Below are 115,343 nucleotides of genomic sequence, written 5' to 3'. Positions count from 1 at the left end.
AAGCCCCCGCAGTTACTCCCACAGCGTTAGTTTCGCCAAACCACTGTGCTTCAACATTGGTTGCATCATCGATTAAATAAGCGGTTGTGCCCATTTTATCTGCAAGTTCACGTAAACGGTTAGAGTTAGAGCTGTTTTTTGCCCCCACAACTAATAACACATCTACTTTGTCTGCTAAATCACGCACAGCATCTTGACGGTTTTGTGTCGCATAGCAAATGTCATCTTTGCGCGGGCCATCAATTGCTGGGAATTTTTCGCGCAGCGCATCAATGACATCTGCAGTGTCATCTACTGAGAGCGTTGTTTGGCTACAATAAAATAGGTTATCAGCATTTTTAACGTTAAGTTTGGCAACATCTTCTGCGGTTTCTACAAGGTAAATACCACCGTCGTTATTGTCATACTGCCCCATAGTACCCTCAACTTCTGGGTGACCATGGTGACCAATTAAAATACACTCAATACCTTTACGGCTCGCACGCGTTACTTCCATATGCACTTTAGTAACTAATGGGCATGTTGCGTCAAACACTTTTAAATCGCGGCGTTTAGCTTCTGAGCGTACCGCTTGCGATACACCGTGGGCGCTAAAAATAACAATGCTGTCATCAGGTACTTGGTCTAGCTCTTCAACAAATACAGCACCACGGTTTTTTAAACCATCTACTACGTAGCGGTTATGAACGACCTCGTGGCGTACGTAAATTGGCTTTTCAAAAATATCTAAAGCGCGCTCTACTATGCTAATTGCACGGTCTACACCTGCACAAAAGCCTCGCGGGTTCGCTAATAAAATATCCATTAGCCTTGCACCTCAATAATATCTACTTCAAACGTTAAACGTTGACCTGCTAACGGATGATTAAAATCTATAGTAACCGACTCACCTTGTACTTCGCGTACCAGTCCTGGCAGCTCAGTACCATCTGGCTGAGTAAAGGCAATAATTGCGCCGACTTTAGCTGGCGTTTCTGCACCAAATTTACTGCGTTCTACATAGTAAATATTATCTGGATTAGGTTGGCCAAAGGCGTCTTCTGGTTCTAACTCAAACGTTTTGCTTTCGCCTGCACTTAAACCTAGTAAGCACTTTTCAAAATTAGCCGTTAAGCTGCCATCACCCATCGTTAACTTGGCTGGTTTATTATGCACCTTGGTTGAGTCTGCGGCAGAGCCATCTTCTAGTTTAATAGAAAAGTGAAAAATAACCTCTGAGTTTTCACCAATTACAGCTTGGCTCATGCTTTATGCTCCTTCGGACTTTCGCCTGTAAAGGCATCAAATAATAATAATGCGGCACCAATACAAATTGCACAGTCGGCAATATTAAATACTGGAAAATGCGAGTTTTTATAAAACACATGTATAAAGTCAATTACATAACCATAAGCAACACGGTCATATAAATTACCAATAGCGCCAGCAAGCACTAACGCATAAGCACTACATAATATTTTATTTGTCGCTGGTAAACGCTTTAACCACCACACTAATAGCGCACTAATAGCAATGGCAATAAAACTTAAAAACCAACGTTGCCAGCCACCTGCTTCACTTAAAAAGCTGTAGGCCGCTCCATAGTTATGTACGTAGGTAATACTAAAAACAGGCAGTAAATTAATCGACTCTTGATAAGCCATGGTATTTACAACAAGTGTTTTAGTGGCAAAGTCTATTACAAGCAGTAATAGACTTAACCAAAGCCACACTAAACCACTTTTTTGGGCTAGTTTGCTCACTGAGTAAAGCTCCTAAGCGAATTGACGCTTTTCACCTTCGCCGTCAACATTGCTTACACAACGACCACAAATTTCAGGATGTGCAGGCTCTGAACCTACATCATCGCTGTAATGCCAACAACGCTCACATTTAGTTGCATCTGTGGCTACTACGCTAATGTACAAACCTTCAATTTCGGTTGTTTGTGTATCACTTGGCTGGCTATCTACTGCAGATACAGTGACCGCAGACGTTAGTAATACAAAACGCAGTTCATCACCTAATGCTGCTAACTTATCAGCCAGTGCTTTTTCGGCGTATAAGTTAACGCTTGCTTGTAACGTTGCGCCAATCACTTCTTCTTTACGGGCTGCTTCTAGTACGCGGTTTACTTCGTCACGTACATTTAGAATCGCTTGCCAGTCATCGTTGCTAAATTGGCTGTTTGTCGGTGCGTGCAAACCATCGTACCATACCGATGTAAATACGTAATCGCTACGCTCGCCCGGTAATGCTTCCCAAATTTCTTGAGCTGTAAAGCTCATAATTGGTGCCATCCAACGAGTCATTGCTTCAGCAATATGATAAAGCGCAGTTTGACAAGAACGACGTGCATGACTGTCGCTTTTTGCTGTGTACTGGCGGTCTTTAATTACATCCAAGTAGAACGAACCAAGCTCACCTGTACAGAAGTTCATTAGCTTTTGCGTTACTAATAGCATTTGGTAGCTATCGTAAGCTGCTAAAATTTCTTCTTGTAATTGGGCTGCACGGCCAACAATCCACTTATCAAGCTCAACCATATCATCAACAGCAACTTGGTCTGTTTTTGGATCAAAACCACTTAAGTTAGCTAACAAGTAACGGCTAGTGTTACGAATACGGCGGTAACGATCTGCAGAGCGTTTAAATATTTCATCCGATACCGTCATTTCGGCGGTGTAATCGGTAGAAGCTACCCATAAACGTAAAATGTCAGCGCCAAGTTTATTCATCACGTTTTGTGGTGAAATAACGTTACCTAACGACTTTGACATTTTGCGGCCGTTTTCATCTACGGTAAAGCCGTGCGTTAGTACTTGCTTGTAAGGTGCGTGACCGTTAATAGCAACTGAGGTCATCATTGATGACATAAACCAACCACGGTGCTGATCAGAACCTTCTAGGTATAAATCGGCTGGGCCAACTAACTCTTCACGTGCATCAACAACACACGCATGTGTTACGCCCGAATCAAACCATACATCTAACGTATCTTGTACTTTCATGTATTGCTTGGCATCTTCTTCGCCTAACAAGGTGGCAGGCTCTAGGTCATACCATGCTTGAATGCCTGATTTTTCTACCAGCTCTGCAGCTTGCTCAATAAGCGCTTGCGTATTTGGGTGTAAAGCACCAGTGTCTTTATCAACAAATAAAGCAATTGGCACACCCCAAGTACGTTGGCGTGAAATACACCAATCTGGGCGACCTTCAACCATGTTCGCAATGCGGCTTTCGCCCCACTCTGGCAACCATTGGGTGTTTTTAATTTCGCTTAACGAGTCTTGACGTAAGTTAGCCTGATCCATGCTTACAAACCACTGCGGTGTAGCACGGAAAATAATAGGCGTTTTGTGGCGCCAACAATGCGGGTAGCTATGCGTAAGCGCATGATGATGCATTAAAGCACCGCGCTCTGTTAGTACGTCAATTACACTGGCATTTGCTTTAAATACATGCTGACCAGCAAATAATTCTGTATCAGGCAGGTAAACGCCATTCGCGCCCACAGGGTTTGCTACTTCAAGATTGTAATTTAAGCCTGCCGCGAAATCTTCTTGACCATGGCCTGGCGCGGTATGTACCACACCCGTACCTGAGTCAGTAGTTACGTGGTCTGCTACAATTACCGGTACATCAAAATCGTAAAATGGGTGAGCAACGTGTAAGTTTTCAAGTGCTGCACCTTTAACATAACCTAGTACGTGGAAATGATTAAAGCCATAACGGTCCATTGCATCTTTAACAAGCTCTGAGCCTAAAATTAAACGTTGCTGTGAGCCTTCATCATCTACTTGTACTAAGGCGTACTCTAAATCTGCATGCACTGCTACCGCACGGTTAGCGGGTAAGGTCCACGGTGTTGTAGTCCAAATAACAGTACCTACACTGCCTTGGCCTTTATGGCCATCGGCTAAATCAAAGGCATTAACAACCGCGTCTTGATCTGCAAATGTAAAACGTACGTCAATCGCTGGAGATTGCTTATCTTGGTACTCTACTTCTGCCTCTGCTAATGCAGAGCCACAGTCTGTACACCAATGCACAGGCTTTGCACCTTTATGAAGGTGGCCATTTTTAATAATACGACCAAGCACGCGAATAGCGTTTGCTTCAAAGTCATAGTTCATTGTTAAGTAAGGTTTGTCCCAATCGCCAAACACACCTAAACGTTTAAAGTCTACTTTTTGACCTTCAACTTGCTTTTTAGCGTAAGCACGGCATTTTTCACGAAACTCGCTCGCGGTTACTTTAACGCCTGGCTTGCCTACTTTTTTCTCAACCATTAACTCAATTGGCAAACCATGACAGTCCCAACCAGGCACATAAGGTGCATCAAAGTCAGATAAAGTTTTAGACTTAACAATTATGTCTTTTAAAATTTTATTTACTGAGTGGCCTAAATGGATATCGCCGTTTGCATACGGAGGGCCGTCATGCAAAATAAAGGTCTTTTTACCTTTTTTAGCGCTGCGAATTTGACCGTACAGGTCGTCTTCATACCATGCTTTAAGCATTTTTGGTTCACGTTGTGCCAAATTGCCACGCATTGGAAACTGTGTTTCCGGTAAATTCAAAGTATGTTTGTAGTCGCTCATTAATCCTACTTTCCGTATCTATCGGCTACCTAATTTAAACCAAAACACTGTTTTGCGGCGGCAACATCGGTTGCAATTTGTGCCGTTAACTGTGTTAATGTCTCGAATTTTTTCTCATCGCGAAGTTTTTTTATTAACTCCACGTGCATAAACTGTCCATATATATCTTGTGCAAAGTCAAAAAGATGAACTTCTAACAAAGCACGAGTTCCATTAAAAGTGGGCTTGTTACCAATATTGGCTACCCCATAAACGTGTTTCCCGGCAATGTTTGCTTTTACGGCAAACACCCCATTTACAGGGCAAACTTGGCGTTTAAGCGCTATATTTGCAGTTCGAAAACCAAGCTCTCGCCCTCTTTTCCAACCATGTATTACACGCCCTGAAATAGCATAATTATGCCCTAGCATTAACTTAGCATTTTCTAAGTCGCCTGCGGCTAATGCTTCACGTATTAGTGTGCTGCTTACTCTAGCATTTAATTGGCGAAAACTCGCGGTGCTTTTTACATCCATGCCCGCTTGTTTGCCCATACTGAGCAGTAAATTAAAATTCCCTTGGCGCTGTTTACCAAATTTAAAATCATCACCTACTGTGAGTGCTTTAACGCCTAGCTTTTTAATTAAAATATCACTAACAAATTGCTCAGCGTGCATATTGGCAAATTGTTGGTTAAAGCTAATACAAATAACCCGCTCAATACCTAAGTTACTTAGTAATCTGAGTTTGTCGCGTAACCGAGTAAGTCGAGCTGGCGCATTGTTTTTAGCAAAAAACTCTTGCGGCTGCGGCTCAAATAACATCACAGTACTGGGTAAGTTATGTGCTTTGGCATCCGCTAACAGCCCTTTTAACACTTCGCCATGGCCTAAATGCACACCGTCAAAATTACCAATAGTCAACACACAACCATAATGCTGCGCTCGAATATTGTGTATACCTCTAATTAACTCCATGCCACCTAATGCCTTTTTCAGCGAGTATTATTAACGACTTTAAAATCGTTCAAAACCACAGGGCTGCCGATTATAATCTTTTTTTTAGTTTGATTCAGTAGTTGCTACACTTTTTATCGTATTTAGTCTTACACCAAGTAAAAACAGCACCGCAAAGTAACTTATTGCAGCAATTACTAGCAATACAATTAACAACATTACTTGCTCAGAAAAATGCCATGTAGCCCAATAATAACGGCTGCTGACGTACCACGTTAAAGCGCCCATTACCAAGCTTGCCACAATGCACTTTACGCTAAAGCGCAGGCTCATTGCAGAAAACTGATACACGTTTTCTTTTTTAAGTTGCCTGTAAAGTAAAAAAGCATTGCAGCTGGCCGACATAGACGTTGCTAAAGCAAGCCCTAAATATCCTATAAACGGGGCTAACATAATATTAAATACCATATTAAGCACCAGCGTAATAATACCAATACGCACAGGTGTTTTGGTATCTTGACGCGAGTAAAAACCCGGCGCTAATACTTTAATAAGCATAAAGCTAACTAACCCTACCGAGTAGGCAACCACCCCTAAGCTTACCGCTTTAACATGATCAACATCAGCGTCTTTAAATGCACCGTGATCAAATAGCACAGTAATGATAAGCGGGCTTATAATCATTAAACCAACCATGGCGGGTATGCCTAAAAAAATCACAAAACGCACACCCCAATCTAACGTATGCTGAAAATCACTGAGCTTTTTACTGCTATGCAATTTAGAAAGTGCGGGTAAAATAACAGTGGCAATACCAATACCAAATAAACCAAGTGGAAACTCAATTAACCTATCTGAGTAATAAAGCCATGCGATAGAGCCCGTCATTAATAGCGAGGCAATCATGGTGTCGAGCAGGAGGTTAATTTGGCTTATTGAAACACCAAATAATGCCGGTAGCATAAGCTTACGCACTTTTTTAACGTTCTCGTCTTGCCACGCCCAGCGAGGACGTGCCAGCATTTTTGCTCGGTATAAAAATGGTAACTGAAACAACAATTGCACCACCCCGCCCACAAATACACCAATAGCTAACGCATACGCCCCCACGCTAAATTTGTCGTGCAATAAAATGGCGCAGGTAATAATTGAAACATTAAGTAATACGGGCGTAAAAGCAGCCACTGCAAAGCGGTTATACACATTCATTACTGCACCGCTAAGTGCTACCAAACTAACAAATAACAAATACGGAAAAGTTAACTTTAATAAGGAGCTTGCCAGCACAAATTTTTCTGCATTAGGGCCACCTTGCCACCAATCTATAAACCAGCCAGTACCAAATAACGCGGCAATAACAGGCGAGGCAATAACGCCAAAAATAGTCACGCAAAGCAAAATAGTGCCCAGCGTACCGGCAGCCTGTGCTACAAATAACTTAACTTTATCATCGCCATGGTGTTCTTTAATTTCACTAAGTACAGGCACAAATGCCTGGGCAAAGGCCCCCTCTGCAAATAGACGGCGTAAAAAATTGGGAATACGGTTAGCAAACAAAAAAACATCAGCAGCTGCACTAGCACCTAATAAATTTGCAACGACAGCGTCTCGTACTAACCCTAAAATACGCGATATCATTGTCATACAACTTACAATCATACCGGAGCGAAATAATCCTTTTGACACCTTAAACCTACTTAAAAACCTTTAGTTAGCGCAATTATGCCACAGTCTTTTTTATAAATCGCTTTAAAGCACTAGGCTGGGCGTCTGTGCTTTGTTACAATAGCGATATTAACTGCTAAAGCGGCAAATTGATGTTCGTTATAAGGAGCAGTTTTTCTTGAGTTGTTAAATTTAAATTGACATTCATGATAAAAACAGGCATATTCCACGGCCTTTAATTTAAGCTTTATTTAAGATTGTTAGGAGCAAACCTTGGCTAACATCAAGTCTGCAAAAAAACGCGCTATCACTAGCGAAAAAAACCGTCAGCACAACGCAAGCCGTCGTTCAATGATGCGTACTTACTTCAAAAAAGTAACCGCTGCTATTGAAGCTGGCGATAAAGAAGCTGCACAGCAAGCTTTCTCTGTTGCTACACCTATCCTAGACCGTTACGCAACTAAGGGTCTAATTCATAAAAACAAAGCAGCTCGTCATAAGAGCCGTTTAGCAGCTAAAATTAAAGCGCTATAATTTGTTTTATGATTAAAAAACCGGCCTAGGCCGGTTTTTTTATATCTAAAATTTGGTATTTAGCAATCCGCTAAACTTTAAGCTAATTTAACGCATTACTATTAAAGCTGGTTAAACGTTTTCCAAATCGGGATAAAACTTTTTCAACATGGCCGCAATTTTTTTAGGCGTAAATGGCTTAACCACAAATCCTTTAGCACCTTTATCAATGGCTTCTTTAACATTTTCTACTGCTGAATGGGCCGACACCATCACCACATTAGTTTCAGGGTTAATATCATTAATTTGCGCGATTAACTCTTTACCATCGCCGTCAGGCAGTTCAATATCTAAAAAAATCATATTGTAATTAGCTGCTTGGCATTCGCTAATGCATTGTTTAGCCGTTGAAGCCTCTTTAACGTTTTCTATTCCTAAGTGCATGAGCGTTTGGCTCAAAAAACTACGCACTGTGCTAACATCATCTACTATTAAAATTGATAGCTGCGTATCCATGTATCTTCCTCGTAGGCTAAAAGCATTGTATAAGTTATTATATAACTAGATATTTAATCATTTTATTATAGAGACCTACGCTCAAAAGGCCAGATTTGCTTTATGTCAAACAACACAAAAAAACAATCATTGCTTGGTAAAACACCACAAAAAAGAAAAACCCCTGTAAAAAAGCCCCGCAATAGGCCGCAAACAGCACCGCAATCTTCAGCTAACCCAACATCAACCCCAGCAGATCAGCCTGTAAAGTCTAAAAAAGGGTTACTTATTACGCTGGCTATCATTTTTGCCGTAGCTATTATTTTTCCAAAACCAACTTTGCTCACCTATAAAAAATTAGGGTTAGTGAGCGAAAGTATTTATTGGCCTGGGGTCTTTGGATATGGCCGTACATTACTTGATTCAAACTTACACCCGCAGCTAGACGAGAAGCGCAATGCCCTTTATTTATGCGCAGATATGAAGGCGCCGCAAAGCTGTCAAAAGTACCAACTAATAAAAAATAATGGCTTTTTTGCTGCACTTGCTAGCTATATTTAGCATTAAAAAAACTAATCTGAAAATTTAAAATTACTTGGTTGAAAGGTGTGCAAAAGATCAACATAATGGCGCTCCTTTTTTCAACAACTGAACTATTGAAACGACCATGCTAAACGAGCTAGATTGGCTTTTAAACACTGTATTACTTGCACTAGGTTTAGGTGCATTCTTTATTAACCACATAACAATACTGCGTGTTGCAGCGATTAGTGCATGTGGTCTGTTATTTTTGTCTTTTAGCTTGGATTTAATGTCGTCGAGTGTTATTTCGAATATGAGTTTAGTGTTGATCAATACATTTTACTTGTTCAAAGTATATACGTTTGGACAATTTAATGTAACGCAGAGTTAACATTTCCCCTTAGAATATTTTATAGCCCAGCCTTGCTGGGCTTTTTTATTTGAAAAATTAAAAGGCTTGGGGAACAGATTGAACTAAGATAAAATTTATCTCGTATTAATCCTCATTTAGGTCTTACTATGTCTTTATCTGATTTCGATTTATTTTTATCTTCTATGGAAGATGTAAAACCTATAAACCACGATACTGTAACTCCCCTTGCAAGTAATCCCAGTGCCACCCTTGCCCAACAAGAAAAACGCAAAGCTGCCGAGCTTAGCCTTGCGAATGACGAAAATTACTTACAATCTGAGCATGTAGAGCTTTTAGACCCACATGCATTACTCAGTTTTAAAAAAGATGGCGTACAAAGCGCAGTATTTAAAAACTTACGCTTAGCTAAATACCAAGTTGATGCCACATTAGATTTGCATGGCCAATTACTTAAAAACGCACGCACAACATTATTTAACTTTATTACTGATTGCCACCAGCGAAACATTCGCGTTGTACTAGTTCGCCATGGCATTGGTATAAAAAATAAAGCTAAGCCCGGTATACTAAAGAGCTATGTTAATAAGTGGCTACAGGCTCTACCCGCGGTATTAGCGTATCATACCGCTTTAAAGCACCATGGTGGCAGTGGCGCAACGTATGTGTTGCTTAAAAAAAGTGATGAGAAAAAGCATGAAAACCGAGAGATCCATGCTAAACGGTACTAATTAACTTATTTTACTAAATACCAGTAACGAAGCGCACTTTAGTAATTAAATGACCTAATGAAAGGTGGGTTCTCTTTAATTATCTGGCTTTATTAAGCCAAAAACAAATTAACAGAGCCCCTTTTTTTATAATGTGCCTACAAATACGCCTATTCACTTTGTGAAGTTTTGCTTTGTGGCACTTGATCGGCACTCGCTTGGTTAAACCAAGCAGACACGCCTAGCACTATAATAGAAACCACTACTAAACTTAGTTTTACTCCGCCTTGACTTGATTTCATACGTTACTCTTATTATTTTTATTTTAGTGACTAAACTCCACAATAATTAAAATTACAAATGTTAACAAGCTGTTTGTTAAACTGTTTTGCTATCTATTAATAACCTTTTGTTCTATTAACCCGATTATTTAATGTAAGGCCACTTTTTAGGCGATTTATATTTTCTGCAATTTGCGCTGTTACGCTATTTAAATCAGATAACGCGGCGCAATGTGGTGTAATCGTTATTTTAGCGTTATGCCAAAATGGGTGGTCGTGCGGTAGCGGCTCTTGGGTAAATACATCGAGCGTGGCAGCCCTTAACATTTCACTGTTAAGTGCGTTGATTAAATCTTGCTCTACTAGGTGCTCTCCTCTGGCAACGTTAATTACACAGGCATGAGCCGGTAACTTAGCTAATAAATCGGCATTAATAATACCCTTAGTATCTTTTGTTAGCGGCAGTAGGCATACCAAGTAGTCAATTGTGGGCAGCATTTCATTAAGGCCTTGCTGCTGAGAATATAAATGCACCTGCTCATCACTTTTTTCAGTTTTTGACCAAGCGCTTACCGTAAAGCCATTCAGGGTTAGTTTTTTGGCGCACGCTTTACCTAGCTCACCAAAGCCTAAAATACCCACGTGATTATATTTATATGCGCGCTTAGGTTTATAATTGCATTGTGATTGCTTAACAAAATACTCTTTTAAACGCAGCTTGTGCGCAAATACATGGCCTAGTACGTACTCTGCCATATCTTGAGCAAGCTCAGTATCAACAATGCGAACCACGTCTACCTCTTTAGGCAATAAAGACATATTAATACTATCTACACCCGCCCCAAACGATGACACCGCTTTTAAGTTAGGTAATTGCTGCCACAAGTCATCTGGTGCATTCCAGGCTAATACAAACTCTACATTGTTGAGCTTTTTACACTCTGGCCATTGGATTATTTCTTCATTGGGTAATAGCTCTTTTAGCTTTGCAATTAGCTTTGTATTATCTCGCCCGGTAATGGCTACTAATACCGACATAGAAGCTCCTAATTTTATTGAATAAATTTTATCTACACTAATAAACAACTGAGCAGCTCGTTATGTGCTCTTTAAAAAGTCACACAACTGCAAAGTAAATGTCACACCCTTTTTTTACTCTAAACAGGATGGCGAATAGGCCAAATTGTAAATGAGGTTAATATGATAAGCGTTGATAAAGTAATAGCAGCAAACTTACCACAATTAGAGAACTCCCCTAAAGTAAAAGGTTTAGTTAAAAAGGGACTGGGCTACTTATTACATGAACAAGAATTTGTCGCCTTTGGCGATGCTTACCCCCATTTACAAGGGCTAGAGTTTGTTGAACAAGTGCTTGATGAGCTTGACTTTGATACCCGCTACAAACCAAAACAAATTGAAAACATACCCAGCGAAGGTAAGTTAGTTATTGTGGCTAACCACCCCATTGGCTCGCTCGACGCACTTGCGCTGATAAAAGTACTTTCCAGCGTTAGGCAAGATTTAAAAGTGGTTGCCAATCGCATGCTAATGTCGGTCACCCCTATGCATTCACTGCTGTTGCCGGTAGATAATTTATCGGGAACCAGTAAAAAACAAGAATTAAGTAATATACAAAAACACTTAAAAGATGAAGGTGCGTTACTTATTTTTCCTGCGGGAGAGGTCTCGCGTTTAAGCCCTACCGGTATTAAAGATTGCAAGTGGAACAGTGGCTTTTTACGCATGGCTAAAAAAGCAAACAGCCCTGTTCTACCTATTTATATAAAAGCTAAAAACAGTCCGCTTTTTTATGGCACCTCAATGATTTACAAACCACTTGCGAGCTTATTATTAGTAAAAGAAATGTTTAAGCAGCGACAAAAGTCATTAGAGTTTGAAATTGGTGCTTCCATTCCGCCTGAGTCATATTTAATCGAAAACTTAAAAGATAAAGAAATCGTTAATCTCATTCGCAAACAACTTTATCGCCTTACCACTAAAAAGCCCCTTCCCCTTAAAACCCAAACCCCTATTGCTATACCCGAGTGCCGCAAAGAGCTAAAAAAAGCCATAGAGAGTTGTCAGTTATTAGGCAAAACACAGGATGGCATGCATATTCATTTATACCAGTACACTGGCAGCTCACCAGTGTTTAGAGAGCTTGGACGACTGAGAGAAATTGCCTTTAGAGCGGTAGGTGAAGGCAGCGGAAAACGCCGCGACATCGACAAATATGATATGGATTATCAACACTTAGTGCTATGGGATCCTACGCAGCTAGAATTAGTGGGTGCATATCGCCTTGCTTGTGCAAAGGAAATAATAGAGAAACATGGCCGAGAAGGCTTATACACCGATAGTTTGTTTAGTTACACACAAGCAATGAAACCGTATTTAGAGCAAGGTATAGAACTTGGCCGCAGCTTTGTGCAACCTAAATATTGGGGGCGTAAAAGCTTAGACTACTTATGGTACGGTATTGGCGCATTTATTAAAAACTACCCGCAATATCGTTACTTATTTGGCGCGGTGAGCGTTTCTAACGCCTTACCTGAACAAGCAAAAGCCATGCTTGTACATTACTATCAACATTATTATAAATCAGAACAACACCTCGCCACCCCCAATAACGAGTTTAAATTAAGCGAGCAACAACTCACTCAGTGTAAAACTGTTTTTAGTGGTAACGATGTAAAAGAAGACTTTGTAGAATTAAAACATGTACTGGCCAATATGGGGGCACAAGTTCCTACGCTATTTAAGCAATATACTGAGCTGTGCAAGCCTGGCGGCGTAAAGTTTTTAAGCTTTAGTATCGACCCCGACTTTAACAACTGTATTGATGGGTTAGTGCTGGTAGATTTACAAAACGTAAAAGAAAATAAAGCCAAGCGCTATTTAGGTTAGGGCGTGTTGAACTTTACGGATTGAAATTTGTTCAATCTAGGGGCGATTTAATCGCGGCGCGAGGTTTGTAACCTAGTGGGCTAAGTAAAAACCGAGCAACAAAGAGTTTATCGCCCCTAGGCAGAACCCGAAGGGCAGCGCATGTTTGGCATTTATGCTGCGTTATCGCCTATTTATGGGGAATAACCACACTTCATAGGCTCTGCCTTGCCTAAAAACCAAACATACTGCTGCAAACTCAATCATTAAAGATCAACACGCCCTACTCAAACAAACAGCGAGGTGATTCTCGCTGTTTATTTTTATTGGGCGATTACTATTTATGGCTAAAAATTCGTGCTAATAAGTCTGTATAAATAGCCTCAATTTTAAGTAAATCATCAACCGGAACATGCTCGTTTACCTGATGAATGGTACTATTTTTAACGCCGCACTCAATAACTTGGGTATGCTGGTTTGCAAAAAATCGGCCATCCGAAGTACCGCCACTGGTACTTAACATAGGGTAACTCCCTGTTTGCGCATAAATGGTGTGCTCTAACTGCTGCAATAAACTCCACCCGTTTGTTGGTGCCGTATAATAGGGCTCACACGCTCGCTCCCATTCAACCTCCAGGTGCTGAGCGTATTCACTCAGCGCCGCTGATATACAGTGCTTTATTGCATTGCTTGTATAACCATGGCTATATCGCACATTAAAGGTAATTTCGCATTGGCTAGGCACTAAATTATCAACAACATTATTTATATTAATGCCGGTCACTTGCAAGGTGGTTTTAGAGCTTGGCTCATCGTCAGGCCATGTTAAATTACTTAAACAATTTACAATATTACCCGCAATATGCGCAGCGTTTATAGTGTTCTGTGGGTAGGCAACATGTCCGGCCTTGCCGTGTACTTTTATACGAGAAGAAATAGCGCCTCGGCGACCATTTTTAATTGTATCGCCTACGTGTGTAGAGCTTGTCGGCTCACCAACAATACAGCCATCAAGCTGTATATTATTTTTTGCTAAACGCGCGGCTATTACCTCTGAGCCAAATTCTGCCTCTCCTTCCTCATCGGAGGTAATAAGCCAGTAAAAACGCCCTTTTTTATTTTTAGTATCTTTTAATAGTGCCTTAGTAGCACCAAGCATAGCCGCTACGCCGCCTTTCATATCAGCTGCGCCGCGACCATACACGGCATTATTAATAATATTGCCGGCAAAAGGCGGGCTTAGCCAGTTGCCCGACTCGGCGGGCACAACATCAATATGCCCAGAAAAAGCCACACATGGCCCTTCTTGCTCAAAACTAACGTAGGCAATTAAATTGGTAACGCCTTCACAAATAAACTGCTCACAGTTAAAGCCAAGCGCAGTTAACTCATTGCTAAGCCAATCTATGGCACCGCCTTGATTAGGCGTTACAGACTCAAACCTAATAAGCGTTTGCGTATTTTTTACCACCGCGCTTAAAGGCTTACTTACACTGTTTTGCGATACTTTTGCAACAGACATAACAACACACTCAATAACCATAAGAGAAATTATTAAAGCGCGAGAATATGACCAAATAATGGCAAAGTTAATACAGTGCGATGACCGTTAAATATATAACTGTGTCAATTAATTAAAATACTTTTTGCACTGACTTTAATCTAAATCAAGAAAAGGGTTCACATACTTCAAACATTTTTGAAACTTTGATCTAGAACAGGTTTTCAACGCTCGGAGATTGTAATAATAGCGTCAATCAAAAAGTAGTTATTGGAGCACAACATGAAAACCCAAATCAGCATTGCATTACTTACCTCTTTACTTGCTATTACCCCTGCAGCGCACGCTAACCTTAGCGTTAATGTTGGCGCTATTAATGTAAATCCAGATAACAGCAGCTCGGCAATTAACGAAGCGCCAACACTGGGTCTCAAAGGCGACTCTGACACGCAGCTAGGTATTACAATCGATTATGCATTTAACGATAAGTGGGTGGTAGAGCTTATTGCCGCTACGCCGTTTTCGCACGATGTAAATGGCGCGGGTGGGTTAGCTGGCAATAAAATTGCCGACATCAAACAGCTTCCGCCATCATTGGTTGCGCAATACCACTTTTTAGATACAAGTTACGCGCTACGCCCGTTTATTGGTGTAGGGTTAAATTACACCACCTTTTTTGACGAGCAGCCTTCTCAAGCGCTAAAAGCAACCCTAGGCACTGATGATGTTGAAGTAAAACTTGATGATTCGTTTGGCTTTATTGCACAAGTAGGCGCTAACTATAAAATCGATCAACATTGGGGGCTACATGCCATGGTGTCAATGATTGATATAGATACCGATGCCACAGTGTATGCAAACGGTGCAAAAGCCCTTACATCAACCGTTGAGCTTGACCCTATCGTTGCCATGTTTGGTGTTAGATACAGCTTTTAATTAAGTTTGCAGCGCCTATGTTCTATGTGTTTAAGGCCGAAAGGCCTTATTTTATGAAAATTATTTAGGAAGGTTATTCACCTTTTTTTGCTCAAGCATTTCTTTCCAGTGCATAATTTCACTTGGCAAAATAGGCGCTACACCATCAAACTCGGCTACTTCAAGCATTTCTTCAATACTGACAATGCCTTTTTTGTTTTTAAACACACCGCGCACATACGCTATAGCGTGCAGGCCACGTGCAGAATGAAACTTTTGTTCAATGTAAAAATATTTATGATCCCACCCCACCAGCTTGGTACTAATGGTATAACGCTGCATAGGTTTAATATCGCGAATATAAGTTATGGCTGTAGCATTAACAATAGGAAACCAACGGCGCTTCATTACTTGTTTTAATAGACCAATTCGCTCAATCATCCAAGTGCGTGACAAGTCCATCATAGCCAAATAACGCGAGTTTGTTAGATGCAGGTTTATATCGCAGTCTGTTGGTAGCGCTTTGTAATCAATATCAACAGTATCAAGTAACTGTTGGTAGTCGCGGTTGCGCTTAATTTTAAAAAATAATAAAAGAAGTCTAATATATAAGTTCACGAGAAGGTCTTACCAGTATAAAGTTAACTCAGTGTAACATAGCCACTTGTTAAGGCGAATGTTCTGTTTTAATCTCAAATTATAAATATAAAAAAGTCATAGTATGAAATATAAATTAGCGACACTTTTCACAACCAGTTTATTATGCATTAGCACCAGCGCACTGGCCGATTTTACAATTAAAGGCCCAGGTACGGTAACTTACCCAACAGGTATAGAAAAAACCTTTAATTTTGGCTTTGCATGGCAGCAGCAGCTTGGTAAATTTTCGATAGGTAGCAAAAGCTACGATATGTCGCAATTACCTAACTCATACTCGGTAGCAATCACTTTAGCTAAAGACGATAGCCAAGTGTGGGTACAAGAGTTTAATAATGGCTTTATTGAAGCGTTTGATTGGCAAATAGGTAAACATACTGTCAGTTTAAAAAAGCAGCAATTTAAAGACCCCGTAAAAGGCAATTACGTGATTGAGCTGAATGGCCGCAGTTACTTTTTTACTCGTAATAACGCAAGCATAGTGATTAATTTTGATGAAAATGGCATAGAAACTATCGCCATTGATGGGGTTACTAAAAACATGGGCACTAAGAGCTAGTGCCCAGTAAAGCGGCTATTAAACTTTAACAGTTTTGCGATTGCGGCTATTAAACTTTAACAGTTTTGCGATTAATACCGTAATCTCGTAGTTTATTTGCCACTGCAGTGTGGCTAAGCCCTAAACGCTTAGCTAATTGTCTTGAGCTTGGGTAAGCCGGATACAATTTGCGTAGCAAGGTTGCTTCAAAACGTTTTACAGCTTGATCTAACGACCCTTCAAAATCTGACTCTAAGTAGCCTAAATCGTGGGTATAGGTGGGCAATTGCAAATGCTCTACACGTAGCTCGCTATCATCAAGTAACGACACCGCCCGATAAATTGCATTTTCTAGCTGGCGCACATTACCTGGCCACGGGTACTCTTGTAAAAAGCGTAAGCACTCTTGTGATAAAAGCGGAATTGCGTGGCCGTTTTGCTGTGCGTACTTTTGAATAAAGTGCTCGGCTAATGGGCCCACATCAGCTTTACGGTCTCTCAGTGGTGCAATCTCTAATGTGAGTACATTAATTCGATAGTATAAGTCTTCTCTAAATACGCCCTCTTGCACCATCGCGGGTAAATCTTTTTGTGTGGCTGCAATTATACGCACGTTTACTTTTACTTCGTTTTCGTCGCCCACTTTTCTAAATGTGCCGTCTTGCAAAAAGCGCAGCAGCTTTGTTTGTAGCTGTGTAGACATTTCGCCGACTTCATCTAAAAACACAGTACCGCCATCTGCTTGCTCTAGGACCCCGCGTTTAGGTGCGGTGTTTTCTTCATATCCGGCGTAACCAAATAATTCAGATTCAGCCACATCATCAGGCAAAGATGCACACGAAAGTGCAATAAACGGCTTAACCGAACGATTAGAGGCATAGTGGCACGCACGAGCAAGGAGCTCTTTACCTGTGCCAGTTTCTCCGGTTATTAAAATGGGGGCTTCTAGCTGCGACATTTTTCGTGCTTCGCGCACTACACGGCGCATAGCAGTACTAAAGTTGTGAATAGTTGCAAAGCTTTCTTGCCCGTAACGTCTAAAGGCACTGACCTGCTGACCAAGGCGGCTTTGCGATTTTATATTTATAACCGCACCAGCTAACACGTCACCTTCACCACCTTGCGGGACGGCAATCGGTAAAATATCGGCAATAAAGTCTTCACCGGCAACATCTACCCGGGTTGTTTGTCCAAGTACTTCTTTGCCTTCTAACCAACGCGTAAAGTTAAACCCTTTTAGTAGGTTATTAATATTGGCCCCGACCACTTCTTTTTCGCTCAACTGTAGGTCTTTACAGGCAGCGTCGTTACACAAACGTACCCACCCTTTTGCGTCAATCGAGATAACGCCATCGGGAAGTGCACGCAGCAGTGTATTTAATTCGTTATGCTCTCGCTCAGAGGGTAAAAAGGCGGTTGTGCGAACATCATGTACGCCATCAATCAAACGAATAGAAGGCATAATTTTTTGAAATTGCTCAAATTCAATTTCAGGAAAGCTTACATACATACGGCAATTTACCGAATCAACCTCAATCCCTTTTAAGTCAACATCGTAGTTTACTAAAATATTTAGGATCTCTTGGGCAATACCTACACGGTCGGCACAATGAATATCTAGACGCATACATCCTCGAATAAGGAAAAACTATATTAGCCGAATAATACGCTAACTCCGTTATTCAATACAGTAAATTGTAAACAAATTTGGACAAGCCATCGTCTTTATCACTGTAAACTCACGCCTATAAACATCAAACTGTAATAACGTGCAGCTTAAAACTAAAAAACGCAGCGTGTAAGCTGCGTTTTAAAAGGGGTCGTGCATATATGCTATTAATTTTGCGGGTATGGGGTCCAGTCTCCGCCATCTAATTGAATATAAGGGCGCTTATTAACATACATCATTATTGTGTCAGCGTTTTCGGCTACTTTAGGTGCACGAGGCAGCGTATCAACTAGGTCGGCAATATTGCCATTACCTGCAAAAAAGTTTGTGCTAAGCACGCCACTAATTAGCTCCGATAAACCAAAGTAACTTGTTGATTCGCTTACAAGCGTTTGTGAATAGCTTTGTACATTTTTACCAATAAACTTAATCGCCACCGGAACAGATACAATACTTGGGCTTGGTATCTCACGAAGCCCAGCAAACTGCACTTTATCGCCTTTTAATGCTGCGCCGTGTTCAGGTACTATCATCAGCATGACATTACGGCCACGTTTTTCTAGGTTTTTAATAAACCCGTTAATATCGTTAAATAAGTTTTTATGTCTAATTGGGTAACTTTCAAGGCTACTCATGCGGGCTTGATTCGCTAGTTGATTGCCATCATGCAAGCTGGTGGTGTTGTAATACATAGCACATGGCGCGCAGTCTTCACCTTTATCATTTAACCATGAGTTTAGTACTGCCCCGTCTGAATAAATAGGCTTGTTGTCAAACCCGTATTGAGCTACAGGTAAGTTAGTTATATCGTAAGGCTGCTCATCTATTTTACCAAACTTTTTCACCAAACCTTTAAACTCATCAAAGTGGCCGTCGTGGTTCATAACCACATTGCTTTTGTAACCTAAGTTTTCTAAATTTTTAAACAAATGACACTGCTCTGGTGCATTTTCAAATAAGGCAGTTTGGCTTGTTTGACCACAACTTGCTCGTAGAAGGCGAATTGCAGCAGGCCCAGAGTAAGAAGTCGCCGAATTAAAATCAGAAAACACCACATCAAAATCGCTATATAAATCATCAAGGCTTACGCCAATGGCCTCTAGATCAGCCACGGCCATCGAGCAAATATTTAGTACTATGACATCAAATAACTCGCCATTATATTGCTGAGGGAATTGGCTTGCTAGCAAACTTTGCTGCTGATAAAACTCTTTTAATTGCTGATCAGGCGATTTTGCTTCTTGCGTTACCACTTGTGCTTGTGCACGAGGCGCCGCTGTTTGAACATTTTTAGCCGCCACTGGCTGTGAAATTAAATTATCCTCGTTGTTTGTGCCCTGCCAAGCTACAAACATAAGCCCAACAACTGTTACGGTGGTAAAGCGTATCCACTGTGAGCAATACCAAAAGCACACAGTAATAACAAACAGTGCCAATAACATATCAACATTAATAACACGCGCCATGAGCTCTAAAAAATAGCCAAAGCTAAAGTCTTGCACGTTACCAGCTTGGCGTGTTAAACGGTCTATAGGGGGCAACCACGAATCTTTATAAAGTAAAACAATGGCCATTACTGCGCCTAACCAATGTTTGGCTTTATTTAGTAAAGGGTGCGTGTAAGAAATAGCAAAAAAAGCAGCCAGCGCAGCATTTGCTAATAAGCCAAAGTCGATTGCACCATAATAAAAAAGTGCAAACTTAACTAAAAAATAGAGGTTCCACACCCCTAAGCCTGATAATTTCACTATTTACCCTTCTTTATTCTATTTGGTTTGTAAGGTTCGAGTACTTCATGTTTAAACGTAAGCTGAGCATAGTATTTTTTTATTTTTTTCAGTATCAACGACCCCGACATACATAAAAATACGCCAACTAGCATCGCTAAAATTGCTGTAACCAATAATTGATTGATACTCATACGTTACTCTTTATGGCCATTTTAAACGGCACAGCATCTGCGCGCTCGTTTTTAGTAAACTCTGGTGTTTCTAAATCAGCTGCAACACTTGCATCTATTTTTTGCGAAAATTTATAGCTTTCATTCTCTTTTAATTGGGCAGAGTAATCGGTTATATCTTGGCCCGCATAATAACGCCTAAGCTGTTTACATTCTTGCTGAATATAAAAATGATCGGAAATAATATTTTGCTGCGCAAAAAAATCGTTTGTTTCTAATTTAAACAAGTGCTTTATCGCATTGTTTACATCATTTTCGCGACACGCATGTAAATACAAATACACGGTGTTTTCTACCAAACTGAATACGTCACCCTCTCGCTTTATATGAAATAAATGCAAAGGGTGGATTGGGTCAATCCGAGGCAAAAGCTCTAATTTAACTAACACCCCGCTTACCCCTAAATTTACAGCTGAGTCGCTGTGAACTTCTACCTGTTTGGTAAATTCTATAAAAGGCAGGTAACCTTTAGAAAAGGTATTTTCGGTAAATTGAAGTACATGTTCAATAGAAGGCGGTAACGGTCTTGAAAATTGAAACCCTTGAATTGACTGAACTTGTGAGAGCAACCTTGAAGGCTCTGAAAAACTATACAAAATAAGATTAACACCTAAGGTCAAAAATAAGCATTCATCTTGATGGCGGATCACCCCGTCAACGTTCTGAATCACTAATTTAAGCCAGCGACCACAGTTTTTTCTCAGCTCAAAACATTGCTTGGCAAGCAGGGCTAAATCGGTATAACGCGAAACTGCAAATACCAATGTTGCCGCCTCTAATTTAGGGCCTTTTGAAAAAAGCTCATTGTTGTCTTTTATTATTTTATATTTTGCAGGAAGCTTGGTCCCTTCAGGAATAGCTCCTTGTACAATCCACACGTCGTCTTCATCTGCAAATACACCCGATGTTGAGGTTTGTTGTTCCGTAATACTATTTTGCTGCACTTTAAAGCAGCCATTTTCAATCATTAATGGGTACTGTACAGAGGCGATGATACCTGTACTGTGGTGCCAATAATCGTACTCTAGTACGCGCACTGTTGAATCATTTTCAACATATACCAACCCATCGAGGTCCGAATTTAACCGCCTTAATAAAAAGCGATAGTTAGTCACCTCAGGGCCAGAAACTAAAAATAAGACGGTCGCTCCTGATTGTGTACTAAATTTTTTATAGGTCTGAACACTTTGAATCAGTTGTTTTTGATCCAATGAGGCTAAATCAGTCGTACTAAAGTGAACAATGACTAATGCATTATTTAGCTGTTTATAAGCATTTAGCTCTTTTAGCGTATTGTTAATTATTTGTTGCTTAGGCCAGTCACGTGTATCTGCCGAAAACCTAAACGGATGCACTTTGTGTTGGTCAAATGCATGATTTAATGCATCGCTAAAAGGGCCTTCAAAAAATGTTTCTATTTGAGAAGAAACAATATAAATATCAGAGGCTGAGGGTTTATTAATTGCATGTAATGCCAGTTCAGTAGCAAAATTGTCTAAAGGGGCTAAAATTGCATATAACGATGCAGGTTTTAGCTCTGCAGCAGAGGGCTGCAAGCCTGAAATGTTAAAGTTTTGCACTGAATTTAGCCTATAAAAAATACTTTTTTACTAGTTTTACCCGCTATTCTATATATAATAGACAAATATTGTCCACTTTAAATAAAAATAATAAACTTCACCATAAAGGCAACAATGCGTAATTTAACGACAAAAAGCTCTGAAACCTTAACATCAAATGACATTGAGAACCTTGCACGGCGTTTTGGCGGCAAAAGTGAAGATTACGTTGAAATTGTTAATAAACAAAAAAATAAACAAACAATAGAAAAATACGCATTACTGAACGAAATACACCGTGCAGTAAATGCGTAAGTAGTAATTGAAACGACAGGTAAACAATCCTTTGCAAAGAATTTTTCTAAAAGGCATTAAAGGCGGCACTGGCGCTACTTCTATGGTTGCCAACTTAGCCTGCGTATTAAAAAAGTCGGGCTCTGACGTTATCACTATAGATTTAGACTCTAAAAGCGATTTGGGCCTGCACTTTGGCCTGCCTTGGCAGTACAACCAAGGCTGGAGTAACGAGCAGGACTTTGAACAAGCCCTTGAGCACTTTCATCAAGATAGTGATGGCATAGTGTTTTTACCTTTTGGCGATAAAAGTGTTAGTACCGCAGCTTTATTCGATTTTATAAACAATTGCAATAAACTGGATTATAACAATAATGCTTGGCTTCTTTTTGATTGCCCTGCACATATTGATATCACCCACTATCCGCTCGATAAAAACGACATAGTGATTGAAATAGTTAATTGTGATGCTATTTGCCACAGCTTAATTTATAAAAAACTACAAACGTTAAAACACACTGACAACCAGTGGAAACACTTCTTTTTAGTCAATCGTTATAACTCTGCATCAACACTTGAGTTTGACCTGTTTTCTTTATGGCAATCTACCTTGCCGCTTATGGCGCCCTTTTTTATAAATAGTGATGAAGTAATTAAAGAGTCTACAGCCTATAGAAATGTAGCGCTTAATTGTGCGCCTTACAGTGTTGCTAACGATGACTTTGAAACACTTGCCGGCTGGCTTGTAAGTAAATCGGCCCTGTAGTTATGAGCTTTTCTTTATTTTATAAGCGCCCAATACACAGTACTTTGTATTTACTGTTAAGCATTATTTTTACTGAAAAACTTGTACGTTATATTTTATTTAAGTTTCATAGTTATTTTAACCAGCACAAAGTAAATGTAATAGAAGCCTTTTTAATGCCTTTTATTACGCTGATTAGTTCATTGTTTATCAATATAAAAGACCACAAAATTAACTTTGAACTTGTTTTGTATGATTACTACCCGCATCTTCGCTTGCCGTACCGCACGTTTATTTACTCAAACATTTTACGCTTTATCATTCAAAGCGTTTATTTGTTATTTTTTAAATACAAACCCAAAAATAACTCTGTAAGGGAGCGGCTATCAAATCAGTTTTATAATGGGGTAAGTTATTTACTTAAACAGTTGCGTTGGTTTGACTTAAAGCTAGGTAGATTACTAAAGCGTTTGTTATCAAAAAACGTTAAGGGTTCTAAAAAAAGTGCTTTTAAAACCATGGCTGACGCTAAGATTTGGCAAAATAAACTAATAAAATATGTGGTTGTAGCCTTTATTTTGTTTTTACTGGCTATTTTTATAACCATTCCGTTTAGCCTAGAAGCGCAAGCCGTGTTTATTAGTTTTATTTTGATAGTGGCGTACGGGCTCAAGCGCGTTAAAGGGCAAATGGCCACGATTGTAATGATCACCCTATCGGTAACCACTTCATCGCGTTATTTATGGTGGCGCTACACAGAAACCCTCAATTGGGATGACCCTGTTGCGCTTACGTTAGGCGCAGGCTTGCTGCTGGCAGAAACCTATGCGTGGCTAGTGCTCATTTTAGGCTTTTTTCAAACTATAAACCCCCTTGAGCGTAAACCTGTTCCGTTGCCAGAAAACACTGACTTATGGCCAACAGTTGATGTATACATTCCTACTTATAATGAACCATTAAGTGTTGTACAACCTACCACGCTTGCGGCGATGAGCATTGATTGGCCTGCTGATAAGCTCAACGTGTATATTCTTGATGATGGCAAACGCCCTGAGTTTAAAGAATTTGCTCAAAAAGTGGGGGTGGGTTATTTAACACGACCCGATAATAACCACGCTAAAGCCGGTAATATGAATAGCGCCATGCGCTACACTAACGGCGACTACATTGCTATTTTTGACTGTGACCACGTACCTGCCCGCTCATTTTTACAAATGACCATGGGGCAATTTTTAAAAGACAGCAAAGTATGTTTAGTGCAAACACCGCATCACTTTTTCTCAGCAGACCCGTTTGAGCGTAATTTAAATAACCACAGCCAAATCCCTAATGAAAACATGCTTTTTTATGGGTTGATCCAAGATGGTAATGACATGTGGGATGCCACCTTCTTTTGTGGCTCATGCGCCGTTTTAAAACGTGAAGCACTCGACAATATTGGTGGCTTTGCATTTGAAACGGTAACCGAAGATGCCCACACTGCACTGCGTATGCAACGTGCTGGTTACAAAACCGCTTATATAAATATCCCACAAGCTGCAGGCCTTGCCACCGACAGCCTCTCTGCACATATTGGCCAGCGTATTCGTTGGGCTCGGGGTATGGCACAAATATTTAGGCTCGATAACCCAATTTTAGGTAAAGGGCTCGATATACCACAGCGACTGTGCTACTTAAACGCCATGCTGCACTTTTTATCGGGCATTCCGCGTATTGTATTTTTAACCGCGCCACTGGCGCTCATATACTTTAATGCTTACATTATTTATGCGCCGTTTTTAGCTATTTTTATTTATGTAGTGCCTACACTCATACAAATAAAAGCGACCAACTCACGAATTCAGGGTAAATATCGCTACTCTTTTTGGGGGGAAGTGTATGAGTCTGTTCTTGCGTGGTACATATTAAAGCCTACAACCGTTGCGCTAATAAACCCTAATAAGGGTAAGTTTAACGTAACAGAAAAAGGCGGCTTAAATGATAAAGAGCATTACGATTGGGGTATATCTAAACCCTACTTGGTACTTTTACTCATAAACTTAGTTGGCATGCTTGTAGGTGTTTTACGCTTAGGCTTTGGCGATCCGAGCCAAGTGGGCGTTTTGTTAATCAGCATGGGCTGGGCAATTTATAATATTATTATTTTAGGCGCTGCGGTAGCCGTTGCTGCAGAAGCTAGGCAAGTAAGGCAGTCACACCGTATTAAGGCAAACTTTCCGGCTGGCGTGCGCTTAGCAAATGGGCATACGTTAAAAGTTAAAATTACCGATTACTCTGATAATGGGGTGGGCATTGAAACAGAGCACGCTCATTTATGCCGAGTAAACGACAAAATAGAGCTATTAATGAGCCGCGGAAATAAACAGTTTTCGTTTACAACGTATGTATGTAACACCCGAAACAAACAAATAGGCTTAACGTTAAAAGATCTCTCGCTCGAAAAGCAAAAAGCATTTATACAGTGCACCTTTTCAAGAGCGGATGCGTGGCTTGACTGGCAAAATAATTTTCGTCATGACCGCCCTTCATATAGCTTTAAAGAAGTACAAAAAACAAGTTTAAGAGGATTTAGTAATTTATTGTTTCATGCTCCTAAGCCATTACAACCCTTTGTAAAACTAATGACAAAAATTGTTGTATATATAAACTCTTTCACCCCTAAAAAACCAATAGTGCATTATAATTATGATTAAAAATTTGCTTAATACATTTCTAATACTGTTTTTAACATGCAGTGCTTACAAAGCATGTGCTATTGAGCCAATGCACGATAAATCTGTGTTTATAAATGGCTACCCAGAAAGCGCCAACGTGTCTAGTTTAAGATTAGACTTTGCTGCTTTAGGCTTTGATGGCTACAAGCTTGATGGCATAAACAACAACTCAAGAGTGGATTTTACCAACCGCATTGATAAATTAAGCACCGATTTACAGCTTAATTTTTCGTACACAAACTCGCCATCATTGATTGCGAACGTGTCGCATTTAAAAGTGTATTTTAATGAAAACTTAGTCACTGTACTGCCCATAAATGAGCAACTAAGTGTGGTTAAAAATACCGTTAACCATAGCCTAAAACTCAATGCTAAGTATGTACAAGACTACAACCAAGTTAGGTTTGAGCTTGTTGGTTATTATGATTTACGTTGCCAAGATTACTTTAGCCGCTCTATTTGGACCGAAATTAATAAATCGAGCAATATCACGCTCAATCAAAAGCAACTGGCAATAGATAGCCGTTTAGAATATTTACCAGAGCCCTTTTTTGATGCCAAAGATTACAATAAGTTAAGCTTACCGTTTGTGTTTGCAAAAACACCTAACACCAAAACGATTGAAGCGGCTGCGACTCTTTCAAGCTGGTTTGGCGCGCAAGCTGACTGGCGTGGTGCTGATTTTCCGGTGGTGATTAACAAATCATTAGATACGCACAGCGTGGTTTTTATTACCAACGATTCAAAGCCTGACTTTTTAAAAGACTATCCCGATGTGGAAAAGCCAACCGTTGAGATTATTTCAAACCCACTACATAGATACAGCAAAATGTTGCTTATTTTAGGGCGTGATGAAGACGATTTAAAAACCGCCGTCACGGGATTGGCCTTTGGCCATAAAGTCATGACCGGCAGAACCGCTAGCATAGAAGCAATTAACCAACTACCGCTTCGCAAGGCGTACGATGCCCCGCGCTGGTTACGCGCTGATAGAGCAGTACACTTTGACGAATTAATTGATTTTGACAATCAGCTACAAGCACAAGGGTTAAATAACGGACCCGTAAAATTAAACGTGCGCTTTGCTCCAGATTTATTTACTTGGCGCGAAAAAGGCATCCCCATTACATTGCAATATCGCAGCACACCCGAGAGCGAGTCTTTGGACTCTCGGTTAAATATGTTGATTAATCAAAAGTTTATTAGTGGATATTTGTTAGATAACGACGATTCTACACTCAATACTACAAAAACATTATTGCCACTTATTGCCAATACCGATACTACACAAAACGCAGAAAACTTTTCACTGAATGGCATAAACTTAGCCACTCGGAACGAGCTAAACTTTGATTTTAGATTTGGTGTGCTGAAAAAAGGTGAGTGTGCAATAGCACCACCTGGTGGTGAGTTTGGTGTTATTGATGGTAATTCTAATATTGATGTAAGTGGTTTTGATCATTACATTGCCCTGCCAGATTTGAATGTATTTGCGAACAGTGGCTTCCCGTACACCAAATATGCCGATTTACAGCAAACACTTGTACTAATTGACCCGCAGCCTTCTGCAAAAGCGTTAACTTTGCTGTTTAATCTTACCGGTCATTTTGGTGCAATAACAGGGTATCCAACCCACAGAATGACAGTGGCCCATTTAAATGAAAATGTTGATTTAGACGACAAAGATATTTTAGTTGTTGCAAAGCCTGGCAGCACAGCTCAGCAACTAGATGAAGATGCGCATACAAACGTACTTTTAACGAATAACCAACGTGAAATAAAGCAAGCAATTTACAATGGTGCATACGATGAGCAAGCCACAGATAAAATACAAGTGAGTGTAAAAAGTAGCGGAGATATGGCGGTAATTACAGCTTATCAATCACCTTTTGATTCTGAACGCTCTGTTGTATCACTTAATGCCACCACTGAAAAAGCATTTAGCTTAATTGATAAAACCCTTATGGACTCGCAAACATTAAGCCAATTAAAAGGCAGTGCTGCGGTTATAAACTCACAAGGCGTTAAAACAATAAAAACCGAAGAGCAATACTTTGTCGGTCATATTCCTGTACATACGCTGGTATGGTTCCATTTATCTGACCATCCATTTATTTTAGCCCTGCTTTCTATATTAACGCTGTTACTAATTTCATTTATTTTATGGCGATTACTACAAGCACTCACCCATAAGCGTTTAGCTGAAGGAGATGAATAATGACATTACTTAACCGAGCATTATTAGTAGCCGCTTTTTTAAGTTTTTCTGTGTCAGCGCAAACGCAGCAGTGCGAGCCTTGGCAGGGGTGGCACGTATTTAAAAATCACTTTATTAGTGATGAAGGCCGCGTAATAGACCTAGGTTCAAAACAAAATATTACCACCTCAGAGGGGCAATCATACGCACTATTTTTTGCGCTAGTAGCAAACGATAAAGCCGCGTTTGATAGCATTTTAGATTGGACGCAAGACCATCTCTCTGAAGGCGATTTAAGTACACGTTTGCCTGCGTGGCAATGGGGTGAAACAGGTAATGATACCTATGGGATTATAGACTCAAACCCAGCATCAGATTCTGATTTGTGGATAGCATATAGTTTATCGCAAGCAGCTATTTTATGGGACGACCGCCGCTATAGTATTTTAGCTGCTGTATTAGCGCAGCGTATTATGCGAGAAGAAACCGCCTATATTTCAGGGTTAGGGCTTACTTTATTACCCGCCCCTGCTGGGTTTGAATTTGAAAATAACACCTATAAACTCAACCCTAGTTATTCACCGTTATTTATTTATCAGCAATTTAGCAAATTATACCCGCACTCACCTTGGCAGCAATTACATGAAGCGTCTGCAAAGCTTATTTTGGATACCGCTAAAAACGGAGTTAGCCCTGACTGGGTGATGTATAGCCCAGCAAAAGGTTTTTATTACGATAAAGAAGCAACCGATTTAGGCAGTTTTAACGCCATTAGGGTTTACTTATGGGCCAGCATGATGGCGAACGATGCGCCATACAAAGCACAACTAAGCGAGCAGTTTACCCCTTTTGTGGAGGCTATAAACAGCCGTGGCTATGTCCCTTTAAATACCTATGCGCGCTCTGGCAAAACCCAAAAGCGTGGCCCATTAGGCTTTAATGCTGCCCTACTGCCCATGCTAAAAGAAAATGGCGATGATTCTTTGGTTATGGCCATTCAACAAAAGTTAATGGTCGATAAGTCATTCACACAAACACGCTATTACGACAGTGTATTAAACCTGTTTGGTAGTAGCGCGCTTAATAAGCGCTTTTTAATAACAGCAGACGGGACGCTCAAGCCAAGGTGGAGCACTGAATGTCGTTAAAATGGGCTGTTGTTTGTACGTTAGCAGTCAGCGCAAGTGTGCATGCTAAAACAAATAATGACATTGATACACACTCTGTTGAGTGGCTTTTAAGCCAAATCAATATTGGTGAAGTGCAAGAAAATAAAGATTTAATTGCCGATAGCTTACAAAAGTTATTGGCCATTGCCCCTAATCGAATAGAAAGCCAGTGTGCGCTTGCTCGTTTTGAGTTTGCCAATGGTAAGGCTATACAAGCAAATCAAATTTTAAGAAAAATTGACGGTAACAACACACGTACCCACCCTTGTGTAGAACAGTTACGATTAATTGCTAGATTAGAAAACGAAGACAAAGCAGATATACAACAAGCTAAATTACTTGCCCGTGCGGGACGTTACGAACAAGCGCGATTAATTTACAGCAGGCTTTTTAAAAACACCTATCCAAGCTTAGCGTTTGAGCTCGAGCACTTAAGTTGGTATGCACAAGATCAAAGCCAATGGAAAAATGTAAAAAAAGGCTACGAAAGGCTACTACGCAGTTACGAGAACATCGGCGCGGTAGATATTGCATATGCGCGCCACTTACTCAGAAATAACCCCACTGATAGCACCGCGCTAACTATTTTAAGTAAATATGGTGCCACCTCTCGCTACAGTAATGAAGTAGAAACAATCTGGTTAGGTGCTTTATCTAACATGCAATTAAATAGCGCTACAGAAAAACAATTTCAGCGCTACTTTAGCGTGTATCCGTTTAGCAGCAAAGGCGAATTACAGTATCAAGATTTCAAAAAAGATTTAAAAGCGCGACAAAAATTATTAGCTAACCCGGCCTACCAACTATGGCTTAAAGGTGAGGCGTTACTTGAAAAAAACAAGCTCGTTGCCGCAGAGCCGCTTTTACTAAAAGCGCTCAAAGGGCGCCCTAACGATGGCGCAATTATGCGCAGCCTTGGCACCCTTTATTTGCGTATGGGTAAAAATCAAACGTCTTATAATTATTTTACTAAGGCGTATTCGCATACCGCCGACTTTGCCGAGCGAGAAACGCTAAAAGACTTAGCCACCACGGCAAAGTTTTGGCTTTACATACGCCAAGCTAAAGAAGCCATTAATAATAGCCAGTTTAAAACGGCGTTGCTTAAATTAAATTTAGCCGACACACTTGAGCAAGACCCTGCTAGCGTTTTGTATAACCGCGGATTGTTACAATTTGCTCAAGGTAATTATTCACAAGCGGCCGCTATTTATCAAACCGTGTTAAAAAATGATCCGCTTAATAATGGCGCTCTAACAGGGTTATTAGAAATTGTTGAATTGGATAACAATGAGCAGTCGTTAATCAAGTTTTATAATGCTTTATCTCAGTCTCAAAAAGCTCAACTTAAACCTGTGTATGCGGCAACGTTAAGTAGCCAGCTTCGCGAAAAAGCACGCCAATATAGTGATGCAGGCGATACAGAGCTTGCTGAACAAACCTTAAAAGAGGCTATTGAACTGGCCCCTGAGCAGCCTTGGCTTTATTACGATTTAGCGTTTATTTATCAACAAAACGGGTTAACTCAAAAGGCAAAAACGTTATTTAATAATGTGCTTTGGCAGTTTCCGCTCAATCCACAGTTACGTTATAGCCATGCTTTATTTTTACGCTCAATTGATGATTATCAAGGCGCTTTAAACACCTTAGAGTATGTGCCGGTTAATGATCGAAATGACGACATAATTTCTCTTGAGCAACAACTTAGACTCAACAAGTCTCTTCGACAAAGCGAGCGACACTTAAATACCAAAAATAGAACCACGGCTATTTTTCATTTAAGTAATTTAGAAGCGCAAAATTTAACTCCAGTAATGAAAGCCGAACTATCGCGTAGCTGGTATCAAATAGATGAGAAAAAACACGCTCTAAAGTTAATTAATAACGCATTAAATACTGAGCCTACTTTATCACCTTATTGGCATATGCTTTACGCGCAGTGGCTATTAGAACAAAGCGAGCGCCCTGCTGTAGAACAATGGTTTTCTCATTACAGCTTGCCAAATAATGCAAGTGCTGGCGAAGTAGAACAGTACGTCAATTTATACACCACGTATATTAATCAGTATTACGAAGGTGGCGAATTATTAGCAAAGCTGAACCAGCTTGATCAAAAGTACCAAAGTACACCCGCCATCACCACGGCATTAATAAATGCTAATTTAGCTCTGGGGCAACAAGAGTCAGCAATTATTGTTTATCAGCAAAAACTGAAAAACAATCAGCCAATTGAACCTCAAGCAATGCTTGCAATAGCAAAAGCTTACAGAGAATTAGGTAACGACTTTCAGGCAAAAGAAGTTACTGAGCGCGCAATAACGCAAACAGATGATCAGCAAGCCTACTTACAACGCCAAATAATGGCCTCGTTAAATGACTTTAATTACGCAGGTGATGCTTTAGTTTTAGCCAATCAATTAATTGCTAAATCACCCAATGATAAAGAGCTTAGTTACTTAGGCGCTGAAGTTGCTCGAAATTTTAATGAACAAGACCAAGCTAAGCAATGGTATTTAAAAACGCTATCAAGCGAGCAACGCCTAAACGATGAATCGTTTTACAAACAAATTGCTAACATAGATGAAAATGATGCGTGGTATATTAATGGCGCTAAACGCGAGCTTATAAATGAGCAAAGCAAAAACCAAGCATACATTGCTATTGGGGTAAACTTTAGTGGCCAAACAAGCACCGAAAGCGAGGCAACTCTTGGCGCAGGCTTAGTACCTATTGAGGCCTACTTTCCACTTTGGCAAGGCCAAGGGTTTATTAAAATAGACCCAACCACTATTAGCGCACAAACAACTCGCTTTGATGAGCAATTTGCTGGTAGCCGCTACGGCCAAGGTGCACTTTGTATATTTACCTGTGCTATTGATGAAGTAAGCCCTGAGCAAGATGGGGTCGACATAGGTATTGGATGGCAAAATGAAAATTGGCGTGTTGATGTAGGCACGACCCCACTTGGCTTTTTAATTGAAGACATAGTATGGGGTGTAAATTACGCCAACAGTATTGGCGACTTTGGTTATAGCCTAGAGCTTGAAAAACGCCCAGTAACAAGCTCCGTGCTCTCTTATGCTGGGCTTGAAGATGTAAATACCGGTGAAATTTGGGGCGGCGTGCGCTCAACAGGCCTTACCGCCAACCTATCTCATGACTTAGGTGGCGATTGGGGCTTTTGGTCAAGCGCCGACTTTACGCTCTATAAAGGGCAAAATGTTAAAGATAACCAACGCTATAGAGTAATGGGCGGGTCTTATTATCGCGTTATTAGTAATCAAGAACGCGAGTTTACCGTCGGCGCAAGTCTATTGCATTGGGCATATCAGTATAATTTAAGTGAAGAAACATGGGGCCACGGCGGTTACTATAGCCCACAAAACTACGTTGGGTTGTCGGTACCTTTAAGCTACGATGCGCGCTGGGGCGATGACTTTGTTTATCGCTTAAAAACAGGGATTTCATATTCGCAAACAAAAACCCAAGCCATTGATTTTTATCCTAACGACACTGACTTGCAGCTACAAGCCTACGATAGAGAAGCGATTACCGGGGTGGACCCTGTATTTGAGAGTGATGACAGCTCTGGCGTGTCATACAATCTTGAAGGAAGCTTTGAGTACCGTATAACGCCGCATTGGTTTTTTGGTGGTTATTTAGCCATCGATCGTGCTGACTTTTACGAACCAAACTTTGGCCAGCTCTATATTCGCTATTACTTCAACCCTGTGTACGGGACGTTAGAGTTTCCTGGCACCCCAATTATTCCCTATGCAGACTTTTAACGCAGTGCAAGGTGATATATCGCGAATGCTTCCCCTCGCACTAAGGTATATGTATACTTGAGCGCAATTGTAACTAGGATAAGGGTGTGTCTCTTACCTTGTGGTGTTACTACCATTTAGCAAATCATTATCTTAGCTACAAATAATATACAGATGGTCGAGCGTTTTAGTGCCCCATGGCACAAAACAGCTAAAGCAAAAAATTATAAGGCCATTACAACAATTCTTAAAGTTAGGAAGTAAATATGAGTTCAGCTCCAGATAGTGGTTGGTTTGGCCACCCTAAAGGACTTTCGACATTGTTCTTCACTGAGATGTGGGAACGAATGAGTTACTACGGCATGCGAGCGATGCTCGTATTGTTTATGACAGCAAGCCTACAAGAAGAAGGCCTTGCCTTTACTGTTGCATCAGCTGCTGCAATTTACGGTTTATACACAGGTGCCGTTTATTTCTTAGGCTTACCGGGTGGTTGGCTAGCGGATAGATTATTCGGTGGTCAAAAGGCTGTATGGTACGGCGGTATCATCATCATGTGTGGCCATATTATTTTGGCCGTGCCTCATGAGTATTCATTTTTTATTGGTTTGATCTTTGTTGCTACAGGTACTGGTTTGCTAAAACCAAATATCAGCGCAATGGTAGGCCAGTTATACAGCGATGCTGATGAGCGCCGTGATGGCGGTTACGCTATATACTACATGGGTATTAACTTAGGTTCTTTAATTGGTTACTACGTATGTGGTTACTTTATGGAAAACGTAGGTTGGCACTGGGCATTTGGTGCAGCTGCTGTGGGTATGGCTATTGGCTTAATCCAATATAAGCGCACGCTTAACAATCTACCAGAGCACAGCGCTTTGCCTGCTAACCCATTAAGCGCTAAAGGTGCATCTCGTGCATGGTTTGGTATTGCTGCTTTTGTTGTTATTGCCGCTGGTGTGACCGCTGCAGCAATGACGGGCGCAATTATTATTAACCCAACCGTTGTTGCAGGCTACACAGCTGTTGTGTTTACTATTATATTCTTTATTTATTTCGGGGTTATTTACTTTACAGGTAAATTAACAGCGGGCGAAAAACAAAGAATGTGGGCACTATTTTTAGTGTGTGTTGCCTCTGCGTGTTTTTGGTCTGGCTTTGAGCAAGCGGGTTCATCACTTAACCTCTTTGCCCGTGATTACACAGATCGCCTTATTGGTACTTTTGAAATTCCAACAACATGGTTCCAATCTTTAAACTCACTATTTATTATTGCTTTATCGCCATTTTTTGCCGCGCTTTGGATTAACTTATCTAAAAAGATGGTATCGCCGACTTACAGCGTAAAATGTGCAATGGGCTTAATTATTATGGCTTCTGGCTTTTTAGTTATGTTTATGGCCGCTCACTACGCAGCTGAAGGCTTAAAAGTAGCGCCATACTGGCTAGTAACAACGTACTTTTTACATACAGTGGGTGAGCTTTGTTTAAGCCCTGTAGCATTAAGTGCGGTAAGTAAACTTTCGCCGCGTCGTTACACAGGCCAAATGATGGGTGTATTTGTATTAACTTATTCAATTGGTAACATTATTGCTGGCTTACTGGCTGGTAACTTTGATCCAAATAACGTTGAAGAAATCCCTAACTTATACTTACAAATTGCCTTATTTAGCATTGGCGTAGGTATTGTTTTAGTGCTTATGAGCTTTAAAGCGAAAGTATGGGAAAAACAAGGCCTAGAAGAAAAAGCTGCATAATATTGCACGTTTAATTACGCGTAATACTAATTATAATTTCCCCCATAGCCACTATGGGGGAAATTTTCTCAAATTTCTATATCACCTCGCTGTAAACTGGTATCATCTGCTGATTAATTTTTAACTAGTCTCAGGGACGCAGTACATGCGCTTGTTAACTTTATCTCACACCCTATTTTTAACCTTAAGCATTGTTTTTTTATCTGCATGCGGTGGTTCAGACGATCAAGTTACAACTAACCCTAATGATCCCGTTGAGCCTGAGCCTAGCGAGTTAACAGTATCTACAACTACAGGTTTAGATGTCAGCCTTGATGAAGGAAGCTTTTTACTGACTGTACCTGCCAATGCCGTCTCTCAAAACACTGAACTTACACACGAAAAAACAGTATTAGATGATGCAAATGCACTACTAAATATTATCTCAGATATACACCTACTCACCCCAAGTACGCTTTCTTTTAGTAATCCAATAACAATTACCATAAAAATACCTGATGATTACCAATTAGGTGGCCAGCTATTTATTGCCAGACAATCTGGCGATAGCTGGGAAGTTATTGATAACTCTTTTGTTGCAGATGGTTTTGTAAGTGCGCAAGTAACAACACTAGGAACCTTCGCTATTATAATGCAGCGCAATGAGGCCTTTGCAGTTATAGGCCCATCGTGTGATGCCACAGCCACAGAGCAATCGGTTAGATTTGTTCATGTTGCTGACCTACATGCGCGATTCGGTTATGAGGAGCAATACTTTAGCCGCATAAAGGCCTACTACAACCAAGTACTTGCACAAACGCCGCATACCCTTTTTACCAACGGGGGTGATGACTACGAAAAAGGCACTGTTGCTGAGCAACTATCACAAGGTAGCGCTACAGAAGAAGCCATTAAAGCCATGCAGTTTGATTTACGTGTGGTCGGAAATCACGACTATGCATGGGGGCCAGAAAAGCTATTAAGCTACTCGCAAGATGACAACGCCATAGTGCTTGCCAGTAATACACGCTATGAAGGCGAACAATTACAAGATTTTGCCGCTGTAGGCTTTGCTAAAGTACAAGTAGGCTGTGTGACCTTAGGTGTATTTGGTATGACCTCAGTACCTTGGAACGAGCTAGACGAACCGATAGATAATGAGCCTATACCTGATTTTATCAAACAATTTAAAATGAGCTGGCAGTGGCAACAAATAGCACAAAGTATAGTAAACCAATACCAAGGCGATGTTAACTACATGGTAATGCTAAGCCATTTAGGTGAAGGTTTAGATATTGATATGGCAACCGATGTAAGCGGTATTGATTTAGTGTTAGGCGGCCATACTCATGGCGGTGAAAGTTATAATACGCTCGAGAACGGCGCTGTGGTTATTCAGCCAGATTTTTACGCCAAAGGCATCACCGATGTTACTCTTACGTTTAACTTGCAAGATAAAACATCACCAGTAATAGATTACAGCACCATTGAAACTGACAGCATTAGCGAACGTGATGAACCAACTAAGCTGGCAATTGATGAAATTATGGGCCGCTATGCGCCTGATGCAAACACAGAAATTGCTATTTCTGAAAACTACCCAAGTAGTTTAGAACTTGCAGAAATAACGGCTTTAGCTGCAGCCCATGCAAGTGATATAACGGCGGCCCTGCTTAACCCAGAATTAGTACAAACGAGGTGGACACCAGGGACCTTAACACAAGAAGACTTTCATAAAGCCTACTATGTTGAGCGCCAGCCCTCTAACACTCCTGGCTTTAATTCGTTATATAGCGTAACGGTTACAGGTAGCGATTTAAACACCATGTTTGCCAATCAGCCAGATTGGTTTTTACTCAAACCAGATGATATACAAGCTGCGAGCACTTATCAGGTTGCGTTGTTTAAAGGCGCAGCACTTAATCCCGAGCTATTTTTTAGCGGTGTTACCTTTTCAAACGTTGAAGCCATTGACGAAGCATGGTGGTTACTCGATCAATATGCGCGTTTTAGAACAAGCCAATGCTTATACCTAGATACCGATAATCAACTCTTTTCATGTAATGAGCAAAGCACTGTCACAGTGTGGAATTTTGATGATGCAAATAGCCCTTTGGCAGCAGATTATGGCCCATCAGTATTGAGCTATTTTGACCCAGAACAAACAAACTGGGGCCCTGAAGAAACGCAATATAATACAACTCAAGCACTTGGTATTGCTGATTTTGCTGATGGCAGCTCAGGTGTAATGGCGTTTTCACGCCACGCCCCTACCGAGGGGTTATTAATAACCTTAAATACACCTGCCAATGGTGATTATGCAAGTGAAGGAATGGTTTCTGATTACACCTTAGTAATGGACTTATATTGGCCAGAAGAAGGCAAAGATATTTATCGCGCTATCATGCAAGCAAACACACAAGATTACCTCACTGATGATGCCGATATGTTTATCGACCCAACGGGCGGTTATGGTAAATCAACCAGTGATAGTGGTTACTTTGGACAAACAGAGCCTGAAAACTGGCACCGAGTTGCATTTGTATTTTATACCGCCCCCAGTAATGGGGTATTTGAAGTGTACATAGACGGCGAGCTTGCTGGTGTTAAAGAAGACGGTGAAATAAATAACACCTGGGCATTAACGTCATCTGTTTTACTCTTTACAGATAACAACTTTGAAACAGTGCCCGGTTATTTAAACGCCCTTTTATATGCTGGGCGCGCCCTGACTCGAGACGAAATTAAAAGCATGGGCAGTGCACAATCAAAGCTGACATTTACCCCTACAACACGGGTATTAAACCAAGCTATTGAGCGCCATTACCAAGCAGCTCCAACCGTAACACCTAATCTTTGGCTCGAGCAGCGCAACACGTTTTTTAACAATCGCACTCAAAGTGTAAACAATTAAATACAAAAAATATTGCGTAGCTACATTTTTAAAAGAGGTTTTATTTTTATAAAACCTCTTTTTTATTTATTTATATCAATATCTTAAACTTTAATAAACTAAAAGCATCAAGCTAATACATGTTTGTTTACCCTAAAGCGTAAGGTATAAACCTATTGACTAAGTAAACGTCTTATTAAATTTACAGTTTGCTCAAATGCTAAATCTGCTCCCCCTCTTCCCCAAACTTAAAATCTAGTTGATTATCTAGCTCAACACGACAACAACACATAATCGCAGTAGCAATATTTATTGCAGGAGTAATAAAAATGAGTGAAGCAAATAATCCACTAGGTTTAGTTGGTATTGAGTTTACTGAATACGCAACACCTGATGCAGACTACATGGATAAAGTGTTTACTGATTTTGGTTTTTCAAAATTAAAAAAATTTAAAGGCAAAGATATTGTCTATTACAACCAAAACGACATTCACTTTTTACTAAATAACGAACGCGATGGTTTTTCTGCTGAATTTGCAAAAAGTCATGGCCCAGCAATTTGCTCTATGGGTTGGCGCGTTGAGGATGCACAGCATGCATTTGAAACAGCTGTAGCACGTGGTGCAAAACCCGCAACCGACTCAACCCATAAAGACTTACCTTACCCCGCCATTTACGGTATTGGCGATAGCCTGATTTACTTTATTGAGCAATTTGGTGATAAAGGGTCTATTTATGAGTCTGACTTTGAAGATTTATCATCACCTAATGTAGTTGAAGATAAAGGCTTTATACGTATAGATCACTTAACTAATAACGTTTACAAAGGCACTATGGAAACATGGGCAAACTTTTACAAAGACGTGTTTGGTTTTACAGAAGTACGCTATTTCGATATTAAAGGCCAAAAAACAGCGCTGCTATCCTATGCATTAAAATCACCCTGTGGCACCTTCTCAATTCCTATTAATGAAGGTAAAGGCAATAACAACAACCAAATTGACGAGTATTTAGGCGAATATAATGGCCCTGGTGTACAACATCTCGCGTTTTTAACTGACGATTTAGTTAGCTCACTTGATAAGCTTGATAAATCAACCATTGCTACTTTAGACATTATTCCTGAGTATTACGACACTATTTTTGACCGTGTGCCGTGGGTTGCAGAAGATAAAGAAAAAATTCGCGAGCATCAAATATTAGTCGATAGCCAAAGTGAAAACTGCTACCTATTACAAATCTTCTCTAAAAACCTATTTGGACCTATTTTTATAGAAATGATCCAACGTGTAGATGATGGTGGTTTTGGTGAAGGTAATTTCCAAGCATTGTTTGAGTCAATTGAGCGAGACCAAGAGCGCCGCGGCGTTCTATAACTTTTTTGAGTAAATTAAAAGCAGCGATCTTCGCTGCTTTTTGTCGTTTTAATATTTAAAAAGTAGGGTGCAAGATACAAGTATGCTTAAATAAATGCATGCACCCAACATCAAACCTAAAGGATAAGTAATGAGCCAAATTAACGAAACCCACGACATTAATTTAACTAGCTGGGTAGAGTCGGCCAATATTAAAGGCTGTGACTTCCCGATTCAAAATTTACCTTTTGCAGAATTTCGTACTAAAAACACAAATGAAGAATTCAGAGGCGGGGTTGCTATTGGCGATCAGGTTATTGATTTAGCAAAATTGAGCCACTTAAACATTTTTACCGGTGATGCTAAAACAGCCCTGGATGCAGCAAGCGAATCAACACTAAATACATTTATGGGTTTAGGGGAGCAATACTGGTCAGCACTGCGCTTAGCGCTTTCAAAAGCACTGCGTGAAGGCACACAGCAACAAAAAGAAATGCAAAGTACCCTTATTGCTCAAGCTGATATAGAGTTTTCACTGCCGTGTCGTATTGGTGATTACACCGACTTTTATACCTCAATTTACCATGCAACCGCCGTTGGTAGCTTGTTTAGACCAGACAACCCGCTTTTACCAAACTATAAATGGGTGCCGATTGGCTATCATGGTCGCTCTTCATCTATTGATGTATCGGGGCAAACGTTTCACCGCCCTAAAGGGCAAACTAAAGCGCCCGATGCAGATACCCCATCATTTGGCCCATGTAAGCGCCTAGATTATGAGTTAGAGCTTGGTATTTACTTAGGCAAAGGCAATGCGCTGGGTGATGCTATCGCCATTGAAAACGCTGAAAACCATGTATTTGGTTTTTGTGTATTTAATGATTGGTCAGCACGTGATTTACAAGCATGGGAATACCAACCATTAGGCCCGTTTTTAGCTAAAAACTTTGCATCAACCGTATCGCCTTGGATTGTCACCACTGAAGCACTTGCACCTTTTAGAACTAGCTGGACACGTGATGAAAACGATCCGCAACCAATGCCGTACCTAGAATCTGCCGCTAATCGCGAGCAAGGAGCATTTGATATCCAAATGGATGTTAAAATTCAGACTCAAAAAATGCGTGATGAAAACCACCAACCTACGCAGGTCTCTGCCTCAAGCTTCAAACATTCATATTGGACTGTGGCGCAAATGGTGACCCATCATACTGTAAATGGCTGTAACTTTATGCCAGGTGATATGCTCGGCTCTGGCACGCAGTCAGGCCCTACACATGAAGAAGCGGGCTCTTTATTAGAGCTTTCTCGTGGTGGTAAAGAAAAAATAACCCTGAGTAATGGTGAGCAACGCAGCTTTTTAGAAGATGGCGATAACGTAATTATGCGCGGCTGGTGTGAAAAGCCAGGCTATGCCCGTATTGGCTTTGGTAGTGTAGAAAGCACAGTATTACCTGCTAAATAATTTATTGGTTATTGATATGTCCTAAATAAGCAAACACATTTGAGGACAACACATAGCAAATAAAAAAGCCACCTAGTTAAACTAGGTGGCTTTTTCGTATCTAAAGTACGGGTTGATTAAAGGTCTTTTTCAACCTCATCAAATAGCGCAGTAATATTTTGCGCTGGCTCTTTCGTCGCTAAGCTTACAACGACAATTGCAATACTTGCTAAAATAAAGCCTGGTACAATTTCGTACATGTAACTGCTTAAGCTTTGCCCATCAATCATAAATGGTGAGTAAATCCAAAACAGAACCGTACCAGCACCTACAACCATACCTGCTAGTGCGCCTTCAAAGTTCATGCGTTTCCAGTACAGGCTAAATAAAACCAGTGGGCCAAATGCCGCACCAAAACCTGCCCATGCATTACTTACTAAGCTTAATATTGAGCTATCTCTATCGTACGCTAAATAAATAGCACACAAAGCGACTGCTGCTACACTAATACGCCCTACAGTAACAAGCTCTGTGTCGCTTGCTTCTTTGCGTAAAAACGTTTTGTAAAAATCTTCAGTTAACGAACTTGAGCTAACAAGTAACTGCGAAGAAATTGTACTCATGATTGCAGCTAAAATAGCCGCCAATAAGAAACCAGCAATTAATGGGTGGAATAATAACTCAGAAAGAATTAAGAAAATGGTTTCTGGGTCTTCAACAACAATGTTGTTTTCGTATGTGTACGCGGCACCAAATAAACCAGTACCCACAGCACCAATGGCTGCAACTATCATCCATGTCATACCAATACGGCGAGCCGTTGGCATATCTTTTACGCTACGCACCGACATAAAACGTACAATAATATGAGGTTGACCAAAGTAGCCTAAGCCCCATGCCATTGCCGAAATAATCCCTAATGCAGAGCCTGCACCTATCCAATTAAGCATATCGGGGTTAACGCTATGAAGCGTTGACTCTAGCGGTTGATCTAATAAAGAGTAAGCAACGGTCGGTACCAGTATCAAGGCAATAAACATAATACAGCCTTGCACAAAGTCAGTTAAGCTAACTGCTAAGAAGCCACCAAATAAGGTATATAAAACAACAACACCAGTGGTGATGTATAAACCCATTTCGTAACTTAAGCCAAACGAGCTTTCAAACAATTTACCGCCTGCTACAACACCTGATGATGTATAAAGCGTAAAGAACACAATAATTACTACCGCAGAAACTACACGTAAAAGGTTTGATTTATCATTAAAACGATTAGAGAAGTAGTCTGGGATTGTGATTGAGTCGTTCGCTTTTTCAGTGTAAACACGCAAACGAGGCGCAACTAAAAAGTAGTTTAACCACGCACCAATAACCAAGCCTATTGCTATCCATGTGCTACTAAAGCCAGTAACGAACATAGCGCCAGGTAAGCCCATTAAAATCCAACCGCTCATATCCGATGCGCCAGCAGATAATGCTGCAACGCTTGGAGATAAGCTACGTCCACCTAGCATATAACCCGAAACATCACTTGTAGACTGTTTGTATGCATAAAGTCCAATGCCAAGCATGACTATAAAATACAATGCCAGTGAAATAATCATTCCTGTTTCCAAATTCGCCTCCACAAAGTTGTATAAAACAGGCTTTTAATCCTAATAATGACTCTTAAAATATTATAATAAAGACACTATTGGGGTAAAAACCATCCGTCTTGACTATACCATGCTTAAAGGTGATAACTCCAACTTGTTACACTGAAGTGAACAAAAAACAGTCGCATTGACTATTTAACCCTCAAACACCCGATATACGGTAAATTTATTTACATATATAGCTAATATTTAATAACAATTCATTAAATCAATAACAATTACCTAATGCTATTTCGAACGTTTTGCCATATATTATAGCCATTGCTAATAATTATTATTTTGTACGGAACTATTTATGTATTTTTATGCTGCACGCCAACCTATTTTAGACCGCGAAAAGGAGCTTGTTGGATATGAGTTATTATTTCGTGATGGCGTCGATAATGTATTTCCAGACATAGACGGTGACGAAGCAACAACGAAGCTAATTGAAGGGAGTCAGTTTAATTTTGGCTTAGAAGATTTAACTGGCAACAAACCCGCCTATATTAACTTTACTCTAGAAACCTTACTTAAAGGTTACCCTACTATGTTAGGGAAAGAGACGGTCGTTGTAGAAATCCTTGAAACCGTGCAACCAGGTAAGCGCTTACTGGCTATTGTTAAAGATTTAAAAGGAAAAGGCTACACCCTAGCGCTTGATGATTACATTCACCAACCAGTATGGCGCCATTTTTACCCATTTATCGATATTATAAAAATAGACTTTTTAACCACTGATGAAAGTGCAATAAAAACCATAATTAACGATATTAAAGCTTATCCACACATCAAGCTTTTAGCTGAAAAAGTAGAAACCTATGAAGCCTATAATTTAGCTCTTGAGCTTGGGTTTGAATATTTTCAGGGGTTCTTTTTTTCAAAGCCTGAAATGGTACAAAGTAAAGCACTGCCGCCATCAGAAATGGCATTAGCAGAACTGCTTTACGAAACCTCATCTGTTGAAATGGATCTTAAAAAGATAACCGATGTGTTTGAACGTGACGTAAATCTATCATACAAATTATTGCGTTATTCAAACTCAGCTGCGTTTGCGCGCAGAGCCGAAATAAACACAATCAAACAAGCACTCATCGTCCTTGGCGCTAACGAAATTAAAAAGCTGTTATCTTTGTTATTTGCAGCGCAAGTCTCTGCCGATAAACCTGTTGAGCTCATTAGGCTTTCGCTAACACGTGCACGATTTGGCGAACTACTTGCTATTTCACACGGGCAGTTTAAAGATACCGGCATGGCCTTTTTAACTGGCATGATGTCGCTTATGGACGCTATTTTAGATGAAACCATGGAAAGCGTTATGCAAAAGCTCCCGCTGTCTGCAGAGATAAAAGCTGCGCTATTGAATGACGAAGGCCTGCTTGCTCAGTATCTAAACTTGGTTAAGTTTTATGAGCACGCAGATTGGGAAGCCGCCAACGAGATTGCTAAACAATTAAATTTAGGCGAAGAAGTTGCCAATGCATACCATGACGCCTTAACGTGGGTTAATGAGCAAATGCAGCTGATGGTTAAAGAATAATAAACATTATGGCTTATTTATTTAAGCTCAAAATACACATAAAAAAATGCCAGCAATTGCTGGCATTTTTTATAGCTGTTATTTATAAGCTTTCTAAGAAGTCTTCATCAAAGTCTTCAGGCTCTTCTTTGATTGGAGGATTGCCGTCGTATAGCTCATAAAGCTGACGCTGAAAGTATATGTCTTTAACAAACAAATACGGGTCAAGAGAGTCATTAAGTAGGCCTTCTTGCGGGATAAGTGAAGCACGAGCTTCGACCGCTTTAAGCGCAAAAACTAAAATAGTTTGAGGCGTAGTCAGAGCGATTTCTGGTAACACAAAATTATCAACTACATCGCCTGTTAAGTTACGTGCTGTAGTTGGCCCCATAGCCGGCAGCATAATATATGCGCCATCGCCAACGCCCCACACGCCCAATGTTTGGCCAAAGTCTTCATCTACCAGCTCAAGTCCAAGTGAACTTGCAACATCAAAAATACCAAATACACCTACCGTAGAGTTAACTAAAAAACGCGCTAAACTCACGCCTGCGTTGCCCGCTTTACCTTGTAGCCCTGCGTTTATCATATCAACAGGCGCACTAATATTATCAGTAAAGTTAACAATCCCATTGCGTACAGGTACAGGGGTCACTTCTACATACCCTACAGCCACAGGGCGTAAAATATAAGCATCAAGAATATCCATATTAAAGTCGTACAATGGACGGTTAATGCTTTGTAGCGGGTCGCGCTCATCAACTTTGTTTTCTGGTACTTGTGCACATCCGGCTAGCACCAATAAACATAAAAAAGTAAAACTATGCTTTAACATCTAATGTCCTTAAGGTATTAATGTATCAATTTGAAGTTGGTAGTCACTTACGTTTTCACGTTGTAGTGTCACAGAGTGGCCCTCTAACTCACCACTACTTGGCATAACTGACTCATCGATTGAGATCCGCGCTGTGATCACAATATCTTTAGCACTTGATAAGTTTAACCCATCAACCATTGCATTAGCATCAGTGAGTTGCACCGTTAGCGGAAAGCTGTATTCATTTAGTTTAACAACCGCTAATGGCATAGGAGAGCCTTGAGCAGCCTTGGCAAAAATAAATAAAATCCCCTGCTGAGGCTGCTTATCGAAAAGCTCATCTGCTAAGCTCACAGTAACACTAATAGCACTATTAGCAGAGACCGGCATTACAGAGCCCTCATTTTGCATTTGTTGCTCTATATCGGAAATACGCTGCGCTATCATTGAATAACGCGTATCGCTTTTATCCATGCTTGCCAATAATACTTCAAACGCCGCTTTGGCTTGCGGCCAGTCCTTGCGCTCATAGGCAATAAGCGCTAATAAAGAAATTGCATCAAGGTTTGTTGGTTCAACTTTTAGCACTTTAGATAGCATACCCGCTGCACGCGTCATATTCTCTTCGCTGCCTTCAAGCAGTAAAACTTGGCTGTAGCTAATGAGTACTTGCATGTTGTCTGGGTTCATTCGAAGGGCTTTATCAAACGATTGCTGCGCCATATCAAATTCGTTTAACGACATAGCTACACGTCCAAGCAACATCCACGCAACTTCGTCATCGCCTGATTCACTAAGCTTAGTGCGCAGCGCTAAAGCAAACGCTTGCAACTCGTTTTGAGTTAATGGCTCACCTTTTTGCATTACCGCACGCTCGCCATAATCTGCAAGGTTATCCATTGCATCATACCACGCTGCTATTTGCTGCTGGCTCCCTGTAAAGGTGTAAAAAACACCGGTGAGGGCTAATAAAAATGCTGCGCCTGTTAAAGCAAAAATACGGTTATTACCTTTGCTATTAAGCGATTTTTCTGGTGAAAGCTCGTTCAATAAACGACGTTTTAGCTCAATAACCGATTCACTGTGGTTTTGCGCATCAATACGTTGATTGTCTAAGTCGTTTTGCAGCTCAACTAAACGCTGCTCGTAAATGCTGATCAATTCTGCATTAGCATTGTGAGTAATGGTTTGCACGCGCTCTTTTTTTAAAAAAGGCAACATAATAAAAGCCAGTGCAATTAGTGTGAGTAAAGCAAAACACGCCCACATTAAAATCATTAATTTTGCTCCTGACGTTTATTTTCTGCAATTAACTTAGCAAGTTTTGCTTCATCATCGCTGTTCCAGGTTTGCTTAACTGACGCCTTACGCTGGCGAATTACAATAAAACCAAAACCCAAAATAACAATAAGTACAGGTAAAACCCAAAGTACTAATGTGGCTGGTGTTACAGGCGGATCGTAATGAACAAAATAACCGTATCTGTCTATCATGTAATCGATTACTTCGTCTTTTGTTTTACCTTCTTTTACCAACGCGAGTACCTTGTCGCGTAAATCTTTTGCAACAATGGCATCAGAGTCTGCAATATTTTGGTTTTGACATTTAGGGCACCTGAGCTCTTTGGTTAACTCTTCAAAGCGCACGGCTTGTTGGTTATTGTCAAACTGGTAGCGATCTTGCTCGGCATACACTGCCATACTTATAAAAAAGCTCAGGGTTAATAAAAACACTCGCATTAATTTAGCTCCTGCATAACAGGGGCAAATTTAGCACGCCATACGCGCGGATTTAGATCCCCTGTATGGTGTAATAAAATTTTACCCGTTTTATCCACTAAAAATGTTTCAGGGGCACCTGATACACCTAAATCAAGTGATAAGGTACGGTGCAAGTCTAAAATATTAAATTGGTATGGGTCGCCAGCACGGCTGAGCATATCGCTCACATCGGTACGCAAAGCCTGCATATCAAATGGGCCATCAAAATCGGCATCGTACCCTTGTACATAGTACAAACCAATAATTTTTACGCCTTGCTCGCGTAGCTTAGTTAAATACCCTAGTTCAACTAAACATGTAGGGCACCAAGTCCCCCATACATTAAGTAAATAAACTTCGCCTTTTAGGCTTTCATCTGTCCAGCGCTTATCATCTTGCATTAAATCAGGCAGGTTAAACGCAGGCATCGTTTGGCCTAGTCGACCGGTTTGAATTTCACGAGGGTTGGCAAACAAACCTTGATACAAAAATACACATAAAAATATGAATATTAATAACGGTGCTAAAGCTAAAATTTTACGGTTCATTACGCATTCTCCAACGCTTTTTTGCGTGTACTTGCTGATGTACGGTAGCGTTTATCGAATAAAATCATAAACCCTGCAAGCGATATAAGTACACCGCCTATCCACATCCAACGCACGAAAGGTTTGTGATAAATACGCAGTGACCATGCCCCTTTACTTAATTGCTCACCGAGCGCTAAATATAGGTCGCGAGTAAAGCCGGCATCAATTGCCGCTTCGGTCATAAATTGCATACCAATATCGTATTTGCGTTTTTCTGCATGTAACTCAGTCACTAGTTTATCGTTATTAAATACCGACACTACACCAGCATGCCCACTGTAGTTAGGGCCGCGTATTGATTTAACGCCATCAAATCGGTATTCGTATTGGTTAAGCGTGACAATATCGCCTTGCTTCATAGAAACATCACGCTCCACCGAGTACGCCGAAGTAAGTGTTACGCCAGCAATAACAAATGCTAAACCAACGTGACCTAGCACCATAGCCCAGTAGCTAATGCCTAAACGTTTAATGCCTTCTTTTAGCGTCCCGTGAACCGACGCCTTGGCGTATAAATCTATGGCAGTAGATACAGCAACCCATACACCTAATGTGGTTGCTAATAATGTAAGTGGTTTTACGACATCGTAGCTTGAGAACAACCACGCACAGGTAATAACAACACTTATTAACACACCTATTAATACTTTATTTTGTAGTACAGCCCACTTGTTTTGTTTCCAACGAAGAAAAGGCCCTATTCCCATTAATATGGCAAATGGTACTAATAAAATGGCAAACATTTTATTAAAGAACGGTTCGCCAATAGAAATACTGCCTAGGCCCATTTCTTTATGCACCATAGGTAACAAAGTACCTAAAAGAACAATTAATGTGGCTACCACTAAAAAGATGTTGTTAAGCCATAAGGCCACTTCGCGTGATACAAACTTGTAACGGCCTTCGCTTTTAACTTGTGATACGCGCAGCGCATACAACGATAAACCGCCGCCAACAACAATGCCTAAAAAGGCTAGAATAAATAAACCTCTATCGGGGTCAGTGGCAAATGCATGCACCGATACAATAATACCTGAGCGAACAATAAAGGTGCCTAATAAGCTCAGTGAAAATGCAGCGATGGCAAGCAGCACAGTCCACGATTTAAATACACCGCGCTTTTCTGTCACGCTCAAAGAGTGCAATAAAGCCGTAGCAACTAGCCAGGGCATAAGCGATGCGTTTTCTACCGGATCCCAAAACCACCAGCCACCCCAGCCAAGCTCAGAGTAAGCCCACCAGCTGCCTATGGTTATTCCTAAACTTAAAAAGCCCCAAGCAGTCATCGTCCATGGGCGAGACCATTTAGCCCAGGTGTTATCAAGTTTACCTGTTAAAAGTGCTGCAATAGCAAATGAAAACGCAACCGATAACCCTACATATCCCATATACAGTAATGGCGGATGAATGATCATACCTGGGTCTTGTAGAAGCGGATTTAAATCACGCCCTTCAACAGGGAAATACGGCAGTAAGCGTTCAAAGGGACTTGAAAGCAGTAGTGTGTACATCATAAAACCGACACCTAAAAAGCCAAGCACACCTAAAACGCGTGCACGCAACACCCAAGGTAGCGATTTAGAACGCATAGCAACTACGGCGGTCCACCCTGCTTGCATTACAAGCCACAGTAAAATAGCGCCTTCGTGCCCACCCCACGTAGAGGTAATTTTATAATACCAAGGCAACGTACTACTTGAATGATACGCCACATAAGATACCGTAAAGTCATCTGTTAAGCTGGCATAGATAAGCGCAGCAAACGAGAGAAGTACAAAAGCAAATTGCCCAACGGCTAAAGACGGGGCCGCACGCATTAAACGAAGATTACCGGTATGCGCGCCCCACAGCGGAAAAATACACAGTAAAACGCTTAGCACCATGGCAAGCGTTAAAGAAAAATAACCAAGTTCTGGGATCATATTAGCTACCGCTATCTAGGTTGTATTTTGGTTTTTCGTGTTTAATTCCTTTTACGGCTTCTGCTACTTCTGCTGGCATGTATTCTTCATCATGCTTAGCCAGTACTTCAAAAGCTTCAATCACGTTTGGTTCTACAAGCACACCTTGCGCTACAATACCTTGGCCTTCGCGAAATAAGTCAGGCAAAATGCCTTGGTATTTAATTGTTACCAATGGCCCGGTATCAATCAGTTTAAAGCTGACTTGTAAACTTTGTTCATTACGAATGACAGAACCCGGCACAACCATACCGCCAATACGCAACTTTTGCCCTATTTGCGGTTTTTCTTTATCTGGGCCTTTGCCGTCTATTAGCTCGCTTGGTGTATAAAATAAGTTTATGTTTTCTTGTAGTGCATAAAGCACTAGGCCTACAGAGGCACCAATACCAAACAGTACTGCAATAATTACCAATAGGCGTTTTTTACGTCTTGGGTTCATGAGATTTGTTCCTGCTTCGCTTTTTTAATTCGCGCTTCGCGCGCAACTTGCTGCTCTACTGAGGCCATAATACGTTTTGTATCACGTAAAGAGCTAAATAAAATGCCCAACAAAATTAAGGCGCATGTACCAAATGAAAGCCACACGTAAAACCCGTAACCTCCCATTGCAATAAAATCAGAAAAAGAGTCAAACTGCATAATTTACCCCTTACTTAACAAGGCTCGAACCCAAGGTCGATGCTTTTCACGTTGTAATATTTCATTTTTAAGGCGAATTAACGTTACAGTGCCCACAAACGCTGCAAATGCTAAAATATTTACCATAAGCGGCCAAAACATACTTGGGTCAATGGCTTTTGTATCAAGCTTTGTGATTGTTGCGCCTTGGTGCAGAGTGTTCCACCACTCTACGGAGTAGTGAATAACAGGTAAATTAATTACCCCTACAATGGCTAAAATAGACGCTGCGCGCCCTGCTGATTTTTTATCTTCAAAGGCATGGTAAAGCGACAGCACGCCTAAGTATAAAAACAATAAAATAAGTTCAGAGGTTAAACGTGCATCCCATACCCACCAAGCACCCCACATAGGTTTACCCCATGCAGCGCCGGTAATTAAGGCAATAGCTGTAACACAAGCTCCCACCGGGGCAATAGCAATAACAGCAAGTTCAGCGTTACGTAATTGCCACACTAAAGCGACAATAGCTGCTATAGCCATAGAAGAGTATGCGCCCATAGACAAAATAGCCGACGGAACATGAATGAAAATAATACGGTAGCTGTCTTTTTGTTGATAATCAGCCGGTGCAAAACCTAAGCCCCAAATCCAACCAACAAGCATACTTATAACCGTAACAACGGCAAAATAAGGCAGTAACGTATTACATAATTGATATGCGCGCTCTGCTTTTGCGTAGGGATGTAACCACTTCCACATATTAACTTACACTCACTTTTAATGCTGACGATATGGCGATGGGTGCGCACATAATAGCAACTACTAACATGGCCCCAAGAATGGCAAGCTGCCCGCTATAATCCAGCGACATAGTACTGGTATCAATGGCTGACGTTGCAAAAATTAAAACAGGAATATACAAAGGCAACACTAATAGGCTCATTAAAATGCCGCCTTTTTGTAATCCCACAGTAAGGCCAGCCCCAATTGCACCAATAAAGCTTAATAGTGGCGTGCCTAATAATAATGTTAATACGGTCGCTAACAGCGCAGAGCTCTCTAAATTAAGCAATAAAGCAAATAACGGTGTCATTAATACTAATGGTAAACCGGTAACAACCCAATGCGCCGCGACTTTAGCCAACACGGTGAGTGATAGCGGGTACGATGAAGCAATTAGCTGCTCCAACGAGCCATCGTTATAGTCGTCTCTGAACAATTTATCGAGTCCAAGCATGGTAGAGAGCAAAGCTGCTACCCAAATAATACCTGGCGCCATTCTGTTTAATAGACCGGGCTCTGGGCCAATTGCTAACGGAAATAAAGAAATAACAATGAGAAAAAACAAGATAGGATTGATAATTTCAGCACGCTGGCGAAACGCAAGCTTTACATCTTTACTAAATACCGCACTAAACAGCAGCCAATATGAATGTTGACGAGTCATCAGTAACGATACTCCAAGGTCACCGTTTGTAGGTTTTCAAACTGTGTTGTTAAATCTTGATGGGTTGTTAGTAAAATAGCGCCACCACTTTTTAAGTGCTCAGAAAAACGTTGTTGTAGAAATGCAACGCCATTTTTATCAAGTGCAGTAAAGGGTTCATCAAGCACCCATAGTTTTGCATCGCTTAACCATAATCGCACTAAAGCAACACGACGCTGCTGCCCTGCAGAGAGCATTCTTACCGGCACATCTTCAAGGCCCACTAAGCCAAGCTTAGCTAAAATTGGATATAAGTCGGGCTCATTTGTATAGCCGTTAATGTGCAACCAATGGCGTACGTTTTCCAGTGCGCTGAGCTGCACATTAACACCGGTTTTATGGCCTATAAATAGCAGGTCTGTGGCGTACTCTTCATAATGCTTGGTAATAGCTTGCTGGTTATAAAAAATAGCGCCTTCATCAGGCACACTAAAGCCTGCGACAATACGCAATAATGATGTTTTGCCAGCCCCGTTAGGACCCGCTAATTGCATGATTTGACCGCTATTTAGGCTAAAATTAAGATCCGCAAACAAACAACGTTCTTGCTTGATGCAGGTGACGGACTTAATGTGTAACAAGATGACGTTTCTCTATGCCAAAAATTAGGCGTTAGTCTACCATAATGATAGGGTAATACGAATATTGCTTTAAAATCGATTCACGAAAATTAGCGAAAACTTGATTTAAAATAATGAATAATCCAACGCAAATCACATTATCTAATTCATTGGTTAATAACCAAAGCGCCCCGAGCACTTCGGACGAATTAGTACAATTACCCGAACAGGTACTTGCGGCTAAAAATATTCAGTTTTCAAAAGGCTCAATTACACTCGATGTTTTGATTGATAAACACTGGCAAACACTGCGCTTAGGCATAACGCATGCCCCTCAAAATACAGACAAAATAGCAAGTGCTAACATACAGCTCAGCGCTGATGGAAAGCAGCTAAATATTACTCCTAACAATACCAATATTACACTTAGCAACGCATCACAACTGCAGCGTTTTTTAAATTATGTTAGTACCGGTAGTGAAATACAAAGTAAACCCTTGCCAGTCAATGTACAGCTTTCGCCGTCACCGCAGCTTATGATACCTAGCCTTAATGCCAGTATTGCAATTAACAAAGAAACCGCACAGCTGTTAAATACCGAGCAGCCATTACAGGTACTTATTAATACAACCAATAAAGGCGCACAAATAAATGTTATTAACCGCTTTGCTGACACCGTTCATACTCAAACTCTCAGCCAGCATAAAATTTCGCAGCTATTAACTAACTTACTGCCCAGCGCGCAACTACAAGCAACGCCTAAATTAGCTATTATTTCGCACCCTCAGCATAGCGGCTCGTTCACAACCCCGATAACCAATAAACAGCTTAGTGAATTGCCTAGCAAGCCCGTGGCAGTAAATATTACTAATCAAGCAGATAAGCTGCTCATTAAAACTAACTTACCTAAAATGCAGGTCGCACTTAATAACTCATTTAGTAAACCCTTTACCGACTTGGTTTTATCACAGCAGCAAAATGCAGCCAGACCCCCCGCTGATAAAACAAGCCCGCAGTTAAGTGCACAAAGCCCTATAAAGTCATGGTTACAAAGTAGCTTTAGTGATATAAAAACGCGAATTAACGATGCCGTTAAATACTTTGAAAACAAACCCTTTGCGAGTAAAACGCCAACACAAACAAACACGCTAACAAACCCTACTTTAAGCAAGCTAAATATAACCGCAGAAGTGGCTAATCATCCTTTTACCCCTAACGGCCTTTTAGCTAAACACTTTGCGCAGCTACCTCCTTTAGTGCAAATAACCCAGCAATTAAAGGCGAGTGTGACGTTATGGCAATCAGCAAACAATACAGCTCAGCCCCATGCAGTGAGCGCCCAACCAACAAATGTAAGTACGCAAGGCAACGCTTCTGTGCCGCTGAGTTTAAAAACACTACATGCCACAACTTCACAGGTAAATACTCCTAACCAACCCAGTTTGTCTCACTCACTTTTTAACACAGCTGTAAGTCAGCAGTTACAACCAACAGAGGCTAAACTTTTAACCTCGCTTTTAAATTTGCCAACAGAGAGTGAGCGCCCAAATAGCGCTTCCAACCCTAAAACATTGTTGAGTAGCCAAATTACTGATATAGCAAGTAAAGCTACTCAAAATACACCTGATCTTACGCGTTTAGTGAATCAAGCTTTTAATAGAATGGTCTCCAGTACTAATGTGCACCCAGCCACCATACAGCGAGAGCTTTTAAGCACCTTACAACCGCTTACTACGCCAAACGACACACTACAAAGTAGCTTTACAAAAGGGCTTGAGCAACTTGCGGTTACTATTTTAGCGGCGCCAATAATAAGCCAATCAAGTACTTCGCTAACGTTTAATAACCACACAGGCGTGGATGCCCTACTTAATGTGCTTTTACCTACTTTTAAAGTAGGTAATGGCGCGGATAAACTATTAGAGCAACTTCAACAAACACAAATACAAGAGCTTGCCCCAGAGCTGCTACAAGTTAAAAATACCCTTAGCCAAGTACAAGTAACTACGCCAAACCAACAAAGCGACACAAACCCGCTAGCACAGTTTTTATTTCCGATGAAACTTCCGCCTGAAGCGGGACAAACAGAGATAACCTTAGGGCAATATAAAAAAGCCAGTGTAGATAAAACCGAAAAAAACGTGTGGTTTGTTAGGTTAAATTTTGATTATGCACAGCAAGGGCAATTACAAATAGTGGCTGAGCTTATGGACAAAGCCCTCGATTGCCAGCTGCTTGCCTCTAGCCAAGAAGTAAGTGCAATTGCACACCCTCATTTAGATAGCCTCAGGGCTAAATTAGCTCAGCATGGCTTGCAAGTAGGCGAGCTAAACTTAAAACGCGGAGATGCTAGTCATCAAGCGTTTTATCAATCGCATGCCATTATAAATATTAAGGTTTAACATGACTGACACCTCTAATTTAGCAGCAAATAATAAATCTGCGATTGGCCTGTTGTATGAAGCAGGAAATACCCCCGCGGTAAGTGTAAAAGGGTTTGGCGAGTTGGCCGATGAAATAATCGCAGCAGCGAAACAAAAAGGCATTATGATCCACCAAGATGAAGCACTTGCTAAAACACTCTCTCACTTAGAATTAGGAGAGGAAATACCTAAAGAGCTTTATTATGTTATTGCTGAATTGATTGCTTTTTCGTACGTGCTTCGTGGGCAGTTCCCACCTGGCTGGCAAGACTTTCAAGGTAAGCTAAATGTAAAGGCATAACTAGGTGGATGAATTATATCTCCCCCTTTATTAAGTATTACTGCACATTGGTATTACGTGTAGTTAAAAGCAAAAAAGACGCTAGGCGTCTTTTTGTTTATGTAACGAAAATAATAGTTCAGCCTCAGCCCTAGGAAGCTCGCACTCGCGTATCACCTCATCTAAATCTGCGCCAAGCTCAACCATTTTAACAGCACGAGAATATATTTTTGCGTCTGGGTCATCATATTTTTGGGCAGCTTGTTGTTGCATCAACTCTTGATTTTGTTGCTCAACTTCAAGTACGCGCTTACCAATACTTAAAAGCCCTGTTCTGAGCTCAGACACTTCACTGCGTAATATATGTGTTTGCTCTGAGGTATCTTTTAATTGCTGTGATACCGCATTAAGCTCCGCCGACTGTTTATTTTTTAATGCAACAATTAGCGCCAGCGATATTAAACCTATCCCTAGCGCTGCTATTGCGATACTGAGTAACAACATAATTTTAGTGGTAAAGCTTAAATATCGCTTAACTCATCCCATTCGTCATCGCTAAGTAATTTATTTAAATCGACTAAAATAAGTAATTCGTTATCGCGGTTACATACACCTTGGATAAACTTAGCGCTTTCTTCGGTACCAACATTTGGCGCGCTGTCTATTTCAGAGCTGCGTAAGTACACAACTTCAGAAACACTATCAGCTAAAATACCAATTACTTGCTCTTCTGCTTCAATAATTAAAATGCGAGAGTTGTCAGTTGCATCTGCAGCAGGCAAACCAAAGCGTGCACGAGTATCAATAACAGTGACTACGTTACCACGTAAATTTATAATGCCAATAACGTATGAAGGTGCTCCAGGTACTGGGGCAATTTCGGTATAACGTAAAATTTCTTGCACCTGCATTACGTTTACGCCATACGTTTCTTCTTCAAGCTTAAACGTTACCCACTGTAAAATCTCATCGTTGTTATCTGCGTTTTTATTCGCTGATAATAGTCTATCTTCGCTCATGCTGTTACCCCGTAATGGTCGTTACTACTGACGGCTATCTAAGCCTTTTTCTAATAGTGCATTTAAATTATCTACATCTATTAAAGCACACATTTTTTCTTTAATAACACCGGCAAGCCAAGGGCGTTTGCCACTGTTTTTTCGCCATTTTACATCTTCTTTACTCAATGTAATGTTATTTATTAACTTTTCGGCCAATAAACCCCAGTTGCTATCGCCTAGGGTTATTAAATACTGATAATTAAGAGAGGCCTCTAACTTTTCATCGTACTTTTCAGGCATTACCCAACGGGCAGTATCAACTACGTTTAGCTTTTCATCTCTATTAAGCATAACGCCTTTGAACCACTTTGGCTTACCAAATAAATGATTTACTTCACCTAATTGATGAATTCCTCCAAGCGCTTTCAAAGGAACAGCCAATGTTAAGCCAGCCACTTCAAAAAACAGAGCCTGAAATTCACCTTCAAAGTAATCTTCTTGGCTATGTAATAAAGGAGCAGGTTCTGTACTTAACTGGGTTTGCACCTCAGCTGTCTCTACTGGCTCAGGCTCAATAGGTGCCGGTGGCGAAATAGTGGCGTCAGCCTCGCTATTACTCTCTTTTACTTGCTCAGAATAAAGCTGCTCGGTTACTTTTAATTGCGCTTTGGGCTTTAAAAGTACTTCGTCGTTTTGTAAGGCACTAGGTACTTGCTCAAGTAGCTTTGCTACAGGCTCAAGGTTTTCCTCAGGTTCGTCTTCGCATAATAGCGCCCCTAAGTATTGAGTCATTACTTTTTCATTAGCAAATAATTGCTTACTCATTCATTAACCTTGTCCAATTAAATAATCTAATAACGCTTTATAAGCGTAAACCCCACGCGAACGTGGGCAAAACTCTATGGGTACCTTTTGTGCAAGGCTTGCATCTCTAAACTTTGTATCAACGGGGATCACCCCTGGCCATACTTTATCTTTATATGTATTTTGTAACGTTTTGTAGGCTTCAAGCGACGCTTTTGTGCGCTTATCATACATAGTAGGGATTATAGTATATTGGTACTGTTTCGCTTGAGAGCTTTGCATTAATTCCATAGTGCGCATCATTCTATCAAGCCCTTTGAGTGCCAAAAACTCAGTTTGTACAGGCACTAAAATACGTTCGCTGGCGGCTAATGCGTTCACCATTAAAACACCTAAAACGGGCGGGCAATCAAGCAGCGCATAATCGTAATGTTCACTAATTTTTGCAAGTGTTTTTTTTAAAATTAAGCCCATCCCCGTTTTATTACCCATACTTCTATCGAGGGTTGCTATAGCCATCGTCGCGGGCAATATATCTAGGTTTTCCATGGTAGAGGGGCACAATGCTTGAAGTATTTCTTCACTTTGCATTGAGGTGCCGCGAGCAAAAATATCGTACACACTGACTTCTAAATCTTCAGAATCAATACCAAAATAGTACGTTAGTGAGGCGTGAGGGTCGGTATCAATGAGTAATACGCGTTTACCTTGCAAGGCCAAAATACCAGCAAGACTGACAGCCGTTGTGGTTTTACCTACACCGCCCTTTTGATTTGCTACTGTCCAAATCTTCACATTAAGTCCTAATTACTGTTCATTGCGCGTGGTGATTCTGATGCCACCATGAGGTAAACGAATTATTTTAATAGAGTTATCATCAGAGGGAAGTTCCACCTCTGGCTCAGGCGCAGCTTGTTGCTCTTGCTCATCAGGCTCAGCTTCATTTTCGGTGGTTTGTTGTACTAAGCCATACTTAGAAAGCGCAATAACAACTTTACGATTCTCTGCTCGACCCGCTGCGGTGTCGTTATCGGCAAAAGGTGAGTATTGCCCATACCCCTCGATTGCCATTCTAGCTGGGTTAATTCCTAACGTTTCTAATTCAACTAAAATAGAGGTCGCCCGTGCAACTGACAACTCCCAGTTAGAGCGAAACATTTCATTGCGAATACTTTCGTTATCTGTGTAACCTCTTACCCTTATGTAGTTATCTACTGGGGCAATAATATCTTTTACAATTTTTACGACTTGTTTTGCTCGCGCGTGAGCCACAGAGCTACCACTTGAGAACAGCATTCCTGAACTTAGCTCAATAATAAGCCAGTCTTGGTTGAGCTCTAAACTGGCTTCTCCATCACGAATTTCATCAATAAGTGCTGAATGTAATTTAGTTAACAAACTATCGAGTGGTTTACCTAAATGTTTTTGTTTTATATTGCTGGTATCACTATGTCCATCTAGCAGCTCTGGGCCAGACTCCTGTTTTTGAATGCTCTCACCGTACAATAACTCTTGCTCTGGGGTAACACGGTCAGTAAGTAGCCCTTCACCAGTAACGCCCTCACCTTGTTGCGATTGCTGCCTTGCTGATTTGTCAAAAACCTGTTCTAGGGAGTCTGAGAGGATTTGAAAACTTTCTTCTTTATTTATGGCAATGGCATACATAACCACAAAAAAGGCAAACATAATGGTCATGTAATCAGCATAAGAGACTAACCAACGTTCTGTATGTTGATTTTTTTCAGCTGATTGACGTAAGCGCCGGCGTAACATAAAAGTTACTCTACCACGACATTGGGGCGCTCTGTGCGATAAGCTTCAAGCTTTAATTCTATGTTTATAGGACTTTCGCCAAGGCTTATAGCAATCACCCCTTCGGCCATCATTTCATGGTAAAGCATTTTTTGATCTACTCGCTGCTTAAGCTTATTGGCCATAGGTAAAAATAATAAGTTAGCTAAACCCACCCCATATATTGTTGCAATAAATGCGGTGGCGACCCCTGCACCTAGCTTTTGAGGGTCGGTAATAAATGACATTGCTTGAATAAGGCCTAGTACAGCCCCTAAAATACCTATAGTTGGGCTATATCCGCCCATGGCTTCGTACACTTTACTTGCTTCAAGTAAGCGGTCTCGTTCAAGCATTAAATCTATTTCTAAGGTGTCGCGTAACTTTTGCTCCGAACACCCATCTACTAGTAAACTAAGCCCTTTTGCTGCATAAGGATCTGGGTGACTAAGTGCCTCTTTTTCAAGCGCTAAGTACCCTTCCTGGCGAGCTTTATGCGACCACGTTTTGATTTGCTCTATGGCTTGCTCAATATTGTACTGGGGTGAAAAAAATACCCAATGGCTCATGCTTAGCGTTTTTTTAAAGGTGCTTGTGGCCGTTTGCAACATAACAGCCCCTAAGGTGCCGCCAAGTACAATAATAAGTGCAGGGCCATTAAATAACGCCGTGACAACGCCACCCTCTAAAGAGTAACCAATCGCTATAGCGCCCAGCGCAATGATTAACCCTAAAACAGAGAGCTTATCCACAACCAGTCTCTCTTTTTATTCTTGCTGCTACGTCGTTTAACGCTAAATGCTCAGAGGCAAGCCCAGCGTTGGCAATAGCTTGAGGCATACCGTATACCACACAGCTTTTTTCATCTTGCGCCCAAATTGTTGCGCCAGATTGCTTAAGCATTCGCGCGCCATCACGTCCATCAGCGCCCATGCCGGTTAAAACAATAGCAAGTACGTCTCCTTGGTAGCTTTTAGCAACACTTGCAAAAGTCACATCAACGCTTGGTTTGTAGCTTATTCGTTCACTATTATCTTCAAATACACGCAGCGTTTTATTACCACTTCGCCCCTCTACCATCATTTGCTGTCCACCAGGGGCTAAGTAGGCTGTGCCGGCTTCTAGCCTGTCACCTTGTTGCGCTTCTTTAACGCGTATTTTGCAAAGGCTATTTAAACGTGCCGCAAACGCAGGGGTAAATGCTGCCGGCATGTGCTGAATTAACAAAATAGGATGTGCAAAGTTAGCAGGTAATTGGGTTAATATAGTTTGTAAAGCAACTGGCCCGCCAGTTGAAGTGCCAATAGCCACTATTTGATAGTGTTTACCGCTGGCACGCGTGGGCATACTGGGTGTAGTTGTTGTCTGCACTGGGGCAGCACGTTGAAAGCTTCTATCAGGTTGTTTAAGCGATGAGCTTGTTGTGGCTAGTTTGCTTGCAGGTGGAGCAGTAGTCTTACTTGATGTTAATGGCCTAACAGGGCGTGGTGCACGCCTGCGACCAATTTCCTTCACTTTGGCTTGCAATAACTTAATTGCATCTTCGTTATTTCGTGCAATGTCTTCAAACTTTTTCGGTAAAAAGTCCATAGCTCCGGCATCAAGTGCATCTAAAGTTGCGGTTGCACCGTCGCGGGTTAATGAAGAAAACATAAGTATTGGCGTTGGGTTACTCGCCATAATTTCTTTTACTGCGCTAATACCATCAAGCACAGGCATTTCTACATCCATGGTGATCATATCTGGACGTAACTGCGCTGTTTTTTCTACGGCTTCTCTACCGTTAACAGCAAAACCTATTACTTCGATACCGCTGTCTTGTTCAAGGATTTCGCTTACTCGACGGCGAAAAAAACTGGAATCGTCAACAACTAAAACTTTTACGGCCATTGCGCTCTCTTATTAAATTTATGTGTAGGCATACACAGGTATGCCTACATTTTATCCTGCGTAATGCTTAAGCATATTAGGTACATCCAGAATCAGCGCAATACCACCGTCAGATGTAATTGTTGCACCAGCCATTCCTGGCGTACCTTGTAATAACGCATCAAGAGGCTTAATAACAACTTCTTCTTGGCCAATTAATGAATCAACCACAAAGCCAACTTGCTGAGTACCTATTTGTACAATTACCACATGACCTTGCGCTTTTCGCTGAGAACAATCAGCACCTTTAACTAACCAATGCTCTAAGTAAAATAGCGGTATCGCTTTTTTACGAACAATAATTGTAAGCTGACCATCTACCACATTGGTTTTGGTTAAATCTAAGTGGAATATTTCACTCACACCAGCAAGTGGTAACGCAAACGTTTGCTCACCAACAATAACCATCAGCGTAGGTAAAATAGCCAGTGTTAATGGTACTTTTATCTCTAAAATAGTCCCTACGCCCAACTCAGACTGTATACTCACAGAGCCATTAAGCTGCGTAATTTTAGTTTTTACTACATCCATGCCTACGCCACGGCCAGAAATATCAGATATCTCTTCTTTGGTCGAAAAGCCTGGTGCAAATATTAAGTTATACGCTTCTGTATCTGATAAGCGACTTGCCTGATCATGGTCAATAACGCCTTTACTGATCGCTATTTTTTTCAGTTTTTCCGCATCCATACCTGCACCATCATCTTTAATGGTTAACAAAATATGGTCGCCTTCTTGCGAAGCCGATAATGTAACGTTACCAGTTCTAGGCTTACCCGCAGCTTCACGCGCTGCTGGCATTTCAATTCCGTGGTCAACTGAGTTTCGTACTAAATGCACCAACGGATCGGCCAGTGCCTCAACTAAGTTTTTATCTAAATCGGTTTCTTCACCTACAAGCTGTAAATCAATTTCTTTATTTAAGCTACGGGCTAAGTCACGTACTACGCGAGGGAATCGGCCAAACACTTTTTTGATAGGCTGCATTCGCGTTTGCATTACTGCACCTTGAATATCAGCAGTAACCACATCAAGATTTGATATCGCCTTACCCATCGCTTCACTGTCTGTATTGGTCGCTAAACTGACCAACCTATTTCGTACTAATACCAACTCGCCAACCATATTCATTATTTGGTCTAAACGCTTTGTATCAACACGTACTGTGGTTTCAGCAGGTGGAGGCGTAGCTTTTTTAGGTGCGGCGCTACTCGCTGGTTTTTCAGCCACTTTAGGTGTAGGCGCAGCGGCTTTTGCCGCCGGAGCTTGTTTTGCTGCAGGTGCTGGCGTAGGCTTTTCTGGCGTAGGTTTTGCTGGCGTTTGTGCTACAGGTGCAGCCTTAGGTGGCTGCGGTGCAGGTGTGTCAGCTTCTTTTGATTCTGGTGCGGCGCCTTTACCATGCAATTCATCAAGCAGTGCCTCAAATTCATCATCGCTGATTTCATCATCACCGCTATCATTTGCAACAGCCGCTGGTGGTGCTGTGTGTTTTACTTCTGGCTCACTGCTTGAAGTATCTCCTGCAACCGGACCAAAACTACCTACACCGTGTAATTCATCTAATAAACTGTCAAATTCATCATCGGTAATATCTGAACTTGAATCTGGCTCTGCACTTGCACTTGGTTGCGACACCGGGCTTTGCCCTTTGCCGTGTAGCTCATCGAGTAAGCTTTCAAATTCATCTTCTGTAATTTCATCAATTTGCGTGCTATCTGCTGAAGGGCTTGAACCTGCCACATCAAATAGTTCATCAAATGCAAATGGGTCTTCATCATCTGTTGCGCTAACGGGAGCTGCGGGTTCTTGTTCAACAACTTCGGGGGCTGTTTCAGTAAGCTCGTCATCCGTAGGCGGTTGACCAAGTTTGTGAAGGGTTTCTAATAATTGAGGGTCTGCTGGGTCTGGCTGTTCGCGGTTTTGAATAGTGGCAAACATTTCATTAATGGTATCTAGTGCTTGTAAAATCACATCCATTAATTCTGAATTAACGGTTCTAACCCCTTGGCGTAAGAGATCAAATACGTTTTCAGCACCATGACAGGCATCAACAAGCTCAGTCATAGCTAAAAAGCCAGCTCCCCCTTTTACGGTATGAAAGCCCCTAAAAATAGCATTTAGTAACTCAGTATCTTCTGGGTTATTTTCTAGCTCAACTAACTGTTCAGATAAAAGCTCTAGGATTTCTCCAGCCTCTACAAGAAAGTCTTGTAAAATATCTTCATCGACTTCAAAGCTCATGCAGTTACTCTCCTCTTAGAAGCCCAAACTTGATAATAGGTCATCGACCTCGTCTTGGTCAGATACAACATCATTTCGCGACTCTTTATCAATAATAGGGCCTTCAGGACCTGCTAATGTTTGTGCGGCAACCAGTTCTTTTGTTTCTTGTTGTTCTTTACTTTCAGCAATGCTGTCATCTTGTGCAGCAAATGCTGTTAAAAGGTGGATTAAACTTTCTTCTACTTCTCTGACTAATTCAATTACACGGCGGATAACCTGGCCGGTTAAATCTTGAAAATCCTGCGCCATTAGTACATTAGTCATTAAAGTTTGCAACTCATCGGTTTTATGATGAGAGCTGTTCATAAACTTGTCGATGCTGTGGCATAAGGTTTTAAACTCGCCCAGCTCTATCTCGCGGTTCATAAGCCTATCCCAAGTAGGCTTAATATGTGCAATTTCATCTGCTAGCTGCTGCGCAATAGGAAGGCTTGCTTCGACCGCATCCATTGTCTTATTAGCTGCATTTTCTGTCATTTCCATGACATAGTTTAAGCGCTTTTTCGCATCCGGAATTGCATCAGTGGTTAAATCGGTTAAACGCGTATCAAGTTCAAAGCTTTTAAGGGCTTCGTGTAATTGGCGTGTTAACTTACCTACTTCAGCAAAAAGCTGCGATTGCTCTTGAGAGGCAGTATCTAAAATTAATTGATCTGCTTTATCTTGCTCACCGTTTTCTAAAAAAACGACGAGCTGACGAGCTTGTTCTAAAGTAATTTGAGGCGCAGCTGGTGCTGACATAAGCCTCTCCTCTCATTAACCTAAGCGTTCAAACACTTTTTCTAATTTAGTTTTCAAAGTACCAGCAGTAAATGGCTTAACAATATAGCCATTAACACCTGCTTGCGCTGCCGCTATTATTTGTTCTTTTTTAGCTTCTGCCGTCACCATTAAAACCGGAATATGTTTTAATTTTTCGTCAGCTCTAATGGCTCTTAGCAAGTCAATACCCTGCATGCCTGGCATGTTCCAATCGGTTACAACAAAGTCAAAAACCTGATTTTGCAACATAGGTAATGCTGTAGAACCATCGTCAGCTTCTTGAACATTCGTGAACCCTAGGTCACGCAACAGATTTTTTATAATACGTCTCATTGTAGAGAAATCATCAACAACAAGAATTTTCATGTTTTTATCCAAAACATCCTCCGGTGAGGTCTTAACCTATAATTTACTTACTACTAGTTTATCCAGTCATTGATTTTTGCTTTGAGCTTAATCATCGCCTGACCATGTATCTGACTTACACGCGATTCACTTACATCGAGTATATGCCCAATTTCTTTTAAATTCATTTCATCGTTGTAATACAAAGAAAGCACCATTGCATCTCGCTCTGGTAAAGACTTTATTGCCTCTAACAATGAATTATTAAACCGTTCATTTTTAACATTATTAAATGGTTTGTCTAGCGCTAAATCTTGACCTGCAGGGCTAATAACATCTTCATCTACCCCTAGGTCTTCTATACCAAGCACTTTACTGGAATTAACATCATTTAAAATATGATGGTATTCTTCTAGCGAAATATCAAGTTTTTCAGCTACTTCAGTATCTTTTGGTTCTCTATTTAAGCTATTTTCTAATTCTGTGATAGTTTCGGCTACTAATCGGCTTTTACGGTGCACCGAACGTGGTGCCCAATCCCCTCTGCGCATTTCATCAAGCATAGCGCCGCGGATACGAATACCAGCAAACGTTTCAAAGCTTGCCCCTTTACTGGCATCAAAGTTTTTTGAGGCCTCGATAAGGCCAATCATTCCCGATTGGATCAAGTCATCAAGCTGAACGCTAGGAGGAAGACGAGCTATTAAATGGCACGCCACTTTTTTGACAAGCGACGCGTGCTTTTCAACAATCACATTTAAATTTTGTGTTGATTGATATCCCATAGCTCTTTTCACCGATGTTGTCATAATCAGCCGTTTACTAGCTTCTCAATGAAAAACTCTAAATGTCCTGAAGGTTGATTAGGTATAGGCCATTTTACTGCTTTTGTCGCTAATGTTTTAAACGCGACTGCTGCTGGTGAATTAGGGAAAAGATCGACAATTACTTTTTGTTTACGCGTAGATTTACGCATATTTTCATCATATGGAATAGTCGCAACAAGCTCCATAGACACATCTAAAAAGCGGTCTGTTACTTTAGAGAGCTTTGCAAAAAGCTCTTGGCCCTCGCGCATACTGCGCACCATGTTTGCAACAATTTTAAATTTATAAACGCCATGCTCGCGGCTAAGTACTTTAATAAGCGCGTAGGCATCAGTAATAGAGGTCGGCTCATCACACACCACCACCATGACATCTTGCGCTGCACGAGAAAAACTCAGCACCATGTCAGAAATACCAGCGGCGGTATCTACAATTAAAATATCAAATTCGGTATTAAGCTCACTAAAGGCACGAATTAACCCAGCATGCTCAGATGGGGTTAGCTCCACCATACTTTGCGAGCCTGATGTAGCAGGCACGATTTTAATACCGCCTGGGCCTTCAACTAAAATCTCGTCAAGTTCGCACTCGCCTGAAAGGACATGAGATAAGTTTTTTTCAACACGTAGTCCTAGCATTACATCACAATTAGCTAGGCCTAAATCGGCATCTAATACTAATACACGATTACCCTGCTGCCCTAAAGCAATAGCAGTATTTAAAGAGACGTTGGTTTTACCCACCCCTCCTTTACCGCCGGTGACAGCGATAACTTTTACGCCGTTGTTGTTGTTTTGACTCATTTTGCGCAGGCCGCTTGCTTGATCTAATACTGTGTTAATCATACATCCCTACTGTGCTTGGCGCCACTGCTTGGTGCCTTGAATGTTGTGCTTTTGCTCTTTTTAAATACAATTGCTCAGCTTTTTTTACTAGTTTTTCAGCATTTGCAACGCGAATATCTTCTGGTACACGCTGACCATTAGTAAGATACCCTATTGGAAGGCGATTTTGAATCGCTATACTAATAATCTCACCTAAACTTAATGATTCATCTAACTTAGTGAAAATACAACCGCTTAGCTGAACCTTTTTAAAATGTCTTACGGTTTCTTGCAGTACATTTATTTGTGCTGTGGCACTTAATACTAAATAACTACGTATATCTACTCGCTGGTTGCGCATTAACGTATTTAATTGCTCTGTAAGGCGTAAATCACGTTGGCTCATACCCGCTGTATCAATTAATACTAGACGCTTATTGCGTAAATGATATAAAACTTCAGCTAATTCATTGGCATCTTTTACTTGTTTAACACCACAACCAATAATACGACCATATGTTGCAAGCTGCTCATAAGCACCAATTCTGTATGTATCAGTTGTGATTAGGGCAACTTTGTCGGCGCCATACTTTTGTGCGCCTAATGCGGCAAGTTTAGCTACTGTGGTTGTTTTACCTACACCAGTAGGCCCTACAAGGGCGTACACACCCCCTTGGCGAAGAATTTCGTTGTTGGTGGTTTGCATTTGATCTTCAACCATTTGCAATAATGCTTTCCAACCTTGCTGACGCGATACGTCATCTGGAATAAAACACGCCATTTGCTCTGCAACGTCTTTATCTATTCCCATGCCAACTAAACGGTCAATCATGCATGCACGTGTAGGGTCGCGACGTGCCATATCTTGCTGCATTAAACCCGATACTTGGTGTTCTAGTAACTGGCGAATTGCGTTCATTTCATCACGCATCGCGCTCATTTGGGCGCTTTCGTTGTTATTAGCTTGAGGACGCGGAGCCACAGGCGCATCTAAATCGTCAAAGTCTTGATCTAAGTCATCAAAGCCTAGGCTGTCTGCTTGGGTTTGCATGCGTTTTGGCGCTTCATTTTCGCGTGCAAACATATTTGTCGTACGTGGCTGTGCTGGCTCTTGGTAATGCTCAGACGTATCAATACCTGATTGCGAAAACATAGAGGCTAGCTCAGGAGAGCGAGGGCGTGGCGACTGGCGCTCTAATAAAGCTTGTAAGCTATCAGCTACTTTTGCTTGTGGCTCAGTTTGCGCACGCTTAGGCTCTGGCTTTACAAAGTTATGAGTAGGCTGTTGCACGGCTCTTTGCGGAGCAGGCGCTGCCTGTGGTTGCGCTGCGGCTTTAGGGGCTGCTTTGTCGTAATCTACTGCGGCAACAATTTCTACACCATTAGCGAGTTTTTTGTTCGACATAATAACGGCATCAACACCTAGCTCATCTTTAACTTCTTTCAGTGCGGTGCGCATATCTTTGGCAAAAAAACGTTTAATCTTCATGGTTCAACCCCTGTTAAAATCTTTATTGTTGGCCTACTGAGCTGACAATCTTGATCTGTCTTTCATCTGGTACCTCTTGATAAGACATCACCCTTAAACCCGGTATGGTGTACTTAACAAAGCGAGATAACACAGTGCGTAACATTCCTGACGTTAGCAATATTGAAGGTTCTCCGGCCATTTCTTGATTCTGATGCGCTTCGTTTAATGATGTTTGAAGTCGATCAGCAAGGCTTGGTTCTATTCCGGCACCTTCGTCGCCTGCATTTTGTAATGACTGATGCAACATCTGTTCCAACTCAGGCGCCAAGGTTATGACAGGGATTTCTGATGACATTCCCACAGCGTCTTGAACTATTAAACGGCGCAGCGAAATACGCACTGCAGCTGTTAAAACATCGGCATCTTGACTACGTGGGCCGTACTCTACAAGGGTTTGAACAATAGAGCGCATATCACGAATAGCCACCCCTTCGTTTAATAAATTTTGCAGTACTTTTACAACGGTTGTCAGTGGTAGTACTTCTGGCACTAACCCTTCTACTAAACGTGGATGGCTTTTAGCTAACATATCAAGCAGGTTTTGAACCTCCTCATGGCCTAGTAATAATGCGGCACTGTTAGTTAATAACTGGCTAATGTGGGTGGCTACCACAGTGGCTGAGTCAACCACGGTGTAACCTAGTGACTGTGCTTCGTCTTTTTGATCAGGCTTTATCCATACCGCATCTAGGCCAAATGCTGGGTCTTTGGTTTCAACCCCTTTAATAGGACCAAATACTTGCCCAGGGTTTATGGCCAGTTCATCTCCATGTTTGAGTTCGCCTTCACCACTTGAAACACCCATCATGGTAATACGGTACGCATTAGGGTCTAACTCTAAGTTATCGCGAATATGTACAGGCGGCACTAAAAAGCCAAGCTCCTGAGATAACTTTTTACGCACCCCTTTAATTCGGTTGAGCAGCTCACCACCTTGAGATTGATCAACAAGCGGAATAAGCCTGTAGCCAACTTCTAAGCCAATAACGTCAATTTGTTGTACATCGTCCCATCCAAGCTCTTTTTGCTCTTGCTTGTTTGCAACACCAGTACCGGCAACGGTACCACTTTCAGCCTCTTGGGCTGCTAGAGCAGCGGCTTTTAATTTTTGCTGCTGAGTAAAGTAAGCTAAGTAGCCAAGTAGTGCGCCTAAACTTAAAAAAGCAATATGAGGCATACCCGGAACCAACCCCATAATGATTAAAATACCTGAGGCGATAAATAATGATTTTTCGTTACCTAATTGGGCTTTAAATTGCTCACCCATGTTATGTGATTCGTTTTGGCGAGTAACAACAATAGCAGTACCAATAGAGAGCAGTAATGAAGGAAGCTGCGCCACAAGGCCGTCACCAATGGTAAGTAAAGTATATACTTCCATTGCGCGGCTAAAGCTCAAGTCATGTTGGATCATGCCCACAAATAAGCCGCCAACAATATTAATAATTAATATCACGATACCGGCAATGGCATCGCCTTTTACAAACTTACTCGCCCCATCCATAGAGCCGTAAAAGTCGGCTTCGCGGGTTACTTCACTGCGGCGCTCACGTGCTTGCTCTGCACTAATAAAGCCAGCGTTTAAGTCGGCATCTATCGCCATTTGCTTACCCGGCATAGCGTCTAACGTGAAACGAGCCGATACTTCAGAAATACGCCCAGCACCTTTGGTTATTACTACAAAGTTTATGATGATCAAAATTAAAAACACCACTAAACCTACCGCGTAGTTTCCGCCAATAACCACTGAGCCAAACGCTTCAATTACCTTACCAGCCGCATCGCCCCCGTTGTGACCCTCAAGGAGCACCACGCGTGTACTGGCAACATTTAGGGCTAAACGCATAATTGTAGCGATTAACAATACCGCCGGAAACATACCAAATTCGAGGGGTTTCATGGTGTAAACAGTCACCAGTAAAACAACTAAGGCAAGGGCAATATTAAATGAAAATAATATATCAAGAAGAAATGGCGGCAGCGGTAAAATAACCATACCCAGCGCTGCAAGTACTAGTAGCGGTGTGCCAACACCTTTGGCATACTCTTTTTTATCTTTGTTAAGTTGTTGTAATACCGCTTTAAAATCCATAACTCTACAATTCAATAAATTGACACTAGCCTGAAATTGCAATAACTATTCCAAGTATAGAGTCAGCAATAGATTCATTGAGTATTGATGCAAAATTTAAAGCAAGTGAGAGACAAGAGCGAATGGGCTTTATGGTTTGAATTTGCAGCCCCGTGTTGGTATTTAGGCAAGGCCCCCCTGTAAAGTGTGGTTAGCTCAGCTTACCCTAATCGTATTTAAAATCATCCGGAATAGGCAGTTTAGATTTAAGCGGGATGGGGCGCTTTCCGCGGCCTTTTTTAAACCGTTTAAGCTGAAATACATAGGCTAAAACTTGCGCGACAGCGGTAAATAGCTGATCTGGGATCTGTTGGCCTATTTCGGCGGTATGATAAAGCGCCCGCGTAAGCATAGGAGATTCTACAATCGGTACTTCGTTACCTTTGGCTATTTTACGAATTTGCATAGCCATTTCATCTACCCCTTTGGCAAGTACAATCGGTGCACCTGCTCGCTCAGTATCGTATTTTAGCGCCACAGAATAGTGAGTAGGATTGGTTACAATTACGTCGGCATCGGGGACATCTTGCATCATTCTTCGCTGCGACATTTGCCTTTGTGTTTGCCTAATGCGCGCTTTAATTTGCGGATCACCCTCTGAGTTTTTGTACTCGTCTTTGATCTCCTGCATAGTCATTTTAAGTTGTTTGTTGTGGTTATAACTTTGATAAGGCGCATCTATTGCGGCAATAATCACCAAAGTGCACGACAACCCTAAAAACATCCACGAGAGTATTTCAAGGGCATGAATTATATTACTAGGTGCGCTTTCAATACTTAAATGCAAAATTTCATCAAAAAAAGTTTGAATCAAAAACACCGCAAAAATAGCCACCAGCGCAAACTTCAATATAGATTTTACAAGCTCTATCGCTGCTTGTGGGCCAAACATGCGTTTAAAACCCTTCATTGGCGACATTTTACTGGGCTTAGGTGCTGCAGCTTCCCAACTAAAATTAAAGCCGCCGAGTAAGGTATTTCCTATAAATGCTGCAATAACAATAATTAAAACAAACATCGCCATAGGAAACAGCAACGCACTGGCCACCTCACTCCACACCGCAAACATTTTAGTGGTGTCGTAGGTTTCACTGCGATTTAAAGACAGCATCCTGCCCATAATATTGTATAAGCCTTTGCCTATTTCGGGCCCATACAACAGCAACGAAATTGCAGAAAAAATAAGTACAAACATAGTACCTAGTTCTTTTGAACGTGCTATTTGACCTTTCTTTTTAGCATCTTCGAGCTTTTTGGAGGTGGGTTCTTCTGTTTTTTCTTGTCCTGAATCTTCAGCCATTGCCCCTCCTACACCGTACAGCCAACAAGGCTACACATTAGCTCAATCATTTTTAACCACTGAAACTCAAATTGGGTTACAAAATTACCCAAGGTGGCCCAAATAATCATTAAACCGGCAACTAATGTAAACGGAAAACCTATTGAGAAAATGTTTAATTGCGGTGCTGCGCGGGTCATAATACCAAATGAAATATTAATAATGAGCATGGCCGTTAGGGGGGCTAAAGCCAATACCAATGCAGTGGTAAACATCCAGCTGCCCCACGTTACTATGTCCCAGTAATGATCAACAGCCCACCACTGGCCGTTTATAGGCAACACCGAAAAACTATGCACCACCATTTGAATCATCATTAAATGGCCATTAAAAACAAAAAATAACAAGGTCGCTAAAATTAAGTAAAACTGGCCAACTGCAGGCACACTCGCACCATTTGAAGGGTCTATAACAGAGGCAAAGCCCAAACCGGTTTGCATTGCCAGTATTTGCCCAGCAAGCACAAAAGTATTTAGCATTAGCGTAGAGGCAAACCCTATCGCAACACCTATCAACATTTGCTGAATAACCACCAGCACCATTTCAAAAGAAAATAAATTAGTAAATGTTGCAGGAGGCAGCGCTGGCACCACTAAAAACGTTACCACTACCGCCAGCCCCATTTTAATGCGCGTAGGTACGTTTTGTGCGCCTAAGCCCGCCATAATCATGATCATAGAGCTGATGCGAACTAAAGGCAGTAAAAAATCACTTAACCATTGAATAACAACAGAAAAAGGAAATTCCACAATTAGCCTGCAATTTCAGGAATGAGTAACACTAGGCGGGTAAAAAAGTCCATTAGCTCTTGAGTAAGCCAATGCCCACCTACAATAAGTGCCCCAATGGTAATTAATAAGCGCGGTAAAAAACTTAGGGTTTGTTCATTAATAGAGGTGGCAGCCTGAAACACCGCCACCACTAAACCAACAAGTAAACCAGGTACCACAATAGCTGATACCAGCTTAATAACTAAAAATAGTGCATCGCTAAGAATATCAACAAAAATTTCTGGTTCCATGTTGTACTCCTAATGTTTAAAAGTGCGAATGTAAAACATGGTTTATGTCCCTAAGCCAAAGCTTTTGGCTAACGTGCCCATTACTAAGCTCCAGCCATCGACTAGTACAAATAACATTATTTTAAAAGGCAAGGACACTATCATGGGCGAGAGCATCATCATACCCATGGCCATTAATACCGAGGCAACCACTAAATCCACAATTAAAAACGGTATAAAAAACATAAAACCAATGATAAACGCGGTTTGTAGTTCACTGGTCACAAATGCAGGTATTAACACAATAAGCGGTGTGGCCTCTGGCGAGTCAAGCTGGTCATAACCTGCTATTTTGGCAAACGTTTCTAAGTCTTTTAATCGTACCTGCGAGAGCATAAAGGCCTTCATGGGCTCCTTTGCAAGCTCTAATGCTTGTACCGAAGTAACTTGTTCATTTAAATAGGGTTCTATCGCACGTTCGTTAACTTGCTGATAAATAGGCGCCATAATAAAAATACTTAAAAAAAGCGACATCCCTAATAAAACTTGGTTTGAAGGTGTTGATTGTAAACCAATGGCTTGGCGCAAAATGGCCAGTACAACAATAATACGGGTAAACGAAGTCATCATAATTATGGCGGCAGGAATAAAGCTCAGCGCCGTCATAATTGCCAGTACTTGCAAGGTTACAGAGTAATCTTGCGTCCCGTCGGCATTGGTTGTAATGGTTAGAGCGTCTATGCCCTCTGCACTGCTTGCGGCAGGTACAAATAACACAGCTAAAATAATCAGCAGCCACTTTATCATAGGGTTAATTCTTTTTATTTTGATTCGTTTGCGGGTTTAGTAGTTTGCTAAATCGCTTAGCAAGTTCTGGCAGTTCTTTTTCACTTAACGGCGTGTCTAATTTATGTAAGTAGTTAATACTGTGCGGGGTGACCCCTAATAAATGCTGTGCATTATCTATTTCAACCACCATTAAGCGCTCTCGAGAGCCAAGCGGTAAGCTTCGTACCACTTTAAATTCTTCGCTGTTAGCTAAATTTGGGTTAAGTTTTTTAACAAAAAATGCCAGCACTACAATCAGTACTAGCACCGCAACCAACGACAACACCATAGACAAAATGTCGGCCGTAGGTGTTAACGTTTCTGCCTTTGTAAATACTGAGTTTGTTAAAGCAGCAAGGGAGCTCATCGTAATTTTTTGATCCGCTCTACCTGGCTAATAACATCCGTTAAACGAATACCAAATTTATCATTCACTACAACCACTTCGCCATGGGCAATGAGCGTACCATTTACTAATACATCCAGTGGTTCACCGGCTACGCGGTCTAGTTCAACAACAGAGCCTTGGTTTAGCTGCAGTAAGTTACGAATATTTATTTTAGAGCGCCCTACTTCCATAGAAATAGTCACAGGAATATCTAAAATTGTATCGAGTTTACGCTTTTCGTCACCGCTAAGTTCATGTTTAGCATCACTTAGTTCATCAAGCTCTGCTACATGCGCTTCGGCGCTCTCATCACCGCCTTCGGCTTCAGCTAGGGCTGCTGCCCATTCGTCCATTGTGTCTTGATCATCGCTCATACTTTTAACCTTTTAATCAATTACCAGTCTAAGTCTACACCGTCAGAAAGGTGTAAATCATCTTCTAGTTCTGCTAATTCTGCATCTGAATCAATTTTCTTGCCGCCTTTGGTAAATACATGCAGCTCAGATTTAACTGAATCAGGGCGTTTAATTTTTTCACTAATTTGTAGCGCAACGTTATCGCGAGAGCGACCCATTTTAGCTCTAAATGTAGGTAACTCCTCAACAAATACCGTAATATGCTCTGGCATTTCTACCGGTATAATATCGCCCGCTTTAAGTTCCATTATTTGTTTAAGAGACAAATCCACCTCAAGAAGTTGAGTCGACATATCCACCTCAACATCCATAATTTCATCGCGTAAAGCTTTGCTCCAGCGCAAATCGGTGTCTTCTGTATCCGATTGTACACCCGCATCTAATAGCTCTCTAATGGGTTCAAGCATTGAATACGGCAGAGCGATGTGAAAATCACCGCCACCGCCATCTAATTCAATATGAAAAGAGCTAATAACCACAACCTCAGTAGGGCTCACAATGTTGGCCATTGCTGGGTTTACTTCTGAATCGAGGTATTCAAACGACACGTCCATAACCGGTGCCCATGCTTCTTTGTAATCTTCAAAGATAATTTTTAGTAGCATTTGCACGATTCTACGTTCGGTAGGGGTAAATTCGCGGCCTTCAATTTTGGCATGGTAACGCCCGTCACCACCAAAAAAGTTATCTACCAAAATAAACACTAAACGTGCTTCCATGGTGATAAGGCCAGTGCCTTTTAGCGGTCTAAAACGCACCATATTTAAGCTTGTTGGTACAAATAAGGTATGAATGTATTCGCCAAATTTAATCATTTGTACGCCATTAATCGACACCTCTGCGGTGCGGCGCATCATGTTAAATAAGCTTATTCGCATATGACGAGCAAATCGCTCGTTAACAATTTCCAGGGTCGGCATGCGACCACGCACGATCCGATCTTGCGAAGAAAAGTCGTACTGTAATGTACTGCCTTCGCCGTCTTCACCTTCGTGTATATCTTCCTCTTCGACTTCATCAACGCCGTGTAAGAGTGCATCAATTTCGTCTTGGGATAATAAATCGCTCACGCTAGCCCCTTATTGCATCACAAAGCCGGTAAACAATACCCGCTCAATTACTTTTGTGCCTTCAACATCATTCAGCGCAGCTTGCACTTTTTCAAGCGCAGTAAAGCGTAATGTTTCTTTGCCTGCACTAGTGCTGAGTTCATCAGCTGTGGTGGTTGAAAACACACTTAATAAGGTGCCTTCAATCAGTGGGATGTGCTTTTTAGCGGTTTCTTCATTTACATCGCCACGCACAAGTAATTGCACTTTTATTTGTACAATTCTATCTCTGCTTGACCCAGGTACATTAAACACAAAGGGTCTTGGCATAGCAACATACAAGGCACTGCCCATTTCAGCTGAAGAGCCTGAAGGTGTAGCCGAGTCGCTTTGCGCTGCGGTTGTTGTTTCTTCATCTAATGTTTCAATGGGTGCATCATCGCCCGCCATAAAAAAATAGCCTGCACCACCGCCAACAACAAGCAGTACTGCCACTATGATTATGATCAGCTTTTTTTTGCTTTTACCGGTTTCTTCTATTTCTAAACTTGTTTCTTCGGCCATTGTGATTCCTTTTTTAGCAAAGGTACTTGCTTGTTTTAGTTATTATAATAGCAGTACTTAGGCATAGTAATCTATTGATGATGAAGTTTGTTGTCGAGAACTTTGTGGGTTAGCTCCATCTTGCTCATCATTTTTATCCTGCTGTGTATTTTTATTAGCCGTTTGACCTTGTGATTGCTCCTCGCCTTCATCGCTTTGCTCATTACCAGATTGCCCGTAAGAAATCGTACTTTCACCTAAATCAATTCCCTGCTCGGCTAACATTTCACGTAAGCGCGGCATTGATTGTTCAAGTGCTTCTTTAGCTTGCTGGTTTTGCACTACAAAATTTATTTGTGCTTGTTCAGCATCACTTCTGATACGAATTTGCATGCTGCCCATTTCTGGCGGATCTAATCGAATTTCAGCTTCTTTATTGCTAATGCTTAGCATTGAAGATACACGCTCTTGAAGCATTTTAGCTGCATCACTTTTAACAATATTAATAGCCTGCATCATACTTGCATCTATATTTACCTGCTTAACCTGCGCGGTGCTGCTTTGTAATTGCTGCGACTGTATAGCTTGGCTCTCTAAAATAGACTGCTCATAACGAGCGTTTTCGTACTGAGTATTTATTTGTGCCTGCGTGTTATTAATGCCATCGGTTATCAACGTAAACACCTGAGCTACACGCGATAAACCAGTATTTGTTTTAGGCTCTTTAAGTAAGCTTTCCTGCTCGGCCTCTAGGGCGTTTAACTCTTCTGGATTTACACCGTCTTGCTCAATACTAGAGGGTGCTTCAGCATTAATCATGGCTTTATTTTGCGTTGTATTCGCAGTCATTGCAGCATTACTGGCTTGCTGCGCATTTAAAGCCGCATTTGCAGAGCTCGACACACTTTGCGCTTTGCTCTCACTAAGCTGCGTATCAAGCATAGTTTGTAAGTTGCTTATTGTTTCATTTACTTTTTTGAGCGTATCACCTGTTGGTTGCTCGTTACTCACATAGCTTTTCAATTGGCTAAGTAGCGCCTGCTTTTCATCGCTATTTAGGTTTTTTAACTGAGATTGAACTAGCTCACCGGGCGTGCTTGGAGCTTTTTCGTTTTGTACAACAAACTCTGTCAGTAATTGTTTAACGGAGCTAGCACGATCATCACCTTCACTTGGCGTGGTTTCAGCAAAGGAGCTTTTAACGTGCTCGTTTAATTGTGCACGTTGCGCTTCGCTTAATGAGTTGAGTACTTTAGATGTAGTTGATAGCTCTGATTGCGTAGATGAACGAGTCAGTTCTTTGGCTAATTGCTCTATGTCTGCATCGCTTATAGGCAGCGCACCTTCAGCATCTAACGCAGTGCCTGGCGCTTTTGTATTCTCAGCACCTTTACCTTCATTTTTTAAAGAAGGGGCTAAATTTTCTCCAGCGCTTTGCTTAGCTGCTTTAGTTTCAAGCTCAGCGTTTGTAAACGCACTTTTTTTGCCGTTGCTATTATTATCAGTTAAAAGAGTATCTTCGGCTTTAGTCGTTATGGCATCTGCTTCATCAGTTTTACCTAATTGCGAAGCTAAAAAGCTAACACTTTTATCACTCTTTTTTACACTTAAATCGCTAAAATCATTATCGCTATTGCCGTGTTTTTTTACACTTACGTCAATCACTTGCGAGGAGTTTATTTGTGCTAAAACGCTATCGCCAGATAATAACGTATCTTGCGTGTCATCACTTAATGAAGCTGTCGGTTTTTTGCTATTGGCTAGCTGCTTATCATCTGTTGGCAATAAAGAGCCTGCTTGGCTAGGAGCCTCAGAATTAGCAGGTAATACAAAGGGTTTGTCTGCATCTTGTAGCTGGCTTAAAAAATCATCACCAGATTCGTTACCTGCAGGTAAGTTACTGTCTTTAAATGCTAAAAAAGAGTCTTTTTCAGCTGTTGCCAACATTGAAATATCGTTTATTGCCATAATTCACCTACACAGCACTGCGGCAAGTTGCCACCGCACTTTGCCAAAATTAATTACCACCTACCAACCAAAGCAATAAACGCGCCAGAGTTATAAACTTTTACGGCGCTGAAAAAATTGATTAGCAGAAAACTCGTCCAGCATTTTTTGCTCACTCTTTGCCATTAACGCCGCTGCTTTTAGGTTTTGTTTTTCAATTAATTTTGCTACGGCTTTTGCTTTTACCTGCTGCTTTAACCACAAAGCTTTACGCTGTGTTACAACTTGCTTAGCGGTATTTACCGTACTGGCTTGCTGACGAATCGCTTCTTCAATTTTTGCTATAAAGGCATGGTACTGGCCAAAGCCCGCGCTTGATAAACCGGACTTTCCTTTCACATGTAATTGCTGAGAGTATTCTAATCTAAAGTTATTTAACCCTTGCAGCTTTTGTTGGTTAGCTTGTAAATTTTGATTGGCTTGTAAGTAGCTCATGCGCAGATTTTCTTCTTTGTCGTTTTCGAGCTTAAGCAGTAAATCGAGCTTATTTTTTGCCATTATGCTTGTCCTAGTAATTGAGCTAGACCGTGTAAACCATCGTCGTAACTTATTACATCACGCATACCTTGCTGTAAAAACGCATTTACGCGCGGCATCATATTTATAGCTTGATCAAGCATTTGGTCAGCCCCTTTTTGATACGCACCTAAGGTGATCATATCTTTATTTTGCTGATACATTGAATACACTTGTTTTAATACGCGGGCCTGCTGCATATGAGGCTCAGACACCACTTGCGGCATAACACGAGAAATTGATTTTTCGATATCTATCGCGGGGTAATGACCGCTATCGGCTAAGTCACGCGAAAGTACAATATGCCCATCTAAAATAGCACGTGCAGCATCGGCTATTGGGTCTTGCATATCATCGCCCTCACTAAGCACTGTAAAAAACGCAGTGATAGACCCTTGCCCTTCGCCGCCATTACCCGCTCGCTCCACCAGCGCCGGTAATTTAGCAAATACAGAAGGCGGATACCCTTTTGTTGCAGGAGGTTCGCCAACCGCTAGCGCTATTTCGCGTTGCGCCATGGCGTAACGGGTTACTGAATCAAGCAATAACAATACGTTTAAACCTTGATCACGAAAGTACTCAGCAATGGTCACCGCACTTTCACAGCCTTTTAAGCGCATAAGGGGCGATGCATCAGCAGGAGCAGCTACCACAACAGAGCGTTTGCGCCCTTCTACACCGAGTATCTCTTCAATAAATTCTTTTACCTCACGGCCACGCTCACCCACTAGGCCAACCACAATAACATCGGCTTCACTGCCGCGGGTCATCATACCTAAGAGGACCGATTTACCAACACCAGAGCCTGCAAACAAACCCATACGCTGGCCTTGCCCTACAGTAATAACTGAATTTATAGCCCGTACACCTACATCCATAGGTTGGCTGATTGGTCTTCTAGCGAGGGGGTTTATGGGGTTTTGTGCAAACTTTAAATAGTGTTCGGCGTTAATTTTCCCCAGGCCGTCAAGCGGGCGGCCTAAGCCATCTACAACGCGGCCTAGTAGGCTCATACCAACAGGCAAGCCGGTATCATTTACTTGTGGAATAACACGCGCACCGGGTAACACACCGGAAATGTGGTCATTAGGCATTAAGTAAAGGGTTTGCTCACTAAAGCCCACTACCTCAGCATCTACAAACCCTGACATAGTTTCTATTTTGCATTGGCTGCCTACAGGCGCACGTAGCCCTTTCGCCTCAAGGGTTAAACCGACTACGCGGGTTAAAATACCCGCTACAGCAGGTTTAAACGCTGCGATATGGTGTTGGTATTGATTTAAGCGTTCGCTTAGAGGTGCACGTTGAGCTGCCATAACACGCCACAAAAAAGATTAGATACCGCTATTATGCAAAAAGCTATCCAACGTTTCTTTGACACGGGTTTTTAGGGTCATATCTAAAGACGATTGTGGCGTTTTAACTTCGCAACCGCCGCGCTCGAGTGTGGGTTCTGCAATTAGCTGCCAATTATTACCTGCAATAGTTTGCTCACCATAGCTTTGCTTTACCAGTTCTAAGTCATCTGGGTTTAAATGCACACGAACTTTTTCTTGCTCAGTATTTAATGCATCTATGCTTTTTTTAAGCGTATGTAAAATAACATCGGGCGATGTTTTAATTTCTTGATAGGTTATAGCTTCTGCCAGCATAACCGCTAATTGCACTAAGTGCTTTTCTGCCAGTTCGTCCACTTTATCAAGCGGAGCGCTGAGGTTGTCGATTATGCTACGCAAGCTGGTTAACTGCTCTTCTATTAACGGCTTAACGTCTTCTTGGCCTTGTGTTTTACCAAGCTCTACGCCTTCTTTATAGCCTGCTTCTTTGCCCTCACCAACCCCTTTTTCAAAGCCATCTATGTAGCCTTGTTCGTGCCCTTGCTTTAAGCCTTCCTCATAAGCATCTTGCCTAATGCGCTCAAGCTCAGCCATAGTTAACGAAGGCAGTTCAGGCTCTTGCGGCTGAGTGTCTTCTACTGCTTCTTCTTCAACTTCTTTTTTATACAAATCAGAAAGCGGTGTGCCAAAAGCCGTTGAACGATTGCCAAAACTACGCTCATCAGGAGCAACGTCAGGTATTGGCCAGTTTTTTAAAAGCTCATCAGCATCATCTGCATGTAAAGGGCGACCTTTTAATTTAGACATAGCTTACAGGAACTCCTCGCCACCGCCGCCGCCTAGCTGAACTTCACCCGAGTCAGATAGACGCCTTGCTGTTGAAAGCACTTCTTTTTGGGCAGCTTCTACTTCACTTATTCTAACCGGTGCCATTGCCTCTAAATCATCGGCAAGCATTTCGGCAGCACGTTTAGACATATTACCCAAAATTTTATCTTTAAGCGCTTCATCAGTCCCTTTAATGGCTTTCATTAGTACGTCTTGCTGTACTTCACGCAGTATGGCTTGAATACCGCGGTCATCCACATCCAAAAGGTTTTCAAATACAAACATAAGATCTTGAATTTGCTGAGACATTTCTTCATCGTGTTCACGAATAGAGTCCATCAACTGCCCTTCTATATTTGTATCTAGGTAGTTCATGATATCTGCCGCGGCTTTTAAGCCACCCATTTTAGCGGCTTGTGCGCCTGCTTGGCCGGCAAATTGTTTTTCCATAATCTCGTTAAGTTCTTGCAATGCTGCAGGTTGCACTTCTTCAAGATTAGCAATACGCATAGTTAAATCTAGGCGCACTTTTTCAGGAAATTGCGCTAAGATTTCTGCCGATTGCTCAGGCTCTAAATACGATAAAACAATAGTTTGAATTTGCGGGTGCTCATTACGAATAATATTGGCAACTTGCTTTGAGTCCATCCATTTAAGTGAATCTAAGCCTTTAGCGCCCGAGCCCATTACAATTTGGTCGATTAAACTAGCTGCTTTATCTTCACCTAATGCGGCGGTAAGCGCCTTTTTAATAAAGTCTTCTGACTGGAAGCCAATTGTACTAAAGCTTTGTATTTGTTCTATAAATAAATTGTGAACTGCGCTTATTTTAGATTGTGACAAGTCATCTAGCGCAGCCATTGCCATCCCCACTTTTTGCACTTGCTTAGGCTCTAAGTGTTTAAGTATTTGCGCTGCATCTTCTTCAGATAAACTCAACAAAAGAATTGCAGCTTTATCTACGCCATCTAACTTGTCAACATCAAACGCTGGCGGGAGTTGTTTTTGTTCTTGATCAGTCATCTTCTGTTAACCACGCTTTCACTACTTGTGATGATAGTTCAGGTTCGTTCGCTACAAGTGCTCTTACCGCTTTAAGCAAATCTTCGTCGCCATGTAAATCTGGCAGCTGTAGTGTACCATCGCTTGAGAAGCCTACAGAAGCAGAATCAAAGTCTTTATTTAGCATATCTAGCGTGCTATCGCCAATATCCACCCCAGAGCTTAATGCATCTTCATCATACTCTTCGAGCGTATCATCTGGGTATATTAAGCGTTTAAGCATAGGCTTAACAACTGCCATAATAAGCACAATAATAACCAGCGCACCCAGTACTAAGCGGACGATTTTCATAAACCAGTCCTGCTCCCACAGCGGTACTTCTAAATCTAAATCAACTGCTTCGCGTACAAATGGTACGGTTACCACCTCTAATGCATCGCCGCGTTGCATATCAAAACCTACCCCACCTTGTAATAGGCGACGTATATTTGACAAAGCCTCTACCGAGCGCGGCGCCATGGTTGTTTCGCCGTTTTCACCTACTTTTGGCACATAATCAACGGCAACCGAGACGCTAATTCTGCGAATAACCCCTGTTTGTTGGCGCTTATGCGAAATGGTGGTGTCTAGCTCAAAGTTACGTGTAGCCTCTTTATGCACTCGGCTTGGGTTCGTTGCTGTACCAGCATTGCCTTGACCTGCTACTTCTGGAATAGTTGAATTCATAGGTGGTTGATTAGTAAGTGCCCCAGGAATACCTACCGCTAAGCCACCAATGTTGTTCTCTTCAAATGTGGTTTCGCTTCTTACTGCTGGTAGGTCTGGGTTGTAGCGCTTTTGTGTTTCTTCTACTGAGCTAAAGTCCATGTTTAAATCAACTTGCGCCGTGTAGTTACCCAAGCCAACTACAGGAATAAGAATACTGTCTATTTTTTCTAAATACTCTTGCTCACGCTTTCTTTCAATGTCGTACTCTTTACGAGAGCGTGCTGCTAATGAGTCTTGCGAGCCTGAATTAAGTAAGCGGCCGTTTTGATCTGTTACCGTTACACGTGAAGGCTCAAGCCCTTGTACTGCAGAGGCAATCATATCAACCACTGAGTCAATCTCCTCGCCATCAAGCATTCTGCCGCGCTTAAGAGTCAATACCACTGTGGCTGATGGCTTTTTTTCTCTGCGTGCAAATACGTTTTCTTTTGGAATGGCTAATAAAACTTTAGCGCGTGTTACGTTGTTTAATTCTTCTATGGTGCGGGCAAGTTGTTGCTCGCGGCCATGTTTTAAACGTTCACGCTCTAATCGTTGGCTAACACCAAAGCCCATATCTTGCATTATGATATCGGTGCCTGAGGTAGGACCTTGCTCTAGGCCTTCACGGGCCATTAGCAATTTAATGTTTTGATACTCACTTTCATCAACCGAAATTACGTTGCCGTCTAGCTCGTAGTCAATTTTTTGTGCATCTAAAAAATCAAGGGTTTGGATCAGCTCCTCTGTTGGCATTTTACCAAGTGGGCGCATGTCTGGCTGACGTGCCCAAATAATCACAAATATGGCAATAGCTAAACAAATAGCCAGCGCAATAATAAGGGTGACTTGGCGAAGCACATCAACACCATTTAAGGCGCTTAAGTAGCCCGACTTTTGTTCTTGTTGCTCGTTATCTTCGCTTTGGTCAATACCGCCGCCAGCAAGAGCAAGATCTGTTGATTGATTAGATTGCGCCACAATAATTCTCCACTACCTACTTAAACAGGCATGTTCATAATTTCTTGGTATGACTCAACAAGTTTATTTCTTACTTGTACTGTAGCCTCAAATGCCACTGACGATTTTTGTGAGGCAATCATTGCCTCAGCAAGCGATACACTTCTATCACCCATTTCAACAGCCACTACTTTTTGTTTAGCATCTTGTTGTAAGCCATTAACCGTGTTTAATGCATCACTTAGTAAGTCACCAAATTGAGCAGACGATGTTGGCTGAGCTTGAGTAGGTAGCTTATTGATTTGATTTGTATGGCCTGCTTCTAAAGCCATTGATTGCATTTCTTGAAATAGCGCGCTGTTTTGAATTTTCATAATTTTCTCTGGCAAATGCAGTTAACGTTCATAAAGGGAATAAAGCACAAAGTGTGCCATAAAAATAAACCTTTAATTACATAAGGTTAACTATTATTTTTAAGAGTCAGAGATTTGACAACCCTAAACTAAGCGTGGTTAGTTTAGGGTTATATAGAAGAAAGGGATAAAGTTATGCGGGCAGCGAAATACCTAAATCGCGCATTTGCGCTAGTTTATAACGTAAAGTACGCGGACTGATCCCAAGTGTTTGTGCAACATCTTTACGTTTGCCTTGGCAGCGCGCTAGGGTCTCTAATATTATTTTATGCTCTTTATCTTTTAGCTCATCTTTATAGCTGCCAGTATCAACACTAGGCAGAGAGCTACTCGCCTCTGCAGGCGTTATTTTGTCATCATAATACGCGCCACTGGGAGTGTTCGCTTGTTCAGGCGCTATCTCCTGTGTAGGCGTACTGTTAATTGGCGCTTGCATTAAGTTTTCAATAAAAATGGCCTGTTCGCCAATTACATTGCCCGTTCGCAAAATAAGCGCACGTTGAATTACATTATCAAGCTCGCGTACATTACCAGGCCATGCATGGCTTAGTAATTTTTGTTCAGCGGCACTATCAAGCGTTGCTAGCGGCTCTTTACTTTTAACTAAATGGCGCTCTATTAAATGCTTAGCCAATACAATTATATCCCCTGGGCGATCACAAAGCGGTCGCCACATTAGAGGAAATACATTTAAGCGATAATATAAGTCTTCTCTAAATTGATTATCTGCAACGGCTTCTTTTAGGTCGCGGTTACTGGTTGCGAGTACTCTTACATCGAGTGAAATTGTTTTTCGGGCACCTAAACGCTCAACTTCACGCTCTTGCAATACCCGTAATAGCTTAGCTTGCAGCCCCAAGTCCATTTCGGTTATTTCATCAAGTAATATGGTGCCGCCTTGGGCTTGTTCAAATTTACCTGGGCATGCTTGTATTGCACCGGTAAACGCGCCTTTTTCGTAGCCAAATAAAGTGGCTTCAAGCATGTTTTCGGGAATAGCCGCACAGTTTATTGCCACAAAAGGCGCATCGCATCGGTTTGATTTATCGTGAATGTAGCGCGCTAACACTTCTTTACCAGAGCCACTAGGGCCTAGCACCATAACACTTGCATCTGAGCGCGCCACTTTGCTCGCCAGTTCTAAAAGCGCAATACTGCTTGGGTCGGCAACAATTGGGCCGTCAGTGTCTTTTGGCTTTTCGGGTAAATACCGACTAACCATATTTAAAAGCACCTCAGGGGCAAATGGTTTAGCCATATAATCAATTGCGCCTAAGCGCATTGCCTCTACTGCATCATCAATCGTTGCATAGGCAGTCATCATTAATACGGGGAGATCTGGGTAGTTAAGCTTAATGCTTCTAAGTAAATCTAGGCCGCTCATCGCGCCCATTTGCACGTCACTGACCACTAATGAAAACTCAGATTTTTTTAATTGGATCATGGCTTGCTCAGCACTATCGGCTGCAACACAGGCAATACCCGACATTTCTAACGTGTCTATGAGTGCTTCTCTTAAACCTGCATCATCTTCAACCACTAGTATTGTATTACTCATGCTGTTTTCTCCTGCGTTGAGGCCGTGCATATGGGCAGCAATAAACTAAAACATGCACCACCATTGGCATTATTAACCACTTCAACACGTCCTTGATGCGCATTAGCCACAGAGCTTACAACAGCAAGCCCAAGCCCTGTACCTTGGCTTTTTGTGGTATAAAACGGTTCAAAAATTTTCTCTATTTGGCTCAACTCTACACCAGGGCCGTTATCGCATACGCTAATACGCACGGTATCGGGTTCGCTGCTATCGCGCTGCGCTTTCAATGTCACCAGGGCTTGGCTGCCAATAATTTGGATACTATTGTGAATAAGGTTTTGAATAGCACTGGCCAGCGCGGTTTTATTACCGGTAATTTCTATGTCTGGCTCTGGTAGCTCAACAACAAGTGAGCTGTTATTTAAGGCCACCATTGCATCGGCACCTAGTTTTACCTCGTTTAAAAGCTGCTGCATAGAAACCTGTTCAACCACTTGTTGCTCGCCGCTTTTGGCAAAAAGTAGCATATCGTTAACTTGGGTTTCTAAATCTTTTAAACGCGACATTAACTTAGTTTGAAAGTTATCGCGTGATGACTCTGGTAGCTTTTTAGAGCCCAAATTGGCCGCGTATAACATAGCCGCCGAAAGCGGTGTACGCACTTGGTGCGCAAGCGAAGCCACCATTTTACCTAACGCGCTTAGGCGCTGCATATGGGCTACGCGCTTTTGCAAACGGCGCGTTTCTGTTAAATCTGTCATTAATATTAATTGCCCAGGCTCTGGCGCTAGCGCAGTAATATCAAGCTTTATAAGGCGCCCATCTTTGAGCGACACTTCATGTCCATCATCTTGGTGGGGACGAAAAGAGCGCTGAATAATGTTAAACCACTTCTCTCCTTCGAGCGGCTCGCCTAACATATCAATCGCTATTTGATTGGCTTTTGCAATAAGCCCTTTGCCATCAAGCACTACAACACCCGCAGGCATGGTATCAACTAAGTGCGACAGCCAACTTGCCTGCTGTCTTAAATCACTTAATTCACCAATGTACTCTTCTTGAAGTAAACATGGGTTATACTGTTTTGCAGTAATAAACTGTGGTTTAAGTACACTCGCAAGGGCCATAATCAAATCTCTTAATGATGTAGATACAGGGCTAAATGCACAATTTATACCAATATTATTTTATATATTTTTCATTTAGTTACCTTACAATATCGCGTAACAAAAAAATGACGCACACTAAAAGGAATAATAATGAGTGAGCAAAATAAATGCCGTTGTGCATGGCTCGACGCCACAAAGCCTGATTATGTGAAATACCATGATGAAGAATGGGGAGTCCCCCTTTATGACGATACGAAATTATTTGAATTTATTACCCTCGAGTCGGCGCAAGCGGGCTTAAGTTGGTACACCATTTTAAAAAAGCGCGCAGGCTATAAAAAAGCATTTGCTAATTTTAATGTGCAAAAAGTGGCTAACTTTACAGCCGATGATATAGAACGGCTAATGCAAGATGAGAGCATAGTGCGGAACCGCTTAAAAATTGCTGCCACCGTTAATAATGCTCAACGGTTTATTGAGATTCAAAAAGAATTTGGCAGCTTTAGTAATTACCAATGGCAATTTGTGGGCAATAAACCAATTATTAGTGATTTAAATAGTGTTGAAGATACCCCTGCAATTACCGAGGAGTCAAAAGCGTTTGCAAAGGATTTAAAAAAACGAGGTTTTAAATTTTTGGGCCCTACAACGGTATACGCACATATGCAGGCCTGTGGCATGGTAAACGATCACAGTAATGATTGTTTTAGAAAAGAAGAAATTATAAAGGCGTTTAGTGAATAAGTGATTTATCAGCATAAAAGTGATCTGTTCATAAAAAGGTGAAGAGACGCTTCGCTTTTGAGAAGTAACGTGTAAGTTAATTGTGGTTTCTCATTTGATCTCGTTTTTTGGGGGGTTAAGTAATTAAAAGCTGCGCTTTTTACGCGAGCAAGCTTTGCGTCTACCGCCAAAGTTTAAGTTTGCGTTTATCTTGTAAACGCGAAGCTTGCTTGCGTGACGGGCAAAGCCCGTAAATTAATTCCTCAAAAATGAATAATAAATAACGAAAAGTCTTTCACCATTTGCATACTGTTAATCTCGCGATAGATTGTACTTTTTCATTTTTTCGACAAGCGTAGTACGCCTTACACCTAATATTTCTGCGGCGCGCGCAACAACGTAATCAAAACGCTCTAACGCTTGGGTAATTAAGCTTATTTCAAGCTCTGCTAAATAATCTTTAAGCTCTATACCCTCTTCAGGTAATACGCCAGATCCCGGTTGGCTAAATTCAGGCTCTGGTTCATTATCATAATCGCTAAAGCCTGAGCTAAAAATATCGTTAAAGGCATCTTTTTCAAGTAGCTCTTCAGGGTATTCTGGCTCGTATGCGTCTACCTCGATGTAGCGATATTTATTGGGTAAATCGGGTACATCCACTACTTTTTCAGGGAACATAATCACCATGCGCTCCACTAAATTAGCAAGCTCTCGAATATTACCAGGCCAAGCATGCTCTTTTAGGCTCTCTACCGCGCGCTCTGTAAATTTAGCCGACGTACCACTTTGCTCATTCACACGACGCATTAACTCTTTAAGTAATAAAGGTATGTCGTCTGCACGCTCATTAAGAGACGGGTTTTCAATAGGAAACACGTTTAAACGGTAATATAAATCTTCCCTAAAGCTGCCCTTTTCAATCATTTCCTCAAGGTTGCGATGAGTAGCGGCAATCACCCGTACATCTGCTTGAATCGCTTTTGTGCCACCTACACGCTCGTAGCTGCGCTCTTGTAATACACGCAATAACTTTACTTGCATTTGCAGCGGCATATCGCCAATTTCATCTAAAAATAGCGTACCGCCTTGAGCCAATTCAAAGCGTCCTTTACGTGCAGAAATAGCGCCGGTAAACGCCCCTTTTTCGTGACCGAATAGCTCGCTTTCGAGCAACTCTCCAGGAATAGCACCACAGTTTACTGGTACAAACGGCCCCGTATTGCGTTTAGATAATAAATGGACGTTACGCGCAACCACCTCTTTACCTGTACCCGATTCGCCTAAAATAAGCACGTTTGCATCGGTTTTAGCCACTTGCTCAATTAAAAAGCGTACGTTTTTAACTGCATCAGTTTCGCCAACTAAACCATCAAATGTTTTGTGTGGTTTATGCTGCTTGTGGCTCCCAGGCAACATACGTTGGTACTGTTGGCAGTCGTGTAATAACTGTGTGGTTACTTCGTGATTAAACGGCTCACAAATTAAGCCCACTACATTAGCAATACTTAATAAGGGCTTGAGTGTTTCACCAATCAGTAAAAAAGGCAGGGTTGGAAAACGCTTAATTAAGCTTTCATGATCTAAGCCTTGCAATGCACCTAAAATAACAATGCATTCTTGTTGTTGATACTTACTAGATACTTGCTCAAAATCACTTTCGTCAAGTAACTGCACAGCTTCCCCAATAAAGGTAAGCGATGCATTTAATCCTATTGCACGGTTATTATTATTATCTAAAATCAAGATCATAGTTAGCGAGCCATAATTTCACTAATTTATTTTATTAGCTAAATTGTAAGCGAGATCTGAATGGATGCAAGTAATAGCGGCGGTTTTTTGACATAAACGCCAAAAAATAGACGGATTAGTAAAATCAATCATACTTAAGAATTAATCATTAAGTATCAGTTTATATAAACCCAATATAAAAGCTTACTAAAATTTTAAAGGACAAATTACCCATTATACGAAATATATAAGCTATTATTTACTTAAGTTGAAAGCAGCAGTGCCGATAACTATACGATAGTAAAACGTTTGGCATTAATATTGCTTTTGTTTTGATATTAGTTTTACATAATTTTAGTAGTTAAATTTTAGGATTTTCCCATGGCACATGTCTCACTGAAAAAATACAGTCAAGTTCGTGCAAGTAACATTGCAGAAATGGCGCCGTATGAACAAATAAACCTTATTTTTAGTAATATTATTGGTCGCTTAGCCGCTACTAAGGGTTTTATTGAACGCAAAGAAATAGAAAAAAAAGGCGAAAACCTCTCAGCATGCATTTTATTATTAGGTGCACTGCAAGATGCGCTTAACTTAGAAGTAGAACAAGATCCTAGTATTTCTGATAATTTATTGGCGTTATACGCTTACTGCCAACGTAAGTTAACTCAAGCTAATATAAATAATGATATTGAAGCAGTTGTTGAAGTTTCAAGCATCATTAAAGAAATAAAAGAAGGCTGGGATAGTATTCCAGCAGATCAACGCAGCCCTGCGGTATAAGGCTATGGGTCAAAGCCTTTCAGCTAAAGCAAAGCATATTAATGAGCTGCTTAATAATATTGAAGCATTAGTACAAAGCAATAAAGCTGATGAAGCTAAACCTAGTATGGATACTTTAAATATTGAGCTTAAAAACTGGTGCGAAAGTGATGCCCCGCCAAAAGCTCAAGAATTAGAGGCTATTCAAGCTGCTATTAACACTATAAGCAAGCAAGCAATGGCTAAAAAGAACGAATCATCAAAAGCCATAATTAAGCAAAAAAAATCAGGTAAAGCTATCTCTGCCTACAAATCAGTTTAACTAAGTATCGCACAGCGCTATTTAAACTTAATTAAGCATAAAAAAACCGTTTATAAAACGGTTTTTTTATAGGCCTAACGAATTTTACTGGTTATGAATTGTTACTCACCACGCCAGGCATATTTTCAAGCTGTGCTTGCACATAACTACTTGTAGAGTTGAGGCTCGCTACCAGTAAATCCATGGCATTATATTGAGCATATAACCTGTCTGATAACGACTCCATCTTGCTGGCAAGGCTAAGTCGTTGGTCATCGATATCTTCTAGTTGATTTGTTTTACTGTCTATACGGTTTTGAATAATACCATCGGAATCTGTATAAAAGCTCATTAAGTCATCAAAAGACTGGGCAAAGCCGCCCTCATCTTCATCACTACCCACAAAAAACTGCTGTACTAAATCTACGTCTGAATCTATTTGCTCGTTTAGTGTTTCAGTATTGAGTGATAAAACACCATAGCGGTCTGTTTCAACACCTAATTGTGAAAGTGATAATGAATTACCATCACCTAAATCGACCGACTCAGTTATTTCACTACGCAGTTTTGACATAACACCACGAAGTAGTGAATCTCCCGCCATTACACCAGCGCCACTTTCACCTGATGCACCTAAATTATTACTAAGCTCTAACAGTTCGTTGTAACTAGTGATAAAGCTATTTAAACCTGCTTGTATATTATTATTATTTTCAGTGACTGATATATCGCTCATATCATCGTCGGCATCATGCAATTTTTTTGCGGTGATATCCACGCCATCAATTACATTGCTAAATTCATTAGTATTGCTTGATACCGTTAATGTGCCATCAATAGTTATTTGTGCATTTTGTGCAGCGTTTACTTCTGTTAGGTTTGTAGTATGGTTTAGCGGGTCTGCGTCAGATACATCGTAAGCTAACCGTGAGAGCCCACCAGTGTCAGTATTATTACCATCGTCATCTTGTACGGTAATAGTAATTGCATTGTCTTCACCAGTTTCTTTACTAGTAAGTACTAAATGCTGGCCATCATCACTGGTTACTATAGTCGCCACAACCGAGTCATTACTATCGCTGCCCGTAAAGGGGCCGTTATTAATTTGGTCGCGTAAATCTTCTAAGGTATTAGTTGCAGACAGAACAGTGGAAAAACTGTTTTCACCAGAGCCAATTGTAATTACACCGGCGCCAATTGCCTCATCGGCAGCAAATGCAGGAGATGACAATTTATGAGCTTGCGCTAATGCATCAACTTTTACGTTATAGCTTCCTGGTTGGGCGTCTTCATCTGCACTAATTGATATAAAGTCATCATTACCAGACGTACTACGCTTTTGGTAGTTATCACTATCGCCTAATGCTTCCATAGCCGTTTGCACCTGCTCTAAAGCAGATTTTAATGCGCCTGCAGCTGATATATCTGTAGTTAAGTTACTTTCAGTAGTATTTAAACGAGCCTCAGCAGGGGCCTGCTCAGCATTCACTAATGCATCAACAATGTCTGATACAGCTAAGCCAGAGCCCAAACCATTAAACGAAATAGACATACTTCACCTCTTTAAACACCTTAAAATAAGCTAACTCTAAATACACGAGTAACAATAGCCGCTAAACAGTTTGATCAATTAAAATACCCGCAGATTCAGAAAGCTTTGACACTAAGCTTAATACTTCTTCCGAAGGGTATTGCTTAATTACATCGCCACTGGTTTTATCGAGAATTTTAATAACGTCACGGCCTGAGTCTTCATCAACTTGAAATTGCAAACTACGGCTCATCTCTCCCATAAACTCCTGCAATTGTTGCGCCACTTTTTCAAGCTGTTCACGCTCAAGTTGTTGGTTTTGTGAACTATTGCCCTCAGAGCTTTGCTGCGTATAGTGATTGTTTAACTGGTTTTGCGAGCCTTGTTCATCCGTTTTATTTACGTCATCAACAGCGCGCTGAGTCAATGTCGCTCCAGACTGCCCTACTTGTTTATCTTCACCAGTTAAAGATGTTGATGCTATCGTAACTTCTGCGTTTGAAGTAATGGTGTTCATAACGCCTCCTAAACTTTGCCGAACTTGTATAGTTATTAAACTAACAATAGCTTAATTTATACCCTTAAACCACAAAAGGAGGTAGCTAAAGCCACCTCCTTGTTTTAAAACTAATACTGACTTTATGTACTAGCTAGCTATTCATTAAGCTATAACGTTTAACTTATTAACCTAATAAGCTAAGTGCTGTTTGTGGTAACTGATTCGCTTGCGATAAAATTGACGTACCAGCTTGTTGCAAAATTTGGTTTTTAGTCATTTCTGCTGTTTCAGTTGCAAAATCTGTATCTTGAATACGGCTACGTGATGCAGATACATTTTCAGAGATGTTTGCAAGGTTACTAATAGTATGGTCAAAACGGTTTTGAATCGCACCTAAGTCAGCGCGTTGAGCGTCAATATTAGCTATTGCGTTATCGATTATAGCCAAAGCATCCTGAGAACCAGATTGCGTTCCAATATCTACCTCATCGATGCTAACAACTTCGCTTGTATAAGCAGTGTTAGCAGCTGTGGCCATTGTAGCTGCACTTGCTTCAATTTTGAACGACTCTGATGAGTTAAACTGTAAAGAACCCATTACACGCGCTGCGTTATCGCCATCCGATGTCACCGATGCCGTTACTGCTGGATTTGATGCATTCCCCTTGTAATCCAAACCATTTAAAGTTAAACCTGCGCCGGCAACTTGCGCCGAAGCATTATCGACAACGTCTAAATTCTCTATCGTTATGTCTTCACCTTTATCGTTTGATAAGATAAGTTCATTATTTTCTATAGAAGCGGAAACACCATGTTTAGCTGAATCTTTATTTATTGCTTGAGATAGAGCACTTAAATCATCAGAGACAGTACCGCTTGCAGTAAACGAAACAGCTGTAGATGTTCCACCAGCATTCAAGTCAAAACTCATAGTATCATCTGTTGATAAGCTACCAGCAAATGCAACTTTAGCCTGTGTTTTAGCCAATGCATCCACCCCAGTGCTGTCTGTTAAACCATTAATCTTCTCTGCCGCAGAGCGAGCACTTGAATTAGCATCAAGGGTAACTTCAACATCCTTACCATCGCGCCCTGTTATAGTGTACTTATCAGTTGCAGTAATAGCATTTGTGGGGAGTGTAGCTCCCGCTTCAGCTTGACCAAAACCGTTAGCCGCTGCTGATTGTAATGTTGTTTGGTTTGTGCCTATTTCATCTGCAGCAACGCTTGAAAGTGATAAATTAATTGTTTCATTTGCATTTGCACCCACTTGAAAAGCCTTTGTACCATAAGACCCATCTAATAGCTGCTGCCCACCAAACGAAGTAGTTTCCGCAATTCGTGTCAACTCTGTTTGTAATGCTGATACTTCTTTTTGAAGCGCTTCTCTATCATCAGCAGAGTTTGAACCATTTGCCGATTGCAGAGCAAGCTCACGCATACGCTGCAAAATATTAGTCGACTCTTGCATCGCACCTTCTGCAGTTTGCGCCATTGAGATACCGTCATTGGCGTTACGCTGAGCTACTGCTAAACCATTAACTTGTGATGTTAAGCGATTTGAAATTTGTAAGCCTGCCGCATCATCTTTTGCGCTGTTAATACGCATACCTGATGATAAGCGCTCCATTGACGTTGCTAGGTCAGAACCTGATTGAGATAGGTTACGTTGAGCGTTTAGTGAAGATACATTTGTATTTACTGAAATCATAATAAAACTCCTGATTACTTTCGTAATGTGACTGTTTAGATTTAACCAAGAGCTGTCACAATTGTATGTTCAAGCTCTGTTCTGGTTAAGTTAACGGCAGGGAATAAATTATCTTTAGAAGTATTTTAAAAATAAATTAGTTTATTTGTTTAATTAAAACATAATTACTTGTTTTTAAATAAAAATAATAATTTATTAATTTTCGCTATCTCAAAAAGCAAAAACGCACTTCAAATTGAAGTGCGTTTATAATAAAGAGTTTTAGTTAACTAGATGATTAGCCACCTAATAAACTAATTGCAGCCTGTGGTATCTGGTTTGCTTGAGAAAGTATTGATGTACCTGCTTGTTGCAATATTTGGTTTTTAGTCATTTCTGCTGTTTCAGTTGCAAAGTCTGTATCTTGTATTCGGCTACGTGATGCCGACACATTTTCAGCTATATTAGCAAGGTTACTTATTGTATGGCCAAACCTATTTTGAACCGCACCTAAATCAGCGCGTTGAGCGTCAATATTAGCTATTGCATTATCAATTATTGCTAAAGCATCCTGAGAGTCAGTTTGCGTACTAATGTCAATTGTATCAACGCTAACAACTTCGCTTGTATAAGCAGTGTTAGCAGCTGTGGCCATTGTAGCTGCACTTGCTTCAATTTTGAACGACTCTGATGAGTTAAACTGTAAAGAACCCATTACACGCGCTGCGTTATCGCCATCCGATGTCACCGATGCCGTTACTGCTGGATTTGATGCATTCCCCTTGTAATCCAAACCATTTAAAGTTAAACCTGCGCCGGCAACTTGCGCCGAAGCATTATCGACAACGTCTAAATTCTCTATCGTTATGTCTTCACCTTTATCGTTTGATAAGATAAGTTCATTATTTTCTATAGAAGCGGAAACACCATGTTTAGCTGAATCTTTATTTATTGCTTGAGATAGAGCACTTAAATCATCAGAGACAGTACCGCTTGCAGTAAACGAAACAGCTGTAGATGTTCCACCAGCATTCAAGTCAAAACTCATAGTATCATCTGTTGATAAGCTACCAGCAAATGCAACTTTAGCCTGTGTTTTAGCCAATGCATCCACCCCAGTGCTGTCTGTTAAACCATTAATCTTCTCTGCCGCAGAGCGAGCACTTGAATTAGCATCAAGGGTAACTTCAACATCCTTACCATCGCGCCCTGTTATAGTGTACTTATCAGTTGCAGTAATAGCATTTGTGGGGAGTGTAGCTCCCGCTTCAGCTTGACCAAAACCGTTAGCCGCTGCTGATTGTAATGTTGTTTGGTTTGTGCCTATTTCATCTGCAGCAACGCTTGAAAGTGATAAATTAATTGTTTCATTTGCATTTGCACCCACTTGAAAAGCCTTTGTACCATAAGACCCATCTAATAGCTGCTGCCCACCAAACGAAGTAGTTTCCGCAATTCGTGTCAACTCTGTTTGTAATGCTGATACTTCTTTTTGAAGCGCTTCTCTATCATCAGCAGAGTTTGAACCATTTGCCGATTGCAGAGCAAGCTCACGCATACGCTGCAAAATATTAGTCGACTCTTGCATCGCACCTTCTGCAGTTTGCGCCATTGAGATACCGTCATTGGCGTTACGCTGGGCGACAGCTAAACCATTTATTTGTGAGGTTAAGCGATTTGAAATTTGTAGGCCGGCGGCATCATCTTTTGCGCTATTAATACGCATACCTGATGACAAACGCTCCATTGACGTTGCTAGGCCTTCGCCAGATTTTGTTAAGTTACGTTGTGCGTTCAGTGACGACACATTAGTATTTACTGTTAATGCCATTTTACCATCTCCTAGGTTTAAACAGAGTGTGGTTCAACACGTTTTAACAGGAACCACTATTAGATAATTTCTAATTATTAGAAAAGCATTTACTGTGCCAACTTTTAAATCAATATAAACCAATGTTTTTAAATGCTTTTTTATAAAATGTTATACATTAATAATTAAGTTATCTGTTTAGCTGGAGGGATGACAAATTATTGCCGCTTTTTTGAGGGAGGTTTTTGCCGCTTTGTATTCACTAAAGCGGCAAGGTATTTCTGCTTATAATCTGTTTATAAGTAATCAAATAAAGAAAGGTTTGTTAAACGGCCAAACGTAGCTTGTGACGCTTGCAGTGCGGTTTCTTGTTTAGTGAGTTCACTAATGGCTTCTGCCATATCTACTTCTACTAAATCAGAAAGGTTGCTTTTGTTTTGAATGTCTTGCGCAAGATTTGAGTCACTCACGCTATCAACCGCATTCATCCGCCCGCCTAAGCTAGCTTGCGTATACACAACTTGCTCGCTGGCATTTTGAAGCTGTACTACACCATCGGCTAATACTTGCTGAAAATCATCGCCTTCAAGTGTGCCATCATTTAACCCTGTAATAAGTGATTGTAATGTATTAAGCACGTTTTCTTTGTGCGGTTTTTCAAGCGTAAAATCGAGTTGGCCAGGCGTACTACCCTCAAATTGAATTTTCATTCCTGAAAACTCAATTGTATTATCATTAACTTCCCCTGTTTGAGGTGGGGTAAGCGGCACACCATCTTGTAGAATTTCATATGTATCTGGATCGTTTGTTGTCGCACCAACGTTTCTGACTACAACACTAAAAGTATTTGCTGTGGGTGACACTGAAGTCCCTGGATCAGCATTGTAATTTGCCTGATGAAACTTATCGAACTCTGTTTGACCATCGACATAAACCGTCCCTGCAGTAATATTATTTGTAGGCGTAGTTACCGGAACCGTAGCTTGATTATCAGTAACATCAAGTCGTGCGTCGCTTTTCTCAAACGTATCAAAACCGTTATCGCTAGATTTAATACTTACCCCTTCAGCAATAGTTATTACATGCTGGCCTTGATCTCCATTATAAGTATATTCACCCGTAGTAGAGTCAAATTGGTAAGGTTGAGTGCTGTCTTGGTAGCCTGAAAAAATAAATTTACCGTCTTCTGAGCGGGTATTCATTAAATTGACGAGTGTTTTTTGTATTTCACTCAGCTCAGCCGCGATAGACTCTAAATCATCTTGAGTATAAGCACCATTGCCCGCTTGAATAGCCAGCTCTTGGGCTTGCTGAATATTAGTATTTATACTTTGTAAAATGGTTTCTTCAGTTTCAAGACGGCCAGTTAATTGGTCAATATTTTTAGTATATTGCTCATTTGTTTGTATTTTATTTGAGTAAAGCATCCCTTGCGAAATAGCAGCAGGTGCTTCTGAGGTCGTTAAGTATTTTTTACCTGTTGTTACTTGCTCTTGTGCATTAGCAACACTTTGTTGGTTATCGAGTATTTTATTAATGTTGTTTTGATACATTAAGTTATTTGATAAACGCATAATTACCTCGCCGCACTTAATAAGGTGTCAAAAACTTCTTGGGCCGCAGCTAGTACTTGAGCTGATGCTGAATATGATTGCTGAAAACGCAGTAAATTGGCAGCCTCTTCATCTAGGTTTACACCTGAGAGCGACTCATACCACGCTTCTGATTGCTGGGCTAACGCATCAAATGCGCTGGCACTGGTAATGGCTTGGCCAGTTACTACGCCAATATCACTCACTAACCCTGAATAGGCTTGGTTAAACGTTTCGTGATTGTCGGCAGTGGCTGTTGTCACTACATTTTTACGCACTAACTCACCATTTTGTAAATCAGCGAGTTTTAAACCATTACGGTTATCATCAAAGCCGCCTTCGTTAAATTCAAGGGTAAAAGTGTCTCCGGTAGCTGGCGTGCCTTCAATGTCAAAATCAAAGCCATAGTTGCTAAAAGGTGCGCCAGCCTGAGCCAGTACGCCTTCTGCTGGAGGCGTTACTGTAAATGTCGTGGTGCCATTTGCATCTGTAATTTGATATTCGTTTGCAGTGCCTGTTTTAACTAACGTGATATCGCCATTGGCTAAATCAGGGGTAGTGTTAAAGCCACCCGAGGTAACACTTGTTACTTCTCCGGCTGAAATAGTCGCTGTACCTACATTATCTATGCTGTTAGCTGTACGAACAGGCGATGCCAGTGCTAAGTCTTCACCGCGGCTTGTCGCAAGGGAAATACTGGTTGCCGCCTCTGAGTTAAGTTTAATTTGAAATTTATCCCCGATATTACCTGTACCATTAATTTCTAGTTTTAAGCCAAATGAGTCTTCAACTGTAGCCGGTAGTGGCGGCGTTGCATTAGGATCACCGGGTGTAGCTAATTGTATATCATCAGCATCTATGACGTTACTTGCTGGAATAATTGCTATGGCCGCATCGCCAATAGGCTCGCCTTTATTATCTACGGGCTGAATGCTCACTTCATTTGTATCCGTGTAAGTAACAATAAAGTCGCTGGCCGGTAGCTCACTGCCTTTACCGGGTTCTACAGTTGCAGTCATACCTGCATTACCAGTATTCGCTTGATACGCATAAGCGCCGGCGGTAGGTATATTAAATATATCACCGCCTAGCTCGCCGTTAGCATCCATACCCAATTTATTTTGCTCGTTGAACGCATCAGCAATTGCCAATCCCATTTGGCCAATTTGATTTTGTGCAGGCACAAGTATGTCGTCTCTAAATGCGAGCAAGCCGCCAATCTTGCCTTTTAATTTAGATGCATCTATTTCTAGCGGCACGGCTTTGCCGCCATTAACGTCAAGCGTCAATTCTTTAAAATTAGGATCGGGGTCGCCCGACAGTGAAAACAAGTTAAATGTACCGTTTTCCATAACTAAAGATTCACCGCTGCCCATAAAGACGAGTTTTTCGCCATTAGGGCCATCAAGTGTTTCTATATCAACAAGCTCTGATAATTCACGAATCGCTAAGTCGCGCTGGTTATAAATAGAGCTTGCGTCAGAGGCGTTATTTGTGCCATTTACGACTGCTATTTCTTGGTTTAACGTATTTATATTTTGGATAAGTGAGTTGGCTTCTTCAGAAAAAATCTCAAGCTGCTCATTTACTATACCTTGTTGCTCAAGCACGATACCCGAAAGCCTATCCATTTGATCAACTAAGCTTTGCGCATCGGTCATTACTAATGAGCGAGCAACTGTTGAAGACGGCTGGTTTAGCGCCTCTTGCACGTTATTAAATAATGAATTTATACCCGTTGATAAGTTATTAGACTCTTCTGAAAAAATAGTATCAACACGGTTGGCTTCTGTTACAAATTGATCAAAAAACGATTTATTTGAGGTGTCGCGGTTTAACTGCGACTGGGCAAACTCGTTCAATAACCTGTATGTTTCGCCGCGACCTACTTGGTTATCAACCATCGTGGTAAATTCAGTGCGCTCACGTACGTAGCCTTCTGTATTTACATTGGTGATGTTTTTACTGGTCGTTTGCAACAGCTCAGAGCTTGAACGCACCCCAGCACTGGCAATATTTAATAAACTAAACGACATATTACTTCACTCCTTGGGTAAACGCGCTTGTTGCAATATTTTTAAGCTCACTGCTATTTAGCACTTTTTTTATTTTACTCGCGTAATTAGGATCGGTTGCATAGCCTGCTTTTTGTAGCGAATCTAAAAATTCGTTTGGCTGTGCTGTTTTTTGTAATGCTTCTTCGTAGCGTGGGTTTTGCGTTAAAAAATCGACAAAGTCGTTCACGCTTTCTTTTATAGAATCGTAAGCTCTAAAACTTGCTTGCTTTTTAACAGGGGTACCTTGCTCAAATTCAAGCGTTACTTTACTTGCTTTATCGCCTTCCCAGCTTTTATCTGATTTAATATTGAACAGGTTATTTGAGCTATTCCCGTCGCTTTTATTAATAATATGCTTACCCCAACCCGTCTCAAGTGCCGCTTGGGCCACCATTACTGCAGGGTTTAAACCAATTTTTTCGGCCGCTGTTTTAGCATGCTCCCACACTGCACTAACAAACTCTTCAGCATTATCAAATGACGACTGCTGTGTAGGCTGTGTTGTGGTTTTAGTTTGTGTTGCCGCACTGCTGACTACTAAGTCATCTTTATTTGCTTGCTTTACACTGTGCACCTTTTCGTGCGGCAGTTCAGAGCCTGCGCGTTTATCACTCATAAAGTCGTTAGTAGTTCTTAATACTGAGCCAGGCATAAAGTTCTCAGCCTCTGGAGAAAGCTGCTGCACAATTAAATCAGCCAAACCCAAAGACCCATTTGATGAAAGCTCAGAAGAGAGCTGCTGATCGTGCATTTCTTCAAAAAACTTTACGCCGCTAGAGTTAAACGGGCTGTCTTCATCTTCAAATGCTTCGTTGGCTTTACGCATCCCTTTTAGAAGCATTTGTGTAAAAATAGCTTCAAATTGTGCCGCTGCTTTTTTTAGCGCCGCTTTAGACGCATCAGTAGATGCATCACCGCTGTTTAAAGCGTCTTGACGTAAAGTATTAAGATTACTTAAATCAAAAAAGTTTTGCTTATCGAGGTGATTTGTTTCCATCAGCTTTTTGACACAAAAATAAATAATGCTTTAAGAAATGCAAAAATTGAGCCAAAGAAAGGTAAACAGTAAAAAGCTTAAGTACCTTTTGAGTACTTAAGCTTTATGTGGAAGGGTAAATATTCTAAAATCTAACTAAATAACAACAAGCTGTCCGTTAATTGCACCCGCTTCTTTAAGCGCTTCTAAAATAGCCATTAGGTCTCCAGGTGCTGCGCCTACTTCATTTATAGCACGCACTAAGTCATCTAAGCTAACGCCGGGGTTAAAAACAAACGCACGAGAATCATCTTGATTAACGTCAATAATACTTTGCTGTGTAACAACAGTTTCGCCTTCTGCTAACGGATTAGGCTGCGTTACATTTTGCTGTTCAGCAATTGTGACTGTTAGGCCGCCATGGGTTATTGCCGCAGGCTGTAGCTTCACATTTTTGCCAATGACAATCGTTCCCGTACGTGAATTAACAATAATTTTGGCTGAGGTATCAGCAGGCTTAAACTCTAGGTTTTCAAGCGTTGATAAATAAGACACTCGTTGCGATGCATCACGTGGCGCAATAACGCGTACTGAGGCAGCGTCAATAGCTTGTGCACTATTAGGGCCTACCAAATTGTTAATTGTTGCTTCTAAACGTTTTGCCGTTGTAAAGTCAGGGCGGTTTAAGTTAAAAGTAATGTAGTCGCCTTGCATAAAAGGGCTTTTAACTTCGCGTTCAACAGTGGCTCCGTTAGGTACGCGGCCAACTGTCGGGGTATTAATGACCACTTTACTGCCATCAAGCCCTTGTGCTCCTAAACCACCCACAATTAGGCTACCTTGCGCTATGGCGTATACGTTTCCATCCACCCCTTTTAAGAAAGTTTGGAGCAAGGTGCCGCCACGTAAACTGCCTGCACTGCCAATAGAAGATACCGTAATATCAATTGTTTGACCCGGCTTTCTAAAAGGCGGAAGCTCAGCATGGACTGCCACTGCTGCTACGTTTTTAATTTTAGGGCTTTGTGTTGAAGGCAGCGTAATACCAAAACTGTTTAGCATGCCTCTAAAACTTTGTTGCGTGTAAGAGTTTTGCTCCCCTGTACCAGGTAGCCCCACCACTAAACCATAGCCAACCAATTGGTTAGCACGTACGCCTTCAACCATAGAGACATCTTTTATACGCTCGGCGCTGGCAGAAAATTGCCAGCCTAGCAGTATGATCAAAATAAACGCTTTAATGCTATTCATACTACTATCCTCTAAAACGGAAATAACGAGCTACTAAAGAAACGTGTTAACCACCCTGGGCTTTGCGCTTCTTGTGTTTGTCCTTTACCTGAATATTGAATTCGGGCATTGGCAATTCTATTCGACTCAACCGTGTTATCGGCGCTTACATCTTGCGGACGTACAAGGCCTTCGAGCCTAATAAACTCTTCGCCGGTGTTAAGTGTTAGCCATTTTTCACCACGAATAACTAAGTTACCATTGGGTAAAACACGCATAACATTCACCGAGATGTCGCCCACTAAGCTGTTTGACTGATTTGATTTAGAGTCACCGGTAAATGATGAATCACTACCAATGCCAAACTGAATACTGTCGCCACCTATATTTACAGGTAAACCACCTAACCCAATAACGGGGTCTAGGCTGGCTTCGGTTTCTTTATCGGTTTCGGTTTTAGCGGCTTTTGTAGCTTGTGTTGACTCTTCAAGCTTAACGGTAATTATATCGCCGGTTCTAAGTGCTTTTTTGTCTGAATACAAATCATTAAATGTATTGGTGTTAAACAACGAACCCGTTGCAACAACAGGCTCTGCTACAGGCTCTGGGTACATGGGTGCGTAGTAGGGGTCATCTTGAACCACTTCACTATTTTGCGTAGAAACACAGCCACTTAAAAATAAGGTGCCTGCTGCAAATAAAATAACATTACGCATAACTATCCCCTTGTGCACGGTTATAACTGTTGATTGATGTAGCTCATCATTTCGTCAACGGCCGAGATTACTTTTGAGTTCATTTCGTAAACACGTTGAGTTTCGATAAGGTTAACCAATTCTTCCGTTACATTAACGTTTGATGTTTCAAGCGAGCCTTGAATAATAGTTCCTAAGCCTTCTACGCCTGGATTACCTTGAACAGGTGCCCCACTAACAGCGGTTTCGGTGTAAAGGTTTTGACCAATTGGCTCAAGACCCGATGGATTAATAAAGTCACTAATTGTTAGCTGGCCAATTACCACGTTATCGGCTTGCCCTGCAACGCGTACAGATACTTCACCATCTTGAGAGACTGTAATTGATTGCGCATCATCGGGTACATTCATTTCGGGCTGAACAACAAAACCTGCACCTGAGGTAACAATGCGGCCGTCTTCATCGGTAGTAAATTGCCCATTACGCGAATACGCTATATTGCCATCGGGTTGCAGCACTTCAAAAAAACCTTCGCCTGAAATCATCCAATCGAGTGAGTTTTCGGTGGTGAGCATATTACCTTGGGTAAACTCTTTTTGGTTAGCAACCACTTTTGCACCCGCACCTAGCATTAGGCCAGATGGCAGCTCGGTATCTTGTGAAGAGCGCCCGCCAGGCTGGTTGATGTTTTGATACAGTAAATCTTCAAAAATAGCTCGGCTTTTTTTGTAACCTACGGTACTGGCATTCGCCAAGTTATTTGAAATAACTGAAATATCAGTTTGTTGAGCGTCTAGCCCTGTTTTACTTATCCACAATGCAGGATTCATAAGTATGCCCTCATTTTAAAGTTAAACTATGCGCATCAACTGATCTTGACGTTCGTCAATCTCTTCAGCTGTTTTCATTAGTTTTACTTGTAACTCAAATTGACGTTGGTGGTTGATCATATCGACCATTTCGTGAACTGGATTAACGTTAGACATTTCCAGTGCACCACTTAACACTTTTACATTTGCAGAGGTATCGACGGTTTGCCCTGGTACAGGTCTAAACAAACCATCGTTGCCTTTTTCAAGCTCTCTGCTGTTTCCTTCAACAACGCGCAGCGTGTCTACTTCTTCTAAAAAATTTGCAGGCGCCCCTTGAGGGCGAACCTGTATGGCGCCATCTTCACTAAAACTTATTTTTTCAATAGGAACCGGTAAAATTACGGGGCCACCTTCGCCAATAACTTGACGACCATGACTTGTTACCAACATACCTTGCGCAGTAATGTTTAGCGTGCCTACTTTTGTATAGGCTTCGTTACCTGAGTCATCTTGAACGGCAAGCCAGGCGTTATCGCTCATGGCAATATCTAAATCTCGCCCTGTTTCGATTATGCCGCCAGAGGTCATGTTAGAACCTGGACGCTCTTGCATAGAAAACACGCGCGTTGGTAAGCCCTCGCCAAATGCTTGCATAGAGCGCGCTTGCGCAAAGTCAGCTTTAAAGCCTGTGGTGTTTGCGTTTGCCAAATTATTGGCTTTAAGTGCAAGCCCTTGTAGGCTTTGCTTAGCGCCAGAGGCTGCAATGTAGACCATTTTGTCCATAACATCGACTCACATAAAAAATCTCTGAGTTGATAAATGCAAAATAGATGCCAGATTAAATTTGACGCAATTTATGAAGAATATTGAAAGGACTTAGTTGCAATAAGAATAGCGGCACAGCTAAAAAAAAGACTGCAAAAATGCAGCCTTAGAATTTTAACCAAAAATAAGGTTAACTTATCGAATCTGCAAAATACTTTGCTGAATTGTTGAGTTAACTTCAAGTGCTCGAGAGTTTGCTTGGTAGTTACGTTGAGCGGTAATCAAATCAACTAATTCGTTTGTTAAGTTGGTATTTGATTGCTCAAGCGCGGATGAATTAATACTACCAAAAGTCCCTGTTCCTGCTTCACCGGCCACTGGCTCTCCAGAGTCAATACTTTGCTTCCAGCTGGTATCACCTACTTGCGAAAGGCCTTGAGAGTTTGGAAAGCGAACCATAGCAACTTGGCCTAAGTAGGTTGAATCACCATTACTGTATGAGGCAACAATTTTACCGTCTGTGCCAATATCAATACCCGCTAAACGACCCACTGTAGAACCGTCTTGATCAAGTGCTTTTACTTCAAAACCACTAGAATATTGCGTTGGTATTCTTCCTGCAGTGTTGTTTTCATCGCGCCAGTTAACTTCTATACCAGCATCTGGAAATGTTGCCCCATTATCAAGTAAAGATGATAGCCCACCTGGGGTTTCTCCTAAAGTCACTTCATTAAATGTTGATGTAGTATTCGCATCGACGCCTGTCGTTGCTGGTAAACCGCTTGAATCAAATCCAAGTGTGGTAATAGGGCTATATGGTGTAGTTGTTTGCTCTGCACCAGATGTACTATCTACTACCTTGCCATCAAGTGTGGCATATACATCCCAGCTGTTTTCAGAATTACCTGCCACTGTAGGATCTTGTTTAGCAAAAAAGTACTGTAAAATATGTGGCTCACCTAGTGAATCATATACCGTTGTTGACGTTGACGAGTTATACGTACCACTTGAAGTTGGATCAAAGCTCAGGCCTGTAGGATCTGCAGTTGCATCTAAGTTAAACGATAAAAATACGTTTTCGGTTGCGCGAGGTGAGCCTGATGAGTCAGGAATTTGAATTGGGTCTGTAGTACTTAAACTAACCGATGTGGTATCACCTGTAGACTCGTCGACTGGAAAAGCTTGCAAATAATTACCTTTGGCATCAACCATAAAGTTATCTTGGTTTAGCTTAAAGGCACCTGCACGAGTGTAAGTTAAATCTTGCGACGAAATGTCGTCGGTCATTGCAAAATACCCTTCGCCGGTAATCGCTAAGTCTAACGAGTTGTTAGTAAATTGCAGTGACCCTTGGTGGAATTGCTGTGCAACCATGGTTGTTTGCACACCATCACCGTTTTTAGTTTTACCTGCACTAAAAACAGATGCAGCGTATACATCGGCAAATTCAGCACGCGATTCTTTAAAACCGGTGGTGTTTACATTAGCAATATTATTTGCTGTTACGTCTAAGTCTTTTTGAGCGGCAGCTAGGCCTGTAAGTGCGATATTAAAGCTCATAATTCACCTCTAACTTTGAATCTAATAGCCTGCTAGCAGGCGAAATACTTTTTAATTGGTTATGCGATCTCTGCGACATCAGTCAACCTAACCGCACCCTCTTTAGTGTTAATAATAATGCCACTAGAGCCGTTGATATTAACGCTTTCAATGTTTTTGAATGTTGCCACCGGTAAGCTTGAAAACTCGCCGTTGGTACTGCCCTCTGCAGTAATAGTGTATTCGCCCTCTGGTAGGCGCTCACCGGATTCATTATTACCATCCCAGCTAAAGCGCACTGCACCCGCTGCTTGCGAACCCATATCGATAGTTCTAACCAGTTGCCCAGAAGCATCTGTGACTTTAATTGTTAAATTATCAACGGCTTCTTCAGCAACCGCAGACCCTTTTGCCTCTCCGCTTTCGCCAAGCTCAAGCGTATTAGATTCTAAAAGCGCTTGCTTACCAACCAGCGTTGATGCTTGTAAGGCAGAGTTTGAGGTCATTGACGAGGCAAGTGACTCAAAATTTGTGTTTAAATCGGTGATGCCTTGCGCCATGGTAAAATTAGTCATTTGCGCAATCATCTGATCGTTATCAGCCGGATTACTCGGATCTTGATACGATAGCTGCTGAGTTAGCAACGAGAAAAAATCTTCCTGCGTTAATGCATCGCTCTCTTCAGTGGTTGTCGCTACTTGGGTCTCTTGCCAAGTTATAGAGTCCAAAAAAGATGAACTAGTACTAATATCGTTACTCATAACCTACCCTCGGTTATCGCTGCCCAAGTAACAGCGTTTTGCTTAACATTTGCTTAGCTGCATCGGCAACTTGCACGTTTGTTTGATAAGAGCGAGAAGCAGAGATCATATTTGCCATCTCCTCAACAACATTAACGTTGGGTTTATAGATATAGCCATTTTCATCCGCACTTGGGTGATTAGGGTTATATTCAATTTGTAGTGGTTTGTTACTCTCAACAATTCCCAGCACTTTAACACCAACAGCGGAGCCCTCAGGGTTGCTGGCTGAAGCAGACGCTTTCGTCAGCTCGGCAGCAAATACAGGTTGGCGTGCTCGGTAAGTTTTGTCTTGGGATGAACTAATTGTATTAGCATTCGAAATATTACTCGCGGTGGTATTTAAGCGAACATTTTGTGCACTCATACCACTGCCTGAAATATCAAAAACGTTATATAAACTCATAATTATTATCCTTGACTACCGAGCGCTTTATTCAGGCCCTTAAATTTACTACTTAAAAATTGCAGGCTTGCCTGATACTCCATCGCATTCTGTGTATACAAGTTTCGTTCCACCTGTATATCAACTGAGTTACCATCGCCTGTATCTCCTTGATTTGGAGTACGAAATAATTCAGAACCACCTACACTTCGAGTACCGCCAGCAATGTGTTTTTCATTGGTAGTAACCATGCTATTGCCGCTTTGCTGAGTTGACCTTGCCGCTTTTAATGCTGAGGCAAAGTCGATATCTTTTGCTTTATAGCCAGGCGTATCAGCATTCGCTATATTTGTGGCAAGTACTTCTGCCCGCTGTGAGCGGATCAACATTGCATGCGGGTGCACACCTAATGCTTTATCAAAACTGATAGCCATAACGTTCTCCAAAAAATTGACTTGCTTAAGTTAAAGCAATTTATAAGCCAGTAGTTTTTAGTTACGTTATTTTTTTATAGAGGGTTGTTATTAAATAAAAAAACGACGCTAAGAACGTCGTTTTTAATAACAAAGTGATGGGATTATTTTTTTTGGTAGATGATTCCAGGGTTACAACGAACCATATCAAACTCATTACTTAAGCCCGTCATCGACTCCGACGCACCTAAAAATAAATACCCTTTTGGGTTTAGTGCTTGGGCAAACTGACCAATTATTTTTGCTTTAACCTCTGGTGAAAAATATATAAGGACATTGCGGCAAAAAATAATATCAAACTTCCCCATTAAGGCGTAAGAATCAAGCAAGTTTAAATGTCTAAAGCTCACCTGTTTTCTAACTGAGTCGACAACTTTTGCCATGCCGTTGCCGCTATCCATAAAGTACTTTTTACGGCGCTCTGCAGATAGGCCTCGCGCTAAAGCCAACGAATCATATTCAGCGTTTTTACACATATCGAGCATTGTGTTAGAAATATCAGTACCAATAATTTGAGCCCCCATACGCAACACGCCCGGTTGCTTGGCCTGAAACTCAGCAACAGACATGGCAATAGAGTATGGTTCTTGGCCTGAAGAGCTGGCCGCTGACCAAATTTTTAATGGTCGGCGGGCGTCTTTAAACTCTGGAAACAGTTTGTTTTTTAAAAGCTCAAATGGATATTGATCCCTAAACCACAAGGTTTCGTTAGTGGTCATGGCATCAACTACAGCGGCTCTAAGTTGCCGCTCATGAGGGCCAAGCGTTTTACTCACTAATTGTGATAAAGATTCAACATTAAAACGAGCCATAAGCGGCGCAAGCCTACTTTTTACTAAATACTGCTTGTTTTCGCCTAGCACAATACCACATTGCTGCTCTAAAAATGAGCGAAACTGATCGTAGTCACTTTGCTGCAAATCTTTATTATTCAAATTAATAACACCTATTGTTGTTTAGTCGCAATGAACCCATTTTTTAACTGCTGTTGCCAATTCATCAGGGTTAAATTTTGCTATAAAGTCATCCGCGCCTACTTTTTCGATCATCGCCTGATTAAACACCCCACTCAAAGAAGTGTGTAAAATAACATGTAGAGGCGCTAATTTTGGATCTGCTTTAATTTCTGCTGTTAATGTATAGCCGTCCATTTCAGGCATTTCAACATCAGAGATAAGTAAACCTACGCGCTCAGTAATATCATTTTTACAATCAAGCTCGGCTATTTCTTTAAGCCTAACTAAAGCCTCTTTACCATTTTTTGCAAGCTCAGTTTGCACGCCAAGTGGCTCAAGTGCTCTTTTTACTTGGTTACGTGCAACAGCTGAATCGTCGGCAATAAATACAATGCGCTCGCCTAAGTCTTTTTGTATTGCACTATCGGCGGCAAGGTCGGCGCTAACTTCGGTATTTACTGGACAAATTTCGTTTAAGATTTTTTCTACATCGAGAATTTCGACCAATTCGTTTTCAATCTCGGTAACGGCAGTTAAATAAGAGTAACGCCCTGCTCCCGACGGAGGTGGCATTATTTTTTCCCAGTTCATATTAACGATTCGCTCAACGCCACCAACTAAAAAGCCCTGCACTGAACGATTGTATTCTGCAATTATTATGAAGCTGTCTTTAACATTTTCAATAGGTCGGCCGCCTACGGCCATTGATAAGTCGATAACTGAAATAGTTTGACCACGAATATGCGCCACACCCCGAATGTATGCATTTGATTTAGGCATACTCGTTAAAGGAGGACATTGCAGTACTTCTCTTACTTTAAATACATTGATCCCAAAACGCTGACGCCCTCTGAGCTTAAATAATAGTAATTCTAGGCGGTTCTGCCCAACCAACTGGGTGCGTTGGTTTACTGAGTCTAAAATGCCTGCCATTCAAATCTCCTAAAGAAAACAAATAATGCGGAACGATAATTGCTTTCTGTTTATAAAGCTACATAACATCGCGGGAGCGTCTACTTTTTGACGCAAAATATTTATACCCTGTTTGAAACCATAAGCATAGTCGAAACATTATGAGTTTGTTAAAAAAAGTCAGAAGATACAGTGTTTTTTATTTTCTTGCTAGCCTCTGCTTAGCAACACCTTTACATGCAAAAGTGTTTAGTAAAGATTTATTACAAGAAATAGCAATTTCTCATATTGCAGAGCAAGTTACCGTACCACTTGAAAAAAATGTGGAGATTACCGCGCTTGCCCTCGATAGCCGCATTCCTGATAGAGTATGCGAAAACGAGCCAGAATTAGTCGTGCCAAATGAGCCGCCATTTACACGCCAAGTGACTGTTCAAATAAAATGTAACGATACGCAAAACTGGACTCAATATGTCCATGTAAGAATCGTTAAAATGGCGCCTGTTGTGGTTGCCACGGCAAATTTAGCCCGTGGTGAAGTTATTACTAAGTCTCATTTAAGCGTACAAATGAAGCCTTCGCAGTTTGTAAGGGTACAATATTTAGATGACCCTTTAATGCTTATTGGCAGCCGCAGTAAGCGAAATATAAGAAGCGGTATGCCGGTTTTGCTTAACCAAATTTGTATGGTTTGCAAAGGCGACGCTGTTAATATTTATGCGAGTATTAAAGGACTTAGAATAAAAACCACGGGGATAGCACTTGAAGATGGCACCCTTGGTGAGCAAGTACAGATCAAGAATAAAAAATCCGGTAAAATTTTGAATGCACGCGTAGATGGTGTAGAGTCTGTGCAAGTAAATATTTAATTTCGATTTATACTAAAGTATCCTATGTATATGCCGATAACTTGGCATAAGTTGGGTAATATACAGGTTTATTATTATGGTTAATCAAGTTAATGGCAGTAATCAACAAGCTAACGCGCTTACAAACGCTAAACAGCAACAAGTTGATATTAAAAAAGATAACGCTGCAAGTACACAAACAACACAGACTCCTTCGCCTAAAGCGGCGAGCGATTCAGTGAGCCTGACGCCACAAGCACAGCAGTTAAAAACACTGCAAGATAAAGCACAGCAATCATCTGGCTTTGATAGTGAAAAGGTCGCTGAACTTAAAAAAGCGATTACCGAAGGTAAATACCAAATTGATGCTGAAAAGCTGACTAAAAACTTAGCTGATTTTGAGTTTAACGTATATGGCTGATCACAATAGTTTAATTAGCGTTAAATTAAATGAACAAGTTAAATGCTTGGATTCATTATATGCGTTATTAAACGAAGAGCTTAGTATTATTGCCTCTCGCAGAGGTGAAGGTTTAAAAGAACTTGCCCAACAAAAAATGTCTTTTTTAACTAAGCTTACGCAGCTCGATAAAGAGTTGAATAAACTTTTTGCAGCAAATGATGAAAATGCCCCTGAAGTAACTGAACGAGTAGCGCAAGTTAAAGCGCAATTATCGCAGTGCCAAAAACAAAATAAAGTAAACTCACATGCTGCCCGCCAAGCACACTTAAGTGTAAAACAATTAAAAGATATTTTAATTGGCGCCCCAACTAGTATGACTTACGACCAAGGCGGTAGTGTGGTTAATACCGACAGCAAGCTAGTTCGTAACCTAAAAGCTTAACTGCTTTCATCTATCCTAATTTATTAAAAAAGCCCTTATTGAAGTCTCAATAAGGGCTTTTTTAGGTTTACTACTTAGCACAAAATAATAACCACACTTTTGATTAAGTGAGTTTTAGAAACCCACTTCAGTTATTTAACTGAAGTGGGTTACTGATTTAAATATCTGTTTGGTTATTACCATTTTCAATTAAGTGTTTAATCATTTCCTCTGATTGATTTTGAACATCAACTGCTGGCGCAGCTTCATCGGTACTTCCGCCACTTTGTGCAGGGCTATAAGCAATTGCAGAGCCTTCATCGTCAATCAAAGTATTAAGAGCAACGAGTTGCTCGGTGTCTTCGTCAATAATTACATCATTGATATTAAGGGGCTCTGTAGAGCTCATTGACACCGTTTGCTCTGTACTCGATAAAGCACTTACATTACTTAAATTAACCGTTTCTCCTAAAGCATCGCTGGTTACTGCTTCATTTGGCATAGTAGCGCCTAATGCTGCTTCTTCGCTAAACGGCTCAGCGGCTCCTTCTAAGCCAAATGTTGTATCGGTGGCACTTGCACTGCTTCCTGCGCTAGCAAGTTGTGGGTCGTTTCCTTGGTCAATAATATTGTCATTAATATCCTTAATTAAATAATTACCGGCTTCATCAACTGTGATAAAGCGATAATCAGACCAAGAACCTAAATCAAGAACTGATAATAATGAACTCCAATTTCCATTCTCATCAGGTTGAATTTCCATAGCGCTTTCTAGCACATTTAAGTTTAGGTTTAACACCTCAAGGCCAAGTAAGTTTGCTCCTACAACATATACACTATTTCCTTCTTCTACTGTGCCTTCTGCAGTTAAACCTATTCCTAGTAAGCCCCAGTAATAGTTAGACACTTCGAAGTCTACCGGCGTTGAGTCAATCACTAACCCAGATAAGCTTCCACTTGAAGTAACATTTCCAGATTCATCAGTAGCGGTAGCCGTTACAGTGTATGCCCCATCGAGTAAAGCGTTGTCTGGTGATACGCTCCATACACCTGTCTCACCCGCTGTTGTATCCTTGGTTACAACAGTACCGCTTTCATCTATAAAGCTTACGGTAATATCTTCATTTGCTCCTGCGGTACCGGTGATCTTAGGTGTGCTATCGGCTGTTAATTCTAAACCAGAGTTAATTACTATGCCTGAATCAACTATGCTGCTTATAGATTGCTCGCCAATATTACCTGCATTATCAAGTACGCTTACATCAACACTGTAATTCCCTTCGCTAAGAGGCTGCGAAGCTGTAACACTCCACGACCCATCTGTGTTTACTGTTGTTGAAACATTGTGTGTTTCACCTAGTGCGTCAGTAAACATCACCATAACTGCAGCTCCAGCAAAACTTCCGGTTACCGAGCCTGTAATAGTCGGTGTGGTATCTTGGCCTACTGCAATAGGGTCTATAAATACAATAGGTGCTGTGTAATCAGTACTTGAAACCATGGTATCGCTTGATGAGTTTCCTGCAGCATCACTCACTGTTGCAGTAGCACTAAAACCGCCTTCACTAAGCGGCGTAACAGCTGTGACTGACCAAGTTCCGTTACCTGCCACTTGCGCAGTTAATGTTTGCGAATCACTATTAGCATCAGTAAGTACTACGCTTATGGTTGTACCTGCCGGAGCATCACTTGTACCTGAGATGGTTGGCAGTGAGTTATTCGTAACTGCAAGTTCATTAATTTCAATTGTAGGCGGAGTTAAGTCAACTATGCCATTAAGACTTGTAGAGCTTGTAAGGTTTAAGTTTTCGACTGTCGCATCAACCGTAAATGCACCTTCAGCTAATGGAGTGCTCGGTATTAATGTCCATACACCAGCAATAGCTTGAGTGTTATAGGTTGTTGCATTACCACTGCTATCTGTAATAACAACTTCTACATTACCGTTTATTACATCGGTAGTACCACTAATAGTAGGGGTTGTATCGCTTGTATCTATTATTGGGTTAATTAATAGACTCGGTAAAGTGGTGCTCACAACGCCCGTTTGCGTCACCGTTGCTATATTGCCTGCGTTATCAATACTAATAGCCTCGACGGTTAAATCGCCCTCAGCAAGTAAAGGTGCAACAACAAGCCACGTGCCATCTCCTAATACTGTTGTAGTAACTTCATAAAGTGTGTTTGTAGAGTCGGTAATATTAACAGTGATTAAGCTACCGGTTTCTTCGTCACTGGTGCCAGTAATAGTAGGCGTTAATGTATTAAGTACACCAAAGGCGTCTATTTCTAACGATGGCGGTATGGTATCAATCGTCACTTGCTCAGTAGCAGACTGGCCTAGATTACCCGCAGCATCAGTAATACTTGCGAATACACTATATATACCATCAGGTAGGCTAGTGGTTACTAATGACCACGTGCCATCGCTACCAACAAGGGCATCAAATACTGTTGCGTTGCCGTTACTATCTATCACAGTTACATCAATGTCTGTGCCTTGAGCTTCTTCAGAAGTACCAGAAATAGTTAGAATGTCAGTATTGCTGATGCTCAACGGTAAAATATCTACCACAGGCACTAACGTATCAACAACAAACTCGAGCGTTTGTGTTACTACATTGCCAGCATCATCAGTAATACTCACGTTGGCGACATGCTGCCCTTCAGTCAGCGCATCAACCTCCAGTGAAAATAGCCCTGCTGCATTCACTGTTGTTGTTAGTACTGAGCCTCCGTCCAGCTGAATCTCTACCACTCCATTAATTAAATCACTGGTCCCTTGAATAATTGGAGTAGAATCTGACGTTGTACCAATCACTTGCAAATTAAGTGTTGGTGAGATGGTATCTACTACACTGCTTAGCAGCTGTGTAGCTGTGATCCCGACTTCACTTAATACATTCACAGTTACAGTAAACACGCCCTCAGCAAGTGATTGAGGAACTTGTACAAGCCATGAATTATCTGCCTGCACTATGGCAACCAAATCTTGTGCTATGTTATCGCTATCTACCACTCTCACTAGCACTTCGGTGCCTGGGGCTTGGTCAGTCGTACCGCTAATTACTGGTAAATCACCCTCGCCAGCTACAAAGTCAACTACCGCATTAAGTAACGGCGTTGAAGCATCTACATCTGCCGTCGTAATAGTGGTGGTGTTACCCGCTTCATCAGTTGCAGAGGCTTCAACAACTGATAAGCCAATAATATTAACCGCTAGGCCTAATAACACCCAGTCACCATTGGCATCAGTGGTTACATCGTAAGTTAAGTTAGCCAAATCACCTGCTAATTCTAAATTAACGGTGACTGTTTTACCTTCACCTAAATCGGAAGTACCAGATAAAGATACTAGCTGCCCTAATACGAACGAAGGCACAATAGTAAGCTCTGGCCCTACTGTATCTACTTCGCCACCTGTTTTACTATCAACAGAGGTATTTCCTGCGCTATCAGTAATCGTTGCCGAAACACTGTAAACACCTTCTGCTAATACGTTGTCTGCAGCGGCTTGCCAGTCCCCATTAGCATCCGTTTGTACGGTAATTTGATGCGATGCGCCAGCTGAGTCAGTAAACGTAACGAAAACGTTTGTATTTGGCTCGTTTGATGTGCCACTAATTAATGGCGTGCTGTCTTGGGTAAGTATTAATGAACTTTGATCAATACTAATTTCTGGCGCAATTGTATCTATATTAGCGTTAGTGATATTGCTCCCTGTATTTCCGGCATTATCAGTAATAAATACTTCTACTGAATATGCCCCTTGCGAAAGACTATTGCTTGCCTCTACTGACCAAGTTCCACCGGCTTGCACCGTTGTATTGACAGTATGCGCATTACCTTGGAAGTCGGTAAATACCACAGCAACCACATCTCCTACGGCTGCACCTGTTACACTGCCAGAAACGCTAGGTGTTAAATCTGTACTACCTACAATATCGTTAATGCTAACCACTGGTGCGGTTATATCAACCACACCGGTAGTGCTAGTATTTACAGGGTTGCCCGCGGTATCACTTGTTGATGCAGTAACAGTATACGTGCCTTCGCTAAGCGATAAAGGAGCTGCAACTGACCATGTGCCATTTGCACCTACTGTGGCATTAACTGTTTGCTCTGCGCCTAAGCTATCTGTAATCAAAATAGCGACTATCGCGCCTTGTGGGGTTGTACTTGTACCTGAAATTGTAGGCGTTGTATCATTACTCGTTAGTAGCGGTGTAATATTCAATTCTGGGGCTGTTAAGTCTATCAGCCCTGTATCTGTTGCACTGCTGGTTAAGCCACCTTCAGTCACACTGGCTGAAACAGTAAACGTGCCCTCAGGAAGGATATTTGTCGCATCTACACTCCATGTATTATCAGTTACAGTTGTTGTAACCGTGTGCGAGACATTATTAACATCGGTAATAGTAACCGCAACTAGCGTACCATTTGCAGCACTACTCGACCCAGAAAGCGTAGGTGTTTGATCGTTTGTATCAACAATAGTGTTTATATTAATGGTAGGTGCATTAGTATTAAGCGTGGCAGTAGCATTTGCTTCACTACTGTTACCTGCAGTATCAGTAATGCTTGCTGAAACTGTCACTTGTCCATCAGTTAATGGCGTGGTTACATCAACACTCCAGGCCCCGCCTGCCCCCACAGTCGTTGTGTAGGTATCAGTGCTATCACCATCAGTAATTGTGACATTAATTGTAGTACCTTCAACCTCATTAGATGTACCTGAAATAGTAGGCGAGCTGCTATTAATTGTACCTAATGCGTCAATGGTAATGGTTGGTGCTTGAGTATCAACAAGCCCTGTTCCAGTCGCTGAACCTGTATTATTAGCATCGTCGGTAATACTAACAACAACACTATAATTTCCTTCAGGTAAATTAGGCGCTGTTGTTTGCCAATTACCATTTGCATCAACCGTAGCAGCTAACGTATGCGTATCACCATTACTATCTGTAATAACAATATCTACATTTGTGCCAGTAGGTTCACCAGATGTACCACTAATAACTGGCGTATCTGTGTTAAATACGGTTATGTCGTCCAATGCGACTATTGGTATCTGAGTATCAATTGTTAAGTCGATTGTTGTGTTAGTGATATTATTAGCGTCGTCAGCAACATTAATTTGCGCCGTATAGTTACCATCGGTAAGTGCAGTTGGTACCTCTACCTGCCAATTTCCATCAGCATCGACTACCGCAAAAAAGGTTTGGCCATCAATGCTAATTATTACATCAGCACCTATAGCATCACTAGTGCCTGATAGGGTTGGCGTTGTATCTGCTGTAGTGTCGATAGGATTAACGCTAAGAGTAGGTGCTATGCTGTCTATTTCACCTTGTGCTTGCTCAGTGGTTAAATTACCAACATCGTCTCTTACCTCTGCGGTAACAGTGTACTGCCCTTGTGCTAACTCGGTTGGCACTTCAACAGACCAACTTCCATTAGCTTGAACTATGGCCGTAAACTGCTGGCTTTGACCTGCACTATCTACAACGGTTAGTTCTACCTCGGTTCCTTGAACCATATCAGTAACACCAGAGATCACAGGCGTTGCATCATTCGATAATGCATCTACAGTAACGGTAAGCGCAGGTGCTTCATTATCAAAATTAAGTGAGTTGACGCTCGCAACATTACCGGCTGCATCACTTGCAGTTGCAGTAACATACGCAAGACTAAGCAAAGGTACTGTTATGTTGGCAAGTCCCCATGTGCCATCAGCATTCGTGGTAGCAGTGTACGTTGCGCCCACTAAACCACCGACTAAATACTCGGTAATTGTGATCACTGACCCTTCTGGTAAATCAGAATCCCCAGAAAGAGAGACTAAATTGCCTAGGGCAAACGAAGGAATGATCTCTAAAGTCGGTGGAGTTACATCCACTTCGCCCGTATCACTGCCTGTGCCGGTGTTGCCTGCTGCATCAGTAATGCTCGCACTCACACTGTAGCTCCCTTCGGCTAAATCAGTCGCTGGGGTGGCACTCCAATTACCATTGGCATCGGTTTGTACATCAATAGTTTGTACGGCATTGGCTGCATCGGTAAAGGTTATCGTAACGGTGCTGTTTGGTGCATCACTGGTGCCCGTAACCGTTGGCGAGCTGTCGTTGGTGAGCGCTGGTGCATCCACACTCACACTTGGCGCGGTGGTATCGATGTTACCGCTGCCAGAGATATCAGTGCTGTTACCTGCATCATCGCTAATGCTGGCCTCAATGCTGTAAGGCCCTTCTGCAAGTGCCGTCGGTACTTCCACTGAAAAGTTGCCGCTCGCATCCACGGTAGTGGTGAAGGTTTGCTCGACTCCTAAATCATCGATAACCGTAAAGGTGATCACGGTGCCTTCAACCGCATCACTGGTGCCGCTTAGGGTCGGTGTAACATCGTTACTTGAACCTGGGCTGGTTAAATCAAGCGTTGGCGCAATGGTATCAACCTCCCCTACGCCTGTGGCGGTCGCTGAGTTACCCGCTGTATCGGTTACGCTTGCACTTACGGTAAAGTTGCCTTCAGCAAGGGCTGTTGTAACAGGGACTGACCATGTACCAGTTGCGCCCACTGTGGCGGTAATGGTTTGCTGTGCGCCGGCATTGTCTGTCACAATAATTGTCACTTCACTGCCTTGTGGCGCATCACTTGTGCCGGAGATCGTCGGTGTTGTGTCGTTGCTAACGCCGTTATCTGTAATAACAAGGCTAGGTGGGGTTAAATCAATCTCACCGGTTTCGCTCGCGCTGCCGATATTACCCAGACCATCGTCTACCTCGGCGGTTACCGTGTATTCGCCTTCAGTTAGTTCAGTTGGTGCAGCAACGCTCCACACGCCACTGGTTACTGTGGTGGTTGTGGTGGTTTCAGCGCCTGCACTGTCTACAAACGTTAGGCTAATGGTGGTGCCATCGGCTGCATCGCTTGTCCCATTAATGGTTGGCGTGGTGTCGTTGGTATCAACCAAGGTATTAATGCTAATGCTTGGCGCGGTGGTGTTCAGCGTGGCGGTTTCACTAACCGTAGTGGTGTTACCAGCGTTGTCGCTCACACTGGCTTCAATGGTCAGCTCACCATCAACCAGAGCATTTGGTACATCGGCTGACCAGCTGCCACCCGCTTGGACTGTGGCTGTAAAGGTTTCGGTGGTAATGCCATCGCTGACGCTGATGCTAATTACCGTGCCGGCTGGTGCATTCGTGGTACCACTAATAGTTGGCGTGCTGTCGTTGGTAGCGCCTACAGTATCGAGTGTCAGTGTCGGTGCAAGGCTATCAAGGGTGCCCGATTGCGTAGCGCCTCCTGTATTGCCCGCCGCATCCGTAATGCTGGCTTGTACACTGTAGCTGCCATCAGGTAATTCAGGGCTGGTTGCTTGCCAGTTGCCGTTGACATCCACGGTGGCGGTGAGCGGTGTTTCATCGCCATTACTGTCGGTGATTACAATG

At 41.4% G+C, this 115,343-nt stretch carries 102 protein-coding genes (1 of these 102 running past the window's edge); 26 read left to right on the top strand and 76 right to left on the bottom strand.

The window, feature by feature from the left end; all coding sequences use genetic code 11:
- From ispH to murJ, 6 genes are all read right to left on the bottom strand, one after another.
- On the bottom strand, positions 1-805 hold the 5' portion of the coding sequence (ispH, locus tag MTF68_RS12950) for a 4-hydroxy-3-methylbut-2-enyl diphosphate reductase (protein ID WP_029774112.1). It extends 125 nt beyond the left edge of the window; the window shows 805 of its 930 coding nt (coding positions 1-805); the start codon lies at positions 803-805; the stop codon falls past the left edge of the window.
- Complete coding sequence (fkpB, locus tag MTF68_RS12945; RefSeq protein WP_004588360.1) at positions 805-1,245, bottom strand: FKBP-type peptidyl-prolyl cis-trans isomerase; 441 nt, start codon at positions 1,243-1,245, stop codon at positions 805-807. Before fkpB ends, ispH begins: the two co-directional genes overlap by 1 nt.
- Positions 1,242-1,742 carry a signal peptidase II gene (gene lspA, locus MTF68_RS12940; protein ID WP_004588359.1) on the bottom strand — a complete coding sequence of 167 codons (501 nt, stop codon included), beginning with the start codon at positions 1,740-1,742 and terminating at the stop codon, positions 1,242-1,244. The genes fkpB and lspA overlap by 4 nt, the downstream gene beginning before the upstream one ends.
- A gap of 12 nt (positions 1,743-1,754) precedes the next feature.
- Positions 1,755-4,583 carry an isoleucine--tRNA ligase gene (gene ileS / locus MTF68_RS12935; RefSeq protein ID WP_248462725.1) on the bottom strand — a complete coding sequence of 943 codons (2,829 nt, stop codon included), beginning with the start codon at positions 4,581-4,583 and terminating at the stop codon, positions 1,755-1,757.
- Between the two features lie 29 nt (positions 4,584-4,612).
- Positions 4,613-5,539 (bottom strand): bifunctional riboflavin kinase/FAD synthetase, encoded by a 927-nt coding sequence (gene ribF / locus MTF68_RS12930; RefSeq protein ID WP_004588357.1) that lies wholly within the window; start codon positions 5,537-5,539, stop codon positions 4,613-4,615.
- Between the two features lie 84 nt (positions 5,540-5,623).
- Positions 5,624-7,204: a murein biosynthesis integral membrane protein MurJ gene (gene murJ, locus MTF68_RS12925; RefSeq protein ID WP_269083494.1), complete on the bottom strand. Its 1,581-nt coding sequence runs from the start codon at positions 7,202-7,204 to the stop codon at positions 5,624-5,626.
- Positions 7,205-7,456: 252 nt separating this feature from the next.
- Here murJ and rpsT point away from each other — a divergent pair, with 252 nt between their 5' ends.
- Positions 7,457-7,717 (top strand): 30S ribosomal protein S20, encoded by a 261-nt coding sequence (rpsT, locus tag MTF68_RS12920; protein WP_004588355.1) that lies wholly within the window; start codon positions 7,457-7,459, stop codon positions 7,715-7,717.
- Between the two features lie 111 nt (positions 7,718-7,828).
- Here rpsT and MTF68_RS12915 read toward each other — a convergent pair whose 3' ends face one another.
- Positions 7,829-8,212, bottom strand: a complete 384-nt coding sequence (locus MTF68_RS12915) for a response regulator (RefSeq protein WP_004588354.1) — start codon at positions 8,210-8,212, stop codon at positions 7,829-7,831.
- Positions 8,213-8,314: 102 nt separating this feature from the next.
- On the opposite strand from MTF68_RS12915, the gene MTF68_RS12910 reads away from it, so the two are divergent.
- The 3 genes from MTF68_RS12910 (at position 8,315) to smrA (ending at position 9,814) form a co-directional block, all read left to right on the top strand.
- The gene (locus MTF68_RS12910) at positions 8,315-8,752 is read left to right on the top strand and encodes a hypothetical protein (protein WP_248462724.1); all 438 of its coding nucleotides are present in this window, start codon (positions 8,315-8,317) and stop codon (positions 8,750-8,752) included.
- A 106-nt stretch (positions 8,753-8,858) separates the two neighbouring features.
- Positions 8,859-9,104 carry a hypothetical protein gene (locus MTF68_RS12905; RefSeq protein ID WP_083901815.1) on the top strand — a complete coding sequence of 82 codons (246 nt, stop codon included), beginning with the start codon at positions 8,859-8,861 and terminating at the stop codon, positions 9,102-9,104.
- 128 nt (positions 9,105-9,232) lie between these two features.
- Positions 9,233-9,814: a DNA endonuclease SmrA gene (gene smrA, locus MTF68_RS12900; protein WP_024032280.1), complete on the top strand. Its 582-nt coding sequence runs from the start codon at positions 9,233-9,235 to the stop codon at positions 9,812-9,814.
- A gap of 149 nt (positions 9,815-9,963) precedes the next feature.
- Here smrA and MTF68_RS19720 read toward each other — a convergent pair whose 3' ends face one another.
- Together MTF68_RS19720 and MTF68_RS12895 are read right to left on the bottom strand one after the other, a co-directional pair.
- A complete protein-coding gene (locus tag MTF68_RS19720; protein ID WP_257125150.1) occupies positions 9,964-10,095 on the bottom strand; it encodes a hypothetical protein in 132 nt (43 codons plus the stop codon).
- 96 nt (positions 10,096-10,191) lie between these two features.
- Positions 10,192-11,112: a glyoxylate/hydroxypyruvate reductase A gene (locus tag MTF68_RS12895; RefSeq protein ID WP_248462723.1), complete on the bottom strand. Its 921-nt coding sequence runs from the start codon at positions 11,110-11,112 to the stop codon at positions 10,192-10,194.
- Between the two features lie 162 nt (positions 11,113-11,274).
- Here MTF68_RS12895 and MTF68_RS12890 point away from each other — a divergent pair, with 162 nt between their 5' ends.
- Positions 11,275-12,981 (top strand): lysophospholipid acyltransferase family protein, encoded by a 1,707-nt coding sequence (locus MTF68_RS12890; RefSeq protein WP_248462722.1) that lies wholly within the window; start codon positions 11,275-11,277, stop codon positions 12,979-12,981.
- A gap of 316 nt (positions 12,982-13,297) precedes the next feature.
- Here MTF68_RS12890 and dapE read toward each other — a convergent pair whose 3' ends face one another.
- Positions 13,298-14,482 carry a succinyl-diaminopimelate desuccinylase gene (gene dapE / locus MTF68_RS12885; protein WP_248462720.1) on the bottom strand — a complete coding sequence of 395 codons (1,185 nt, stop codon included), beginning with the start codon at positions 14,480-14,482 and terminating at the stop codon, positions 13,298-13,300.
- Positions 14,483-14,743: 261 nt separating this feature from the next.
- Here dapE and MTF68_RS12880 point away from each other — a divergent pair, with 261 nt between their 5' ends.
- Positions 14,744-15,397: an OmpW family outer membrane protein gene (locus tag MTF68_RS12880; RefSeq protein WP_248462718.1), complete on the top strand. Its 654-nt coding sequence runs from the start codon at positions 14,744-14,746 to the stop codon at positions 15,395-15,397.
- A gap of 60 nt (positions 15,398-15,457) precedes the next feature.
- Here MTF68_RS12880 and MTF68_RS12875 read toward each other — a convergent pair whose 3' ends face one another.
- Positions 15,458-15,994 (bottom strand): thioesterase family protein, encoded by a 537-nt coding sequence (locus MTF68_RS12875; RefSeq protein WP_004588346.1) that lies wholly within the window; start codon positions 15,992-15,994, stop codon positions 15,458-15,460.
- Between the two features lie 103 nt (positions 15,995-16,097).
- Between MTF68_RS12875 and MTF68_RS12870 the strand changes: the two genes are divergently transcribed.
- Positions 16,098-16,592: a hypothetical protein gene (locus MTF68_RS12870; RefSeq protein ID WP_024032286.1), complete on the top strand. Its 495-nt coding sequence runs from the start codon at positions 16,098-16,100 to the stop codon at positions 16,590-16,592.
- Between the two features lie 49 nt (positions 16,593-16,641).
- Here MTF68_RS12870 and tyrR read toward each other — a convergent pair whose 3' ends face one another.
- From tyrR to bcsE, 4 genes are all read right to left on the bottom strand, one after another.
- The gene (gene tyrR, locus MTF68_RS12865) at positions 16,642-18,198 is read right to left on the bottom strand and encodes a transcriptional regulator TyrR (protein WP_248462717.1); all 1,557 of its coding nucleotides are present in this window, start codon (positions 18,196-18,198) and stop codon (positions 16,642-16,644) included.
- 209 nt (positions 18,199-18,407) lie between these two features.
- Positions 18,408-19,988 carry a cellulose biosynthesis protein BcsG gene (gene bcsG / locus MTF68_RS12860; RefSeq protein WP_248462716.1) on the bottom strand — a complete coding sequence of 527 codons (1,581 nt, stop codon included), beginning with the start codon at positions 19,986-19,988 and terminating at the stop codon, positions 18,408-18,410.
- The gene (locus MTF68_RS12855) at positions 19,988-20,161 is read right to left on the bottom strand and encodes a hypothetical protein (protein ID WP_248462715.1); all 174 of its coding nucleotides are present in this window, start codon (positions 20,159-20,161) and stop codon (positions 19,988-19,990) included. Before MTF68_RS12855 ends, bcsG begins: the two co-directional genes overlap by 1 nt.
- Positions 20,158-21,780 carry a cellulose biosynthesis protein BcsE gene (gene bcsE / locus MTF68_RS12850; protein WP_248462714.1) on the bottom strand — a complete coding sequence of 541 codons (1,623 nt, stop codon included), beginning with the start codon at positions 21,778-21,780 and terminating at the stop codon, positions 20,158-20,160. The genes MTF68_RS12855 and bcsE overlap by 4 nt, the downstream gene beginning before the upstream one ends.
- A gap of 114 nt (positions 21,781-21,894) precedes the next feature.
- Between bcsE and bcsR the strand changes: the two genes are divergently transcribed.
- The 10 genes from bcsR to fahA all read left to right on the top strand — a co-directional run bounded on the left by bcsR (position 21,895) and on the right by fahA (position 40,097).
- Complete coding sequence (bcsR, locus tag MTF68_RS12845; RefSeq protein WP_004588341.1) at positions 21,895-22,074, top strand: BcsR/BcsP family cellulose biosynthesis protein; 180 nt, start codon at positions 21,895-21,897, stop codon at positions 22,072-22,074.
- A gap of 31 nt (positions 22,075-22,105) precedes the next feature.
- Positions 22,106-22,819, top strand: a complete 714-nt coding sequence (gene bcsQ / locus MTF68_RS12840) for a cellulose biosynthesis protein BcsQ (protein WP_024032290.1) — start codon at positions 22,106-22,108, stop codon at positions 22,817-22,819.
- A 2-nt stretch (positions 22,820-22,821) separates the two neighbouring features.
- Positions 22,822-25,491, top strand: a complete 2,670-nt coding sequence (gene bcsA / locus MTF68_RS12835) for a UDP-forming cellulose synthase catalytic subunit (protein WP_248462713.1) — start codon at positions 22,822-22,824, stop codon at positions 25,489-25,491.
- On the top strand, positions 25,484-27,730 hold the full coding sequence (gene bcsB / locus MTF68_RS12830) for a cellulose biosynthesis cyclic di-GMP-binding regulatory protein BcsB (RefSeq protein WP_248462712.1): 2,247 nt from the start codon (positions 25,484-25,486) through the stop codon (positions 27,728-27,730). Before bcsA ends, bcsB begins: the two co-directional genes overlap by 8 nt.
- On the top strand, positions 27,730-28,857 hold the full coding sequence (bcsZ, locus tag MTF68_RS12825; RefSeq protein ID WP_248462710.1) for a cellulose synthase complex periplasmic endoglucanase BcsZ: 1,128 nt from the start codon (positions 27,730-27,732) through the stop codon (positions 28,855-28,857). The genes bcsB and bcsZ overlap by 1 nt, the downstream gene beginning before the upstream one ends.
- Entirely contained in the window at positions 28,848-32,666 is a 3,819-nt protein-coding gene (locus tag MTF68_RS12820; RefSeq protein WP_248462709.1) for a cellulose synthase subunit BcsC-related outer membrane protein, read from the top strand. The genes bcsZ and MTF68_RS12820 overlap by 10 nt, the downstream gene beginning before the upstream one ends.
- Positions 32,667-32,911: 245 nt before the next feature.
- Entirely contained in the window at positions 32,912-34,405 is a 1,494-nt protein-coding gene (locus MTF68_RS12815) for a peptide MFS transporter (protein ID WP_024032295.1), read from the top strand.
- Between the two features lie 145 nt (positions 34,406-34,550).
- Entirely contained in the window at positions 34,551-37,298 is a 2,748-nt protein-coding gene (locus tag MTF68_RS12810) for a metallophosphoesterase (protein WP_248462707.1), read from the top strand.
- Between the two features lie 308 nt (positions 37,299-37,606).
- Positions 37,607-38,653, top strand: coding sequence for a 4-hydroxyphenylpyruvate dioxygenase (hppD, locus tag MTF68_RS12805; RefSeq protein ID WP_004588333.1), 1,047 nt, complete (start codon positions 37,607-37,609; stop codon positions 38,651-38,653).
- 130 nt (positions 38,654-38,783) lie between these two features.
- Positions 38,784-40,097: a fumarylacetoacetase gene (fahA, locus tag MTF68_RS12800; RefSeq protein WP_064386507.1), complete on the top strand. Its 1,314-nt coding sequence runs from the start codon at positions 38,784-38,786 to the stop codon at positions 40,095-40,097.
- A gap of 116 nt (positions 40,098-40,213) precedes the next feature.
- Here the strand turns inward: fahA and putP are convergent, their stop codons facing one another.
- Positions 40,214-41,692, bottom strand: a complete 1,479-nt coding sequence (gene putP, locus MTF68_RS12795; protein WP_004588331.1) for a sodium/proline symporter PutP — start codon at positions 41,690-41,692, stop codon at positions 40,214-40,216.
- A 334-nt stretch (positions 41,693-42,026) separates the two neighbouring features.
- Here putP and MTF68_RS12790 point away from each other — a divergent pair, with 334 nt between their 5' ends.
- Positions 42,027-43,250 (top strand): HDOD domain-containing protein, encoded by a 1,224-nt coding sequence (locus tag MTF68_RS12790; protein ID WP_248462706.1) that lies wholly within the window; start codon positions 42,027-42,029, stop codon positions 43,248-43,250.
- 82 nt (positions 43,251-43,332) lie between these two features.
- Here MTF68_RS12790 and MTF68_RS12785 read toward each other — a convergent pair whose 3' ends face one another.
- Genes MTF68_RS12785 through ccmA form a run of 10 tightly spaced genes read right to left on the bottom strand, consistent with a single transcriptional unit; the run spans position 43,333 to position 51,048 of the window.
- Complete coding sequence (locus MTF68_RS12785) at positions 43,333-44,064, bottom strand: VacJ family lipoprotein (RefSeq protein WP_004588329.1); 732 nt, start codon at positions 44,062-44,064, stop codon at positions 43,333-43,335.
- A 9-nt stretch (positions 44,065-44,073) separates the two neighbouring features.
- Positions 44,074-45,324, bottom strand: coding sequence for a c-type cytochrome biogenesis protein CcmI (gene ccmI, locus MTF68_RS12780; protein ID WP_248462705.1), 1,251 nt, complete (start codon positions 45,322-45,324; stop codon positions 44,074-44,076).
- A complete protein-coding gene (locus MTF68_RS12775) occupies positions 45,324-45,785 on the bottom strand; it encodes a cytochrome c-type biogenesis protein (RefSeq protein WP_004588327.1) in 462 nt (153 codons plus the stop codon). Before MTF68_RS12775 ends, ccmI begins: the two co-directional genes overlap by 1 nt.
- Positions 45,785-46,354, bottom strand: coding sequence for a redoxin family protein (locus MTF68_RS12770; RefSeq protein ID WP_029773820.1), 570 nt, complete (start codon positions 46,352-46,354; stop codon positions 45,785-45,787). The genes MTF68_RS12775 and MTF68_RS12770 overlap by 1 nt, the downstream gene beginning before the upstream one ends.
- Positions 46,354-48,318 (bottom strand): heme lyase CcmF/NrfE family subunit, encoded by a 1,965-nt coding sequence (locus MTF68_RS12765; protein ID WP_029773819.1) that lies wholly within the window; start codon positions 48,316-48,318, stop codon positions 46,354-46,356. Before MTF68_RS12765 ends, MTF68_RS12770 begins: the two co-directional genes overlap by 1 nt.
- A gap of 1 nt (position 48,319) precedes the next feature.
- Positions 48,320-48,799, bottom strand: a complete 480-nt coding sequence (ccmE, locus tag MTF68_RS12760; RefSeq protein ID WP_004588324.1) for a cytochrome c maturation protein CcmE — start codon at positions 48,797-48,799, stop codon at positions 48,320-48,322.
- Positions 48,796-48,999 (bottom strand): heme exporter protein CcmD, encoded by a 204-nt coding sequence (gene ccmD, locus MTF68_RS12755; protein WP_004588323.1) that lies wholly within the window; start codon positions 48,997-48,999, stop codon positions 48,796-48,798. Before ccmD ends, ccmE begins: the two co-directional genes overlap by 4 nt.
- Before the next feature lie 3 nt (positions 49,000-49,002).
- On the bottom strand, positions 49,003-49,740 hold the full coding sequence (locus tag MTF68_RS12750; RefSeq protein WP_004588322.1) for a heme ABC transporter permease: 738 nt from the start codon (positions 49,738-49,740) through the stop codon (positions 49,003-49,005).
- 1 nt (position 49,741) lies between these two features.
- Positions 49,742-50,428, bottom strand: a complete 687-nt coding sequence (ccmB, locus tag MTF68_RS12745) for a heme exporter protein CcmB (protein WP_004588321.1) — start codon at positions 50,426-50,428, stop codon at positions 49,742-49,744.
- Complete coding sequence (gene ccmA / locus MTF68_RS12740; RefSeq protein ID WP_086004334.1) at positions 50,428-51,048, bottom strand: cytochrome c biogenesis heme-transporting ATPase CcmA; 621 nt, start codon at positions 51,046-51,048, stop codon at positions 50,428-50,430. Before ccmA ends, ccmB begins: the two co-directional genes overlap by 1 nt.
- Before the next feature lie 113 nt (positions 51,049-51,161).
- Here ccmA and MTF68_RS12735 point away from each other — a divergent pair, with 113 nt between their 5' ends.
- Positions 51,162-53,429, top strand: a complete 2,268-nt coding sequence (locus tag MTF68_RS12735) for a flagellar hook-length control protein FliK (RefSeq protein WP_248462704.1) — start codon at positions 51,162-51,164, stop codon at positions 53,427-53,429.
- Position 53,430: 1 nt separating this feature from the next.
- A complete protein-coding gene (locus MTF68_RS12730) occupies positions 53,431-53,751 on the top strand; it encodes an EscU/YscU/HrcU family type III secretion system export apparatus switch protein (protein WP_064386709.1) in 321 nt (106 codons plus the stop codon).
- Between the two features lie 81 nt (positions 53,752-53,832).
- Here the strand turns inward: MTF68_RS12730 and MTF68_RS12725 are convergent, their stop codons facing one another.
- From MTF68_RS12725 to MTF68_RS12575, 31 genes are all read right to left on the bottom strand, one after another.
- Positions 53,833-54,234, bottom strand: coding sequence for a DUF2802 domain-containing protein (locus MTF68_RS12725; RefSeq protein WP_004588317.1), 402 nt, complete (start codon positions 54,232-54,234; stop codon positions 53,833-53,835).
- Positions 54,235-54,251: 17 nt separating this feature from the next.
- On the bottom strand, positions 54,252-54,749 hold the full coding sequence (locus MTF68_RS12720; RefSeq protein WP_004588316.1) for a chemotaxis protein CheW: 498 nt from the start codon (positions 54,747-54,749) through the stop codon (positions 54,252-54,254).
- A 24-nt stretch (positions 54,750-54,773) separates the two neighbouring features.
- Entirely contained in the window at positions 54,774-55,556 is a 783-nt protein-coding gene (locus MTF68_RS12715; protein WP_004588315.1) for a chemotaxis protein CheW, read from the bottom strand.
- A gap of 3 nt (positions 55,557-55,559) precedes the next feature.
- The gene (locus tag MTF68_RS12710; protein WP_004588314.1) at positions 55,560-56,330 is read right to left on the bottom strand and encodes a ParA family protein; all 771 of its coding nucleotides are present in this window, start codon (positions 56,328-56,330) and stop codon (positions 55,560-55,562) included.
- Positions 56,331-56,342: 12 nt separating this feature from the next.
- Positions 56,343-57,308 (bottom strand): flagellar motor protein MotB, encoded by a 966-nt coding sequence (locus MTF68_RS12705; RefSeq protein ID WP_248462703.1) that lies wholly within the window; start codon positions 57,306-57,308, stop codon positions 56,343-56,345.
- A 5-nt stretch (positions 57,309-57,313) separates the two neighbouring features.
- The gene (locus MTF68_RS12700; RefSeq protein ID WP_096041365.1) at positions 57,314-58,078 is read right to left on the bottom strand and encodes a flagellar motor protein; all 765 of its coding nucleotides are present in this window, start codon (positions 58,076-58,078) and stop codon (positions 57,314-57,316) included.
- Entirely contained in the window at positions 58,071-59,216 is a 1,146-nt protein-coding gene (locus tag MTF68_RS12695) for a chemotaxis response regulator protein-glutamate methylesterase (RefSeq protein WP_029773813.1), read from the bottom strand. The genes MTF68_RS12700 and MTF68_RS12695 overlap by 8 nt, the downstream gene beginning before the upstream one ends.
- Before the next feature lie 51 nt (positions 59,217-59,267).
- Positions 59,268-61,496, bottom strand: a complete 2,229-nt coding sequence (locus MTF68_RS12690; RefSeq protein ID WP_248462702.1) for a chemotaxis protein CheA — start codon at positions 61,494-61,496, stop codon at positions 59,268-59,270.
- Between the two features lie 15 nt (positions 61,497-61,511).
- Positions 61,512-62,279 carry a protein phosphatase CheZ gene (locus MTF68_RS12685; RefSeq protein ID WP_248462701.1) on the bottom strand — a complete coding sequence of 256 codons (768 nt, stop codon included), beginning with the start codon at positions 62,277-62,279 and terminating at the stop codon, positions 61,512-61,514.
- 15 nt (positions 62,280-62,294) lie between these two features.
- Positions 62,295-62,678 (bottom strand): chemotaxis response regulator CheY, encoded by a 384-nt coding sequence (cheY, locus tag MTF68_RS12680; RefSeq protein WP_004588308.1) that lies wholly within the window; start codon positions 62,676-62,678, stop codon positions 62,295-62,297.
- Between the two features lie 41 nt (positions 62,679-62,719).
- The gene (locus MTF68_RS12675) at positions 62,720-63,430 is read right to left on the bottom strand and encodes an RNA polymerase sigma factor FliA (protein WP_024032309.1); all 711 of its coding nucleotides are present in this window, start codon (positions 63,428-63,430) and stop codon (positions 62,720-62,722) included.
- A 26-nt stretch (positions 63,431-63,456) separates the two neighbouring features.
- Positions 63,457-64,317 carry a MinD/ParA family protein gene (locus MTF68_RS12670; protein ID WP_054983003.1) on the bottom strand — a complete coding sequence of 287 codons (861 nt, stop codon included), beginning with the start codon at positions 64,315-64,317 and terminating at the stop codon, positions 63,457-63,459.
- Positions 64,310-65,785 (bottom strand): flagellar biosynthesis protein FlhF, encoded by a 1,476-nt coding sequence (flhF, locus tag MTF68_RS12665; protein WP_248462700.1) that lies wholly within the window; start codon positions 65,783-65,785, stop codon positions 64,310-64,312. The genes MTF68_RS12670 and flhF overlap by 8 nt, the downstream gene beginning before the upstream one ends.
- A 22-nt stretch (positions 65,786-65,807) precedes the next feature.
- The gene (gene flhA / locus MTF68_RS12660; protein ID WP_248462698.1) at positions 65,808-67,919 is read right to left on the bottom strand and encodes a flagellar biosynthesis protein FlhA; all 2,112 of its coding nucleotides are present in this window, start codon (positions 67,917-67,919) and stop codon (positions 65,808-65,810) included.
- A 205-nt stretch (positions 67,920-68,124) separates the two neighbouring features.
- Positions 68,125-69,258, bottom strand: a complete 1,134-nt coding sequence (gene flhB / locus MTF68_RS12655; RefSeq protein ID WP_055253171.1) for a flagellar biosynthesis protein FlhB — start codon at positions 69,256-69,258, stop codon at positions 68,125-68,127.
- An 8-nt stretch (positions 69,259-69,266) separates the two neighbouring features.
- On the bottom strand, positions 69,267-70,046 hold the full coding sequence (gene fliR, locus MTF68_RS12650) for a flagellar biosynthetic protein FliR (protein WP_004588302.1): 780 nt from the start codon (positions 70,044-70,046) through the stop codon (positions 69,267-69,269).
- A 2-nt stretch (positions 70,047-70,048) separates the two neighbouring features.
- Positions 70,049-70,318: a flagellar biosynthesis protein FliQ gene (gene fliQ, locus MTF68_RS12645; protein WP_004588301.1), complete on the bottom strand. Its 270-nt coding sequence runs from the start codon at positions 70,316-70,318 to the stop codon at positions 70,049-70,051.
- Between the two features lie 42 nt (positions 70,319-70,360).
- Positions 70,361-71,104, bottom strand: coding sequence for a flagellar type III secretion system pore protein FliP (fliP, locus tag MTF68_RS12640; protein ID WP_024032315.1), 744 nt, complete (start codon positions 71,102-71,104; stop codon positions 70,361-70,363).
- Between the two features lie 4 nt (positions 71,105-71,108).
- Entirely contained in the window at positions 71,109-71,492 is a 384-nt protein-coding gene (gene fliO, locus MTF68_RS12635) for a flagellar biosynthetic protein FliO (protein ID WP_004588299.1), read from the bottom strand.
- Positions 71,489-71,887, bottom strand: a complete 399-nt coding sequence (fliN, locus tag MTF68_RS12630; protein WP_004588298.1) for a flagellar motor switch protein FliN — start codon at positions 71,885-71,887, stop codon at positions 71,489-71,491. Before fliN ends, fliO begins: the two co-directional genes overlap by 4 nt.
- A gap of 20 nt (positions 71,888-71,907) precedes the next feature.
- Positions 71,908-72,999 carry a flagellar motor switch protein FliM gene (gene fliM, locus MTF68_RS12625; RefSeq protein WP_004588297.1) on the bottom strand — a complete coding sequence of 364 codons (1,092 nt, stop codon included), beginning with the start codon at positions 72,997-72,999 and terminating at the stop codon, positions 71,908-71,910.
- Between the two features lie 9 nt (positions 73,000-73,008).
- Positions 73,009-73,542: a flagellar basal body-associated protein FliL gene (gene fliL, locus MTF68_RS12620; protein ID WP_154945352.1), complete on the bottom strand. Its 534-nt coding sequence runs from the start codon at positions 73,540-73,542 to the stop codon at positions 73,009-73,011.
- A 57-nt stretch (positions 73,543-73,599) separates the two neighbouring features.
- Positions 73,600-75,489: a flagellar hook-length control protein FliK gene (locus MTF68_RS12615; protein ID WP_248462696.1), complete on the bottom strand. Its 1,890-nt coding sequence runs from the start codon at positions 75,487-75,489 to the stop codon at positions 73,600-73,602.
- Positions 75,490-75,579: 90 nt separating this feature from the next.
- Complete coding sequence (gene fliJ / locus MTF68_RS12610) at positions 75,580-76,026, bottom strand: flagellar export protein FliJ (RefSeq protein ID WP_004588294.1); 447 nt, start codon at positions 76,024-76,026, stop codon at positions 75,580-75,582.
- On the bottom strand, positions 76,026-77,360 hold the full coding sequence (gene fliI / locus MTF68_RS12605; RefSeq protein WP_096041360.1) for a flagellar protein export ATPase FliI: 1,335 nt from the start codon (positions 77,358-77,360) through the stop codon (positions 76,026-76,028). Before fliI ends, fliJ begins: the two co-directional genes overlap by 1 nt.
- A gap of 18 nt (positions 77,361-77,378) precedes the next feature.
- Complete coding sequence (gene fliH, locus MTF68_RS12600; protein ID WP_248462694.1) at positions 77,379-78,188, bottom strand: flagellar assembly protein FliH; 810 nt, start codon at positions 78,186-78,188, stop codon at positions 77,379-77,381.
- A 3-nt stretch (positions 78,189-78,191) separates the two neighbouring features.
- Positions 78,192-79,232: a flagellar motor switch protein FliG gene (fliG, locus tag MTF68_RS12595; protein WP_248462692.1), complete on the bottom strand. Its 1,041-nt coding sequence runs from the start codon at positions 79,230-79,232 to the stop codon at positions 78,192-78,194.
- Complete coding sequence (gene fliF, locus MTF68_RS12590) at positions 79,225-80,940, bottom strand: flagellar basal-body MS-ring/collar protein FliF (protein WP_004588290.1); 1,716 nt, start codon at positions 80,938-80,940, stop codon at positions 79,225-79,227. The genes fliG and fliF overlap by 8 nt, the downstream gene beginning before the upstream one ends.
- Positions 80,941-80,960: 20 nt before the next feature.
- A complete protein-coding gene (gene fliE, locus MTF68_RS12585) occupies positions 80,961-81,293 on the bottom strand; it encodes a flagellar hook-basal body complex protein FliE (RefSeq protein WP_004588289.1) in 333 nt (110 codons plus the stop codon).
- 172 nt (positions 81,294-81,465) lie between these two features.
- The gene (locus MTF68_RS12580; protein ID WP_064386716.1) at positions 81,466-82,890 is read right to left on the bottom strand and encodes a sigma-54 dependent transcriptional regulator; all 1,425 of its coding nucleotides are present in this window, start codon (positions 82,888-82,890) and stop codon (positions 81,466-81,468) included.
- Complete coding sequence (locus MTF68_RS12575; protein ID WP_064386717.1) at positions 82,887-83,999, bottom strand: ATP-binding protein; 1,113 nt, start codon at positions 83,997-83,999, stop codon at positions 82,887-82,889. Before MTF68_RS12575 ends, MTF68_RS12580 begins: the two co-directional genes overlap by 4 nt.
- A gap of 132 nt (positions 84,000-84,131) precedes the next feature.
- Between MTF68_RS12575 and MTF68_RS12570 the strand changes: the two genes are divergently transcribed.
- Entirely contained in the window at positions 84,132-84,725 is a 594-nt protein-coding gene (locus MTF68_RS12570) for a DNA-3-methyladenine glycosylase I (RefSeq protein WP_004588286.1), read from the top strand.
- A gap of 291 nt (positions 84,726-85,016) precedes the next feature.
- On the opposite strand, the gene MTF68_RS12565 is transcribed toward MTF68_RS12570, so the two are convergent.
- On the bottom strand, positions 85,017-86,453 hold the full coding sequence (locus MTF68_RS12565; RefSeq protein ID WP_054982994.1) for a sigma-54 dependent transcriptional regulator: 1,437 nt from the start codon (positions 86,451-86,453) through the stop codon (positions 85,017-85,019).
- Positions 86,454-86,813: 360 nt separating this feature from the next.
- On the opposite strand from MTF68_RS12565, the gene fliS reads away from it, so the two are divergent.
- Positions 86,814-87,215, top strand: coding sequence for a flagellar export chaperone FliS (gene fliS, locus MTF68_RS12560; protein ID WP_058548563.1), 402 nt, complete (start codon positions 86,814-86,816; stop codon positions 87,213-87,215).
- A gap of 4 nt (positions 87,216-87,219) precedes the next feature.
- Positions 87,220-87,516 (top strand): hypothetical protein, encoded by a 297-nt coding sequence (locus MTF68_RS12555; RefSeq protein ID WP_248450551.1) that lies wholly within the window; start codon positions 87,220-87,222, stop codon positions 87,514-87,516.
- A 91-nt stretch (positions 87,517-87,607) separates the two neighbouring features.
- On the opposite strand, the gene fliD is transcribed toward MTF68_RS12555, so the two are convergent.
- The 17 genes from fliD to MTF68_RS12460 form a co-directional block, all read right to left on the bottom strand.
- Complete coding sequence (gene fliD / locus MTF68_RS12550; protein ID WP_248450549.1) at positions 87,608-89,047, bottom strand: flagellar filament capping protein FliD; 1,440 nt, start codon at positions 89,045-89,047, stop codon at positions 87,608-87,610.
- A gap of 61 nt (positions 89,048-89,108) precedes the next feature.
- Positions 89,109-89,543, bottom strand: a complete 435-nt coding sequence (locus MTF68_RS12545; protein WP_248450547.1) for a flagellar protein FlaG — start codon at positions 89,541-89,543, stop codon at positions 89,109-89,111.
- A gap of 166 nt (positions 89,544-89,709) precedes the next feature.
- On the bottom strand, positions 89,710-91,236 hold the full coding sequence (locus MTF68_RS19715; protein WP_282448296.1) for a flagellin: 1,527 nt from the start codon (positions 91,234-91,236) through the stop codon (positions 89,710-89,712).
- Positions 91,237-91,513: 277 nt separating this feature from the next.
- Entirely contained in the window at positions 91,514-93,046 is a 1,533-nt protein-coding gene (locus MTF68_RS19710) for a flagellin (RefSeq protein WP_282448295.1), read from the bottom strand.
- Between the two features lie 275 nt (positions 93,047-93,321).
- Positions 93,322-94,599: a flagellar hook-associated protein FlgL gene (gene flgL, locus MTF68_RS12520; protein ID WP_248462691.1), complete on the bottom strand. Its 1,278-nt coding sequence runs from the start codon at positions 94,597-94,599 to the stop codon at positions 93,322-93,324.
- A gap of 2 nt (positions 94,600-94,601) precedes the next feature.
- Positions 94,602-96,653: a flagellar hook-associated protein FlgK gene (gene flgK, locus MTF68_RS12515; protein ID WP_248462690.1), complete on the bottom strand. Its 2,052-nt coding sequence runs from the start codon at positions 96,651-96,653 to the stop codon at positions 94,602-94,604.
- Between the two features lies 1 nt (position 96,654).
- Entirely contained in the window at positions 96,655-97,671 is a 1,017-nt protein-coding gene (flgJ, locus tag MTF68_RS12510; RefSeq protein WP_248450542.1) for a flagellar assembly peptidoglycan hydrolase FlgJ, read from the bottom strand.
- A 135-nt stretch (positions 97,672-97,806) separates the two neighbouring features.
- Positions 97,807-98,901, bottom strand: a complete 1,095-nt coding sequence (locus MTF68_RS12505) for a flagellar basal body P-ring protein FlgI (RefSeq protein ID WP_004588022.1) — start codon at positions 98,899-98,901, stop codon at positions 97,807-97,809.
- An 11-nt stretch (positions 98,902-98,912) separates the two neighbouring features.
- Complete coding sequence (flgH, locus tag MTF68_RS12500) at positions 98,913-99,596, bottom strand: flagellar basal body L-ring protein FlgH (protein ID WP_004588021.1); 684 nt, start codon at positions 99,594-99,596, stop codon at positions 98,913-98,915.
- Between the two features lie 20 nt (positions 99,597-99,616).
- A complete protein-coding gene (gene flgG, locus MTF68_RS12495) occupies positions 99,617-100,405 on the bottom strand; it encodes a flagellar basal-body rod protein FlgG (RefSeq protein ID WP_004588020.1) in 789 nt (262 codons plus the stop codon).
- A 21-nt stretch (positions 100,406-100,426) separates the two neighbouring features.
- Positions 100,427-101,170: a flagellar basal body rod protein FlgF gene (locus tag MTF68_RS12490; protein WP_004588019.1), complete on the bottom strand. Its 744-nt coding sequence runs from the start codon at positions 101,168-101,170 to the stop codon at positions 100,427-100,429.
- Positions 101,171-101,347: 177 nt separating this feature from the next.
- Complete coding sequence (flgE, locus tag MTF68_RS12485) at positions 101,348-102,712, bottom strand: flagellar hook protein FlgE (RefSeq protein WP_248462689.1); 1,365 nt, start codon at positions 102,710-102,712, stop codon at positions 101,348-101,350.
- A gap of 59 nt (positions 102,713-102,771) precedes the next feature.
- Positions 102,772-103,452, bottom strand: a complete 681-nt coding sequence (locus tag MTF68_RS12480) for a flagellar hook assembly protein FlgD (RefSeq protein WP_004588017.1) — start codon at positions 103,450-103,452, stop codon at positions 102,772-102,774.
- 13 nt (positions 103,453-103,465) lie between these two features.
- Complete coding sequence (flgC, locus tag MTF68_RS12475) at positions 103,466-103,897, bottom strand: flagellar basal body rod protein FlgC (RefSeq protein WP_248442830.1); 432 nt, start codon at positions 103,895-103,897, stop codon at positions 103,466-103,468.
- Positions 103,898-103,902: 5 nt separating this feature from the next.
- On the bottom strand, positions 103,903-104,310 hold the full coding sequence (gene flgB / locus MTF68_RS12470) for a flagellar basal body rod protein FlgB (protein WP_029773927.1): 408 nt from the start codon (positions 104,308-104,310) through the stop codon (positions 103,903-103,905).
- 143 nt (positions 104,311-104,453) lie between these two features.
- Positions 104,454-105,284: a protein-glutamate O-methyltransferase CheR gene (locus MTF68_RS12465; protein ID WP_029773928.1), complete on the bottom strand. Its 831-nt coding sequence runs from the start codon at positions 105,282-105,284 to the stop codon at positions 104,454-104,456.
- A gap of 21 nt (positions 105,285-105,305) precedes the next feature.
- Positions 105,306-106,238 carry a chemotaxis protein CheV gene (locus tag MTF68_RS12460; protein ID WP_004588013.1) on the bottom strand — a complete coding sequence of 311 codons (933 nt, stop codon included), beginning with the start codon at positions 106,236-106,238 and terminating at the stop codon, positions 105,306-105,308.
- A 140-nt stretch (positions 106,239-106,378) separates the two neighbouring features.
- Between MTF68_RS12460 and flgA the strand changes: the two genes are divergently transcribed.
- The 3 genes from flgA to MTF68_RS12445 all read left to right on the top strand — a co-directional run bounded on the left by flgA (position 106,379) and on the right by MTF68_RS12445 (position 107,910).
- Positions 106,379-107,086: a flagellar basal body P-ring formation chaperone FlgA gene (gene flgA / locus MTF68_RS12455; RefSeq protein WP_248462688.1), complete on the top strand. Its 708-nt coding sequence runs from the start codon at positions 106,379-106,381 to the stop codon at positions 107,084-107,086.
- Positions 107,087-107,162: 76 nt separating this feature from the next.
- Complete coding sequence (gene flgM / locus MTF68_RS12450; protein WP_004588011.1) at positions 107,163-107,486, top strand: flagellar biosynthesis anti-sigma factor FlgM; 324 nt, start codon at positions 107,163-107,165, stop codon at positions 107,484-107,486.
- Positions 107,479-107,910 carry a flagellar protein FlgN gene (locus MTF68_RS12445; RefSeq protein ID WP_248462687.1) on the top strand — a complete coding sequence of 144 codons (432 nt, stop codon included), beginning with the start codon at positions 107,479-107,481 and terminating at the stop codon, positions 107,908-107,910. The genes flgM and MTF68_RS12445 overlap by 8 nt, the downstream gene beginning before the upstream one ends.
- A gap of 157 nt (positions 107,911-108,067) precedes the next feature.
- Here the strand turns inward: MTF68_RS12445 and MTF68_RS12440 are convergent, their stop codons facing one another.
- Positions 108,068-115,336, bottom strand: coding sequence for an Ig-like domain-containing protein (locus tag MTF68_RS12440; protein ID WP_348983626.1), 7,269 nt, complete (start codon positions 115,334-115,336; stop codon positions 108,068-108,070).
- Positions 115,337-115,343 lie beyond the last annotated feature (7 nt).

Source organism: Pseudoalteromonas sp. 2CM37A, from assembly GCF_023161885.1.
Classification (GTDB): domain Bacteria; phylum Pseudomonadota; class Gammaproteobacteria; order Enterobacterales; family Alteromonadaceae; genus Pseudoalteromonas; species Pseudoalteromonas atlantica.
The sequence above is the reverse complement of the archived record's forward strand: the minus strand, read 5'-3'. Positions and strand labels throughout refer to the sequence as shown.

Bases quoted from the DNA above. Each gene is read 5' to 3' on its own strand.
- MTF68_RS12575 (WP_064386717.1), bottom strand. From the start codon at position 83,999: ATGGCCCTTGCGAGTGTACTTAAACCACAGTTTATTACTGCAAAACAG.
- fliJ (WP_004588294.1), bottom strand. From the start codon at position 76,026: ATGGCAAAAAATAAGCTCGATTTACTGCTTAAGCTCGAAAACGACAAA.
- MTF68_RS12895 (WP_248462723.1), bottom strand. From the start codon at position 11,112: ATGTCGGTATTAGTAGCCATTACCGGGCGAGATAATACAAAGCTAATT.
- MTF68_RS12445 (WP_248462687.1), top strand. From the start codon at position 107,479: ATGGCTGATCACAATAGTTTAATTAGCGTTAAATTAAATGAACAAGTT.
- flgG (WP_004588020.1), bottom strand. From the start codon at position 100,405: ATGAATCCTGCATTGTGGATAAGTAAAACAGGGCTAGACGCTCAACAA.
- MTF68_RS12490 (WP_004588019.1), bottom strand. From the start codon at position 101,170: ATGGACAAAATGGTCTACATTGCAGCCTCTGGCGCTAAGCAAAGCCTA.
- tyrR (WP_248462717.1), bottom strand. From the start codon at position 18,198: ATGCGTCTAGATATTCATTGTGCCGACCGTGTAGGTATTGCCCAAGAG.
- MTF68_RS12695 (WP_029773813.1), bottom strand. From the start codon at position 59,216: ATGGCCGTAAAAGTTTTAGTTGTTGACGATTCCAGTTTTTTTCGCCGT.
- MTF68_RS12690 (WP_248462702.1), bottom strand. From the start codon at position 61,496: ATGAGCTTTGAAGTCGATGAAGATATTTTACAAGACTTTCTTGTAGAG.
- MTF68_RS12670 (WP_054983003.1), bottom strand. From the start codon at position 64,317: ATGATTAACACAGTATTAGATCAAGCAAGCGGCCTGCGCAAAATGAGT.
- MTF68_RS19720 (WP_257125150.1), bottom strand. From the start codon at position 10,095: ATGAAATCAAGTCAAGGCGGAGTAAAACTAAGTTTAGTAGTGGTTTCT.
- ccmI (WP_248462705.1), bottom strand. From the start codon at position 45,324: ATGATTTTAATGTGGGCGTGTTTTGCTTTACTCACACTAATTGCACTG.
- MTF68_RS12555 (WP_248450551.1), top strand. From the start codon at position 87,220: ATGGGTCAAAGCCTTTCAGCTAAAGCAAAGCATATTAATGAGCTGCTT.
- MTF68_RS12460 (WP_004588013.1), bottom strand. From the start codon at position 106,238: ATGGCAGGCATTTTAGACTCAGTAAACCAACGCACCCAGTTGGTTGGG.
- MTF68_RS12810 (WP_248462707.1), top strand. From the start codon at position 34,551: ATGCGCTTGTTAACTTTATCTCACACCCTATTTTTAACCTTAAGCATT.
- MTF68_RS12570 (WP_004588286.1), top strand. From the start codon at position 84,132: ATGAGTGAGCAAAATAAATGCCGTTGTGCATGGCTCGACGCCACAAAG.
- fliL (WP_154945352.1), bottom strand. From the start codon at position 73,542: ATGGCCGAAGAAACAAGTTTAGAAATAGAAGAAACCGGTAAAAGCAAA.
- MTF68_RS12565 (WP_054982994.1), bottom strand. From the start codon at position 86,453: ATGATCTTGATTTTAGATAATAATAATAACCGTGCAATAGGATTAAAT.
- fliG (WP_248462692.1), bottom strand. From the start codon at position 79,232: ATGACTGATCAAGAACAAAAACAACTCCCGCCAGCGTTTGATGTTGAC.
- ccmE (WP_004588324.1), bottom strand. From the start codon at position 48,799: ATGAACCCAAGACGTAAAAAACGCCTATTGGTAATTATTGCAGTACTG.
- fliE (WP_004588289.1), bottom strand. From the start codon at position 81,293: ATGAAAATTCAAAACAGCGCGCTATTTCAAGAAATGCAATCAATGGCT.
- fliH (WP_248462694.1), bottom strand. From the start codon at position 78,188: ATGTCTAAATTAAAAGGTCGCCCTTTACATGCAGATGATGCTGATGAG.
- MTF68_RS12890 (WP_248462722.1), top strand. From the start codon at position 11,275: ATGATAAGCGTTGATAAAGTAATAGCAGCAAACTTACCACAATTAGAG.
- bcsA (WP_248462713.1), top strand. From the start codon at position 22,822: ATGAGCTTTTCTTTATTTTATAAGCGCCCAATACACAGTACTTTGTAT.
- MTF68_RS12910 (WP_248462724.1), top strand. From the start codon at position 8,315: ATGTCAAACAACACAAAAAAACAATCATTGCTTGGTAAAACACCACAA.
- MTF68_RS12615 (WP_248462696.1), bottom strand. From the start codon at position 75,489: ATGGCAATAAACGATATTTCAATGTTGGCAACAGCTGAAAAAGACTCT.
- MTF68_RS12870 (WP_024032286.1), top strand. From the start codon at position 16,098: ATGAAATATAAATTAGCGACACTTTTCACAACCAGTTTATTATGCATT.
- flgM (WP_004588011.1), top strand. From the start codon at position 107,163: ATGGTTAATCAAGTTAATGGCAGTAATCAACAAGCTAACGCGCTTACA.
- MTF68_RS19710 (WP_282448295.1), bottom strand. From the start codon at position 93,046: ATGGCATTAACAGTAAATACTAATGTGTCGTCACTGAACGCACAACGT.
- MTF68_RS12770 (WP_029773820.1), bottom strand. From the start codon at position 46,354: ATGAACCGTAAAATTTTAGCTTTAGCACCGTTATTAATATTCATATTT.
- MTF68_RS12790 (WP_248462706.1), top strand. From the start codon at position 42,027: ATGTATTTTTATGCTGCACGCCAACCTATTTTAGACCGCGAAAAGGAG.
- MTF68_RS12750 (WP_004588322.1), bottom strand. From the start codon at position 49,740: ATGTGGAAGTGGTTACATCCCTACGCAAAAGCAGAGCGCGCATATCAA.
- flgB (WP_029773927.1), bottom strand. From the start codon at position 104,310: ATGGCTATCAGTTTTGATAAAGCATTAGGTGTGCACCCGCATGCAATG.
- MTF68_RS12705 (WP_248462703.1), bottom strand. From the start codon at position 57,308: ATGTTACGCCGGCGCTTACGTCAATCAGCTGAAAAAAATCAACATACA.
- flgK (WP_248462690.1), bottom strand. From the start codon at position 96,653: ATGTCGTTTAGTTTATTAAATATTGCCAGTGCTGGGGTGCGTTCAAGC.
- MTF68_RS12880 (WP_248462718.1), top strand. From the start codon at position 14,744: ATGAAAACCCAAATCAGCATTGCATTACTTACCTCTTTACTTGCTATT.
- flgA (WP_248462688.1), top strand. From the start codon at position 106,379: ATGAGTTTGTTAAAAAAAGTCAGAAGATACAGTGTTTTTTATTTTCTT.
- MTF68_RS12545 (WP_248450547.1), bottom strand. From the start codon at position 89,543: ATGAACACCATTACTTCAAACGCAGAAGTTACGATAGCATCAACATCT.
- flgJ (WP_248450542.1), bottom strand. From the start codon at position 97,671: ATGGAAACAAATCACCTCGATAAGCAAAACTTTTTTGATTTAAGTAAT.
- MTF68_RS12905 (WP_083901815.1), top strand. From the start codon at position 8,859: ATGCTAAACGAGCTAGATTGGCTTTTAAACACTGTATTACTTGCACTA.
- fkpB (WP_004588360.1), bottom strand. From the start codon at position 1,245: ATGAGCCAAGCTGTAATTGGTGAAAACTCAGAGGTTATTTTTCACTTT.
- MTF68_RS12685 (WP_248462701.1), bottom strand. From the start codon at position 62,279: ATGTCAGCACCAGCTGCGCCTCAAATTACTTTAGAACAAGCTCGTCAG.
- MTF68_RS12715 (WP_004588315.1), bottom strand. From the start codon at position 55,556: ATGAGTAAGCAATTATTTGCTAATGAAAAAGTAATGACTCAATACTTA.
- MTF68_RS12815 (WP_024032295.1), top strand. From the start codon at position 32,912: ATGAGTTCAGCTCCAGATAGTGGTTGGTTTGGCCACCCTAAAGGACTT.
- flgL (WP_248462691.1), bottom strand. From the start codon at position 94,599: ATGCGTTTATCAAATAACTTAATGTATCAAAACAACATTAATAAAATA.
- MTF68_RS12775 (WP_004588327.1), bottom strand. From the start codon at position 45,785: ATGCGAGTGTTTTTATTAACCCTGAGCTTTTTTATAAGTATGGCAGTG.
- MTF68_RS12765 (WP_029773819.1), bottom strand. From the start codon at position 48,318: ATGATCCCAGAACTTGGTTATTTTTCTTTAACGCTTGCCATGGTGCTA.
- MTF68_RS12735 (WP_248462704.1), top strand. From the start codon at position 51,162: ATGAATAATCCAACGCAAATCACATTATCTAATTCATTGGTTAATAAC.
- fliS (WP_058548563.1), top strand. From the start codon at position 86,814: ATGGCACATGTCTCACTGAAAAAATACAGTCAAGTTCGTGCAAGTAAC.
- ccmD (WP_004588323.1), bottom strand. From the start codon at position 48,999: ATGCAGTTTGACTCTTTTTCTGATTTTATTGCAATGGGAGGTTACGGG.
- fliI (WP_096041360.1), bottom strand. From the start codon at position 77,360: ATGGCAGCTCAACGTGCACCTCTAAGCGAACGCTTAAATCAATACCAA.
- MTF68_RS12720 (WP_004588316.1), bottom strand. From the start codon at position 54,749: ATGAGCGAAGATAGACTATTATCAGCGAATAAAAACGCAGATAACAAC.
- MTF68_RS12730 (WP_064386709.1), top strand. From the start codon at position 53,431: ATGACTGACACCTCTAATTTAGCAGCAAATAATAAATCTGCGATTGGC.
- flhB (WP_055253171.1), bottom strand. From the start codon at position 69,258: ATGGCTGAAGATTCAGGACAAGAAAAAACAGAAGAACCCACCTCCAAA.
- ileS (WP_248462725.1), bottom strand. From the start codon at position 4,583: ATGAGCGACTACAAACATACTTTGAATTTACCGGAAACACAGTTTCCA.
- flgE (WP_248462689.1), bottom strand. From the start codon at position 102,712: ATGAGCTTTAATATCGCACTTACAGGCCTAGCTGCCGCTCAAAAAGAC.
- MTF68_RS12675 (WP_024032309.1), bottom strand. From the start codon at position 63,430: ATGGGATATCAATCAACACAAAATTTAAATGTGATTGTTGAAAAGCAC.
- bcsB (WP_248462712.1), top strand. From the start codon at position 25,484: ATGATTAAAAATTTGCTTAATACATTTCTAATACTGTTTTTAACATGC.
- ribF (WP_004588357.1), bottom strand. From the start codon at position 5,539: ATGGAGTTAATTAGAGGTATACACAATATTCGAGCGCAGCATTATGGT.
- MTF68_RS12480 (WP_004588017.1), bottom strand. From the start codon at position 103,452: ATGAGTAACGATATTAGTACTAGTTCATCTTTTTTGGACTCTATAACT.
- flgC (WP_248442830.1), bottom strand. From the start codon at position 103,897: ATGAGTTTATATAACGTTTTTGATATTTCAGGCAGTGGTATGAGTGCA.
- MTF68_RS12580 (WP_064386716.1), bottom strand. From the start codon at position 82,890: ATGAGTAATACAATACTAGTGGTTGAAGATGATGCAGGTTTAAGAGAA.
- MTF68_RS12820 (WP_248462709.1), top strand. From the start codon at position 28,848: ATGTCGTTAAAATGGGCTGTTGTTTGTACGTTAGCAGTCAGCGCAAGT.
- ccmB (WP_004588321.1), bottom strand. From the start codon at position 50,428: ATGACTCGTCAACATTCATATTGGCTGCTGTTTAGTGCGGTATTTAGT.
- fliP (WP_024032315.1), bottom strand. From the start codon at position 71,104: ATGATAAAGTGGCTGCTGATTATTTTAGCTGTGTTATTTGTACCTGCC.
- MTF68_RS12785 (WP_004588329.1), bottom strand. From the start codon at position 44,064: ATGTTAAAGCATAGTTTTACTTTTTTATGTTTATTGGTGCTAGCCGGA.
- fliN (WP_004588298.1), bottom strand. From the start codon at position 71,887: ATGAGCGATGATCAAGACACAATGGACGAATGGGCAGCAGCCCTAGCT.
- bcsR (WP_004588341.1), top strand. From the start codon at position 21,895: ATGCGTAATTTAACGACAAAAAGCTCTGAAACCTTAACATCAAATGAC.
- MTF68_RS12855 (WP_248462715.1), bottom strand. From the start codon at position 20,161: ATGAGTATCAATCAATTATTGGTTACAGCAATTTTAGCGATGCTAGTT.
- fahA (WP_064386507.1), top strand. From the start codon at position 38,784: ATGAGCCAAATTAACGAAACCCACGACATTAATTTAACTAGCTGGGTA.
- MTF68_RS19715 (WP_282448296.1), bottom strand. From the start codon at position 91,236: ATGATTTCAGTAAATACAAATGTATCTTCACTAAACGCTCAACGTAAC.
- flhA (WP_248462698.1), bottom strand. From the start codon at position 67,919: ATGGATTTTAAAGCGGTATTACAACAACTTAACAAAGATAAAAAAGAG.
- MTF68_RS12725 (WP_004588317.1), bottom strand. From the start codon at position 54,234: ATGTTGTTACTCAGTATCGCAATAGCAGCGCTAGGGATAGGTTTAATA.
- dapE (WP_248462720.1), bottom strand. From the start codon at position 14,482: ATGTCTGTTGCAAAAGTATCGCAAAACAGTGTAAGTAAGCCTTTAAGC.
- flhF (WP_248462700.1), bottom strand. From the start codon at position 65,785: ATGAAGATTAAACGTTTTTTTGCCAAAGATATGCGCACCGCACTGAAA.
- MTF68_RS12505 (WP_004588022.1), bottom strand. From the start codon at position 98,901: ATGAATAGCATTAAAGCGTTTATTTTGATCATACTGCTAGGCTGGCAA.
- fliD (WP_248450549.1), bottom strand. From the start codon at position 89,047: ATGTCTATTTCGTTTAATGGTTTGGGCTCTGGCTTAGCTGTATCAGAC.
- fliO (WP_004588299.1), bottom strand. From the start codon at position 71,492: ATGAGCTCCCTTGCTGCTTTAACAAACTCAGTATTTACAAAGGCAGAA.
- MTF68_RS12915 (WP_004588354.1), bottom strand. From the start codon at position 8,212: ATGGATACGCAGCTATCAATTTTAATAGTAGATGATGTTAGCACAGTG.
- flgH (WP_004588021.1), bottom strand. From the start codon at position 99,596: ATGCGTAATGTTATTTTATTTGCAGCAGGCACCTTATTTTTAAGTGGC.
- fliQ (WP_004588301.1), bottom strand. From the start codon at position 70,318: ATGGAACCAGAAATTTTTGTTGATATTCTTAGCGATGCACTATTTTTA.
- smrA (WP_024032280.1), top strand. From the start codon at position 9,233: ATGTCTTTATCTGATTTCGATTTATTTTTATCTTCTATGGAAGATGTA.
- bcsZ (WP_248462710.1), top strand. From the start codon at position 27,730: ATGACATTACTTAACCGAGCATTATTAGTAGCCGCTTTTTTAAGTTTT.
- hppD (WP_004588333.1), top strand. From the start codon at position 37,607: ATGAGTGAAGCAAATAATCCACTAGGTTTAGTTGGTATTGAGTTTACT.